The organism is Streptomyces sp. NPDC088746 (genome assembly GCF_044751065.1).
GTDB lineage: Bacteria > Actinomycetota > Actinomycetes > Streptomycetales > Streptomycetaceae > Streptomyces.
Window position 1 is genome coordinate 110549 of record NZ_JBIVLA010000001.1, and the last position, 113194, is coordinate 223742.

Below are 113194 nucleotides of genomic sequence, written 5' to 3' on the forward strand. Positions count from 1 at the left end.
GCCCGGTTCGACGTTCAAGCTGGTGGTGGCCTCGGCGGCGCTGGAGAACGGCCTGTACGGCTCGGTCGACGAGCCCACGGACAGCCCCGACCCGTACACCCTGCCGAACACGAGCACGGTCCTGTCCAACGAGAACCCCTCGGCCCCCTGCGAGAACGCCACCCTGCGCACCGCCCTCCAGTACTCCTGCAACAACGTCTTCGCGAAGGTCGCGGCCGATCTCGGCCAGGACAAGCTGAAGGCGATGGCGGACGCCTTCGGATTCGACACCGAGAAGCTGGACGTGCCGGTGCGGGCGTCGCAGAGCGTGTACCCGACCGGGATGGACAAGGCGCAGACCGCGCTGACCGGCATCGGCCAGTTCGAGGTGACCGCGACCCCGATGCAGATGGCCATGGTCTCGGCCGCCCTCTCCAACGGCGGCGAGCTGGCCTCGCCGCACATGGTCGCGAAGGTGACCGACGCCGACGGCTCCACGCTCCAGGACTATCCGGACGGCGACACCGAGCGGGTCGTGAAGGAGTCGACGGCCGAGCAGTTGCGCAGCGCGATGGTCACCGTCGTGGAGAAGGGGACCGGCAGTAACGCGAAGATCGACGGCGCGGAGGTGGGCGGCAAGACGGGAACCGCGCAGAACGGCGTGGACAACAGCAACACCCCGTACGCCTGGTTCACGTCGTACGCCAAGGACGCGTCCACCGGCAAGCAGGTCGCGGTCGCGGTGGTCGTCGAGGACTCCGGGGCGGCCCGTTCGGAGGTCAGCGGCAACGGCCTGGCGGCGCCGATCGCGCAGAAGATGATGAAGGCGGCCCTGAAGGGGTGATCCGTACCGCCCCGCCGACGTGAAGAAATGACGCACACCGCCCCCGACGCCCTGACCGGCTGCCCGACTGTCACAGGCGTCGCATACGCTGCGATCCAACGGGGGCACTCACACAGTTTCTTCACCCTGGGGGGTACGGATCATGGTGCGAAGACAGAAGCACAGACGCACGGTCACCACCGCGACCGCGCTCGCGGTCCTTTTCAGCTCGGCGGCGCTGAGCGTCACGGCGGCGGGTCCCGCCGCGGCGGCCGACACCTCGAAGGTCCTCTCCCTGAAGTCCGCGGGAGACGTCCTGGTGGACGGCGTCCACCAGCGGGTCTACATATCGGACCCGACGGCCGGCAGGATCGTCGTCACCGACTACGCGGCGACGGTCGTCGCCACGCTCACCGGCCTGTCCGGTGTGAACGGCCTGGAGCTCTCGGCCGACTCGGGCCTGGTGTACGCCGCCGTCACCGGCGGCAGCCGGATCATCGCGGTCGACACGCAGACGTACGCGCAGAGCGCGAGCTACGCCCTCGGGGGCCTCGACGGGGTCAGCACGCTCGCACAGGCCGGCGGCAGGCTGTGGTTCGGGTACAAGGAGGAGCACACCGGCGGCATCGGCTCGCTGGACCTGTCCGGCCCCGAACCCGTCGTCCAGCTCTCCCAGCAGAGCTCGCAGACCCACAACGGCACCGTGGCCCCGGAGTTCGGCTCCGACCCGGCCGCCCCCGGCGTGCTGGCCGTCGGCGTGCGGGAGAGTGACGTCGTCGGCATCTACGACGTGTCGGACTCCGGGCTGACGCTGCGCGTCAGCAAGTCGGTGGCGGGAAACCTCCGGGAGCTGGACATCACCCCTGACGGCAAGGAAGTCATCACCGCGAGCGGCGCGCCGTACGTGCACCCGGCGTTCTCCACCGCCGACCTCTCGCCGGTCGTGACCTACCAGTCGTCCGACTACCCCAACGCCGTGGACGTCGCCCCGGGCGGCGAGGTCGCGGGTGGCACCTTCTCCTGGTACGGGCCGGACGTCCACGTCTTCTCGCACGGCGACCCGAACACGGTCCGGACCTTCGAGTTCCCCAACACGGGCAGCTCCTCCGGCGGGGACACCCTCGTGCCGGGCGCCCTGGCCTGGGCGCCGGACGGCAGCCGGATCTTCGCGGTGTCGGAGAACAGCCAGGGCGTGTTCTCCCTGCGTGTCCTGGGCGACCCCGCGAAGTCGCTCCCGGCGATCACCGTGAGCGCGCCCTCCAGCGCGGCGCGCGCCAAGGCCCTGACGGTCACGGGCCGGATCACCGCGAGCGTGGCGGTCCCCGCGGGGACTCCCCTGTCGGTGACGCGCACCGACCTCGAGTCACCCAAGGGCAAGGCGCTGCCGGCCGTCGTCACCAAGGCGGGCGGCACGTTCTCCTTCTCCGACACCCCGCCGGCCGGCGGGAAGGTGACGTACAAGGTCTCCTACGCGGGCGACGCCACGCATTCGCCGGCGAGCGGCTCCGACACCGTCGCGGTCTCACGGAGCGCGGTCACCCTCACCCTGAACAACAACAAGAAGGTGTTCTCCTACGGGAAGCCGGTCGCCTTCACCGCCGCCCTCGGCAAGACGTACAAGAACCGCACGGTGAAGATCTACGCGGACCGGGCCGGGGACGGCAAGGGCAAGTACCTGATCAAGTCGGGCACGGTGAACAGCACGGGCAAGCTCACCGGCACCCTGAACATGTTCCGGGACTCCTCCGTCTACGCCGTGTACGACGGCGACGCACGGACCGCGGCGAAGACCGTGACCGTGTGGGCGGGAGGCCAGGCCAAGGTCGGCACGTCCATCTCCCGGCACTACAAGACGAAGAAGATCGGCTCGACGACGTACTCCTACGTCCACAAGACGTCGCAGCCGTACTTCAACACCACGATGAACCCCTACCCGGGCCGCAAGCAGCGCCTGGACATCCAGATGTACTACCAGGGCGCCTGGCGCAGTGGCGGCTCGGAGTACTTCAAGCTGGACTCGGCCGGCAGGTCGGTCGTCAACCTCGGGAAGCCGGGGTCGGCTTCCGTCGGCTACAAGTTCCGGTTCCGGTCGGCGTACGTCAAGGGCGCCGGCTACTCCGGTGACGGCGTGAACTCGACGGTCTACGGCTCGTGGAAGTACATGTACGTCACCAACTGACGTCGTACCCCGTACGACAGCGCCGGCCTTCGAGCCCCGGACCGGGTCCCGAAGGCCGGCGCGCGGCCTGCCGGGCTACCTCACCCCGAGCAGCTGCTCGACCGGGTCGATCGCGAAGTACAGCGCGAACAGGGCCGCGGTGCCCCACAGCAGCCAGTGGACCTCCCTGGCCCTGCCGAGGACGGCCTTGATCACGACGTAGGACACGAAGCCCGCGCCGATGCCGTTGGTGATCGAGTAGGTGAACGGCATCACGGCGATCGTGAGGAAGGCCGGGATGGCGATCTCGTACTTCTCCCAGTCGATGTGCCGTACCTGTGCCATCAGCATGAAGCCGACCGCGACCAGCGCGGGCGCCGCCGCCTGGGCGGGGACGATCGTGGCGAGCGGCGTGAGGAACAGCGCCACGGCGAAGAGGGCGCCGGTGACCAGGGAGGCGAAGCCGGTACGGGCGCCCTCGCCGACGCCCGCCGCCGACTCGACGTAGGACGTGGCGGAGGACGCGGAGGCCGCGCCGCCCGCGACGGCGGCCGCACCGTCGATGAGCAGGACGCGGCCCAGATTCGGCACCCTGCCGTCCCGGTCGAGGAGCCCGGCCTCGTGGGAGACGCCCACGACGGTGCCCATCGTGTCGAAGAAGTCGCTCAGCAGCAGGGTGAAGACCAGCAGCACGATGGTGATCACACCGACCTGCTGGAACGCGCCGAAGAGGCTGAAGGAGCCGATCAGCCCGAAGTCCGGCGCCGCGACCAGGTCGTCGGGGACGGCGGGGACGGTCAGGCCCCATGCGGTGGGGGCGATGTCGGCGATGCCGTTGATGATCACCGCCACCGCGGTCGTCACGACGATGCTGATGAGGATGGCGCCCTTCACCCGGCGGGCGAGCAGCGCGACGGTGAGCAGCACGCCGACGCAGAAGACCAGGACCGGCCAGCCGGAGAGGTGCCCGGTGGCTCCGAGCTGGACGGGGACGGAACCGGTTTCACCCGGGATGCGGGAGACGAACCCGGCGTCGACGAAGCCGATGAACGCGATGAAGAGCCCGATGCCCACGCTGATGGCCTGTTTGAGGGACGGCGGGATCGCATGCATGATCGCCTCGCGGAGCCCGGTGACCACGAGGACGCAGATCAGCAGACCCTCGATCACGATGAGGCCCATCGCGTCGGGCCAGCTCATCAGCGGCGCGAGCTGGAAGGCGGCGACGGCGTTGAGGCCGAGGCCCGCGGCGAGGGCGAGCGGAAGATTGCCTCCGAGCCCCATGACGACGGTCATCACGGCGGCCACCAGGGCGGTGGCGGTGACGAGTTGGGGCCCGGAGAGGTGGTTGCCGAACTTGTCCTCGGCCGAGCCGAGGATGATCGGGTTGAGCACCAGGATGTAGGCCATCGTGAAGAAGGTGGCGAAGCCGCCGCGTATCTCACGCCCGAAGTCGGAGCCCCGGGCGCTGATGGAGAAGAAGCGGTCCACCGCGCCCCGGCGGCCGGCCGCGGGGGCCCTCGCTTCCGGGGGCGCGGGCACCGTGGCGTCCTCGGTCTTGTCCACGGGCGTGGTGGGATCAGATGTGTCCGGCATGCACTCCTCCTTGTGTACGGTTCACGCGGCGGTCAGCCGGATTGTTCACCGGTCATGGGCACTTCAGGTTTTCCCTGTGTTACGTCTCGCGTGGCGCGCACCCGTGCCGCTCTGATCCGCGGGCGGTTCTCCGGTGGAGAAGAAGTGGACCAGGGGCTTCAGGTTTTCGCCGTGTTACGCCTTACTGGGAGGCGCACGCGTCGAAGCGCTTCCGGGGTGCGCACCGGTTCGTCCCGCGAACGGAACGGGGAGCGGGGCGGCGAACGGGACTGGGAACGTACACAGCCCGTCCGAGCGCGCCAGGGATCCAGGGCAGAGGAGAGCTACCCGTGGGCACAGTCGTGGATGATGCCGCTGCCGCCGAGTTCCATGCGTTCTTCGAGGCGCATTACGTCGAACTCGCCCGGCTCGCCCATCTGCTGACGGGTGAGGCCGATGCGGCGGACGACGTGGCCGCCGACGCGCTGATGGCGCTCTGGCACCGCTGGGACCGGGTCAGACGCGCCGACCACCCGGTGGCGTACGCGAGAGGGGTCGTCGCCAACCTGGCCCGCACGCGCATCCGCAGCGCGGTGCGTGAGCGCCGGAGGATCGCGCTGTTCTGGGCGCCCCGTGGGGCCGGGGACGGCTGTGCGGCGGACGGCCCCGACGTGTCGGCCGTGGTGGACGTCCAAGGCGCCCTGCGCCGCCTGCCGTTCCGCAAGCGCGCGTGCGTGGTGCTGAGGCACGCCTTCGACCTGTCGGAACGCGACACCGCTCTGGTCCTCGGGGTCTCGGTGGGTACGGTGAAGAGCCAGACCTCGCGCGGTGTGGCGGAACTCCAGCGGCTGCTGGGGCCCGAGACCCCGGCGGCACAGGTACAGGTGGCGGCCGCCGGGCAGCGCACCGGAGAAGGGCAGTGATGGACGAGGACCTGCGGGAGCGGCTGCGCACCGCCGCCGCTTCGCACCGCCCCGACCGGGCACGGATGCTGGCCCGGATCGAGCGCGGCATGGCGGAGGAACCGCCGTCCCGTCCCGCGCGTGCCCCTCGTACGCCGATGCCGTGGCTGCGGGTCGCCGGCGCGACGGCGGCGGTGTGCGGGGTGCTGACGGCCGGGGCGTTCGCGGTCACGTCGGCGGGCCGGGAGGAACCGGCGGGCGGGCAGCGGATGGCCGCCGGGCCCGCGTCACCGACCCTCGCTACGCCGCCCCCGGGCCGGGGCGGTGCCCTGCCCTCGAAGGCCGGCCCGCTGTGGTCGGACGGCTCGCTGAACCCGCACGGCAACGCCTACTGGGCGCAGAGCGAGGTGACGGTCAAGACGTCCCGGCCGCTGTCCGCGCTCACGGTCGAGCTGCGGATCGCTCTGAACGGCGGGGTGGCCACCACGGGTTCCTGGCGCTCCCTCCCGGAGCAGGATTTCACGGTGTCGGCGCGCGAGGAGGACGGCTCCCTCGTCTACCGCTGGACCCTGAAGCCGGGACGGAGCGTGCCGACCGGTACGCACACCTTCGCGGGTCAGTACAACCACGCGGAGGGTATCCGCGACACGGGGCGGGACGACTACACGGCGCGGGCGCGTGCGGCGGCCGGCCCGGTGTCGGTGGGCGGCCGCTTCAGCGGCCCGCGCTGAGCGCCCGACTGCGCCCACGGGTCCCGGCGGAAACAGTCGCGGAACCCGGCAACCCTTCCGTGGACGGTGGCGACTCAGGTGTGCAAGACGCTCCCCCCACCTTCCAGAAATCGGAACCAGCCAACATGAGTGAACGAACACGCACGCACCGCCGACGCCCCGGGAAGCGCCGCATGGCCGCCGCGCTGACCGCGGCCCTGGGCCTCACCGGTGCCGCCCTGGCCACGAACATGATGCTCCAGCCCGCCGGTGCGGCGACAGCCGCCGGTGCGGCGGCGGCGGGCGGGACGACGGCCGCCGCGGCCGAGTGGCCCACCCCCAGCGGCAGCCAGGCCGTCTCGAAGACCATCGAGGTCTCGGGGACGTACGACGGCGACCTCAAGGAGTTCTACGGCGAGGGTGACCTCGGCGGGGACGGCCAGGAGGAGGGCCAGGACGCACTCTTCGAACTCGCCGACGGGGCGACCCTCAAGAACGTCGTCCTGGGCTCCCCCGCCGCCGACGGCGTGCACTGCTCCGGCAGCTGCACCCTCGAGAACGTCTGGTGGACGGACGTCGGCGAGGACGCCGCCTCCTTCAAGGGCAAGTCGTCGGGCTCCGTGTACACGGTGAGCGGCGGCGGCGCCAAGGGGGCCGACGACAAGGTCTTCCAGTTCAACGGCGCGGGCAAGCTGACCGTATCGGGCTTCCAGGTCGAGGACTTCGGCAAGCTCGTCCGGTCCTGCGGCAACTGCTCCACGATGTACAAGCGCGACATCGTCGTGAAGGACGTCGACGTCACGGCGCCGGGCAAGTCCCTCGTCGGCATCAACATCAACTACGGGGACACCGCCACGCTGAGTTCGATCCGGATCCACGGCGACAGCGGCAGGAAGATCGAGCCGTGCGTCCGCTACGAGGGCAACGACGACGGTGACGAGCCGGAAGAGGTGGGCAGCGGCCCCGACGGCACGTACTGCCTCTACTCCGAGTCGGACATCAGCTACGAGTAGGTCCCGCGTCCGCCACGCGGTCCGCCCCCACCTGCCGCAAAGGGCCGGCGGGGGCGGACCGTGCCGTCCGGCGGCGCACGGCACCGGCGATTGCGTCATGGTTTCGCCCGGTCGACACTTGGACGTGAGGATCCTGCTCGGGGAACCTACCGAGGATGTGCGCGCATGCCCAGCTCCGACAGCACCGGCCGTGAGGGCCGGGACCCGGACGCCGAGATCGCGGTCCCGGAGGACGACGGCGGCCCTGATGCCGGGCCGTCAGATGTCTTCCTGGACGTCCCGGCACTCCATGTGGACAAGCTGGACCTGGAGGTCGACGACCTCGAAGCACACGTCTCGCTACAGGCCGAGGTGCTCGACCTCCTGAAGCTGAACGTCGGGGCGGACGTGCGGCTCGGTCGTGTCCAGCTGGGTATCGAGGGCGTGGACGTCCAGGCGCAGCTCAAGGTGCGGCTCCACCACATCGCCGCCATCGTCACCCGGCTGCTGGCCACGGTCGACCGCAACCCCCAGATCCTGGAGCAGCTGACCCGCGGGGTGGGTGCGGCGGTCGAGGACGTCGGGGCCGGCACCGGCAGGGCCGCAGGGGAGCTGGGCGAGGGCGCCGGCGCGGCGGTGAGTGAGGTCGGCAAGGGGGCGGGGACCGCGGTCGAGTCCGTCGGTGCGGGTACGGGCACGGCGGTGGAAGGCGTCGGCGGCGCCGCGGGCTCCGCCGTCGAGGACGTGGGCCGCGGCGCCGCGGACGCGGTCGACGAGGCCGGCGAGGAGGCGCTCGGCGGCGAGCAGGAGGAGAAGAAGGCGGAGAAGGCGGAGAAGGCGGAGAAGGAATCCGGCCGCCCGGTCGCCCGCCGCAGGCGCAGGGCTCCTGAGGACTCCGCCGAGGAGGACAAGCCCCGCCGCGCGGCTCCCGCAAAGAAGACGAGCCGGAGCAGGAAGGCCGCGGACGGGAAGACGACAGCCGGGAAGCCGCCGGCCAGGAAGGCCGCGAAAAAGTCGTCCGCGTCGAAGACGGTCACGAAGAAGGCGGCAGGACGCCCCCGGCACCGGACGTAGCCGCCGGCGTGAGTTCGTCCCTGAGCCGCTCGTAGAAGGCGGGCAGCACTCCTCGGGTGATCCCCAGGTTCACGCGTAGGGGCGCCAGTCGCCCAGGTATCCGGCCGCGGTGTGCGCCCGGGCCTCGGAAGCGGTCAGCTGCGGGCGGTTGCCGGGGACCGTGATGCGCGCGCCGGGCCCGGTGTTGCGGTACTCGGCGAAGCGCTGGTCCTGCCACGGGAAGCCCGAGGACATCGTCCCGTACGGCGTGACCGCGTCGATGCCCGCGCCGAGGTGGCTGTCGCGGACGGTCAGCATCGGGTGCGCGGTGAGGTCCGAGGAGGGCACCCAGGGGCGGGCCAGCTTGTAGTAGGCGTCGGGGGCGGTGCTGGTGATCCGGGAGCGCAGGACCAGGTAGCCGCGCGGGTTGGTTCCCGCGGTGCTGGGGGCGAAGACGAAGCCGTACGGGGCCGAGGCCAGGTCGGTGCGGGTCAGGGTGCGGAAGTGGCAGCGGTCGTAGACGGCGGTGGCGCGGCCGAAGACGAAGTCGACGTCCCCCTCCACGTAGCAGTCGCGGTAGTACTGCCGGGCGAAGGCGGTGAGGGCGAGGGAGTCGGCGTACAGGGTGTCCTGGTGGCCGAGGAAGCGGCAGCCGTAGAACGCGGAGCGGTCGCCCTGCACCTTGATCGCGACGGCCTGGGTGCCGGTGTACTCCGGGTTGTCGGAGCGCAGCCAGTCGTTGGCGAAGGTCACGTCGCGGGCGGTGAAGCCGGCGGCCTGGACGGTGAAGGTGGCCGATCCGCTCGTGCCGTAGGTGCCGGACCCGTCGGGCTTGGGCGTACCGGCGGCGTTGTCGTACACGATGACGGTGTCGCGGGGGTCGCCGCTCGCGCCGATCAGCGTGAGCTCCGCCCGGTCGGCGGTGACGAGGACCGGTGAGCGGTAGGTGCCGGGCGCGAGCACCAGGGTGCGGCCGGTGCCGGAGGCCGCGTCGACTGCGGACCGCACGTCGGCGTGGTCGCCCCTGCCGTGCGGGTCGACGTAGAGCGTCCGTGCGTCGAGCCGGCGGGACGGCGAGCCGTAGCGGCCGAAGGGGCGTGGGTGCGCGGGCCGGGCCTGTGCGGGGGGCGCACCGAGGGCGAGGGCTGCGCCCGCACCCGCGAAGAGGGTCAGCGCACTGCGTCTGCTGGGCATGGCGGTACTCCTTGCGAAGAGGGGGCGGGCCGGAGCGGCGCCTTCCGGGGTGGTGGAAGGGTGCGGTGCCGCTCCGGCCGGTTCAGGGGTGGCGGGTCAGCGGACCGACGGCTTGCCGGCGCCCGCGCCCAGGCCCACCAGCAACGGGACGACGAGCGGGTGGTTGACCTTGGTGCGCAGCTCCGGGGTCCAGCCGGCTCCCTCGGTGAGCTGCTCGGCGGGAACGCCCGCGTTGTGCACGGCGATCAGGTCGGTCTTCCGCCCGTTGACGTAGTTGTTCTCCGCCGTGAGGGAGGACTCGGACCACTTCTTGAGGATGGTCGCCTTGTCGAAGCCCTCGGCGACGGTGAACGCGTTGTGCTCCGCGACGAGCTGGGACTCGGCACCGATGCCGTACGTGTAGCCGTACGCGGAGTCCTTGGTGACGACGAAATGGTTGTTGTACGAGTCGACCTGGCCGAAGCGGACGCGGGGCGCGCGCTCCTTCACGTCCTTGAAGAGGTTGTGGTGCAGCGTCACGCGGAGCTTGCCCCGGTCGCTGGCCCCGGCGCCGTCGCTGTTGCCGATGAGCATGGTCTTGTCGTGGTCCTTGAGGACGTTCCACGACACGGTGACGAGGTCGGCGCCGCGCACGATGTCGAAGAGGCCGTCGTGCTGCTGGTACACCTGCCCGAAGTAGTGGGGCTGGTCGGCGTCGGGGCGGTCGCCGTCGCTGAAGGTGTTGTGGTCGACCCAGACGTGGCTGGAGCCGTGGACGACGAGGTTGTCGTACTCGGAGTTCCAGGCGCCCTGGTCACCGTCGGTGGGGTCCCACTGGGGGAAGCAGTCGTAGGTGTCCTCGAACGAGATGTTGCGGACGATGACGTTGGAGACGTTCTTCACCTGGAGGCCGGCGCCGATGATCGTGGCGTCCTTGCCGACGCCTACGAGCGTGGTGTTGGACGGGACGTTCACGTTGACCGCGGCGGCCTGCAGCTTCGCGGACGCGGCGCGGGCGTCCTCCAGCGGGCCCGACGGGACCGCGTCGGTGCCCCAGACGGCCGGGTCGTAGGCCGCGAGGTACTTCTCCAGGGTGTAGCCGTCCTGCTGGTAGGCCTCGCAGCCGATCGGGGTGCCGGCGGCGTCGGAGTTGCCGTGGACGGTGCCTGCGATCCTGACGATCTTCGGCGCGTCCCCGGCGTCCTCGAAGGCGGCGATGAGCTCGGCCCGGTTGCTCACGGTGTAGACGTGCTCGGGGGTGGCCTTCGCGCCCCCCGTGGTGGAGCCCTCGGCCGCGGCCCACCCGTCGCCCGAGGGAAGTACGGCGCGCTCGGTCCCCTTGCCTTGGTGGGACGAGGCCTGGGCGGGGAGGCTCACGGCGAGGGCGAGCGAGGCACAGCCCGTCACCACGGCGATGGCGCGGACATGTCTCATGCGTGCGGGCATGACGGATCCCTAACTGTCGTACGGGGAATGGAATGAGGAGGAGTGCGGGGAGCGGGGATCAGGCCTGGGGCCAGGTGATCCACGTCCCGGGCACCGGCTCGTCGAGGCGGCGCAGGTCGCGCCGGTCGAGCACGCGCCGGTCCAGGAGCGCGCGGGCGGTCATCCTGGCCACCTCGACCGCGCCGTCGGGCCGGAAGTGGGTGTTGTCCTGCTTGCCGTCGGGGTAGTTCGGCGACTCGCCGGGTTCCAGCCAGTTGAAGTACGCCTCGGTCCCGTCGGGGCCGAGTTCCTGCCAGCGGGCGAGGGAGAGCGCCTGGAGGTCGAGCAGGGGCACGTCCTCCTCTGACGCCAGGGCGCGCATCGCGGCGGGGTACTCCCCGTGGGTGGGTTTCGCGGTGCCGTCCTCGGCGAAGCGGCGGCGCTCGACCGGGGTGATCAGGACGGGTTCCGCGCGCCGGGCGCGGGCGCCCTTGACGTACTGGCGGAGGTGTTCCTGGTAGGTGGTGTACGGGTCGGTGCCGCGGGCGGGGTCCTCGGTCTTCTCGTCGTTGTGCCCGAACTGGACGAGGACGATGTCGCCCGGGCGGACGCCGTCCAGGAGGGCGGTGAGACGGCCCTCGTCGATGAAGCTCTTGGAACTCCGGCCGTTCACCGCGTGGTTGGCGACGGCGAGCGACCGGCCGAGGAAGAAGGGCAGGGCCATGCCCCAGCCGGTCTCGGGTGCGGCGTCCGCGTACTTCTGGGCCGCCGTGGAGTCGCCCGCGATGTGGAGCGTCCGGGGCCGGGGCCGGCCGCCGCCACCGCCGTGCGCGAACGCGGGAGTGGCGGAGAGTGCGAGAGGCAGCGCGAGGAGCGCGGCTGCCGTCCGTCTGCGGGTGAGTGACACAGGTTGACTGCCTCTCTCGGAGGACGAACGCGTGGTGGTGCGTGGAAGAGGGACCGGCGGCGGGGTGCGACCCGGACCGCCGCCGGTCCCCCGGTCAAGGGGGGTGGGGCTGGGGCGGGGCGGCCGGGATCAGCCGTTGCCCAGTTCCTTCCACTCCTTCTGGGCGGTGTTCAGCTCGTCGGCCATCTTGTCCAGGAAGTCCTTGGCCGTGACCTTGCCGAGGAGCAGCTTCTGGAACTCCGGCTCGTTGTCCGCCTTGCTGATGTTGTTCCAGTCGGGCAGGTAGTACGGCAGGTCGACGATCTTGGTGGAGCCGTCGGTGAGGGCTTTCGCGGCGAGCGCGGTGGGCTCGGTCTCGTTGATCCAGGGGTCCTCGGCCGCTTCGGTGTTGGCCGGGATGGCGCCCGCGGACTCGTTCCACTTGCTGTTGGACTCGTGCGAGGCCGCGAACTCGATGAACTTCCAGGCCGCGTTCTTGTTCTTGCTGGACCGGAAGAGGCCGAGTCCGTCGACGGGGTTGGAGACCTGGACGCGTGTGCCGCCCTCCCCGATGGGGGCGGGTATGCCGGCGAACTTGCCCTCGCCCAGCGCCTTCAGGTGGTCCTGGTAGGAGCCGAGGTTGTGGCTGAGCATCCCGATGGTGCCGGTGTCCCACTGGGCGACCATCTTGGTGAAGTCGTTGTTGACGTCGGCGGCCGGGGTCGTCTTCTTGAAGAGGGCGGCGTACTTCTCCAGTGCCGCGACGTTCTTCGGGTCGTTCAGGGTGGTCTTGTCGCCGTCCCAGAACTCCGTGATGCCGGTCTGGCCGTAGATCGCGTCCAGGGCCTGTGCGATGGATCCCGCACCGCCGCGGATGGTGTAGCCGAACTTGTTGTTCTTCGCGTCGGTGAGCTTCTCAGCGGCCTCGTAGAACTTGGGCCAGGTGGTGGGCGCCTCCAGCTTCGCCGCGTCGAACAGGTCGGTGCGGTACCAGAGCGCGCCGTTGTTCGCGGAGGTCGGCACGGTGTACATGTCGTCGCCACGGCCGGCCGCGGCTCTGACGCTCTCGACCATGTTCTCGACGAGCTTGCCCTTCAGCTCCGACTTCTCCAGCCGGTCGCTGACCGGCTCCAGGGCCTCCTGGGACACGATGTTGGCCAGGTACGCGGTGCCGACGCCGCCCACGTCCGGCAGGCCGCCGCCCGCGATGGCCGTGTCGTACTTGGACTGGACGTCGGCGATCGGGATCGGGACGTACTTGACCTTGATGTCCGGGTTCTTCTTCTCGAAGTCCTTGATGATCTCGGTCCAGATCGCGGTGCGCGGGCCACCGTTGTTGTCCCAGAAGGTGATCTCGCCCTTCCCGCTGCCCTCCGTGCCTGAGCTGCTGCCGTCGTCGCCACAGCCGGTGGCCGCGAGTGCCAGGACCGCGGTGAGGGACACCGCGGTCGCGGTACGCCCCCGGAGCGTCTTCGAGATGTTCATGTCGGCTCTTCTCTCTCGGATCTGTACGCGTACGTGGGGGGAGGTCAGTGGTGTGTGCGGTGCGGCGCGGTGCCGATGTACTCCTGCGGACCCGCGTTCCGGGTCACGAGCCTCGGTACGTCGGCGGCGCGGTCCAGCGTGTACGGGTAGAAGTCACGCGGTTCGAAGGCGGCGCCCCAGGCGTCGGTGCGGCCCGTGGTGTTCCTCAGGATCGATCCGCGCTGGACCAGCTCGGCCGTGGCATCGGCCTGGTAGGGGTGCTGGACGTCCCGGTAGTAACTGTTCTCGATGACCATCTTCGTGGCGCCGCGCGCCCAGTTGCCGTACGTCCACAGCGGGTCCCCGTCCGCGACCTGCGCGGAGAGGTAGTTGTTGTAGAGGTGGGCGTAGGCGCAGTTGTCGGCGGACGGGTTGCGCTGCTTCGTGCCGCTGAACCAGTTGTGGTCGATCGTGATCTGTGTGGTGACGTTCTCGGTCCAGCCGATGCCGAGCGCCTTGTTGTGGTTGTCGAAGTGGTTGTACGACACGGTGATGTACTGGCTGTCCTTACGGATGTCGAGCAGCCCGTCGCCCATGTGCGTCAGCCGGTTGTGGTCGATCCAGACGTGGTCGGCGGTGTCCATCTGGATCGCGTCGAAGTCGGTGGTCTTCCCGTCCCAGTCGCCCTCGATGTAGGAGTCGCGGATGGTGAGGTTACGGATGATGACGTTGCTGGTGCCCGGGTTCAGGTGGAGTTCGCCGTGGACGATCTCGCCCGTGTCACCCACCCCGACGATGGTCTTGTCGGACGTGACGTCGATGTCCGCGCCGAAGGGTTCGACGGCGATGGAGCCGGCCACCCGGATGACGTAGGGCTCCGCGGCACCGGCGTACTTCTCCAGGCCCGCCTGGTCGGTGACGGTGACGACCTCGCCGCCCCGGCCCCCTGTGGTGCCGCCCGCCAGCGAGGCGAAGCCGTGCGGTGCGGCGCCGCCGTGGTGTGCCGCGGGCCCTGCCCCGGTGGCGGCCGACGCCTCGCCCGGGGCGGTGGGCAGGAGGAAGGCGGCGGCGAGGGCGAAGGCGGTGAACAGCGTTCTCGCTCTGGTGCGCTCGGTACGGAGGTGCGTCATTGCGACTCTCCTAAAGCGGTGCGGGGTCAGGTTCTGGGTGGTGTTCCGGTGGTGCGGAATGCGGTGAAGCCGGCGGTCCCGGACGGGCCGGTCCCGGCGGGCGCCGTGGCGAAGAGGCCCAGGAGCGCTCCCACCCAGCGCCAGGGGGTGGCCGCGAAGACCTGGCCGGACGCCTGGAAGCCGGCTCCGTCGCCGGTGTCGGCGTAGAAGCGGCAGCGGGCGCCCCGGGTGACCTCGATACGGACGCGGACGGCCGCCCCGGGCGCGGGGCGCGGGTGTTCCGCGTCCCGCTCGTGCTCGGCGACGGTTTCGGCGTACCGGTGCACGAGCCTGGCCGTCCCGTCGGCTCCCGCCTCCAGGCCGATCCACGAGAAGGCGTCCCCGAGCACGGCGAGCCCGGCCTTGGCCCCGGGTTCGTCGGAGTCCAGCGTGACGCCGGTCTCGACGGTGAACTCCTCGGCCGGCAGCCGCTGCACCAGGACGTTGGGCAGGGCGCGCAGATCATGGGCGTACGCGGTCCGTACGCAGCTGAGGCGCAGCCCGTCGCCGCCGTGCCCGACCGTCCAGCCGGGCCGCGGGTTGGCCGTCCACTGCCACTGACGGCCGTGGCGGCCGCCGGGGAAGTCGTCGCTGGAGGGCGGCGCTTCGGCGGGCTGCTCCGGGGCCTTCGGGCGGCGGTGCGTGAGGACGGGTTCGCCCTCGTCACCGATGACGGGCCAGCCTCCCTCCCAGCGCATCGGCTGGAGGTGCACCACACGGCCGTACGCCCCGCGGTGCTGGAAGTGCAGGAACCAGTCCTCACCGGCGGTGGTCCTCACCCACCCGCCCTGGTGCGGCCCGTTGATCTCGGTGGTGCCCTGCGCGAGGACGACCCGCTCCTCGTAAGGCCCGTCGAACGTCCGCGAGCGGAAGGCGCCCTGCCAGCCGGTCTCCACTCCCCCGGCGGGGGCGAAGATCCAGAACCAGCCGTCGTGCCGGTAGAGCTTGGGGCCCTCCAGGGTGAACCAGCCCGGGATGGTGTCGGCGTCGACGAGGGTCGTGCCCTCGTCGAGCAGCTCCCGGCCGTCGGGGCTCATCCGGTGGCCGGTGAGGCGGTTCTTGATGCCGGAGCGGGACTTCGCCCAGGCGTGCACCAGGTAGGCCTCGCCTGTCTCCTCGTCCCACAGGGGGCACGCGTCGATCAGGCCCTTGCCGGACTTGACGAGGTGCGGGGCGCTCCAGGGGCCGCGGATGTCCTCGGCGTTGATCTGCTGGATGCCGTGGTCGGGGTCGCCCCAGAAGATCCAGAAGCGTCCCGCGTGGTGGCGCAGCGAGGGCGCCCACACCCCGCAGTCGTGGCGGGGCACGGCGAAGTCGGCGTCCGGTCCGAGCCGGTCGAGGGCGTGGCCGACCAGGGTCCAGTTGACGAGGTCGCGGGAGTGCAGCAGGGGCAGTCCGGGGACGCGGCCGAAGCTGGACGCGGTGAGGTAGTAGTCGTCGCCGACGCGTACGACGTCCGGGTCGGACCAGTCGGCGTTCAGGACCGGGTTGCGGTAGGTGCCGTCCCCGAGGTCGGCGGTCCAGGGCATCGTCATGCGGAGACCGCCTTGCGGACGTGGGCGGCCGCGGCGTCCCGGTCGAGGCGCCCGTCGGCGACGACGGTGACGACCCGGCGCACGACGGTGTCCCCGGCGGGGACGGGAAGCCGGCGGTCGGCGGCGAGGGAGGAGCCGACCCCCGGGTATTCGGTGGTCCGCACGAACCACGGGTCGCGCCGGGTCTCGTCGGTGGCGCCGGCGAAGACCAGCGTCCAGCCGTCCCCGGCGAGGGCCAGCCAGTCGGCGGCCCTGCCGTGCACGGCTTCCTCACCGTCGGACGTTCCGCTGAACACGGCGGGCGGCGCGGCCTCCTTGGGGGCGCGCCAGAAGAAGCCGCCGTAGCCGGCGCCGGGACGGCCGTTGGTCGCGGGGCTGCCGATGGAGAGGTCCGTGGAGCCGCGGTTGGAGAGGGAGAAGGAGAAGTCCAGCGCCCAGGCGGTGCCGGAGATCGCGGCGACGGCGACCGTGCGGTGCTCGCGCAGCAGCTCGACGCCGTCGGCCTCCCAGCTGAGCTCCTCCACGAAGCCGTCCGGGTCGCGCAGCTTCCAGCCGAGGTGGCGCTGCGTCCCGTGGTTGTCGAGCTCGGTGGGGCCCTGGTCGCGGACAAAGGTGCGGCCGCCCCAGAAGTTGTGTCCGGAGACGTCGGGCACCGCGACGGACGCGCCGAGGTGGTGGATGTGGTCGGCCGGACGCTCCTCGGTGACGGGGATGCCGGCGAGCGTGGTGACGGGGTGCAGATAGGGACGGCTGTCGGGCCCCTGCCGGTAGGTGTAGCGGCCGACGGGGCGTCCGGCGCAGCTGAGGAGTGCGGTGGTCATGGGGTGCTCACCTCGCTGGGTCGCGCCCAGGAGGCGCCTAGTTCGGAGAAGAGGGTGAGGGTGTCGGCGGCGGCTGCGACGGTGCCGTCGATGCCGCGCACGATGCGCCGTACGCCGTCGCCCGAGTCGGCGGGCCGGGTGTGCCAGGCGGTGGCGGGCAGCGCGGTGGGTTCGGGGGCGGTGCGCACGGCGTCGAGGACCCGCATGAACGCGCCGGTGCGCTCCGGCGGTACGAGGAGCGCGGTGCCGTGCTCCAGGTGGTCGACGAGGTTCTCCAGGAGGTCGGTCCGTCCGTGGACGGTCTCCTCCGGGCCGTGTCCGGCGCGCTGGACGAGGACCCGGTCCTGCTTGTACCAGAAGGTGATGCGGCCGCGGTCGCCGTGGACGATCACATAGGGTTCGCCGGCCTCCTCCGCGCAGAGGGTGACCGCGACGGTCACCGGGAGCCCGTCGGTGGTGGTGACCCGGACGCAGCTGGTGTCGTCGGACTCGATGTCGTGGGCCCGGAAGAGCTCGGTCTCGATGGACGCGACGTCCTCGGCCGTTCCCCGGTCGGCGAGTTCGAGCGCGGTGGCGACGGCGTGGGCCAGCGGGTTGGTGAGGACCCCGTCGACCACGTCGGTCCCGCCCAGCCGGCGGCGCCCGGCCCAGGGCGCGCGCCGGAAGTAGGCGTCGTCGCGGACCCAGGCACCGGCGGCGCCGACGCCCCTGACGCTGCCGATCGCTCCGGAGCGTACGAGGTCCTTGACGGCCGGCACGGCGTGCGAGCCGAAGGACTGGAAGCCGATCTGGCAGGCGATGCCCGCCTCCCGTACCCCGTCGGCCATGCGGGCGTAGTCGTCCCAGGTGGCGGCGGGCGGCTTCTCCAGGAGGAGGTGGACGCCCCGGGCCGCCGCGGTCAGGGCCAGCGTGGTGTGGGTCGGGATGGGGGTGCAGACGATGGCTGCGCGCGCGCCGGTGGAGTCCAGGAGGGCTCCGAAGTCGGCGGACTGCTCCGGCATCTCGTCGGCGAACATGTCGAGTTCGGCGTCGGTCAGCGGGGTCAGTTCGCAGACGCCGGCCAGTCTGACCAGGCCCTGGTGCTGGAGGCGGCGGATGTTGGCGAGGTGCCAGCGGCCGTGGCCGCGGGCTCCGGCCAGGACGACGGGGAGGGGTGTGGTCGCACTCATCGGGCGGCCCTCCCCGCTCCGGCCTCGCGGGCCACGTCGGCGGCGGCGTCGCCGGCGCTGTCGACGGGACCGTGCAGGGTGGGTGTCCAGCCGGTGTCGGTGGCGAGATCGGTCTCGCTGCCGGAGTTGTAGGCGTTGTAGATGGAGACCAGGTCGACCGGGAAGCCGTTGAAGACGGTGCCGCGCTGGGTGAGGGCGCTGCCGTTCCAGCTCTTCACCAGGTCGGCGACCTCGACGTGTCCCGGGGTCTCGAAGGCGTTGTTCTCGGCGACGGTCCGGGACTCGGTGGAGATGCCGAGGGAGTAGCGGTAGTCACCGTCCTCGGGGATGACGTAGCGGTTGTTGTAGAGGTGGACCTGGCCGAAGCGGACCCGGGGGGCGCGCTGCACGACGGAGTGGAACTCGTTGTGGTGCAGGGTGACGCGGAGCTTGCCCCGGTCGGTGGTCACGCCGTCGCCGTTGCCGATGAGTATCGCCTTGTCGTGGTCGGCGAACCGGCTCCAGGAGACGGTGACGAGGTCGGAGCCGTTGGTGATGTCGAGGAGCCCGTCGTGGCGCAGGTAGTTGCGCCCGAAGTGGGTGGGCTCCCGGTCGTCCGGGTGGCCCTTGTCGCTCGCGGTGACGTGGTCGACCCAGACGTGGGTGGCGCCGCGCAGCCACAGCGTGTCGTACGCGGTCTTCCAGTCGCCGAGGCCGCCGGTGTTGGGCTGCCAGGCCGGGAAGCAGTCGTAGGCGTCGCGGAGTTCGAGGTTGCGGATGATGACGTTGTCGGCGTCCTCGACCTGGAGGCTCGCGCCCTTGAGCACGGCGCCCGCACCGGTCCCGACGATCGTGGTGTTCGAACCGACCGGCAGTTCGACGCGTTCGGCCTGGCGTGCGGCGGACGCCTTGCGGGCGTCCTCCTGGGGTCCGGCGGGCTTGGCGCCGCCCCAGGTACGGGGGTCGTAGGCGGCCAGGTAGGCGTCGAGGGCGTAACCGTCGGTGGCGTAGTCGGCGCAGTCCAGCCGCCGTCCCCGGTCGTCGGTGTTGGCGTCGATCGTGCCGGCCACCCGGATGATCTTGGGGACGGAGCTGCCGCCGTCGAGCGCCGCGACGAGCTGGGCCCGGTTGCGCACGGTGAGGACGTGGTCCTCGTCGGCGGCGGAGCCTCCGGTCGTTCCCGTGCCTTCCGCGGCCCAGCCGTCGTCGGCGGCGAGCACCTCCCGGCCGAGGTCCCGGCCGGGAGCCGTCGCGGCCCTCCCCGGCGCCGCGTCCGGCGACGCGGTGGCCGCCTGGGCGCCCGGCTGGAGGACCGTGCTGCCCAGCAGCAGGGCGAGCGCGGCACCGGCGCGGCGCGCGGTACGGGGGCGGAGCTTCCAGGTCATGTGCGTCATCCCTTCACGGCGCCGGCGCTGAAGCCGGTGATGAGCCACTTCTGGATGAAGGCGAAGACGATCACCACGGGCACGGCGGCGATGACACCGCCCGCGGCCAGCGCCCCCAGGTCGATGCTGTCGGCGCCGATGAGGGTGTTGAGGCCGACCGGGATCGTCTGCTTGTCCTGCTCGCTGAGGAACATCAGGGCGAACAGGAAGTGGTTCCAGCTGTGGACGAAGGCGAACGAGCCGACCGCGATCAGTCCGGGGCGCAGCAGCGGCAGGACGACGGCGCAGAAGGCCTTGAAGCGCGAGCAGCCGTCCACCCAGGCGGCCTCCTCCAGGGAGACCGGCACGTTCTTGATGAAGCCACTGATCAGGATGATCGAGAGGGGGAGCTGGAAGACGGTCTCCGCGATGACGACGCTCCCCAGGGAGTTGATCATCTGGAGGTTCTTGAAGATCTCGAAGAGCGGCACGAGCATCAGGGCGCCCGGGATGAACTGCGAGCAGAGCAGCGCCAGCATGAAGGCGCCCTTGATCTTGAAGTCGAACCGGGCCAGGGCGTAGCCGCCGGCCAGCGCGACCAGGGTCGTGGCGATCAGCGTCGCGACGCCGACGATCATGCTGTTCTGGAAGAAGAGGGCGAAGCTGCGCTCGTTCCAGACCTTGGAGAAGTGGTCCCCCGTCATCGGCCAGGGCACCAGCGAGGTGGAGCCGGCGGGCCGTACGGCGAAGAGGAACATCCAGTAGAACGGGATGAGGGTGAAGAGCAGATAGATCCCGAGCGGCACGTAGATCTGCCAGCGCGGTACGTCGTCGAAGGCGCGCTCACGCCTGGTGCGGCGGCGCGAGGAGGGCGGCGGGAGGTCGTTGCCCCCGGACGGTCCCGGCGTGCGGGCGTCGTTCTTCTCCACGAGTGCGGCAGTCACTTGTTGTCGCCTCCGAACTTGCTCAGGCGCAGATAGACGATCGAGCAGAAGAGGAGGATCACGAACGCGACGGTGGTGAGCGCGGAGGCGTATCCGAAGTCGTGGCCCTCGATGCCTGTGTTGGCGACGTAGAGGGGCAAGGTGGTGGTCTCGCCCGCCGGTCCGCCGCCGGTGAGGGTGTAGAGCAGGTCGACGTTGTTGAACTCCCAGACGCCGCGCAGCAGGGTGGCCAGGATGATCGCGTCGCGCAGGTGCGGGAGCGTGATGTGGAAGAACTGCCGCAGCCGGCCCGCGCCGTCCACCGACGCGGCCTCGTACAGCTCCTTGGAGACGGACTGGAGGTCGGCGAGGATGAGGATGGCGAAGAAGGGGACCCCTCGCCAGAGTTCGGAGATGGTCGCCGCCCAGAAGACGGTCCCGGTGTCGGAGAGGACCGATGTGCCGTACTCACCGATCCCGGCGTCGGCGAGGTAGCGGCTGAAGCCGGTCGAGGAGTTGTAGAGCAGGATCCAGATGGTGCTGGTCAGCACGCCGGAGACGGCCCAGGGTGAGAAGACCATGGCGCGGGATATGCCGCGGCCGATGAAGGTCTGGTTGACGATCAGCGCGAGGGCGAGACCGAGTGCGAGTTGCAGGGTCACCTGCGTGAAGACCCACTGGGCGCTGAAGCCGAGCGTCGGCCAGAACTGCTCGTCCTCGGTGAAGATCTTGGTGAAGTTGTCGAAGCCGGCGAAGCCGTTCCGCCACGGCTTGGTGACGTTGTAGTTCTGCAGGCTGTAGTAGAAGACGCTGACCACCGGATAGGCGATGAAGCCCAGCATCAGCAGGCCCGCGGGCGCGATCAGCAGATACGGCAGGCGGCGGGGGGTGGCCGAGCGGCGCTTCGACGCCTTGCCCTTGGGGGGCGGTGTGGCCACGGCTGCGGATTGGGCCATGACGCGTCTCCGATCTCTGGAAAGTGCTGGATGTGCCGTGCTTTCGATGCATGGTGCAAGCGCTTACCGCATGCCGTTCGAGATCCCGGACGGGGCGGTGCGCGGAATTCTCTTCGCCCGGCTTCAGCCCGCGTACGGGTCGGGCACTTCTCCCTGCCGCGCCAGGAACGCGAAGTCGCATCCGGTGTCGGCCTGGGTGATCTGGTCCTGGTAGAGCGCGCCGTAACCGCGCCCGTAGCGGGCGGGCGGCTCGGTCCACCGGGCCCTGCGGAGTTCCAGCTCCTCGTCGGTCACGTCGAGGTGGAGCAGCCGTGCCTCGACGTCCAGCGTGATGCTGTCACCGGTGCGGACGAGGGCGAGCGGTCCGCCGACGAAGGACTCGGGCGCGACGTGCAGGACGCAGGCCCCGTAACTGGTGCCGCTCATCCGGGCGTCGGAGATGCGCACCATGTCGCGTACGCCCTGCTTCAGCAGGTAGTCCGGGATCGGCAGCATGCCGTACTCGGGCATGCCGGGACCGCCCTTGGGGCCGGCGTTGCGGAGCACCAGCACATGGTCCGGGGTGAGGGCCAGAGCCGGGTCGTTGATGGTGCGCTGCATCTCCTTGTAGTCGTCGAAGACGACCGCGGGTCCGGTGTGGCGCAGCAGGTGCGGCTCGGCGGCGATGTGCTTGATGACCGCGCCGTCGGGGCAGAGGTTGCCGCGCAGGACCGCGACACCGCCCTCCTGGGCCAGGGGGTTGTCCCGCTCCCTGATGACGTCGGTGTCGTGGACGAGCGCCCCGTCGAGCTGTTCGCGCATCGTGGCGTGCGCGACGGTGGGCCGGTCCAGGTGGAGCACGTCGGTGAGCCGGGCCAGGAATCCGGGCAGCCCTCCGGCGAAGTGGAAGTCCTCCATCAGGTACTTCCCGCCGGGGCGGAGGTTGGCGAGGACGGGCACGGTGCGGGCGATGCGGTCGAAGTCGTCCAGGGTGAGCTTCACCCCGGACCGGCCCGCCATGGCGATCAGGTGGATGACGGCGTTGGTGGAGCCGCCGAGGGCGAGGACGGTGGCGACCGCGTCCTCGTAGGCGTCGGCCGTGAGGAGCTGCGACAGCTTCAGCTGCTGCCACACCAGTTCGACGATCCGGAGCCCGGACTGTGCCGCCATCCGGTCGTGACCGGAGTCCACGGCCGGGATGGAGGAGGCACCCGGCACGGTGACGCCCAGCGCCTCGGCGGCCGCCGTCAGGGTCGAGGCGGTGCCCATGGTCATGCAGTGGCCGGGCGAGCGGGCGAGCCCGTTCTCCAGTTCGGCCATCTCGCAGTCGCCGATCAGGCCGGCCCGCTTGTCGTCCCAGTACTTCCACATGTCCGTGCCGGAGCCCAGGACCTCGTTGCGCCAGTGCCCCGGCAGCATCGGCCCGGCGGGCACGAAGACCGTCGGCAGGTCGACGGACGCGGCGCCCATCAGCAGGGCGGGCGTGGACTTGTCGCAGCCGCCCAGCAGCACGGCGCCGTCGACGGGGTAGGAGCGCAGCAGCTCCTCCGTCTCCATCGCCAGCATGTTGCGGTAGAGCATCGGGGTCGGCTTCTGGAAGGTCTCCGAGAGGGTGGAGACCGGGAATTCGAGCGGGAAGCCGCCCGCCTGCCAGACGCCCCGCTTGACCGCCTGCGCGCGGTCGCGCAGATGGACGTGGCAGGGGTTGATGTCCGACCAGGTGTTGAGGATCGCGATGACCGGCTTGCCCAGGTGCTCCTCGGGGAGGTAGCCGAGCTGCCGGGTGCGGGCGCGGTGGCTGAACGAACGGAGCCCGTCCGTGCCCCACCACTGGTGGCTGCGCAGCTCCTCGGGGGCGATGCGGCCCGCCGTGCCGTTGTCCGTCATATCGACCACCCGGCGACCAGACCGGCGACCTCGGCGCGCTGCTCCTCGGGCAGTGCCCGGCTCGGTGCGCGTACGTCGCGGCGGCAGAGTCCGAGCGAGGCCAGGGCCTCCTTGACGACCGTCACGTTGTTGGCGGACTGCCGGTCGGCGCGCAGGTCCTCGAAGCGGCGGATCTGCTCCCAGACCTTCATCGCCGCGAGGTAGTCGCCCGCCCGCAGCGCCTCCAGCATGGCGAGCGAGACACCGGGGGCGACGTTGACGAGTCCGGAGGTGAAGCCGCTGGCGCCGGTCGCGAAGTAGGAGGGGGCGTAGAGCTCGGCGAGCCCGGCGACCCAGACGAACCGCTCCAGGCCGGCGTCCCGGGCGAAGGCGCCGAACCGGGCGGCGTCCGGGACCGCGTACTTCACGCCGATGACGTTGGGGCAGCTGTCCGCGAGTTCGGCGAGGCGCTCGCCGGCGAGCAGCGGGTTGCGGATGTACGGGACGACCCCGAGCCCGGGAACGGCCTCGGCGATTGCCCGGTGGTAGTCGATCCAGCCCTCCTGCGAGACGTAGGGGTGCACCGGCTGGTGCACCATCACCATCTCGGCCCCGGCGTCCCTGGCGTGCTCGGCGGCGGCCACGGCGGTCGGCACGTCGTGGCCGACCCCCACCAGGACGGTGGCACGGCCGCCGGCCTCCTCGACGGTCAGCTCGGTGACGGTGCGCCGCTCGTCGGGGGTGAGGGCGTAGAACTCACCGGTGTTGCCGTTCGGGGTGACGATGCGGACGCCGCCGTCGAGCAGCCGTCGCAGCAGTGCGCGGTGCGCCGGGACGTCGATGCTCCCGTCCTCGGCGAACGGGGTCACCGGGATCGCCACAACGTCAGCGAGGGCCGCCTTCAGCGGGGAGAGGTCCATGCGGACTGGCCTTTCGTCGAGGTGCTGGTGATACACGTCCAGCTGGTGGTTCACGCGGTGTCACCCCCGTCTTCGTCGTCGGGGAAGGCACGGCGTACGAAGGAGGCGATGTGGTCGTGCAGGGCCCTCACGGCGGCCGTCGCGTCGTCGGAGAGGGCGAGCCGCAGGATCTCCCGGTGCTCGGCCGCCTCGCGCTCCCAGGACGGGTTCGCCGACCAGGCCACGGTCGACACGAGCGCCGCCTGGTCGCGGATCTCGTCGAGCATCCGGGCGAGCAGCGGGTTCCCGCAGGGCAGGTAGAGGGCCCGGTGGAAGTCCCGGTTGGCGAGCGACCTGTCCGCCTTGTCGATCGCCGAGTCGGCACGCTCCAGGGCCTCCTGGGCCGCTTCGAGCGAGGCCTTGCGGGTCATGGAGCGGCGCAGCGCCTCCGGCTCGAGGAGCAGGCGTACGTCGTACACCTCCCGGGCCATGGCCGCGTCGACGAGCCGCACGGTGGCACCCTTGTACTGGCTCATGACCACCAGCCCGGTGCCGGCGAGCGTCTTCAGCGCCTCGCGTACGGGCGTCTTCGACACCCCGAACTGCGCGGCGAGTTCGGTCTCCACGAGTGCCTGTCCCGGTTGCAGCTGCGCGGTGAGGATCGCGTGCTTGATCGCCTCCAGCACGTACTGGGTCCTGGACGGAATCGGGGCAGGCGCAAAGGTCATGGGGGAACGGCTCTCACATCTCGCGTATGGCGTCTCATATATGACGTACGAAGTACGACGCGATGAAGCTAGAGCGGTGGGAATGTTTCGTCAACGCTTCCGGCAAAAGAAGTTCGGCGAACGTGGAAACCCGGGCGGCGCGGCGCACCCCGGGGCGGGCATGACTCAGGCCCCCGGCCGCACGCCGGGGACCTGAGTCTTCTCGAGGGTGGGAACGCTCCGGGATCAGCCGCCGCGGACGGCGGAGAGGGCGGTCGCGACGGCGCTCAGGTCCGGCCCGGACGCCAGGCCCGCGTGGTAGAGGCGCAGTTCGTTCGCGCCGAGCGAGGCCGCGTGCGCGGCGTCGCTCTCCAGCGTGCCGGGGCTGCCGCCCATGCCGCTCACCACGTTGAAGTTCGCCGCCAGCACCCCGGACAGCTCCGCGAACGGCCCGAGAACGGCCTCGCGTGCCGTCGCGCCACCGGTGCAGGGCAGCACGACGCCGTCCGCCGTGGAGAGGATGTGCGCGGGGTCGACCCCCACGTTGGCCCCGGTGCGGTGCGAGGCGGGATCGGCGTGGAGCAGGACCTGGAAGTCCGGCCCCGGTGCCGCTCCCCGTACGGCGGCGACAGCGGCCTCCTGGAGCCCTCTGGCGACAGGGTCACGCCACCGCCGGGTGGCGTCGGCGAGGCCGGCGCCGAGCAGCTTCTCCACCCCGGCCCAGCCCTGCTCACCGGAGCCGGACCCGGCCCAGACCGGTTCCAGGGCGTGGCGCACGGCGGTACGCAGCTCCTCGAGGTCCTGCCCCACCGAGGCGTAACCGGCCTCGCAGTCGGCGCAGAAGCAGAGGGACATCAGGTACTGCGCCGCGTCCCCGAGCGCGACCCCGGAGGTCTTGTCGTGGGCGTGCAGATGGGCGAAGCCGTACCAGCCGCACGATTCCAGCTCGGTGCCCGACGCCCCGGGGCGGGCGCCCGCCTCCGCCGCCAGGTCCACCAGGTACGCGCGGACGGCGGGCCGCGCGATGCACGGCGCCCAGGGGTAGCGGTCACCGTAGGCGTTGACCACGGAGGTGTCCGGATGCTCCGCGCCCAGGCGTGAGTTGTGCGCGAGGACCACCCAGGAGTGCACCTGGAGGCCGGCGCCCGCGAGGGCCTCGGCCGCCTCGGCGTACGGGTCCTCCCCCGCCACCCAGGACTGCGCGTAGGGGCGCAGCTCACGCCCCGCCCAGCGCGTGGCGTCCGGCGGGTAGAGCACGGCCGCGTGTTCGGCGGTCACGATCCGGCGGCCGGGGTGGCGCGGGGTGAGGGCCCGGGTGGAGTGGTAGGCGGAGGCGAGGGTCACCTGCTGGACACCGAGGCCGGCCAGGCGGGCGGGGGCGTCCGGGTCCCCCACGACGTCCCAGGGGTACAGGAAAGCCGAGGCCTTCACTTCGCCTCACCCGCGCGGTACTTCTCCAGGAGCGCGCGGCCGTCGGCGATGATCGAGGTCAGCTCCTCGATGTGCGCGGCCGGGGGCTCGGTGAGCGGGGTGCGCACCGTCCCGACGGCCAGCCCTTCGAGCCGGACGGCCGCCTTCACGAGCGACACCGCGTAACCGTGGCCCTTGGCCCGGAGTTCGACGAGCGGGCGGTAGAAGTGGTCGAGCAGCGCGTTGACCAGGTCGTCGTCACCGGAGTCCAGCGCCCGGTAGAACGCCAGGGCGATGTCCGGGGCGAAGGCGAAGACGGCGGAGGAGTAGAGCGTGACGCCGATGCCCCGGTAGGCGAGCCCGGTGAGCTCGGCGGTGGGCAGCCCGTTGAAGTACAGGAACTCCTCACCGGGCAGCCCGGTGCGCACGGCGCTGACGATGCGCTGCATCAGGTCGAGGTCGCCGTAGCCGTCCTTGAGGCCGATGATCCCGGGGGTCCGGGCCAGGGCGACGACGGTCTCCGGGGTGAAGACCGCGTTGTCCCGCTGGTAGACGACCGTCTCCAGGGAGGTGGCGGCGGCGAGGGCGGTGTAGTGGGCCAGCAGCCCCTGCTGGCCGGCGACCACGAGGTAGGGGGGCATGGCGAGGAGCCCGTCCGCCCCCGCATCCTCGGCGAGCTTCGCGTACTGGATCGCGAGCGCCGTGCCGTAACCGGCACCGGCGACCACGGGCACCTGCCCCGCGGTCTCCTCGACGGCCGCCCGGACGACGAGCCGGAACTCATCCGGGGCCAGTGCGTGGAACTCGCCGGTGCCGCAGCAGGCGAAGACGGCCGCGGCACCGGCGTCCACGCCCTTGCGCACGTGCGCGCGGAAGGCGTCGAGGTCGACGGCGCCGTCCGGCCCGTAGGCGGTGACGGGGAAGAAGAGCGGCCCGGCGACATCGGTGAGTCGGGCGGCAAGAGGGGCTGAGGTCACGGGCGCTCCCTGTGCAGATTCAGTCGTGCACAATTATGATCGGTGTCCATATCTCTGAACGCTGCCACGCTAAGGCAGCCGTGCGGCGCCGGTCAAGACAGGAACACCCAACCCTGGGACGAACCCACCGGACCGAGCGACACTTGACGGGTCCGCCGCGAGTTCTTAGCGTGTCCACGCATGTGAATGCCGCCCATGGAGCTGACGCACCAGGCGGTCGTGTGACTCCGGCGTGCCCGGCGCACCCCGTCGCCCGCGCCCCCGTCCCGCGCAGCACCGCATCGCCCCCCGTCCGCGCACGCCGCGCCCGCGCCCTGCGCCCGCACCGAGGAGATCCCCGAATGCCAGCTCCGCGCACCGTCCTTCTCACCGGCGCCGCCGGCGGCCTCGGCACCCTCATGCGGGGACTGCTTCCGGCGTACGGCTACGACCTCCGGCTCCTGGACCTCACCCCCATCGAGGGCGAACCGGACGCGATCACCGCCGACCTCGGCGACAAGGCCGCGCTGCGGGAAGCGGTACGGGGCGTCGACGCGGTCGTCCACCTCGCGGGCATCTCCCTCGAGGCCTCGTTCGACAAGATCCTGCGCTCCAACATCGAGGGCACCTACAACCTCTACGAGGCGGCGCGCGAGGAGGGTGTCCGGCGCATCGTGTTCGCCTCCTCGAACCACGCCATCGGCTACACCCCGCGCCCGGTCGCCGGCGACCCGCTGATCCCGGTCGACACCCCGCGCCGGCCCGACACCTTCTACGGCCTGTCGAAGTCCTTCGGCGAGGACCTCGCGCAGTTCTACTGGGACAAGCACGGCATCGAGACCGTCTCCGTGCGGATCGGCTCCTGCTTCATGGAGCCGACGTCGGTGCGGATGCTCTCCGTCTGGATGAGCCCGGGCGACGGGGCGCGCCTGTTCCACGCGGCCCTCACCGCGGAGGACGTGCGGCACACGGTGGTCTACGGCTCCTCCGACAACACCCGGCTCTGGTGGGACCTGACGACGGCCCGTTCCCTCGGCTACGAGCCGCAGGACGACTCCGAGCAGAACGCGGAGAAGCTCGTCGCCGAACACGGGGAGCTGGACCCGGCGAACCCCGACCACGCCCACGTCGGCGGCCACTTCGTCACGGACCCGCCGATCTGGCCGTACTAGGACCCGGCCCACACAATTCACGCGACGCGGCACCACGGGTCGGGGCACCATTCGGGCATGCCGAAACCTTCCGGATTCCAGTACGAGCAGCACGGCGACGCGAGCGTCACCCTCACGCACCACGGCCGCCCCGCGGGCACCCTGCGCGGCGGCAGGGCGGAGAAGTTCCTCGCGGAGGTGACCTCCGGTGACGCCCAGCTCGTCATGGCCCGCTGGACGGGCGCGTACCGGCACGGCAACGAGCGCACCGCCCGCGCGCACCCCCGCAACCGGGCGCGCGGCGGGCGCTGAGCCGTACGGAGCAAGTCCCCGAAGGTAAGGGAACGGCAAAGCCGGGTCGTTCGTTACCCCGTGCATGACCGCAATGACCCCCGGCTCGAACATCCCTCTCTCCGCCGCCCGCGTGGCGGTGGACGTCGCCGCCCCGGTGCGGCTCGACGTCTCGGGCCTGCTGCTCACCGCCGACGGCAAGGTGCGCTCCGACGACGACTTCATCTTCTACAACCAGCCCTCGGGCCCCGGCGTGACCTACCGCTCGGGCGGCGGGTCGGCGCCCGACGCGATCGTGGTGGACACCACCGCGGTCCCCCCGGGCATCGAGAAGATCGTGGTCACGGCGAGCCCCGACGCCGCGGGCCAGACCTTCCGGGGCGTGGAGCCGACGGCCACCGTGCGCAACGCGGACGACGGCAGCGCGCTCGCCACGTTCACCCCGCCGCAGCTGGGCGGCGAGACGGCGCTGGTGGTCATCGAGATCTACCTGCGCAACGGCGCCTGGAAGGCCCGCGCGGTCGGCCAGGGCTATGCGGACGGGCTGGCGGGTATCGCCACCGACTTCGGCGTCTCGGTGGAGGAGCCCGCCCCCGCGGCGGCGCCCGCACCGGCCGCCGCCCCCGTCGCGCCGCCCGCCGCTCCGCCCATGGCTCCCCCGGCCGCCGCGCCCGTCGACCCGCGGATCGCGCCGCCGGCCCCCGCGGCACCGCCCGCACCGTCGGCCCCCGCCGGCTCCGGCAAGATCAATCTCGACAAGGGCCGGATCAGCCTCCAGAAGAACCAGACCGTGTCCCTGGTCAAGGGCGGCAAGCCGCTGCTCTCGCAGGTCAAGATGGGCCTCGGCTGGGAGCCCGCGTTCCGCGGCAAGGACATCGACCTCGACGCCTCGGTGATCGCGTTCGGCCCCAACCGCAATCACCTGGACAGCTGCTACTTCGGCAAGCTCTCCATCCTGAACGGCGCCATCAAGCACTCCGGCGACAACCTCACGGGCGAGGGCGCGGGTGACGACGAGGTGATCGTCGTGGACCTCGGCCGGATCCCCGCGGACGCGACCGGCCTGGTGTTCACGGTGAACTCGTTCACCGGGCAGAAGTTCTCCGAGGTCGCGAAGGCCTACTGCCGGCTGATCGACGCGGCCACCGGCGAGGAGCTGGTCCGCTTCGACCTGACCGGCGCGGAGCCGCAGACCGGGGTCATGATGGCCAAGCTGATCAAGCAGTTCTCCGGCGAGTGGGAGATGACCGGAATGGGCGAGTTCGTGAAGTCCCGGACCGTCCGCGGCATGGTCAAGCCCGCCGCCAAGGCCCTGTAACACCGCCGCCCCCGGGAAACGGCTTCCGGGGCACCCGCGGGTTCTCCCCTCAGGTGCCCCGGATCCGGAGAGTTTCCGGTGGGACGCGGTGCGTGCTCGTTCGCTCTCTCAGAGCTTGGTCAGCTTGGAGTACGGGCTCAGGATCCTCCCCTGTCGCCCCGAGAAGTCGATGAGCACTGCGTCGTTGTCGCCCTCGACAGCGAGGACTCGGCCGAGTCCGAACTGGTCGTGCGACACCCTGTCGCCCACATCGAAGCATTCGACCGGTGGGGCCGCCTGGGCCGGGCGGTTGAAGGGACTGGAAGGCAGGTGACGCCGGGAACCGGCTGACTGTTTCATTACGGTCGAGTATGCGCCCTGTAAGCGCCCGACGCCATGCCCGACCGCTCCGGAGCGGTCAGTAGTGCCGCATTCGTAATCAGCGGTTCCAGGGCCAGTCTGCGCTCCTGCCCGCTTCCAGCAGGGGCACCATGCGGAACGCCGCGTCGGAAAGACCCCCGAAGGTGTGGCGGTTATCGCTTCCCGACGGCGCGTGCCCGACCCGGTACCCGGCGAGGTTCCAGGTGTAGACGGGCACGTCCGCCGGGATGCCCTCGGTGGCGTCCCCGTAGTGCGTGAACGACGCCTGCTCGTCGGTGACGATCAGCACCCGGTCGTGCCCGCGGTAGTGCTTGCGTACCGCCTGCACGGTATTGGTGCCGCCCAGGTCGCCGAAGCGCTCCAGGATCTTCAGCACGGACTCGCCCGTGCGGCACTCCACCTGCCGGCTGTTCGTGCCGAACTGCACCAGATCGGCCTCCGCGGCCCGCAGCGCCAGTGCCGCGCCGAAGACCGCCGCGGCGTCGGCCCGGTTCAGGAGCGAGCGGTCGGAGAGCGGCGACCACATCGAGCCGGACCGGTCGACGAGGACCAGGGTGCGGCCGGGCAGCGCGGGGACATTGCCCAGCGAGTGCCCGAGCGCCCGCTCCAGCGGGTAGGCCCACCGCAGCGACGGAGCGTGCTGGTACGCCGCGAGGTAGCGGAAGGGGAACTGCCGCGAGGCCGCGACCGCCTCCGGGTCGCTGATCCTCGCCGCCACCCCGGCCGCGACCTCGTCCGAGACGCCCGCCTCGTCGAAGTTGCGCAGGTTCCGCACGAGCGCCATCGCGCCCATGGACGGGATCACGGCCTCCCAGGCGGCGGCGTCCATCGGTCCCTGCAGCCAGCCCGCCAGCGCCTCCCAGGTCATGCCCGCCCCGGCCACCCGGTCCGCGCCACCGGGTCCGGTGATCACCGCGCGGCGCTCGGCGACCGGCAGCGCCATCAGTGCCCGGTGGGCGGTCAGCGCCCGGTCCGACGCGGGCGGCTCGGCGTCCTCGGGGTGGTGCCTGCGATCCAGGGCGTACCGGAACAGATCCCCCTGCCAGGGCTTGGCGGGGTCGGGCGCGGCGTGCACCAGGTTGAGTACGTCGCCGAAGCGGTAGCCCTTGGACGCCGTGTCGTACTTCAGCAGCGTCCTGCCGCTGTAGAGCCGGCGCACGGCGTCGGCGATCCCGCGCTTGACCGGCTTGGGCACGGCCCGGCCGTACCGCGAGGTCCAGTACCCGAGCAGCTCCCCGGGCTCGTCCGCGCGGAGCAGCACGGAGTCGACGACCTGCCGGTTGGACGGGCCGTCCTCCGCGCCGGCCTCGAGCCGCGCCTTCACGTACTCGGCGGCGCCGACGACCGACGCCGTACGCATCTGCCCCTCGGTACGCAGCCAGCGCAGCAGCCCCGCGGTCCACTCCGGGTCCTCGACGGCGAGCGTCCGCACCAGCGTGGCGAAGCGGGTGTCGCGTCCCTCGCCCTCCTCGTAAAAGGTTTCCTGGGACACGAAGTTGGCGACGGCGAGCAGAAAGAGTTCGGACCTGCTGTCCCGCAGATGCCCCACCGCGCCCTGGTGGTTGCGCGCGGTGTGCCCGGTGGACCGGACGGGCGAGGTGACGCGGGGCCGGGTGGAGCGGGTGTTGAAGCGTGCCATCTGTGAGTTCCCCCGAATTCAAGGAGGAAGGCACGGCGAAGAAGGGGTGCCCGAGATCAGGAGTCGGCGACGGTGCCAGTCCGATGCTCTATCCGCTTGAGCTACCGGCCGAGGCCGGGCGGGACTCGAACCCGCAACCGTCAGATCCAAGAAGTATCCGTCGCCTGCGCACCGGGCACCCCGGCGCTTGTGCCTCCCGAGATCAGGACGGCCGCGGCGTGATTTCTGGAAAGGAAGTAGCCGCAGCCTTCGCACCGGGAGGTGCGTGGCCCTGACTCTATGAGGACGGCCGCGCGGCGCGCGAGGGGATTTTCCCCCACGCGCCGCACAGCCGGGTGTGTCAGCGCTTGTCCGGCTGGCGCTTCCACGGACCCGTGATGGCGAGCATGATGCCGGGGGTCTGGATGTTGGCGAACAGCGTCTTCCCGTCCGGGGAGAAGGTGACCCCGGCGATCTCGCTGTACGAGGGGTCGTCCTCCGTGCCGGCGTTGAGGTCGTTGCGCGCGATCGGGTACGTACGGCCGCTGTCGGTCGCGCCGAAGAGGTGCTGGATCCCGTTGCCGTCCTCGGAGATGACGATGCCGCCGTACGGGGACACGGTGATGTTGTCCGGGCCGTCGAAGGCGCCGTCCACGGACGGGTCGGCGTTGACGCCGAGAAGGACCTTGAGGGTGACCGTGCGGCGCTTGGGGTCGTAGAACCAGACCTGGCCGTCGTGGGCCACGGGGCTCTCGTCCCGGGCGAACGAGGAGACGAAGTAGGCGCCGCCGTCACCCCACCACATGCCCTCGAGCTTGCGGGCGCGGGTCACCTGGGTGTCGGTGAACTGCTTGCGCACGGAGACGGTCTTCGCGTCGCGGTCGGGTACGTCGACCCAGTCCACGCCGTAGACGGTGCCGATCTCCGTGGCGCGGGACAGGTCGTCGACGAACGCGCCCCTCTTGTCGTAGCACTTGGTGGCCTGGAGGACACCGGCGTCGTCGGCGAGGGTGCGCAGCTTCCCCCGGCCGTGCTTGAAGCCGTGCGGCGGGACCCAGCGGTAGAGCAGGCCGTTGGGGCCGGACGCGTCCTCGGTCAGGTAGGCGTGCCCCCGCTTCGGGTCGATGACGACGGCCTCGTGGGCGTACCGGCCGAACGCCTTGATGGGGCGCGGGTCGCGGTTGGCCCGCTTGTCGTACGGGTCGACCTCGAAGACGTAGCCGTGGTCCTTGAGCAGTCCGTTCCTGCCGGCCTTGTCCTCGGTCTCCTCGCAGGTGAGCCAGGTGCCCCACGCGGTGCTGCCACCCGCGCAGTTGGTCGACGTACCCGCGATGCCGACCCACTCGGCGGTGCGGCCGTCGCGACGGGTCTCCACGACGGTGCAGCCGCCGGCCGCGACCGGGTCGTAGACGAGGCCCTCGGTGAGCGGGACGGGGTACTTCCAGCCGGCCCGGGTGCCGCTCAGCTCGTGATTGTTGACCAGGAGGGTGACTCCGCGGGCGCCTTCGAAGGCGGCGGTGCCGTCGTGGTTGGAGGGGGTCGGCTCGCCGGTCTCCAGCTTGGTGACCCCGCTGTGGGTGATGACGCGGTACGAGAATCCGGCGGGCAGCGCGAGGATGCCCTTCGGGTCGTCGATCAGCGGGCCGTAGCCCAGCTCCTTGCCGTGCCCGTGGCCCTTGTCGTCGTCGCCGTGCCCATGGCCGTGCCGCGAGTCCTCGGCGGCCAGGGCGCCGGGGGCCGTGGCCAGTGCGCCGACGGCGCCGGTCAGGGCTATCCCCGCACCGGTGAGGGCGGACTGTCTGCTGAATTCCCTGCGGGTGATCGACATGGCGGGCTCCTGGTGCTGCGTGGCCGGGTGGGTTGGCTCGATCACGTTCCCTCCCCCGCACCAACTCCAGCTGAACACCGGCCGGCGTACGGGGGTCCTGTGTCCCAACCCGGTTCCCGTCCCAGGACAAATCAGCCCATCGGTGCGGTCGCGACCGGCCGCGCCTGGCAGCGCCTGGCCGGAAGACGCCGGTCCGCCGGCCGCCTCCGCCGCGGGACGGTGGAGGCGGCCGGCGGGTGGTCAGCCCCGGCCGAGGGCCTTGCGGGCGGTCCCGAGGTCGAGGAGGGCCGTCTCCCCCGTGGAGTCGCTCAGGCCGTCGTTGTCGGTGACGGCGTAGACGTGGCCGTTGCCCGCCACGGTGAGTCCTTCGAGCTTCTCCTGCGTCCAGCCCTTCGTGGCCCGCAGGTCGGGCAGCACGTCGTGGGCGAGGGTCTTGGGCAGGACGGTGGGCGTGCCCTCCGGGGCCGCGGTCCTCGGCAGGCCGACCGTGTAGATCCTCTTGACCTCGGCAGCGGGGCCGTTCAGCTTGTCGCGTTCGATGACGGCGAGCCTGTTCCCCACCACGGTGATCTCGGAGAGGCCGATCCAGTCGCCGGGCGTGGTGGTGGTGCCGGGCCGGTAGCCGTACCAGCTCCAGGTGCCCGCCCGGACGTCGTAACGGCCGAGCCGGACCACGCCGGCCGGGTCGGTGGAGACCTGGCGCTGGAGGGCCGCCCAGACGATCTCGCGGCCGTCGCGGTCCGTGGTGGCGGTGACGCCTTCGAAGCCCTGCGAGCCGAGGCCCTGGGCGACGTCGGACGGGAGTGAAACGATCTGCCGGGTGACGCCGTGGCGGTCCAGGCGCACCAGCTGGTTGCCGGCGCCCGTGCTGCCCTCGACGGCCAGCCAGAAGCCGCCCTGCGGGCGGGCGTGGATGCCTTCGGCGTCGTAACCGACGGGCTCGCCGGCGGCGTCCTTGACGGTCAGCTCGCGCGTGATGACGGCCGGTTCGCGGTCCGCGTCGATCGTGAGGACACGGGTCGTGGAGTACGCGGCGTCGGTGACGGTGTACAGCTCGTCGGGGCGGCCCGGCACGGCCGACAGTGCGCCGAGCGCGCCCCAGCCGATGGGGGTACCCGTGGAGTCCGGGCCCGAGACGAGCGAGGGGTAGGAGGGCGTCCCCCTGCCCAGCTCGAACAGGCTCACCGAGGCGCGCACCCCGGCCTCGGCGTCGTCCTCCTCGCTGGAGACCGCGAGCAGTCCGCGTGAGGGGATCGGCAGCAGGCCCTCGGGGCCGTTGGTGGCCGGCAGCACCTGCTCGAAGACCGGCCGGGTGGGCCTGCTGACGTCGTAGACGGCGACGAAGTTGCTGCGCTCGGAGCCCACGAAGGCGTAGCGCACCCCGTCGTAGGTGGCGACGGCCAGCCCTTCGGGCTCGGTGCCCTTGTTCTCGGAGCGGTCCTCGTTCAGCAGGCCGTAGCGCGCCGCGATGTGCTCGAAGCTGTTGCCGGCGTCCCAGGCCACCTTGCCGGTACGGCTGTCGAAGACGGTCCAGCCGCGGGTTCCGCCCTTCCAGTCGCCCTCGTTGGCGGTGGCCAGGTAGCGGTCGTCGATCCAGCCGAGGGCGTCCGGTTCGCGTGGCACGTCGGTGATGGACCCGGTCTGGTCGATGACGCCGTCCTCGGCGGTGTCGATGCCGTCGACGGAGGCCGTGCCGGCGCTGAACGCCTTGGTGAGGCGCCCCGACGCGAGGTCGATCATGACGACGCCGTTGTTCTCCTGCAGGGTCACGGCGAGCTGACCCCGGCTGTTGACGGAGACGTACTCCGGCTCCGGGTCGGTGGGTTCGGTGATTCCGGCGGCCGTGAGTGCGGGCAGCGCGGAGCCGTCCGCCCGGGTCAGCGGCACCGCGCGGGTGGTCCACCGGGTGGGCGAGGAACCCTTGAGGTCGACGATCCGGACGAACCCCGCGGGTGCCTGCGGGAGGTCGCCCTCCTCGCCGCCGGGCGGGGTGGCGTCCTCGTCGCGCTCGTTCTCGATGGCGACGGCGGCGTACCGCTCGTCCTTGCTGATCGCGATCGAGTCGGGCTGGCCGCCCAGGTCGTGACTGGCCACCCGCTCGCGGGTGGCCAGCGATATGACGTCCAGGCGTCCGGACGGTTGGCTGTAGCTCGCGCTGGTGTTCACGACGACGAGGACGTACCGGCCGACCACCGACACCGAGGTGGGCTCGTCCTCGGCGTCGCCCAGTTCGGCCAGGGAGAGCGTGCCCAGCCCCTCGGGCCGGCCGGCGTCGCTGATGTCGAGGAAGCCGATCCGCTTGGCTGCGGCGTCCGTGTAGACGAGTGTGCGGCCGTCCTCGCTGGTCGCGGAGATCTCGGCGACGGCCCGGTCCGCGGCGTCCTCCCCGGCCGGCCGGTTCTGGAAGACGGGGTAGGTGGCGGCGCGTTCGAAGGCCAGCGGCTCCCGTCCGCGGTCTCCGCCGTGCGTCTGACCCGCGTTCGCCACACCTGCGCCCGCCAGGGTGCCCGCGGTCACGGCCAGGACCGCGAGTGCGGCACAGGTTCTCTTCGGGAGCATCGTTCCTCCGGTTCGGTCCACTGAGGAACCGGATGCTCGCAGCCGTGAACCATGGCCGATGGGCGGCTCGGTGAACGGACGGCGAAGATCAGGCACACCGCCGGAGACCGACGGGCCGCGGCAGCCCTTCCGCCGCGGCCGTGCCCCGTACCCGCGCGTCAGCTCTGCTGCCGCGACCGCGCCTTGTACGCCGCCTTGCGGGCGGCTTTCGCGGCGCCGCGGTCGCTGTGGAGGCGGCCCATCGTCTCCAGGACCTCGGCGGTCGCCGGGTGCTCCACCCGCCATGCCTCGTCGAAGAAGCCGCTGTGCTGGCCGGAGAGCCCCTCGACCAGCTCCTGGAGCTCGTCCAGGTCGCCGTCGGCGTCCAGTTGGGCGGCGATCGTGTCCACGGCCAGCCAGAAGATCATCGACTCCGGGGGCGCCGGCACGTCCGCCGCTCCGCTCTCCGCGAGCCAGACCCGCGCCAGACCGCCGAGCTCGGGATCACCGAGCACCGCGCGCACAGCGGGCTCGGCCTGCGGGCCGACCAGGGCGAGGGCCTGCTGGCAGTGGAGCCTGCGCAGCGGTGCCCGCCGGTCGGCGCCGCGTGCAGCGTCCAGGAGCTCCACCGCGGCGGCCTCCGCCCCCTCGGCTCCGCGCCTTCCGAGCCAGAGACCGACCTCGGTGCGCGCGGCCTCCTCGGGGTAGTACGCGATGCCGTCGAGGAGGGCGTCGGCCCCCTTGTCGGCGAGGTCACCGACGGCGGGGGCGTCCACCCCGGCCTCCAGCATCCGCTCCCGGATGCCGTAGAGGCCGAGCGGCGTCAGCTTCACCATGCCGTAGCGGGTGACGTCCTCGTCGTCGGCGGGCGGCGTCGCCTCTTCGCCCTCCTCGGTCAGCAACGTCTCGTCCACCGGCCGGTATTCGACGATCCCGATGGGTTCGAGGACCCGGAACTGGTCGTCCAGCCGCATCATCGCCTCGGACACCTGCTCCAGGACGTCGTCGGTGGGCTCCCCCATGTCGTCGGGCACCACCACGGAGGCGGCGAGGGCCGGCAGCGGCACGGGGCCGTCGGCGGGACCGGCCTCCGAGAGGGTCAGCAGGTAGAGGTTGCCGAGCACCCCGTCGAGGAACTCGGTCTCCTCCTCCGGGTCCCAGTCCAGGGCGTCGAAGTCGACGCTGCCGTCCTCACCGATGAGATCGGCGAAGTCGTCGAAGGCCGGGGCGGTGGCGTCCGCGTGCACGGCCTCCAGCCCGTCGAGCCAGATCGCGAGGACGTCCTGCGGGGATCCGGAGGTCAGCAGCGCGAGGTTCTCGCCGGCCGTGACGGTGCCCTCCGCCTCGCCCTCCCCGGTCCCGTCTGCGTCCTGGGGGTCCTCGAAGTCGACGAGCCCGGTGTCGACGGCGAGGCGCCACGCCTCGCTGGCGTAGGCGGCGCCGTCCTCGTCGTCGCCCAGCCCCAGGTGCTGTGCGGCCTCGGGCAGCTGCGCCTCGACGAGTTCACCACCGGCGCCGACCCGGGTCTCCGGCCCCGCCCAGCGGGCGAGGCGGACGGCGCGGGCGAGCAGCGGAGCGGCCAGCGCGTCCCGTGCCAGCTCGGCCTCGGTGTGCAGCCGCACCGGCGGCAGGGAGGGGCGCTCTGCGGACATCAGGGGGTTCTCCTCGGGGCGTGCGCGGGCTGTGTGCGAGGGGCCGGCCCGGTGTGTTCGGGGCCTTGGCCGCCCCCCAGCGTAGACGCATTTCGTCCCGAGCCGCCCGGTTCTCCTACAGGCCGGACGCGAGGCTGAGCGCGGGTGTGTAGCGGCGGACGGTACTGCGCTTCAGACCGGGGTGGTTCTGGACCCGGTGCCACTGCGGTGTCGTCGATCCGACCCCGCCGCCCGAGGCGGCGAGCGCGTCGATGTGGGCCTGTGCGCTCTCCCACTCGGCGTAGTTGAGCACCCGAGTCCCGTCCGTACCGACGTGGAAGTGCGCGGAGATGCCGCCGGGCGCCGGCGTCGGATCGGACTCCAGCGCCTCGAACACCGCATCCACCCAGTCACGTTGGCGGGCCGGGTCCGGCCCGTCGAACTCGATGTCCACGATCACGACGCAGCCCGGCTTCCGGGGGTCCTGCTTCACCCCCGAGCGGTACAGCTCGAACGCGCGCAGCCCGAGCCGCTCGATGCCGGGTACGGCCGCGTCGATCTCGGCGAGGCGCTCGTCCCGGCCCGTGCGGGCGAATTCCCGGTGGACGGACTCCTCGGTCCACTGCGAGTGGTGGAGCAGCGTCTTCCCGTCCTCCCCGGTGAGCACGGTGTACGAGAGAAGTCCGGGGTGCGGCCACTCGCGAGCCGCCCAGGCGGCGCGGATGGCCTCGACCGTGAGGCGCTGCCTTTCGGGGGTACCGACGTCCCAGGTGCTGACCTTGACGGTCCCCGCGTCGGAACGGGTCATTTCGGGACGGGAGTTGAACTGCACGGCGGGCATGGCGTGATCCTCCCCGGCACACCCTCGCGGCGCGCCTTCGATCACCACCCTCATACGTCAAGCGCGCTTGAGGTCAAGGCCGGTCATCCGGCCGTCCCCGTACGCCAGGCCGTGGTGTTCAGCTCGTCCATCAGGCGTATGTCGTGCCCCTCCAGCGGAAAGACGCGGGCCCCGGCGTCCGGGGCGGCGGCGATCTCCAGGGCGTCGCCCTCGATGAGGTCGCCGCCCTCCTTGGTGGAGACCCAGGACAGGGTCGATGTGACGCTCGCTCCGGGCTTCAGCACGCCCTCCTGCGGCCCTTCGTCGTTGCCGGACATCGATCCGCCCGCGTTCACGGGTACGGGGATGCGTTCGCCTTCGTCGCCCAGAGCGCGGACGGCGGGGTAGCCGTGGACGCGGTAGGGCAGCTTCCCGCAGTTGGTGAGCGTGAGGATGACGGCGCGGTGGAACAACGCCGTCTGTACGGGGCCCATCTCCACGACCACTCCGGAGGCGGGGCAGCCGGCTGCCGACGCCGCGGGGGAGGTCGCGCCCTGGGCCGGCGCCTCCGTCGCGGCCCCGGCGCCCGTCGTGGCCCCGGCGCCCGGGGCAGGCGGGGCGTCCGTCGTGGCCCGGCGCCCGGGGCAGGCGGGGCGTCCGTCGGCCGCGTCGTGTCGGTGTGGCTCGGCGAGGGGCCCGGCTCCCCCTCGCCCGCGGGGACGAGGAAGCCGGCACAGCCGGACAGCGTCAGCGTGGCCGCCGTGAGCACGGCGGCCGAGATCGTTCTCCGTACGCGCATACCGTGGCCCATCCCCCGAACGGTCCGTCGCAACCGCGTTCGATCATGCCGGACGCCACCTCCACCGTTCAGCGTCTCTTGCCCTTCACCCCAAGCAGAACTAAGTGGACCCGCACGCACCGGAAGCCGAGACTGCGGAGATGACATCCCACACGGCCAGGCCCTTCGGCCGCGCCCTCTGCGCCATGATCACCCCGTTCACCGCCGCAGGTGACCTGGACCTGGACGCCGCCCGCCGGCACGCCGCCGGCCTCGTCGCGGACGGCTGCGACGGCCTCGTGCTCAGCGGCACCACCGGCGAGTCACCGACGACGACGGACGAGGAGAAGACCGCGCTGCTGCGCGCCGTCCGGGAGGCGGTCGGCGACGCCGTCCCGCTCGTCGCGGGCGTGGGCAGCTCCGACACCCGGCACACGGTCCGGCTGGCACGGGAGGCCGAGGCCGCGGGCGCCGACGGGCTGCTGGTGGTGACCCCGTACTACAGCCGCCCCCCGCAGGCCGCCGTGGAGGCGCACTTCCTCCGGGTCGCGGAGGCGACGGGCATCGGGCTGATGCTGTACGACATCCCGGGCCGCACCGGCACGAGGATCGAACCGGCGACACTGCTCCGTCTGGCCGGGCACCCGCGCGTCGTGGCGGTCAAGGACTGTTCGTACGACCTGCTCGCGGCTGCCAAGGTGATGGGGCGGACCTCGCTGGCCTACTACTCGGGGTGCGAGGAGCTGAACCTCCCGCTGTACGCGCTCGGCGGGGCCGGCTATGTGAGTACGGTCGCCAACGCGGCCCCGCGTCAGATGCGGGCCGTGCTGGACGCGTTCGACGCCGGCGACACCGCGGAGGCGGCCCGGCTCAACGGGCTCACCGCCCCGCTGATCGAGGCCATGATGGCCGCCGGCCTGCCCGGCACGGTCACGGCGAAGGCACTGCTGGGCGCGGGCCCGGTCCGCGAACCGCTGCAGCCCGCCGGCCGCGAGGCGGTCGACGGGCTGCGCGGGGTGTACGAGGAACTCCTCGCCGCTACGGACTAGTCGTTGCTGTGCAGTACGTCGTTGAGCCCGTCCCAGACCGCGTTGTTCGGGCGGGCCTCGACGGCACCGGTGACCGAGTTGCGACGGAAGAGGATGTTCGAGGCGCCGGAGAGCTCGCGGGCCTTGACGACCTGGCCGTCGGGCATCGTCACCCGGGTGCCTGCCGTGACGTACAGCCCGGCCTCGACGACGCACTCGTCGCCGAGCGCGATCCCGATGCCCGCCTCGGCGCCGATCAGGCAGCGCTGCCCGATGGCGATGCGCTCCTTGCCGCCGCCGGACAGCGTCCCCATGGTGGACGCGCCGCCGCCGATGTCGGAGCCGTCGCCGACGACGACGCCCGCGGAGATGCGGCCCTCGACCATGGAGGTGCCGAGGGTGCCCGCGTTGAAGTTCACGAAGCCCTCGTGCATCACGGTCGTGCCGGAGGCCAGGTGGGCCCCGAGCCGCACCCGGTCGGCGTCGGCGATCCGCACGCCCTTGGGCGCGACGTAGTCCGTCATCCGGGGGAACTTGTCCACCGAGGTGACCTGGAGGTGCAGGCCCTCGGCGCGGGCGTTGAGCCGGACCTTCTCCAGGTCGTCGACGGCGACCGGGCCGAGCGAGGTCCAGGCGACGTTGGCGAGGAAGCCGAAGATGCCGTCGAGGTTCTGCCCATGGGGCTGCACGAGACGGTGCGAGAGCAGGTGCAGCCGCAGATAGGTGTCGTGCGCGTCGAGCGGCTTGTCGTCCAGTGAGGAGATGACCGTGGACACGGCGACGATCTCCACGCCGCGGCGCGCGTCCACGCCGATGGCCTTGGCCGCTCCGTCGCCGAGACGGTTCACCGCCTCCTCGGGGCTCAGGCGCTGCGTCCCGGCCGGGCCGGGCTCCGCGGCGAGCTCGGGGGCGGGGAACCAGGTGTCGAGGACGGTGCCGTCACCGGCGATGGTGGCGAGGCCGGCGGCGACGGCGCCGGTGGTGCGGGCGGAGCCCTGGGAAGTCGTGTCGGTCATGAACAGAACCTAACCGTCGGAGCCCCGCGCGGGCGAACCGGTCTCAGCTGCCGGAGCGTGTTCGCCCGGAGGAACGGGGCGTCCGGATCCCGCACCGCTCGTCACCCGCGGCCCGGACGGGGGTTCGCGCAGCCGCCGCGCCGCCAGCACGGCAACCCCCGCACCACACGCGAGGGCCGCGCAGAGGGGCCAGAGCAGGGAGGGCGCGGCGGTGTACAGCGCGCCGCCCAGGGGCGGGGCGACGACCTGGCCGCTGATCGAGGCGCCGGCGTACAGGCTCTGGAACCGGCCCTGCGCGTGGAGCGGCGCCTGGTCGGCGACGTAGGCGGTTGCCGTCGTCTTGTAGAGGATCTCGCCCAGGGTCAGCGACACCATCATCGAGACGGCGAAGAGGGCACCCGCACCGGGGATCAGCACCGCGTAGCCGAGTCCGACGAGGAGCAGCCCGGTCCCGACGACGGTCAGCGGCGCCCGGCGGCGCAGGGCGTGCGCGGCGGGAAGTTCGAGGCAGAGGATGACGCCCCCGTTGACCGCGATCAGCCAGCCGTAGAACTGGGTGCCGTAGCCGTGGTCGGCGAGGAAGACGGGGAGGGTGGAGTACTGCTGACGGTAGACGAGGTCCACGCAGACGATCGCGGCGAGCAGGACCAGCACCGCGGGCCTGGCCCGGAGTTCGCGCCAGAGGCCCGGCGCGTGCGGATCGTGCGTGCGCAGGGTGTGCGCGGTGCCGTGGGACGGCAGGATCGCGGCGGCGTACCCGGCGAAGAGCAGGGTGCCCAGCCCGTCCGCGAGGAAGAGCCAGTCGTACGAGGACGCGGCGGCGATCAGCGCGCCGAGCGGTGGCCCGACGGTGAAGCCTCCGTTGGAGGCGAAGCGGGTGAGGGCGAAGCTCTGGCGGCGCCCTCCGGCGGGGACGGAGACCGCGACGAGCGCCGCGTTGGCCGCGCGGACGACCCCCGAGGCGTACTGGGCCAGCGGCAGCACCGCGTACAGGGCGGCCAGGGGCAGCAGGGGGAGGGCGACGAGCGCGGCGCCGCTCACACAGGCGCCGGTCAGAAGCATCCGCCGGTGGCCGTACCGGTCCCCGAACCAGCCGCCGGTGAGGTTCCCCGCGACCAGGCCGATCCCGCCGAAGCCGCTGATCACACCCGCCTGGGCGACGGAGAGGCCGCGCGGTCCGGTGAGGTACACGAAGAGATAGACGAAGGTGAAGCTGACGAGGGCGTTGAGGAAGGCGCCGAACGCCAGGAGCCGCACCGTTCTCGGTACGCCGCGCAGCATGCCCATCCCGCCCCCCAGGCAGTGAGTTCCTTTTGGGAACGGACTATGGCAGCCCGGGATCCGCAGGTCAACCGAGCGGGGCGCGCACAGCTGCCGGCACCGGTCGCACTCCGGCAACGGAGCGCGACCCGGGCACCGGAAGAAGAGGAGGCGACGACGAGGGCCGCGGAGGGGCCCGGAGAAGCGGCACGGGTACGGGGGTTGGCGGCCACCCGGCTGCCGGAGCCGGCGGCCGTCCGGCGGGGCACCGCCCGACCGGCGTCAGCGGCCCGCCCCGTCCACGACCCTGGCCAGCATCTCCCTGGTGTACTCCGCGTCGAAGTCACCGCCGGTGAGCAGTACCTGGAGGCTGATCCCGTCCAGCAGGGCCGTGAGCGCCCGCGCGGTGGCCCGGTCGGTGCGGTCGGCGATCAGGACGGCCAGTGCGTCGGCCCACTCGGCGGCGACCGGCCGCAGAGCGGGCCGACGGAGGGCCGCGAGGTACAGCTCGTACTCCAGAGCCAGCGGCCCGCGCCCCGCGGCGAACCACTCCCCCAGCAGCCGGGTCAGCTCGTCGGCGAGCGGAACCCCGGGGTCGGAGAAGTACGGACTCTCCCGCACCGTCCGGGCGAAGCTCTCGTTGCACCGGCGCAGGGCGGCGACCAGCAGTTCGTCGAGCGAAGCGAAGTGATACGTCGTCGAGCCGAGCGGCACGTCGGCCTCGGCCGCCACGGTGCGGTGGCTGAGCCCGCCGATGCCCCGGTCCGCGACGACGCGGATGGCCGCGTCGATGATGCGCTCACGCCGCTCGGGGTCGTACCGCCGGACCATCAGTGGGCTCCTCCGAGATTGAGGACGACGACCCCCGCGACGACCAGAGCGATGCCCGTCAGCTTGACGAGTCCGGCGGACTCGCCCATCCAGAGGATGCCGATGGCGGCGACGGCCGCGGTGCCCGTCCCCGCCCAGATGGCATAGGCGGTGCCGATCGACAGCGTCTTGAGGGTCTGGGCCAGCAGCGTGAAGGCCAGGACATAGCCGACGACGGTGATGAGCGAGGGCCACAGCCTGGTGAACCCCTCGCTGTATTTCATGGCCGTAGTTCCGGCCACCTCCGCCGCTATGGCCGCGGCCAGCATTCCGTATCCCATGCGTACAAGCGTATGCAACGTTGCGTACGGCCGTACACAAGAACCGTGCACCCGTATCGTGACCGGCCAGGAAGGGATTCGGGCCCACCCCGGGACGCTACGGTGTCCGCACCGGTAGGACCGGATGACAACCGGACGATACGAGCAACGGAGCAGTGGTGGCGCAGGACGCAGGGTGGGGCGGGGGCGCCTACGGGGGCGCGGCGTACGGCGGAAGTCCCTACGGGGGGCCGCCGGGATGGGGCGGCTGGGTGCCACCGCCGAAGCCGGGGGTCATACCGCTCGCGCCGCTGAAGCTGGGGGACGTGCTGGGCGGGGCGTTCTCGACGATGGGCAGGTACTGGAAGCAGCTGTTCGGCATGGCCGCCGCGCTGTACGGCGGGGCCGCGCTCCTGATGGCGGCGGCGGTGGCCGTCGCCTACTCCGCCGTCGCCGACCACCTGGAACGGGTGGTCTCCCTCGACTACGACGAGGGAGCGTCGTCCTCGGACATCGTGCCGCTCGTGACGGCCGGCTGCCTCCTCGCCTTGCTGGGCATCGTCACCATGGCGGTCGTCTCCGGCCTGATGTACGCGGCGGTCCCGGCCGTACTACAGGAGGCGGTCCTGGGCAGGCCCGTGGCCTTCTCGACGGTGTGGCAGAGGGCCTGGGCCCATGTCGCCCCCGTGATCGGGGCCCTGATCCTCACCGCCCTGGTCGCGATGGTGCCCGTGCTGCTGGTCATGGCGGTCTTCATCGGGGTGATCATCAGCCTGGTCACGATGGACAGTGGCGGCGGCACCGCCACCGCCATCACGCTGGGCGTCGTCGGGGTCCTGATCACCGGGCCGCTGGCGGCCTGGATCTGGATAAAGGTGAGCCTGGCGCCCGCAGCCGTGGTCTTCGAGGGCCGGGGACCCGTCGCCGCACTGCGCCGCTCCTCCCAGCTGGTGCGGGGCGACTGGTGGCGGATCTTCGGCATCACCCTGCTGGCCGGCGTGATAGCGGGCGCGGCCGGCTATGTCATCCAGATGCCTTTCTCGGTCCTCGGCCTCTTCCCCGGCATGATCGGGACGGCGTCGCTGGAGGACGACCCGAGCCCCGCGGCGGTGATGGTCGCGATGAGCGGTTACCTGGTCGCGACCCTGCTGGGGCAGCTCGTGAGCCAGATCATCTCGACGACGTTCCCCCAGCTGGTGACCGGCCTGCTCTACGTCGACCGGCGGATGCGGACCGAGAACCTGGGCCCCGTCCTGGCCGAGGCCGCCGGCGTCCCCGCGCAGGGGCCGGTGCCTCCGCCGTACGGGGGCGGCGCCCCGCAGTGGTGACCCGGCCGGACGTCAGCCGTTCGACAGCGCGGAGCGGCATCTGCCGAGGGAGTGGCTGAACCGCCTGGCCACGGAGGGCTGAGCACGGACGGAAGGCCCCCGGCACAGTGCCGGGGGCCTTCCGTGGACGTCATGGCTCAGACGTTGAAACCGAGCGCGCGAAGCTGCTCGCGACCGTCATCGGTGATCTTGTCGGGACCCCACGGCGGCATCCAGACCCAGTTGATCCGGAGCTCGTTGACGATGCCGTCCGTCGCGGACTTCGCCTGGTCCTCGATGACGTCGGTCAGCGGACAGGCCGCCGACGTCAAGGTCATGTCGAGGGTGGCGATGTTGGCGTCGTCGATGTGGATGCCGTAGATCAGGCCCAGGTTGACCACGTCGATCCCCAGCTCGGGGTCGACCACGTCGTACAGGGCCTCGCGGACCTCCTCCTCGGAGGCCGGCTTGGTCGTAAGAGTCTCGTTGTCGCTCATGCCGTCTTCCCTTCGGACAGCGCCTGCGCCGTCGCGTCCTTCCACGCCATCCAGCTCAGCAGCGCGCACTTGACCCGGGCCGGATACTTGGAGACGCCGGCGAACGCGACCGCGTCCTCCAGCACCTCCTCCATCGCGTCGTCCGGCTCCAGCTGACCCTTGGACTGCATCAGTTCCAGGAAGGTCTCCTGGATCTTCTGCGCCTCGCCGAGCTGCTTGCCCACCAGTAGCTCGTTGAGCACGGAGGCGCTGGCCTGGCTGATGGAGCAGCCCTGGCCCTCGTAACTGACGTCGGCGATGGTGTCGCCGTCGTACTTCACGCGGAGCGTGATCTCGTCGCCGCACGTCGGGTTGACGTGGTGCACCTCGGCGTCGCCGTCCCGCAGGCCACGCCCGTGGGGGTGCTTGTAGTGGTCCAGGATCACTTCCTGGTACATGGAATCAAGCTTCACCAGTCAACCCTCAGCCGCTCTGCCATCTAACCGAAAAAGTTCCGCACGTGCTCGAGCCCGTCCACCAGGGCGTCGACCTCGGCGGGCGTGGAGTACAGATAGAACGACGCTCGCGTCGTCGCAGGAATTCCGTACCTCAGGCACACCGGGCGTGCGCAGTGGTGCCCGACCCGGACCGCGATGCCCTGCTCGTCGAGCACCTGCCCCACGTCGTGGGGGTGGATGTCGCCGAGCGTGAAGGAGATCGTCGCACCGCGGTCCTCGGCCGTCGCCGGGCCGATGATCCGCAGGTCGGGGACCTCCAGGAGCCGGCGCACCGCGTACTCGGTGATGGCCTGCTCATGGCGGTGGATCTTCTCCATGCCGATGGCCGAGAGGTAGTCCACGGCCGCGCCGAGGCCGACGGCCTGCGCGATCGGGGGCGTACCCGCCTCGAACTTGTGCGGCGCGGGGGCGTACGTCGAGGAGTGCATCGACACGGTCTCGATCATCTCGCCGCCACCGAGGAACGGCGGCAGGTCCTCCAGGAGCTCCTGCCGTCCCCAGAGCACGCCGATGCCGGTCGGGCCGACCATCTTGTGGCCGGTGAAGGCCACGAAGTCGGCCTGGAGCGCCTGCACGTCGAGCACCATGTGCGGGGCCGCCTGCGAGGCGTCGATGCAGACCAGCGCGCCGACCTGCTGGGCGCGGCGGATGATCTTCTCGACCGGGTTGATCGTGCCCATGATGTTGGAGACCAGCGTGAAGGAGACGATCTTCGTCTTCTCCGTGATGATCTCGTCGATGTTCGACAGGTCCAGCCGGCCGTCGTCCGTGATGCCGAACCACTTGAGCTTCGCGCCGGTGCGCTGCGAGAGCAGCTGCCACGGCACGATGTTGGAGTGGTGCTCCATCTCGGTGGTGACGATCTCGGTGTCGCTGTCGACCCGGTAGGGCTCGTCCGCCCAGCCGAGCATGTTGGCGACCAGGTTCAGCGACTCCGAGGCGTTCTTGGTGAAGATCACCTCGTTGCGGCTGGGTGCGTTGATGAAGGCCGCGACCTTGTCGCGAGCGCCCTCGTACAGCGCGGTGGCCTCCTCGGCGATCGTGTACACGCCGCGGTGGACGTTGGCGTTGTGCCGCTCGTAGTACTCGTTGAGCGCGTCGAGCACCTGGCGCGGCTTCTGCGAGGTCGCCGCGCTGTCCAGGTAAACGATCTTCTTGCCGTCGTGGACCGTGCGGTCCAGGATCGGGAAGTCCTTGCGGATCGCCTCGGTGTCGAGGAGGCCGGAGAGCCCCTGTCGGGCGTCAGTCACGCGACCGTACCTCCTGAGTTCGCTCCGCTCACGGGGCCACCCTTGGTGTATGCCTCGTAGCCCTCGTTCTCCAGCTGGTCGGCCAGCTCGGCACCGCCGGAGGCGGCGATCCGGCCGTTGGCGAAGACATGCACGTAGTCGGGCTTGATGTACTTGAGGATGCGTGTGTAGTGCGTGATCAGCAGGGTGCCGACCTCGCCGGTCTCGCGCACACGGTTGACGCCCTCGGAGACTGTCTTCAGCGCGTCGACGTCCAGACCGGAGTCGGTCTCGTCGAGGATCGCGATCTTCGGCTTGAGGAGCTCCAGCTGAAGGATCTCGTGGCGCTTCTTCTCACCGCCGGAGAAGCCCTCGTTGACGTTGCGCTCGGCGAAGGCCGGGTCCATCTGGAGCTGGGCCATCGTCTCCTTGACCTCCTTCACCCACGTCCGCAGCTTGGGGGCCTCACCGCGGACGGCGGTGGCGGAGGTGCGCAGGAAGTTGGAGACCGAGACACCGGGGATCTCGACCGGGTACTGCATGGCGAGGAACAGGCCGGCGCGGGCCCGCTCGTCCACGGACATCTCCAGGACGTCCTCGCCGTCCAGGGTCACCGTGCCACTCGTGATCGTGTACTTGGGGTGACCCGCGAGCGAGTACGCGAGGGTGGACTTGCCGGACCCGTTCGGGCCCATGATGGCGTGGGTCTCGCCCTGCTTCACGGTCAGGTCGACGCCCTTGAGGATCTCCTTCGTGGCGTTGTCGGCCTCGACGGAGACGTGCAGGTCGCGGATTTCAAGCGTTGCCATGGGTGACTCAGGACTCCTGGGTGACGGAGACGAGCACATCGTCCCCTTCGATCTTTACGGGGTATACGGGGACGGGGCGCGTCGCGGGAAGACCGGACGGCTTGCCGGTGCGGAGGTCGAAGCTCGATCCGTGCAGCCAGCACTCGATCGAGCAGTCCTCCACCTCGCCCTCCGAGAGCGAGACGTTCGCGTGCGAGCAGATGTCGTTGATCGCGAACACCTCGCCCTCGGTGCGGACGACGGAGACCGGCGTGCCGTCGAGCTCCACCCTCTTCGGGGTGTCGTCCTCCAGCTCGCTCAGCGCACAGGCTTTGACGAAGGCCATCAGACCGACGCCTTCAGCTCGGTCTCGATCTTGTCGAGGAGACGGGCTTCGACGTCGGGCAGACCGATCTGCTGGACCAGCTCGGCGAAGAAGCCGCGCACGACGAGTCGGCGGGCCTCCTCGGCCGGGATACCACGGGACTGCAGGTAGAACAGCTGCTCGTCGTCGAAGCGGCCGGTCGCCGAGGCGTGGCCGGCGCCGACGATCTCGCCGGTCTCGATCTCCAGGTTCGGTACGGAGTCGACACGGGCGCCGTCGGTCAGAACCAGGTTGCGGTTCATCTCGTAGGTGTCGGTGCCCTCGGCCGCGGCCTGGATGAGCACGTCACCGATCCAGACGGCGTGGGCGCCGTCGCCCTGGAGCGCGCCCTTGTACACCGCGTTGGACTTGCAGTGCGGCGTGTTGTGGTCGACCAGGAGTCGGTGCTCCTGGTGCTGGCCCTTGTCGGTGAAGTACAGGCCGAAGAGCTCGGCCTCGCCGCCCGGGGCCGCGTACGCGACGCGCGGGTGGAGACGGACGAGGTCCCCGCCGAACGTCACGACGATCGACTTGAAGGAGGCGTCGCGGCCGACCAGCGCGTTGTGCTGGCCGACGTGCACGGCCGTGTCGTCCCAGTCCTGGACGGACACGACGGTCAGCTTGGCGCCGTCGCCCAGGACGTATTCGACGTTGGCCGCGAGCACGGCGTCGCCGGTGTGGTCGATGACGACGACGGCCTCGGCGAAGGCGCCCAGCTCGATGACCTGGTGGCCGTAGGCCACGCCGCCCTCGCCGTGCACGGTGATCCGGACCGGCTCGCTGAGCACGGCCTCCTTGGCGACCGTGACGACCGAGGCCTGCTGGAAGGACGAGTACGCCTGGGCGGCGACCCGGTCCACCGGCGTCCCGGCCCTGCCGAGCCGCGCGTCGTCGCGGCCGACGGTCTCGACCGTGACGCCCGAGGGCGCCTCGACGACGACCTTGACACCGTCACCGGTGGCGACGGCGGTGCCGTCGTGCAGGCCGCGCAGACGCTCCAGCGGCGTGAACCGCCACTCCTCCTCGCGGCCGTGCGGGACCGGGAAGTCCGCGACGTCGAAGGACGGGGGCGCGCTCATGCGCGTGGCGACGGTGGACTCGGCCGCCACCGCGATGGAACCGGCGGTCGTCGAACCGGCCGGGATGTTCTGAGCCTCAGCCATGGCTGTCGTAGTGCTCGCTTTCTCAGTCAAGAACTCTTCGGGACGCGGTCGGCGGGCGTACTAGCCGACCGAACCCTCCATCTGCAGCTCGATCAGCCGGTTGAGCTCCAGGGCGTACTCCATGGGCAGCTCCTTGGCGATCGGCTCGACGAAGCCGCGCACGATCATCGCCATCGCCTCGAACTCGGTCATGCCGCGGCTCATCAGGTAGAAGAGCTGGTCCTCGGAGACCTTGGAGACGGTCGCCTCGTGACCCATCGACACGTCGTCCTCACGGACGTCGACGTACGGGTAGGTGTCGGAGCGGGAGATGGTGTCCACGAGCAGCGCGTCGCACAGCACGTTGGACTTGGCGCCCGGCGCACCCTCGCCGATCTCGATGAGACCGCGGTAGGAGGTACGGCCACCGCCTCGCGCCACCGACTTGGAGACGATGTTGGAGGAGGTGTTCGGAGCCATGTGGACCATCTTGGCGCCGGCGTCCTGGTGCTGGCCCTCGCCCGCGAAGGCGATGGACAGGGTCTCGCCCTTGGCGTGCTCGCCCATCAGGTAGACGGCCGGGTACTTCATGGTGACCTTGGAGCCGATGTTGCCGTCGACCCACTCCATGGTCGCGCCCTCGTACGCCACGGCACGCTTGGTGACCAGGTTGTAGACGTTGTTCGACCAGTTCTGGATCGTCGTGTAGCGGCAGCGGCCGCCCTTCTTCACGATGATCTCGACGACCGCGGAGTGCAGCGAGTCCGAGGAGTAGATCGGCGCGGTGCAGCCCTCGACGTAGTGGACGTAGGCGTCCTCGTCGACGATGATCAGCGTCCGCTCGAACTGGCCCATGTTCTCCGTGTTGATACGGAAGTAGGCCTGGAGCGGGATCTCGACGTGCACGCCCTTCGGCACGTAGATGAAGGAGCCACCGGACCACACGGCGGAGTTCAGCGAGGCGAACTTGTTGTCACCGACGGGGATGACGGTGCCGAAGTACTCCTTGAAGAGCTCCGGGTGCTCCTTGAGCGCGGTGTCGGTGTCCATGAAGATGACACCCTGCGCCTCGAGCTCCTCGTTGATCTGGTGGTAGACCACCTCGGACTCGTACTGCGCGGCGACACCGGCGACCAGGCGCTGCTTCTCCGCCTCCGGGATGCCGAGCTTGTCGTACGTGTTCTTGATGTCCTCGGGCAGGTCCTCCCAGGACTCCGCCTGCTTCTCCGTGGACCGCACGAAGTACTTGATGTTGTCGAAGTCGATGCCCGACAGGTCCGAGCCCCAGTTCGGCATGGGCTTCTTGCCGAACAGCTTCAGGCCCTTGAGCCGGAGCTTCAGCATCCACTCCGGTTCGTTCTTCTTCTCCGAGATGTCGCGGACGACAGCTTCGGACAGGCCGCGCTTCGCCGCCGCGCCTGCCGCGTCGGAGTCGGCCCAGCCGAATTCGTACGTACCCAGGCCCTCGAGCTCAGGGTGGGCAGTCTCCGTAGGGAGCGTCATGCGGGGTTCCTCCCGGCCGTACTTGCAGATGCTGAATGGGTGGTCTGTGAAGTCTGTGGTGCCGTGGGGCTGCTGCGCGGAACGAACGTCGTGCACACACCGTCGCCATGGGCGAGGGTGGCGAGACGCTGCACATGGGTCCCGAGCAGGCTGGAGAAGAATTCCGTCTCCGCCTCGCACAGCTGCGGGAACTGCTCGGCTACGTGCGCGACCGGGCAGTGGTGCTGGCACAGTTGCTCGCCCTGCTGACGGCCCGGCGCGCTGCGCGCCGTAGCAGCGTACCCGTCGGCCGACAAGGCCTTGGCCAAGGCCTCGGTGCGGGCCTCGGGGCCCGCGGCATCGATCACGGCCCGGTACTTCTCCGACTGGGAGGCCATCCTGGCGCGGGCGAAGGCGACGAGCGCCTCGTCCCCCGCCGTCTCGGCGATCCAGCGCAGAGCGTCGGCGGCGAGCTTGTCGTAGGACTGGTCGAACGCGTCCCGGCCACAGTCGGTGAGGGCGAAGACCTTGGCCGGACGGCCGCGGGTCCGCGCTCCGTAGACCCGCTGTTCACGGGCCTCGACCACATCGTCGGAGACGAGTGCGTCCAGGTGGCGACGGACGGCGGCCTGGGTCAGACCGACGCGCTTCGCCAGATCGGCGACGGTGGACGGGCCGTGGTCCAGGATGGAGCGCGCGACCCGGTTGCGCGTCGAGCGCTCACCGGTCGCGAGTTCCTCCTGAGGAGCCTCGCCAACGTATTTCACAACGCCATTGTTGCGTAATTCCTCCGGGCCTGACAACCCACCCCCCGGCCGGGCGCGGTGCCCTTCATCACTTAGGCAAACCTAAGTTGACCTGCGGAAACAGACGATCACAGCAGGTGGGCGCCCGGCGGGCCGACCGGCGGCGGGACCGCCGGAAAGGCTCCGGGGCCTGGGGGAACCCGGCGCGCCGGACCCCTCACCTGCCAGCCTAGACTTGCCCGCCATGAGCAGTGAGCCCGTCGTACAGGCCAGGGGCCTCGTCAAGCGGTACGGCACCAGAGCAGCGGTCGACGGCCTCGATCTGAAGGTCGCGGCGGGCGCCGTGACCGCCGTCCTCGGCCCCAACGGCGCCGGCAAGACCACCACGATCGAGACCTGCGAGGGCTACCGCCGTCCGGATGAGGGGACCGTACGGGTCCTCGGCCTCGACCCGGTCGCGGACGCCGCGGCGCTCCGCCCCCGAATCGGCGTGATGCTCCAGTCCGGCGGCGTCTACCCGGGCGCCCGCGCCGACGAGATGCTGCGCCACATGGCGAAGCTGCACGCCCATCCGCTGGACGTCGACGCCCTCGTCGAACGCCTCGGGCTCGGCAGCTGCGGTAGGACCACCTACCGCAGGCTCTCCGGCGGCCAGCAGCAGCGCCTCGCGCTGGCCATGGCCGTCGTCGGCCGCCCCGAGCTGGTCTTCCTGGACGAGCCGACGGCGGGTCTCGACCCGCAGGCCCGCCGCTCGACCTGGGACCTGGTCCGGGAGCTGCGCACCGACGGGGTGTCGGTCGTCCTCACCACCCACTTCATGGACGAGGCCGAGCAGCTCGCCGACGACGTCGCCGTCATCGACGCGGGCCGGGTCATCGCCCAGGGCAGCCCGGAGCAGCTGTGCCGCGGCGGCGCCGAGAACACCCTGCGCTTCACCGGCCGCCCCGGCCTGGACCTCGGCTCGCTGCTGAAGGCGCTGCCCGACGGCAGCGAGGCGGCCGAGCTCACCACCGGCGCCTACCGCATCACCGGCCGGATCGACCCGGAGCTGCTGGCGACCGTCACCTCCTGGTGCGCCCAGCACGGTGTGATGCCGGACGGCATCGCGGTGGAGCGGCACACCCTCGAGGACGTCTTCCTGGAACTGACCGGCAAGGAGCTGCGCGCATGAGCGCCGGTACGTACACCCCGCGCCCCGGCGCCGCCCCGCTGCCGCGCATGATCGCCGCGCAGGCCGCGCTGGAGACGCGGATGCTCCTGCGCAACGGCGAACAGCTGCTGCTCACGGTGGTCATCCCGACGCTGCTGCTGGTGCTGTTCAGCGCGGTCGACATCGTGGACACGGGCACGGGTGAGCCGGTCGACTTCCTGGCTCCCGGCGTCCTGGCGCTCGCGGTGATGTCCACGGCCTTCACGGGCCAGGCCATCGCGACCGGATTCGAACGCCGCTACGGGGTGCTCAAGCGGCTGGGTGCCTCGCCCCTGCCCCGCTGGGGGCTGATGGCGGCGAAGACCCTCTCGGTGCTGGTCACGGAGGTGCTGCAGATCGCCCTCCTGACCGTGATCGCCTTCGCCCTGGGCTGGTCGCCCGAGGGCGGTCCGTTCGCCGTGCTGCTGCTCCTCGTACTGGGCACCGTGGCCTTCTCCGGGCTCGGGCTGCTGATGGCGGGGACGCTGAAGGCCGAGGCGACGCTGGCGGCCGCCAACCTCGTCTTCCTGCTGCTGCTGGTCGGCGGCGGGGTCATCGTGCCGCTGGACAAGTTCCCGGACGCAGCGCAGTCGGTGCTGGGCCTGCTGCCGATCTCGGCGCTCTCCGACGGGCTGAGGGAGGTCCTCCAGCACGGCGCGGCGATGCCCTGGGGCGACGCCGCGGTCCTGGCCGTCTGGGCGGTCCTGGGTCTGGGCGCGGCGGCCAGGTTCTTCCGCTGGGAGTGAGCGGCCCATGCCCGCCGGAATGTCCGGGCCCATCCGGTGATGCCCACCCCTCGTGAAAACATGCACAAGCCGTTCCCTACGATAGGGCGCGTGGAAACCCCCATCTCCTACATCGCCAAGCGCTGGACACCGTCGGTGAGGACGGCCAAGCGCGCCGCACTCTCCGCGGTGGTGATGAGCGTCTTCATCATCATCACCGGCGGCGCGGTCCGGCTGACCGGTTCCGGCCTGGGCTGCGACACCTGGCCCAAGTGCACCGACGACAGCCTCTTCGCGACGCCCGAGCAGGGCCTGCACGGCGCCATCGAGTTCGGCAACCGGATGCTCACCTACGTCCTGTCGGCCGCGGTCGGCTGGGCGATCATCGCGGCGCGCTCGCTGAAGCCGCGCCGGCGCGGTCTCACCCGCCTGGCGTGGTCGCAGTTCTGGCTGGTGATGGGGAACGCCGTGATCGGCGGGATCACCGTCTGGGCGGGTCTCAACCCGTGGTCGGTGGCCGGGCACTTCCTGCTCGCCAACTGCCTGCTCACGGTGGCCGTGATCACCTGGGTGAGGATCGGCGAGGGCGACGGAGCCCCGCGTCCGCGCGCCCCGCGCCCGGTGCGGCAGCTGTCCTGGGCCATCGTCGCCACCACGGTCGTCCTGATCGTGCTCGGCACCACCGTGACCGGCTCCGGCAAGCACGCCGGTGACAGCAGCGACGTACCGCGCATGCCGTGGGACTGGAGCGCGGCCGCGCACATCCACGCCATCGCCGCCTGGGTCGTCTGCGCGCTGGCCCTCGCGATGTGGTTCGCCCTGCGCGTCGTCGACGCCCCCGCGGACACCCGGGCACGCGCCCGGGACCTGCTGATCGTGCTGGTGGCGCAGGGCGGCATCGGATACGTCCAGTACTTCAACGACGTGCCCGAGCTCCTGGTCGGCCTCCACATGTTCGGCTCGGCGCTGCTGTGGATCGCGGTGCTGCGCCTGCTGCTGTCGCTGCGCGAGCGCCCGGTGTCCGACGCCGGCGTTCCCGCGCCCGCGGCTGCCGGAGAGCTGCCGGAGCACGCCGCCGCGCGCTGAGCAAGAACGCCTCCCCGGCACGTTCCGCCCGGCGTTTCGGACACAGTGCGTCCGTCCTCTGGACGCGGGCCGCCCCGCCCTCCACCATGGTCCCGGTCGACGACCGCGCGTCCGTCCGGGGGAAGGTGGGGCGATGGGCTCGTGCTCCGGGGAACACCGCATGGCCTGTTTCTACGAGAAGAGCTACGACGTAGGGGCCTTCAAGGACCGCGCCCAGCCGCTGCGCCGCTCCGAGCTCCCCGCGGTACCCACCCGCGCGCCCCTGCTGATACCTGTGGCCGGGGTGCTGCTGCTGGTGGCCGACTTCTCCTGGAAGCTGGTCCTGCTCGAACTCCTGCTCGTCCCCGTCCTGGTGCTCCTGGCACGCCGACGGGTGCGGGCACGCCTCAGGGCCCGTGAGAAGGCCGCGGCGTTCTCGGAGCGCGCGTACGCGCCTGCGGGCAGCGGCCGGTCGGGCTCGGCGATCCGGCACTGTTCCGGGTGCACGGGCGTCCTCGTACGCGCGAAGGACACCGACTCCCCGGACGACTACTCCACCCCCACCGACGCGGACGGCTGGGAGGCCTGGGCCCGCGGCCAGGGCGCGGAGTTCGGACCGGCCTCGCGGCCGGCCGAACCCGAGAAGTCCTAGGCCTTGTCGTTGGACGGGCCGCCGACCTGGATGCCCGCCATACGGGACCACTCGTACGGGCCCGTGCGGACCTTCGCCGCGAACTCGCCGTCGAAGTCCTCGTGGACCGTGATGCCCGCCTTCAGCGTGGCGCTCTCGGCGACGGCGTAGGAGGGCGCGACCAGGTCGCCCCAGCCGCCGTCCTCGCCGACGAGCACGATGCGGGTGCCCATCTGGCCGAGGTAGGCCAGCTGCCCCTCGGCGCCGCCGTGCGCCTTGGCGAAGGCGCCGATCTGCTTGGCGAGCTTCGCAGCCCTGCGCTCCGCGCGGGCCGCGTGCTTGCTGTCGTCCGTCTGCTGCGTCTGAGGCTCTGCCGTCTCTGCCATGGACAGGATGCTACCGACGGGTAGATCAACTGGCGACGGGCGGGGGACGTGGCATCGGCCACGTCCCCCGCCCGTCGGCGGGTCTTCGGTGCGGGCTACCTCAGGAAGGGGTCCACCGCGACGGCGACGAAGAGGAGCGAGACATAGGTGATGGACCAGTGGAACAGCCGCATCTCCTTGAGCTTGGCGCCCGTCACACCGGACTTCGCGCGGTTCTGCAGACCGTGCGCCTCCCAGAGCCAGAAGCCGCCGGTCAGCAGGGCCACCGCGGTGTAGAACCAGCCGGTGTAGCCCAGCGGGGTGAGCAGCAGCGAGACCGCGACCATGACCCAGCTGTAGACGACGATCTGGCGGGCCACCACCCGGTTGGAGGCGACGACCGGGAGCATCGGGACGCCGACCCGGGCGTAGTCCTCCTTCACCTTCATCGACAACGGCCAGTAGTGCGGCGGCGTCCAGAAGAAGATGACGGCGAAAAGGATCACCGCGGCCCAGGACATCGAATCGGTCACGGCGGACCAGCCGATGAGCACGGGCATGCAGCCGGCGATTCCGCCCCACACGATGTTCTGCGAGGTACGGCGCTTCAGCAGCATCGTGTAGACGACGACGTAGAACAGAAGTGCGCCGAGTGAGAGAGCCGCGGACAGCCAGTTGACGAGCAGTCCGAACCAGACCGTGGAAATCACCGCGAGCGCGATTCCGAAGGCGAGGCACTCCCGGGGGCTCACCATGCCGGTGACCAGCGGGCGCTGGGACGTACGGTCCATCAGCGCGTCGATGTCACGGTCGATATACATGTTGAGCGCATTGGCACCGCCCGCGGAGAGATATCCGCCGATGGTGGTGGTCACTACGAGCCAAAGATCGGGCACGCCCTGAGCGGCGAGGAACATCACCGGAACGGTGGTGATCAGCAGCAGCTCGATGATGCGCGGCTTGGTAAGAGCCACGAATGCCTTGATGCGGGCCCCGAACGGGCGATGGCCCCCTGGGCTCGGAGTCAAGGCGACCCCTGCGGGTCGGGACTCGACGGCCGTCACGCACACCCCTGACAGAGAAATCCCAGCAAGCTCCGGGCGTGAAGGCCCGGTAAAGACTTGCGCGAACCACACCACTGTAGACGTTGGGCATACGCCGCTCTTCGCGGGGGTGGGGTCGTGTTGGGGTGGCGCAGAAGTGAACGGAGGCGCTCATACGGGAGGCGAACTCCGCAGGTCGCCCGCACTGTGGAAAGGGCAGAAGTACGGCCTTCCGACGGGGGTAGGCTCGACAATGCCCGGTGCGGTAACCAGTCACCGGTTTACAAACAGTGGAGAGGAGCCCTGACTCAGGGTGAGCACCAAGCCGACCACCACAGACCTCCAGTGGACCGAATTGGACCAGCGGGCCGTGGACACCGTCCGCGTCCTCGCCGCGGACGCCGTACAGAAGGTCGGAAACGGCCACCCGGGTACGGCGATGAGCCTCGCTCCTGCCGCGTACACCCTCTTCCAGAAGGTGATGCGCCACGACCCGGCGGACGCGGACTGGACCGGACGCGACCGGTTCGTGCTGTCCGCGGGCCACTCCAGCCTGACGCTGTACATCCAGCTCTACCTCGCCGGGTACGGCCTGGAGCTGGACGACCTCAAGGCTTTCCGCACCTGGGGCTCCAAGACGCCGGGCCACCCGGAGTACGGGCACACCACCGGTGTCGAGACGACGACCGGCCCGCTCGGCCAGGGTGTCGCCAACGCCGTGGGCATGGCGATGGCCTCCCGCTACGAGCGCGGTCTCTTCGACCCGCAGGCGGCCCCCGGCACCTCCCCGTTCGACCACACCATCTGGGTGATCGCCGGTGACGGCTGCCTCCAGGAGGGCATCTCGGCCGAGGCGTCCTCGCTGGCCGGCCACCAGAAGCTCGGCAACCTCGTGCTGCTGTGGGACGACAACCACATCTCGATCGAGGGCGACACGGAGACCGCGGTCTCCGAGGACACCCTGAAGCGCTACGAGTCCTACGGCTGGCACGTCCAGCGCGTGGACCAGTCGCCCAGCGGCGACCTGGACCCCGAGGGTCTGTACCGCGCGCTGCAGGCCGCCAAGGCCGAGACGGAGCGCCCGTCGTTCATCGCGGCCCGCTCGATCATCGCCTGGCCCGCCCCGAACGCCCAGAACACCGAGGCCGCGCACGGCTCGGCGCTCGGCGACGACGAGATCGCGGCCACGAAGCGGGTGCTCGGCTTCGACCCGGAGAAGACCTTCGAGGTCTCCGACGAGGTCATCGCGCACACCCGTGAGGCGCTGGACCGCGGCCGCGAGGCCAAGGCCGAGTGGGAGAAGTCCTTCGCCGCCTGGCGCACCGCCAACCCGGAGCGCGCCGCCGACTTCGACCGCATCGACGCCGGCGAGCTGCCCGCGGGCTGGGAGGAGCACCTCCCGGTCTTCGAGGCCGGCCACGGGGTCGCCACGCGTGCCGCCTCCGGCAAGGTCCTCCAGGCGCTCGGCGGTGTCATCCCCGAGCTGTGGGGCGGTTCCGCCGACCTCGCCGGCTCGAACAACACCACGATCGACAAGACGTCGTCGTTCCTCCCGGCCGGCAACCCGCTGCCCGAGGCGGACCCGTACGGCCGGACGATCCACTTCGGCATCCGCGAGCACTCCATGGCCGCGGCCATGAACGGCATCGCGCTGCACGGCAACACCCGCATCTACGGCGGCACCTTCCTGGTGTTCTCCGACTACATGCGCAACGCCGTACGCCTCTCCGCGCTGATGCACCTGCCGGTGACGTACGTGTGGACGCACGACTCGATCGGCCTCGGCGAGGACGGCCCGACCCACCAGCCGGTCGAGCACATCGCCTCGCTGCGCGCGATCCCGGGCCTGAACGTCGTCCGCCCGGCCGACGCCAACGAGACGGCCATCGCCTGGCGCGAGATCCTCAAGCGCGGCAAGAAGGACTTCGGGAAGAGCGCCCCGCACGGTCTGGCGCTGTCCCGCCAGGGCCTGCCCACCTACGCGGCGAACGAGAACGCCGCCAAGGGCGGCTACGTGCTCTTCGACGCCGAGGGCGGCGAGGCCCAGGCCGTTCTGATCGCCACGGGTTCCGAGGTCCAGCTGGCCGTCGAGGCCCGCGACGAGCTCCAGGCTGCCGGTGTGCCGACCCGTGTGGTCTCGATGCCGTGTGTCGAGTGGTTCGAGGAGCAGGACCAGGCGTACAAGGACAGCGTGCTGCCGCCGTCCGTGAAGGCCAGGGTCGCCGTCGAGGCGGGCATCGGCCTCACCTGGTACCGGTACGTGGGCGACGCCGGCCGGATCGTCTCGCTGGAGCACTTCGGTGCGTCGGCGGACGCCAAGGTCCTCTTCCGCGAGTTCGGCTTCACCGCCGCGCACGTGGCGGAAGCCGCCCGGGAATCTCTCGCCGCCGCCGCGCGCTGACGCGGACATACGACTAGTAGGAGATGCAATTCTCATGACAGACGCACTCAAGCGCCTCTCCGACGAGGGCGTGGCGATCTGGCTGGACGACCTCTCGCGCAAGCGGATCACGTCCGGCAACCTCGCCGAGCTGATCGACCAGAGCCACGTCGTGGGTGTCACGACCAATCCGTCGATCTTCCAGAAGGCGATCTCCCAGGGCGACGGTTACGACCAGCAGCTCACCGACCTCGCCGCCCGCAAGGTGACGGTCGAGGAGGCGATCCGCATGATCACGACCGCGGACGTCCGTGACGCCGCCGACATCCTGCGTCCGGTCTTCGACGCGACGGACGGCCAGGACGGCCGGGTCTCCATCGAGGTCGACCCGCGCCTGGCCCACAACACCCTGGCCACGGTCGCCGAGGCCAAGCAGCTGGCCTGGCTGGTGGACCGGCCGAACACGCTCATCAAGATCCCGGCGACCAAGGCGGGCCTGCCGGCGATCACGGAGACCATCGGGCGGGGCATCAGTGTCAACGTGACGCTGATCTTCTCGCTGGAGCGCTACCGCGAGGTCATGGACGCCTACCTGGCGGGCCTGGAGAAGGCGAAGGCCGCCGGCCTGGACCTCTCCAAGATCCACTCGGTCGCCTCCTTCTTCGTGTCCCGCGTGGACACCGAGATCGACAAGCGCCTGGACGCGGTGGGCAGCGACGAGGCGAAGGCCGCGAAGGGCAAGTCCGCCCTCGCCAACGCCCGTCTGGCCTACGAGGCGTACGAGCAGGTCTTCGCGGGCGACCGCTGGGCCGCCCTCGACAAGGCGCACGCCAACAAGCAGCGTCCGCTCTGGGCCTCCACCGGCGTCAAGGACCCGTCCCTCAAGGACACCCTGTACGTCGACGACCTCGTCGCGCCGAACACGGTCAACACCATGCCGGAGGCGACGCTCGACGCCGTGGCCGACCATGGCGAGATCTCCGGCAACACCGTCGCCGGCCGTTACGACCAGGCCCGTGCCGACCTCGACGCGATCAAGAAGCTCGGGGTCAGCTACGACGACGTCGTCCAGCTGCTGGAGGACGAGGGCGTCGAGAAGTTCGAAGCCGCCTGGATCGACCTGCTCAACTCCACCGAGGCCGAGCTCAAGCGCCTCGCTCCTTCGGAGGGCTGACCACCTTGTCTGGTGTTCCCGGAGCCAACCCGCTCCGTGACGCACAGGACCGACGGCTCCCGCGTATCGCGGGGCCGTCGGGCCTGGTGATCTTTGGCGTCACGGGCGATTTGTCCCGTAAAAAGCTGATGCCCGCCGTCTACGACCTGGCCAATCGCGGCCTGCTGCCACCGGGCTTCTCGCTCATCGGCTTCGCGCGCCGCGACTGGGAGGACGAAGACTTCGCCCAGGTCGTCCATGACGCCGTGAAGGAGCATTCCCGCACCCCGTTCCGCGAAGAGGTCTGGCAGCAGCTCAGCCAGGGCATGCGCTTCGTCCAGGGCAACTTCGACGACGACGCGGCCTTCGAGACCCTCAGGGCGACGATCGAGGAGCTCGACAAGGCGCAGGGCACGGGCGGCAACTTCGCCTTCTACCTCTCCGTGCCTCCGAAGTTCTTCCCCAAGGTCGTCGAGCAGCTCAAGAAGCACGGGCTGGCCGACCAGAAGGAAGGCAGCTGGCGGCGGGCCGTTATCGAGAAGCCGTTCGGTCACGACCTGGAGAGCGCGCAGGAGCTCAACCACCTCGTGCACGACGTCTTCCCGCCGAACGAGGTCTTCCGCATCGACCACTACCTCGGCAAGGAGACGGTCCAGAACATCCTGGCGCTGCGCTTCGCCAACACGATGTGGGAGCCGATCTGGAACAGGTCGTACGTCGACCACGTCCAGATCACGATGGCCGAGGACATCGGCATCGGCGGCCGGGCCGGTTACTACGACGGCATCGGCGCGGCCCGCGACGTCATCCAGAACCACCTGCTCCAGCTGCTGGCGCTGACGGCGATGGAGGAGCCCGGCTCCTTCCACCCCAAGGCCCTGGTCGCCGAGAAGCTGAAGGTGCTCACGGCGGTGGAGCTGCCCGACGACCTGGGCAAGCACACGGTGCGCGGGCAGTACGCGCACGCCTGGCAGGGCGGTCAGGAAGCGCTCGGCTATCTGGAGGAGGACGGTATCGACCCCAAGTCGAAGACCGACACCTTCGCCGCGATCAAGCTGACGATCAACAACCGCCGCTGGGCGGGCGTGCCGTTCTACCTCCGTACCGGCAAGCGCCTCGGCCGCCGCGTCACCGAGATCGCGGTCGTCTTCAAGCGCGCCCCGTATCTCCCCTTCGAGTCCGGTGCGACGGAGGAGCTCGGCGGCAACGCCCTGGTCATCCGGGTGCAGCCCGACGAGGGGGTCACGGTCCGGTTCGGCTCCAAGGTGCCCGGCACCTCCATGGAGGTGCGGGACGTCACGATGGACTTCGCCTACGGCGAGTCCTTCACGGAGTCCAGCCCGGAGGCGTACGAGCGGCTCATCCTCGATGTCCTGCTCGGTGACGCCAACCTCTTCCCGCGCCACCAGGAGGTCGAGCTCTCCTGGAACATCCTCGACCCGATCGAGGAGTACTGGGACAAGCACGGCAAGCCCGCCCAGTACGCGGCCGGCACGTGGGGACCGGCCGAGGCCGACGAGATGCTCGCACGCGACGGACGGAGCTGGCGCCGGCCATGAAGATCGATCTCACGGAAACCACGTCCAGCAAGATCAACCAGGCCCTGGTCTCGGCGCGCCGCTCCATCGGCACGCCGGCCATCGGCATGGTGCTCACCCTCGTCATCGTCACCGACGAGGAGAACGCCTACGACGCGCTCCGGGCGGCGAGCGACTCGTCCCGCGAGCACCCGTCGCGGATCATCGCGGTGATCAAGCGGGTCAGCAAGTCGCCCCGTGCCCGGCGCGACGCACGGCTCGACGCCGAGATCCGGGTCGGTTCCGACGCGGGCTCGGGCGAGACCGTCGTGCTGCGTCTCCACGGTGAGCTGGCCAACCACGCCCAGTCGGTCGTCCTGCCGCTGCTGCTGCCGGACGCCCCGGTCGTGGTGTGGTGGCCCGAGGACGCTCCGGCGGACCCGGCCAAGGACCCGCTGGGCGCGCTCGCCCAGCGCCGTATCACCGACACGTACTCCGCCGAGCACCCGCTCGACGAGCTGTCGGTGCGCGCGGCGACGTACCGGCCAGGGGACACCGACCTGGCCTGGACGCGCATCACGCCGTGGCGCTCGATGCTGGCGGCGGCGCTCGACCAGCAGCCGGCGAAGGTCGTCTCGGCGACGGTCGAGGGCGAGTCCGACAACCCGAGCTGCGAACTGCTGGCCATGTGGCTCGCGGACCGCCTCGGGGTGCCGGTGGAGCGCACTCTCTCCGGTGGTCCCGGTCTGACGGCCGTGCGGCTGGAGACCAAGAACGGCGTGATCGTCCTGGACCGTCCCGACGGTTCGCTGGCGACGCTCTGCATGGCCGGCCAGCCGGACCGTGCGGTCGCGCTGAAGCGGCGGGAGACCGCCGAGCTCCTCGCCGAGGAGCTGCGCCGTCTGGACCCGGACAACATCTACGAGGCCACGGTGAAGTTCGGCGTGGAGCGCCTCGGCGGGCCCACGGAGCCGTCGTCCGTCGGTACGGGGCAGAACCGGCCGGAGCCCGCGGGTTCCGCCGCCCCTGCCGCGAAGAAGGCGGCGGCCAAGAAGGCGGCGTCGAAGTGAGTGCTCCGCAGCTCGTCGTGCACCGCGACAAGGAGCTGATGGCCCAGGCCGCGGCGGCCAGGCTGATCACGAAGATCGTGGACGCCCAGGCCGCCCGCGGTTCCGCCTCGGTGGTCCTCACCGGCGGGCGCAACGGCAACGGCCTGCTGGCCGCGCTCGCCGGCTCGCCCGCCCGGGACGCGGTCGACTGGTCGCGGCTCGATCTGTGGTGGGGCGACGAGCGGTTCCTGCCCGAGGGCGATCCGGAGCGCAATGTCACGCAGGCCCGTGAGGCCCTGCTGGACAAGGTGGAGCTGGACCCCTCCCGGGTCCACGCGATGCCCGCGTCCGACGGGCCGTACGGCGGCGACGCCGACTCCGCGGCCGCCGGGTACGCGGCGGAACTCGCCGCCGCGGCGGGCCCGGAGGACCACGGAGCCGTGCCGACGTTCGACGTGCTGATGCTGGGCGTCGGCCCGGACACGCATGTCGCGTCGCTCTTCCCGGAGCTGCCCGCGGTGCGGGAGACCGAGCGCACCGTCGTCGGTGTGCACGGCGCTCCCAAGCCGCCGCCCACCCGCGTCTCGCTCACGCTGCCCGCCATCCGGGCGGCGCGTGAGGTGTGGCTCCTGGCCGCGGGTGAGGACAAGGCGGAGGCGGCCGAGATCGCGCTGTCCGGGGCCGGGGAGATCCAGGCGCCGGCGGCGGGGGCCTACGGCCGCAGCCGCACGTTGTGGCTGCTGGACGCCGCGGCGGCCTCGAAGCTGCCGCGTGCGCTGTATCCGCCCGCGTCGGCATAGGCGAGCAGTACCGAGGCCCGGCCCCGCTCCTCCTGAGGAGCGGGGCCGGGCCGCTTTGCGCCGCCCCTCGGCGACGGCAGCTCAGGGGGAGGCGGCCGGGTCCGGGCCGCAGTCGGGGCGCCGTGCCGTCGCGGGGTCGAGGGCATTGCTCACCAGGCGCAGGACCACGGGGTCGTAGGGGCTGCCCATGTGGCCCGTGCGGTCCTGCGGGCACACGTCCTGGACGGTGATGTTGGAGACCTGGCCGGCGGAGGGACCGGGGCGGAGGTACTGGCGCTCGTACGGGGTGACGATCCTGTCCCACCGGGTGACGAGCGTGGTGTACCGCACGCCGCGCACGGTGTCGCCGCCCGCGTCGAGCCGGCGGTTGACGGCTGAGCCGATCGTCTGGTCGGCCAGTGCCTGCCCGCCGAATTCGGCGACCGGGGCGAGGATGCGCAGCCGCTGGGCGAGGGTGGCGAGCCCGGACACGGTGCTGCCGTGGTTGGCCGGGGAGATGCCGATCAGGTGGTGCACCTTGTTGCGGGCGGGATGGCCCGGGTCGGCGCCGCCGGCGAATTTCAGGTAGTAGCGCGGCAGGATTCCGCCCCCCTGGGAGTGGCCCACCATGTCGACCTGACGGGCTCCCGTCCGGTCGAGGACCCGGTCGACGAAGCGGGCGACCTCCACGGCGGAGTCGGGGATGGCTGCTCTGCCCTTGACGACGTCGCCGCGCGGCGCACCGAAGTTGCCGGCGAAGACGCAGTAGCCCTCCGCCCTGAGCCGGGGCGAGAGTGCGCTCCAGTTGCTGAAGGCGTTCTCGTACGTGCCGTGGACGAGGACGACCGGCCTGGGGTGCCGGGCCGCCGGTACGCAGTTCCAGTCGTTGGCCCGCGGCGGCGGGGCGTCGGGGTGGTCGACGGAGGCGAGGAACGCCCGCTTCCAGCGCGGGTGTCCGGTGTCCGGCCCGCCCGCGGAGCCGGCGGTGAGCGGGGAGCGGCCGTCCGGAGCTGCCGCGGCGACGAGGGCGAACAGGAGGCCGAGGGCCGCCAGCACCGCCGGCCGGCGGAACACCCGGGCGTTCCGGGGCCTTCGGCGGGTGGGGAGGTCGGGGTCGGTGGTGCGGAGATACGGGACCTGCATGGAGGTGCCTCCCGGCTGGGTTCTCAGGATCTGTTCATGGGCGTGGGGTGACGGGGTGCCCACCGGCCGGGCCGGTGCGCTTTCGGGTGACGCCACGCCAGGCGTTGTTCACGGAGAGTGAGATTGCCGGTACGGTGGGAGGTGTCGTGGGCGGGCCGGTGTGCCCGCTCCGCCCCCCGACGCCACGTCACCTCGTGCCCGGCCGCTAGGAGATGGCATGCCCGCGAACTCTGTTGTCTTCGGTGCAGGTGGCTTCATCGGCCGCTCCCTGGTGGCGGAACTCCTGCGCCGCGGCCAGGAGGTCGCCGCGGCCGTGCACAGCGGCGGTGACGGGCTGACCCGGTGGCTCGCGGACCAGCGGGTGGACACCGGCCGGCTCACCGTCGTCCACGCCGACATCACCCGGCCCGGACTCGGGCTGCCCGCACAGGACTTGGGCGAGGTCCGCGACGTGTACAACACGGCGGCGCGGTTCGCCTTCGGCATGGACCCGGCCGAAGCCAGGGCGGTCAACGTGGACGGCGCCGTCCATGTGACCGAGTGGGCCGCGGCCCGCCCGCACCTGCGCCGGGTGGTGCACATCAGCGGCTACCGCATGGCCGCGGCAGGCGCCGACTCCCCCGACTACGCGCGTGACGGTGCCTACGAGGCGTCCAAGCGTGAGGGTGACGCCGCGACGCGGGCACGGGCTCGCGAGCTGGGCGTCCCGCTGACGGTCGCCAATCCCAGCACGGTGATCGGCCAGGGGCAGTACGTCGGCCTGGCCGACCTGGTCGGGGAGCTCTGGCGGGGCCGCCTCGCCGCACTGCCCGGCGGCCCGGACATCTTCCTCCCGGTCGTCACGATCGACTACTTCGTCCAGTTCCTGGCCTCCCTTCCCGAACGCCAGGAGAGCGCCGACAACACCTACTGGCTGCTGGACGACGCCACGCCCCCGCTCCCGCAGCTCGTCGCGCTGCTCGCCGAGCACATGGGGGTGCGGGCGCCGCGCCGGTCCGTTCCCGTCGGTCTCCTGAAGCGACTGCCGCGCGCACTCACCAAGGCGGACCCCGAGACCTTGTCGTTCCTCTCCACGGACCGCTACGACACGGCGTCCGCACGGAAGTTCGCGGAGTCCTGCGGTCTCGAGATGCCGCCGGTGCGTGATGCCCTGCGCGGGTGGACGGACGACCTGGTCGCGGCACGCTTCGGCCGGGTCCGGGCACCGCGCGGGCCGTACGGCTTCCAGCAGGTCGGCACGGACCGGACGTGGGTGACGGGTGACCGGGAGGAGCCGGGCTACGTCTTCCTGCACGGTCTCCCGGTCGATGCCGACTCCTGGCGCCCCGTGGCCGACCGGGTGGACGCCTCCACGCTCGCGGCCGACCTGCCGGGCTTCGGGCGGTCCGCCCCCGCCCGGCAGTCGCACGACGACTGGCTGAGCGCCCTCCTCGCACCGGTCCGGGGCCGGCCGGTCCTGGTCGCGCACTCCTACTCCTGCGGACCGGCCCTGCGTTACACGCTGCGGCACCCCGAGCGCGTGGGTGCGCTGGTCCTGGTCTCCCCGGCCTTCCTCCAGCCCGCCTCCTCGTGGCTGATGCGCTCACCTTTCGCCGTACCCGTCCTGCGCGGGATGTCCGCCGAGCGGCTGGCCGGATCGCTGGGGCTGCCGCACGACGGTTACCTCGAGGGGCCGGCGGCGGATCTGCGCCGAGCGGGGGCGGCGGTCCGGGTGGTGGCCGCCCTGCGTTCGGCCTACGGGCAGCGCGGTGCGCTCCGGAGCGCCCTGCACCGCGTCACGGTGCCGGTGGAACTCGTCGTCGGAGCGCAGGACCCGCTGGAGGAGCCGAGCGTCCTCCCGGTCACCGAGATCGCGTCGGCCGGCCACTACCCCCAACTCACTCATCCCGAGGACGTCGCGCGTCACCTCGTCCCGGTGAGGGAGCGGGCAGCGGCCCGCTAGCGGCCGGTGCTCAGTCACGGGTGAAGGCCAGCACCACGTTGTGCCCGCCGAAGCCGAAGGACGTCGACAGGGCCGCTGCGGCGTCGGCCTTGCGTGGCGCGCCGGTCACCAGGTCGAGTCCGATGCCGTCCCCGATCTCCTCCAGGTTGCGCACCGGCGGCACCAGCGATTCCTTGAGCGCGAGCACCGTGAGGATCGCCTCCACCGCACCGGAGGCGCCCAGCAGGTGGCCCGTGGCGGACTTCGGGGCCGTGACCACCGGGTGATCGCCCACCGCGGCGGTCACGGCGCGGGACTCTGCGACATCGCCCTGGGGTGTGCCTGTCGCGTGTGCGTTGACGTGGCCGATGTCGCCGCCGGTCAGTCCCGCGTCGCGCAACGCCTCATCGATCGCTCGCGCCTGGCCCGCCGCGTCGGGAAGCGTGATGTCGTGGGCGTCGGACGTGACACCGGCCCCCGCCAGCGCCGCGTGGACGCGCGCACCCCGCGCCCGTGCGAAGTCGCCCCGTTCCAGCACGACCATTCCCGCGCCCTCGGACATCACGAAGCCGTCCCGCCGCCGGTCGAACGGCCGGGACGCCCGCTCGGGTGCGTCGTTGCGCAGCGACAGCGCGCGCATCTGCGCGAACGCGCCGAGGGAGAGCGGATGGATACAGGCGTCCGTGCCCCCGGCCACCACCACATCGGCGCGGCCGGCACGGATCAGCAGGGCGCCCACCGCGATCGCCTCGGCGCCCGAGGCGCAGGCACTGGTCGGGGCATGGGTCCCGGCACGTGCTCCGAGCAGCAGGCTGACCACGGCCGAAGGGCCGTTGGGCATCAGTCGCGGGACGGTGTACGGGGACACGGCACGCTGTCCGCGCTCCCCCATGCGGTCGTGCTGGTCCAGTATGGTCAGCGCTCCCCCGATCCCGGTGCCCACCACGACGGCCAGCCGTTCGGGTTCGACCTCCGGCGGCCCCGCGTCGGACCACGCCTCCCTGGCCGCGACCAGCGCCGCCGCCTGACTCCTGTCCAGCCGCCGGCGCTGCACCCGGTCCACGTCGGCGTACGGGTCCTGGAGCATGCCGCCGGCGATGTGGACCGGCAGCCGCGTGACCCAGGGAGCGATGATCGGGGAGATCCCGGACCGGCCCGCCAGCAGCCCGTCCCAGGTGCCCGGGACGTCCGCGCCGAGCGGGGTGGTGGCTCCCATACCGGTCACCAGCACGTCGTTCCCCGCCCGGTCGCGGGACCGCGCGGTTTCACCGACCGTACGCCGCACGGCCGGCCCCCTCGGCGGAGCCGCCGGCCGACCACGCGCACGCGCTCAGCCCGGCCGCGGTGAGCCTCACCACGGCGAGCATGAGGTCGCGGGTTCCGGCCACCTGGGCCGGGTTGTCAGGGGAGCCCGGCCGCCCGGGCTCCTCCCCACCGCGAAATGCATTCGTTTCCACAGTCACACACATACCATCTCCCCATTCCTTTGCACCGCGTGTGGCTTGAAAATGCCGTAGTCGCCGGACGGGCGCACGGAATGCCACAGGTACACGGCCGAGTTAGCGGCTGCGGATTCATCTCCCCGCAACCGCAACTCAATCTATGCGCCGCCGCCTCCTGCGCACCTCGGCTATTCTGTCGAATTATCGCCTCCCCCTTTCAGCGGATTCTCCTCCATCAGGGGGGCGCAGGGGGCGCAACTGACGGCCCGGGAAGGCGCCCCACCTCCTCTGCGCGTACAGTATGCCGAGCTCAGCACCATGATCAAATTCTTTCTGACTTGTCGTACAATGCCTTCGATTATTGCTTATTGCCACAACACTCAGGAATGCTGCATAGTGAAGAAAGAGGCTGCAGAGAACAGTTCTCCAACGCCGACCCCGGACTCCGGTGCACTTCAAAAATAAATCAATGCACAGTAGGGGCCAGGGCAGCTCACGGATGACTTTCCCGTTCTCCTGCAAAATCCGGAAAGGGAGATTCGTGCCGCACACCAAAAGGCCTCAACCGTCCTCGGACGAGGAACAGGTTCACGTAGTCCGCTGGCCCCTCGAAGCGTCGAAGCTGGAGCACTTCCGGCACAAGGGCGCCCTCCGTCTCCTCGTGATCGAGAACGGGGCGACGCCGCCCGTGTCGACGGACGTGCGGGAGGACTGGGTCCGATCGCCGATCACGCGGGAGGACTTCGCCGCACGCGTCTCGGCCCTGCGCGCCAGAGCGTTGTCGCACGATGTGCCGGCGCTGGACCACGACGGTCTGCTCAGGTACTGCAGCCGGGTCGTGCCGGTCTCCCCGACGGAGATGTACCTGCTGCGGCCGTTGGTGCAGCGCTTCGGAAGCCTGGTGGGCCGCGACGAGCTGCTCACGCTGCTGAGCACAGGGGGCAGCACCGCGAGCCGCAACGCCCTGGACCTGCACGTGATGAGGATCCGGCGCCGCGTCCTGCCGCTGGGCCTGCGGGTCCGCACCGCCAGCCGGCGCGGTTATCTGCTGGAGGCGCTGGGCTGACCACGGAGCCCCTGCCGGACGTCGGTCCGGCAGGGGCTCCGTGGGGTGTGCGAGGCGTCCGTGCTCGGTCGGATCCGGTCCCGTCCGCGCTCAGCCCGCTCCGTTCCGCTGCGGTCCGGAGCAGGCGCAGAGGGCGGGCGCCAGTCCCGTCCGGTGTGCGTAGATCACCGCGTGCACCCGGTTGCGCAGGTGCAGCTTGTCGAGCAGGTTCTGCACATGTGACTTCACCGTGCTCTCGCTCACCACGAGTTCGGCGGACATCTCGGCGTTGCTGAGGCCGCGGGCGAGGAGCTGGAGCACCTCGTGCTCCCGGCGCGTCAGCAGCCCGGCGCGTGCACGGTCCGCGTCCGGCCCCGGCCGGGAGGCGGTCGCGGGCCACGGCTCCCCGGCGCCCGCGCCGTCCCGGAGTCCGGCCGCGGTGTAGACGGCGTATCCCGCCGAGACCATGTGGACGGCGGAGACCAGCTGTTCCGGGGTGGCGCTGCTCAGGACGACGCCCTTGGCACCGGCCCGTAACGCCTCCCGCGTGGTGGAGCCGGTGCCCTGGGCGGTCAGGAGGACGGCCGGCATCGTGTCCCCGCACCGTGCGGTCAGTGCGGCGACCATACCGACGACGTCGAGGCCGGGTGACTGTGCGTCGGCGAGCACCACTCCGGGGCTGAGGCGGAGCACCTCGCGCTCGGCGGCCGCGGCGTCGGAGGCCTCCCCGACCACCTCGATGGCCCCGTCCTGGTCGAGAATGGCGCGGATGCCGGTCCTGGTGATGGCTCGGTCGTCGACGAGCAGGACGCGGACGGATGCGGTGATCGGTCTCTCCTCTCCTCTGGAGCGTGGAAACACTCTGCGGTGATCCGGACCTTCGGTCCGGGCCGGCCGACGAGGGGCCGGGCGTCAGGCCTGGGCGCTCTCGGCGCCGGAAATCCTCATGCCGGTGTCCCTCCCGGCGGTCCGTTCCGTTTTCGGGCGCCTCGGTGTCGTGAGGACCGCGACAGCGCCGACGGCGATGAGGCACGCGCCGGTCCACAGGGCGGGGATCATGCCGTCGGTGAACCGGCCCGGCGTGGCGAGGTCGCCGTGCGCGGTGAACACGGAGGCGAGCACGGCGACTCCGAGGACACCGCCCAGCTCGCGCAGCGAGTTGACCGCGCCCGAGGCCATCCCCCGGTCCTGGGCGTCGACCGAGCTCATCACCAGGTTCGCGGTCGGGGAGAAGTAGAAGGTCATGCCGAGCCCGCACAGGACCAGGGCCGGCACCAGGGAGACGTAGTCCACGTCCGGTGAGACGCGTGCGGCGATCCAGCCCAGCCCGCAGGCCTGGAAGGTCAGGCCGATCGCCACGATGGACCGGCTGCCGATCCGGTCGGAGAGGAATCCGACGATCGGCGCGACGAAGATCGGCACCGCCGTCCAGGGCAGGATGCGCAGGCCGGCCTCCATCGGGGAGTAGCCGCGCGGGCCTTGGAAGAACTGGGTGAGGAGGAAGACCGAGCCGAACATGCCCGCGAACATCAGCAGCCCCGCGGCGTTCATGCCGCTGAAGGTGCGGTGGCGGAACAGCCGCATCGGGAACATGGGCATGTCGGTACGGAGTTCCCAGGCGACGAACGCGGTCACGACCAGGGCTCCCCCGGCCAGCGCCGTCAGGACGTGAGGGCTCGCCCAGCCGTCCGTGGGGCCCTGGATGAGGCCGAACACGATGCCGAAGAGACCGGTACCGGCCAGGACGGTCCCGACCAGGTCGAGACGGGAGTTGGGGCCGCGGCTCTCGGCGAGCTTCCACCGGCCGAGCGGCAGCAGGACGAGACCGATGGGCACGTTGATCCAGAAGATCCACTGCCAGGTGAGGTGCTCCACCATCACCCCGCCGACGAGCGGCCCCATCGCGATGGCCAGGCCCTCGACGGCGCTCAGCGCCCCGAGGACGGCACCGCGGCGCGCGGGCGGAGCGACCGCCGTGAGCAGGGTCAGATTGAGGGGCATCAGAGCGGCGGCGCCGAGGCCCTGCAACGCTCGGGCAGCGATGAGCGCGCCGATGCCGGGGGCGAGCGCCGCCGCGGCCGACGCGGCGGTGAAGACGCCCAGGCCCACCACGAACATCCGTCGCCGCCCGAACCGGTCGCCCAGCGCCGCGCCGGGGAGCATCAGGACGGCGTAGGTGAGTGTGTAGGCGTTGACGGTCCACTCGAGTTGCTGGATGTCGCCGCCGAGGCTCTCGCGGATCGCGGGCAGGGCGGTGATGACGACGAGATTGTCGAGGGAGACCATGGCCACGCCGAGGCCACAGCAGAGGAACGTCCACAGGACGCTCCGCTTGGAGACATGCATGATTGCCTTTTCCTGGAGGGTGTCGCCGCGGCCGTACACCGGTGGCGGTCCCGCGGGAGCCCGCGGGACCGCCACCGGTGAGACGTGCGCGGTCGCGTTCAGCGCGCGCCGGACCGGCGCATGAGGCGGAGCATCGGCGGCACGAGGGCCGCCAGTTCGACCGGCCATCGCAGGCGGTTCAGCCAGCGCTCGCCGAGCGGCCGGGCCATCTGGTGCACGTCCAGGCCGATCTCCTGACGCACCCGCTTCCCGGCGAGGACGCGTACGGCCATGTGGGAGCTCAGCACCCCGAACGCCGTCGCGGTGTACGCGACTTGGGGAAAGCTGTAGTCCGTACGCAGATGGTTCGCCCGGATCTCCGCCAGCATCTCGGCCGGCACCCGGCGCAGCGGCACCGCGCGGCGCAGGAGCTCCCAGGTGTCCACGCGCTCGATGTCGGCCAGGGTGATGGCTCCGGCGAAGGGCTCCCGGACGCGCCGGTAGTCGTAGCAGCGCACGTACTGGGTTCCGGCCATGTCCCAGCCGGTGATGAGGGGGAGCTTCCGCTGGACCGCCACGCGGTGCAGGAGGTGCTTCGCGTGCCATCCGTCGGCGGTGGTGACGTCCACCCCGTCGATGATGATCTGACAGGGCGCGGTGAGCCGCTGCACGGTCGCCGCGGTCACCCCCTCGGTGAATACGCTCACCCGGGCGTGCGGGTTGATCGACATGATGCGTTCCGCCGCTCCGGCGGCCTTGTTCTGCTCGATGTCGGCGGCGACCGCGCTCTGGCGGTTGAGGTTGTTCAGCTCGAACGTTCCGGGGTCCGCCACCAGGAAGCGCTGCGCCCCGAGCCGGGTCAGCGGCTCCACGGCGGCGCCTCCGATCGACCCGCAGCCGGCCACCAGGATCGTGGCGTTGCGCAGCGCCAGCTGCTCGTCGGCGGAGACGACACCCGCGTTGCGGGTGACGAGCTCCTCGTAGAAGACGCTGTGCGGTCCCGACTCCCCGCTGCCCGCCGACGGCAGGCCCAAGCTCTCCGGGGTCATACGGCACCTCCTCGCTGGCGGGGGATCAGGGAGCCGCCCACCGCCTGCCTGCGTCCGGCGAGCCGGGCGACCATCTCGTGATACGAGGTCAGATCGCTGCTGCCGTCCATGTAGGAGCGGACGACGTCGCGGTACCAGGGCAGGTCCCGGGGCACCGGGGCGACGAAGGGCTTGGCGAGGACGCCCTGGTGGTAGATCGGTGCCAGCGGGTCCGACGAGGGCAGGCTCGGGGAGGTGTCCTCGACGACGTGGAGGTCGAATCCGGCCAGCCGCAGGTGGCGCAGGGCCACGTGTTCCTTGGCGTCGCCGAGCACGAGGCGGATCGAGTCGTCGAGCTGGATCATCGCCTCGCCCATGCCGAGCATGAGGTGCCACGGCACCCGGTCGTGCTGGATACCGAGCGGCATCGACTGGTCGCGCAGGAAGCGCTTGAGTTCGAAGACCTGGTGGGTCCCCAGACCCAGGCGCGCGTACTGTCCCAGCAGGTCGATGCCGTGGGCGGCCTCGGTCGGGAACAGGGCGCGCCGTGGCGAGTCGAGGGGCAGGCTCACGGGGTCCGCCGAACAGCTCAGCCCGACGTAGCCGCGGATCCTTCCGGTGCGCGAGCAGAGGGTGACCGTGTGGATGCTCTCCATCTGGCCCGGCCGGGGCAGCGGTTCGTGGTACGCCGCCGTCCGGTAGACGAGGTCGGCCGAGATCCAGCTCAGCCGCAGGTACTGGGCCAGCCGGAAGCCGAGGATGCCTCTGAGGTACCGGGCGGGGATCTGGCTGTCCCGTGCGGTGAGCGTGATCAGCCCGCTGTGCACGTCCTCCGCGTGGTACAGCGGTGTTCCGGCGATCTCCGCCGGCAGTTGCCGGTAGCTGAGCCGTTCGTGGAGTTCGATGATGTCGGCGACGTAGCGCAGGGCGCGGGAGCCGGCCGGGTCCGCGGAGGTCGGGATGGCGGTGCGGGCGGGCCCGTCACCGCCCGCGAGGGGGGAGGCGGTGTTCATTCGGCGTCGTCCTCGGCGTAGAGGCTCTCGGTGATCGTGAGCGCCAGGACCTCGGGGGTGCCCTCGTACACGCGGGTGCCGTAGGCGTCGCGGAGCATCTTCTCCACTCCGTACGAGCGCAGGTAGCCTCGCGCGCCGACGAGGGAGAGAGCGGCGTCGGCCACGTCGATGGCGGCCCGGTCGGCGAAGAGCTTGGCGACGGCCGGTTCGTAGGCGGGCGGGGGCAGTTGGGTGTCCACGGTGTTCGCCGCGTGCAGGTACAGCAGGCGGGCGGCGTCCACCTGGGCGCTCATGCCGGCCAGCTTCGCCGCGGTGAACTGGTGCCGGTGCAGGAGTTCACCGCCCTGGACGCGTTCCCCGGCCCAGGCGACGGCCTGTTCCAGGGCGCCGCGGGCCACACCGGTGGAGATGCCGGCGACGGCGGCGCGGGCCATGTTGCTCTGGGCCATGTTGATGGGCATGCCCTCGCCTTCGCCGCCGATCATGTTCTCGGCGGGCACCCGGACCTCGTGGAACTCCAGCTCGCTTCCCAGGCAGGCGCGGTAGCCCATCTTGTCGGCGACCGGGCCGCGCACGACCCCGGGGAGGTTCAGGGGCACGATGAAGGAGGTGAGCCCGGTCGCTCCGGGGCTGCCCTCCATGTTCGCGAAGACGGAGGCGAACGCGGCGAAGCGGGCGTTGGTGATGAACCGCTTCCTGCCGGTGAGCACGTACTCGTCGCCGTCCCGGCGCGCGGTCATGACGTTGCGTGCGTGCTGTGCGTTGGCCGGGATGATCAGGTCGCACCCGGCGTCCTCCTCCGTCACCGCGTTGCACGCGAGCACCGGCTCGTCACCGGAGAAGAGCGGGAGGTAGCGCGCCTGGAGACGGGGGTCGCCGGAGAGCAGGAGCGGCGCCTGGCCGAGCATGGTGGCCCCGAAGACGAGCGCGGTGCCGGGGCACACGGCGGCCACTTCCTCCAGGGCGGTGGCGACTCCCAGCATGCCGAGCCCGAGACCGCCGTAGTCGGTGGGGACGGCGGCCCGGGTCAGACCGATCTCGTGGCCGCGGCGCACCACGTCCCAGTCGAAGTCCTCCGCCGGCGCCTGGTCGAGCTGCCCGACCAGGGGCTTCACGGTCTCCTGCGCGAACCGCCGCGCTGCGTCCTTGAGTTGCCGCACATCCGGGGGCAGCACGTCGAAGTTGAGCTCTGGGGAGAGTTCTGCCGGTACGTCGATGGTCATGGGTTTCGTGGCTCCTCGGTCACAGGTGTCGTGGGGGCGGTCGGGGGATGCGCGCGGTGGGTCAGGTGCCGACGCCCGACTCCGCGGCGATCGTGGGGTAGCTGTCGAAGGCGGGCTGGAGCATCGGCACCAGCTCCAGCACCTTGGCGATGCGACCGCGGATCCGGACCCTGCCGGTGGCGATGGCGGCGGGCACCAGCAGCCGGCCCATCCACAGCGCGTGCGCGGTGTCGCAGGACATCTTGAGAGTGATCGCGGCCTTGAACGGCACGTCGTCCCCGAGGACGACGCCCTCGGACGAGACGAAGATCCGGCAGTCGGGCTTGCTGTGCACCAGCTGCACCGACAGAGCTTCCTTGCGCGCCTTCTCGACGAACTGCTCGTCCTCCAGCAGTACGCCGAAAAGTCGGCCGAACACTTCGGAGGCCATATCGCTGGACGAAAAAACGGTCATGCTTCCCCTTCACGATTTCAGTGGTCCGGCACCCCGCCCGCAATGAATGAACACATCGCCTGGCCGCTTCTTCTGCTCGTCGAGTGCCGATGTCCGCACGTTATGACACCTTCCGGAGAGCTTCGCCCGCATCGACAGGTCGCCGAAAAAAGGCTGAAAGAAATTGGTAAGCAGCTGCTCCACAACGCCCTGACCAGCAGCGATCATCCGCAGCGGACCCCGTCTCCCGTATACGAAACACGTTGACAGCGCGTGATAACGCTCCCCATGAATGCGACTCGAAAGAAAAGCGAGGGCCATGGATTCCACCACGAAAGAGTGATGCGGGAAATCAGGTCTTGCGCATGACGATTCTGTGCTGCGTCATGGATATGCCGTCGCGGCGACGTGCAGAGAAGAAACCCCCGAAGCACGGAAGAAGGAGGTGAAGAAGAATGCGCAGGATCGAGATGAAGCACCGGATCGCTGTCCGGGCCGACCGCCCGAAGGCCGGCGAGGGTTCCACCTGGAACTGGACGTGGGCCTACCGCCAGGCGTGACCGCGCGCGTGGGGCCGGGTACCCCCTTGCCCGGCCCCACGCGTATGTCCGGCCCTTCCCCTACTTCCCCCTCGCAGGAGTCACCGTGCGTCTACGCCGTTCCCGCTGCCTGACCTGCTACTGGCACGACGGCGCCTTCGTCGTCCACCCTCATCCGCACGGCACGCCCACGGCGCTGCACCCGGCCGCCGCGGAGATCCTGGCGGCCTTCGACGACTGGAGCACTCCCGACGAGGCCGCCGGACTCCTGGACCACCTGACCCCGGACACCGTCGAGGACGCCGTCGAGGCACTGGCGCGGAGCGGAGCCCTGCTGGCCCACGGCAGCGCGGCCGCGCGGCTCGACGAGCGGATCGCCGGGCAGTGGGGCGCGTGGATGCCCGAGGCGTCGTTCTTCCACTACGCCACCCAGGACGTGTACGACTCCCCGCAGGCCGTGGCCCCCTCCGGCGAGGCGCGGGAACCCGCCGCCGCGGAGCCCGCGCGGGAGTCGCCGCCTCCCCTGTTCACGGGGCATCCGCGGGCTCCCCGGCTCCTGCTGCCCCGCAGGCCGGCCGGGCTCCGGGCTCCGTTCGAGCAGGTCCTGTACGACCGCCGTACCCACCGCGACTTCACCGGCGCACCGGTGTCGCTGGAGACCCTGGCCACCTTGCTGGCCGTGGTCTTCGGCCCGGTCGACTTCATCGACTGCGGACGGGGCGCCCTGTACCGGCGGACCAGCCCGCAGGGCGGCTCCCGGCAGGAGCTCGACGCGTACGTCGGCGTCCTGGGCGTCAGCGGCCTGTCCCCGGGCTGGTACCACTACAACGGCTTGCAGCACGCGCTGGAACTGCTCTCCGAGGGCCTCACGCCCGCGGAGGCCGCCCGTCTCTGCGCCGACCAGTCGTGGGCCGCGCGCCCCGCCTTCCTCGTCGTTCTCGCCGCGCGTCTGGAGCGGATGAGCGTGAAGTACCCGACGCCCCGCGCCTACCGGGTCTGTCTGCTCGACGCCGGACACCTGGGGCAGACCTTCGCCCTGACCGCGACGGCCCTCGGCCTCGGCCCCGCCCAGACCGGTGCCTTCAGGGACTCCGCGGTCGCCGACCGCTGCGGCCTGGACAACACCGGCCACACCCCGCTGTACGTACTGGCCGCCGGGCACCCCGCCCCGACGCCCCAGGACGCTCCTCCGCCGGCCGGCGTTCCGGCCTTCGACGCCACCGCACTGCTCGACGGGTGACCCCGACGCGCCGCCGCGTCCCCTCGGCTCAGTCGCGGTCCAGGAAGGGCTCCAGCAGCCCCGGCACGGCGTCGGCGGCGAAGCCGAGACCTTCGGTGGCGTCGGTGTCGTGCGCCGTGTAGGCGCCGCCTCCGGCGGCAGTCGTGGCGGTGACGCTCAGCAGCCCGGCCCGGCGCTGGAACCAGGACTGCTTCACCGTCCAGCCGATCACACCGGCCCGTTGCAGAGCCGCGGTGGAACGCCGGACCGAACCGGACCGGGTCACCAGGTACCCGCCGGTGAGCGTGTGCCCCAGCGAGCGGTAGGCGTCGAGGGCAAGCAGCACGGCGACGGGCAGGGACACCACCGCGCAGGCGAGTGCGGTCCAGAGGAGCACGGGTGTCAGCAGGACACCCAGGACCACCTGGACCAGCACGGGTGCCAGGGCGACGGACAGGGCACGGCGGAGCCGGCGGCTCCTGGCGGCGAGGGGGTGGCCGGTCAGCGGGGCGCCCGTCGGGGAGACCGGCTCGCGCAGCACCTCGGCGGCGACGGTGTCGGCCAGCGTGCGGGGCACGGCCGGCAGGAGGGTGTTGTGGTCGGCGCTCCGCGCCTCCTCGTTCTTGGCCAGACCCGTCGTGATCGCGTCCACCCTGGCGGCGCCCGCCAGCCGTACGCCCAGTGGCTCCACCAGGTCCACCCCGCGCAGCCGCCGCTCCTCGACGGACAGGGAACGCGCGGTCAGCAGCCCCCGCCGCACCCGCAGGGTGCCTCCCGGTTCGCGCTCCAGGCGGTAGTTCCACCACATCTCGATCCACAGCCCGAGCGCTCCGATCACACCGGCGGCCAGGACCGCCACGACCAGGGTGACGATCGCCCAGACCAGCGGGGTGTCCCTGAAGCGGTCGGCGACCCAGTGGATCACCTCGGCCTGCGCCCCGGCCCAGTCACTGACCTGCATCACACCGCCGGCGGCCGCGCCGCCGAGCATGGGCGCGACGAAGGAGACGGGTGCGTAGCGGACCCAGCGGAGGTCGAGCGTGGCCAGTTCCCCGTCGCGGCGCGTTCCGGAGGACCCGGACGCGGCGCGGTCGAGGAGCTCTCTGCGCAGCCGTTCACCCTCGGCGCGCGTGACGGGGTCGAGCTCCAGCGTGGAGTCGCCGCCGGTGTTCTCACCGGTGCCGATGCGGACCGAGACCAGCCCCAGGATCCGCAGCAGCGGATGGGCGGTGAGGTCGACGCTGCGGATCCGCTCACGGGCCAGCGAGCGGCGCTTCACCAGGAGTAGCCCGGTGTGCAGTTCGACGCGCTCGGCGCCGACCCGGTAGCGGGTGCGCCGCCACCGCACGTAGTCACCGGCGGTCGCGCAGCCGATCAGCAGGGCGGCGCCCGCCAGGACCCAGCCGATGGCCTCCGCGTATCCGAGACGGCCTGACAGCGCGACCGTGACCGGCACGGCCGCGCCCGCCGCGACCCCCGCCGTGACCAGCGCGGTGACCAGGACCGTCCGTCGATGGAGCCGCCGCCAGCCGGGGCCGCTGTCAGCGGCCGTGCTCATGTGGCGTCCCCGGGGGTCTCCTGCGTGATCCGGGTCAGCCGCTCGGCGAGCTCGGCCGCGGCCTCGTGCGTCAGGCCCTCGATCTGTACGGCGCCCTTGGCGGACGCGGTGGTGACGGTGACCGTCGCCAGCCCGAAGAGCTGTTCCAGCGGGCCCCGCACGGTGTCCACGGTCTGGATGCGGGACATCGGCGCGATCCGCCACTCCCGCAGGAAGGCCCCGGTGCTCACGTAGACCGCCTCGTCGGTGACCTCCCAGCGGTGGGTACGGAACCACCAGAGGGGGAAGAGGACGGCGCACAGCAGGCCGACGGCGCCGAGCACGGCGGCGGGCGTCAGCAGCCAGGATCTGGCGGGCCCGATGAGCGCGCCCAGGATGCCGAGGACCGCGACCGGGGCCGCGGTCAGCAGCAGCCACTGGGCCCGCCACCAGCCGACGGCCCGGCGGTCGGGCGCGTTGCGCGGCGGCCTGAGCCGTATCGTCCCCTCCCCCGTGGTCATCGCTCAGCGGCCCCGCAGCGCGCGGTACGTCGAGACGAGCGCGGCGGTGGAGCTGTCCAGCTGCTCGCCGCCGGTGCCCTCGGTGAGGACCGGCTCGATCTTCTTGGCGAGGACCTTGCCGAGCTCGACGCCCCACTGGTCGAAGGAGTCGATGTTCCAGACGGCGCCCTGGACGAAGACCTTGTGCTCGTACAGCGCGATCAGCTGGCCGAGCACCGACGGGGTGAGCCGGTCCGCGAGGATCGTGGTCGTCGGGTGGTTGCCGCGGAACGTCTTGTGCGGCACGAGCTCCTCGGGCACGCCCTCGGCGCGGACCTCCTCGGGCGTCTTGCCGAAGGCGAGCGCCTGGGTCTGGGCGAAGAAGTTGGCCATCAGCAGGTCGTGCTGGGCGATCAGCCCGGGCAGCAGGTCCTGGACCGGTGCGGCGAAGCCGATGAAGTCGGCCGGGATGATCTTGGTGCCCTGGTGGATCAGCTGGTAGTAGGCGTGCTGCCCGTTGGTGCCGGGGGTGCCCCAGACGACCGGGCCGGTCTCCCACTCCACCGGATCGCCGTCCCGGTCCACGGACTTGCCGTTGGACTCCATGTCCAGCTGCTGCAAGTACGCGGTGAACTTGGACAGATAGTGGCTGTAGGGCAGCACCGCGTGCGACTGCGCGTCGAAGAACTGGCCGTACCAGATGCCCAGCAGGCCCAGCAGCAGCGGGGCGTTCTCCTCGGCGGGGGCGGTGCGGAAGTGCTCGTCGACGAGGTGGAAGCCGTCGAGCATCTCGCGGAACCGGTCCGGCCCGATGGCGATCATCAGCGACAGGCCGATCGCCGAGTCGTAGGAGTACCGGCCTCCGACCCAGTCCCAGAACTCGAACATGTTGGCCGTGTCGATGCCGAAGTCCGCGACCTTCTCGGCGTTGGTCGACAGCGCCACGAAGTGCTTGGCGACGGCGTCCTGACCGGCCCTCAGCTCGGTGAGCAGCCAGTCGCGGGCGGAGGTGGCGTTGGTGATGGTCTCGATCGTCGTGAAGGTCTTGGACGCGACGATGAAGAGGGTCTCGGCCGGGTCGAGGCCCTGTACCGCCTCGTGGAGGTCGGCGCCGTCGACGTTCGACACGAAACGGACGGTGAGCGAGCGGTCCGTGAAGGAGCGCAGCACCTCGTACGCCATGGCGGGACCGAGGTCGGAGCCGCCGATACCGATGTTGACGATGTTCTTGATCGGCTTGCCGGTGTGGCCGGTCCACCCGCCCGACCGGATCCGGTCGGAGAAGTCGGCCATTTTGTCGAGGACGGCGTGCACGGCCGGCACCACGTTCTCGCCGTCGACCTCGACCACGGCGCCACGCGGCGCGCGGAGCGCGGTGTGCAGGACGGCGCGGTCCTCCGTCGTGTTGATCCTGTCGCCGCGGAACATGGCGTCCCGCAGCCCGGCCACGTCCGTGGCGGCGGCGAGCTCGCGCAGCAGCCGCAGCGTCTCGTCGGTGACCAGGTGCTTGGAGTAGTCGATGTGGAGGTCGCCGACCCTGAGGGTGTACTGCTTCCCCCGGTCCGGCGCGTCCGCGAACAACTGCCGCAGATGCGTCCCCCCGAGCTGCTCACGGTGCTTGCCGAGAGCCGTCCACTCGGGCATCTGGTTGAGCTTGGTTCGGCTTTGTGCGTTCATCCCGGAAATCGCCCACTTCTCTCGTACCTGCAACCTTCCCCGCTGCCCCTCCAACCTAATTGATCTGGAGGGTCCGACGGGGCACCGGCGAGCTGGTGGGCGGCATACCGATTCCGGCCGGGCACCCAGAGGGTGACCGGCCGGTGAAAAGTGAGGGTCTTCCGTTTGCGTCAGGTCCCGCGAGCCCGGCCTGACGCGAACGCGAGGCCCTAGATCTCGCCGCGGAGTTTCGCGAGGGCTTCGGCGAGGATCGCCTCGCCGTCCGCGTCGCTGCGCCGCTCACGCACGTACGCCAGGTGCGTCTTGTACGGCTCGGTGCGCGGCGGAGCCGGCGGGCTGTCCCGGTCCTGTCCGGCCGGGAAGCCGCAGCGCGGGCAGTCCCAGGTCTCCGGTACCTGCGCGTCATGGGCGAAGCTCGGCTGCGTCTCGTGCCCGTTCGAGCACCAGAAGGAGATGCGGGCGCGTGGCGCGGACTCGCCGCGCTCGGCCTCCCCCATCGGCCCCGCTCCGACCCGGCTTCCCCGGATCGCGTTGCCACTTGCCACGGTCGTAACTCCCTGCGTGATGGTGCTCGAAGATGCCCCAGTCTACGTAAGGCCCAACGCGCGTCCAGTGAAAGGAGTTACACCCTCACAAGGAATCGCGGACGACGGGTCAGCTGTCCAGCTTGATGAGCAGAGCAAGGACGACAATGCACGCGAACCAGGCCAGACCGACCACGACGGTGATGCGGTCGAGGTTCCGCTCCGCGACCGAGGAGCCACCGACGGAGGACTGCATTCCGCCACCGAACATGTCGGAAAGGCCGCCGCCCTTCCCCTTGTGCATCAGCACCAGCAGCATCAGCAGCAGGCTGAAGACGATCAGGGCGATCTCGAACGCCAAAACCACGGCTGGTCCCTACTTTCCGGAATTCCTAGGACTGCATGTACGAACAGCGGGGGCCCGGGGGTAGACCCCCCTCGGCCCCCGCAAGGGTACGACGGATCCGCGCTACCGCATACTCACTGGTCGCGGAAGCGGACGATCTTGACGAACTCGTCGGCGTCGAGGGCGGCGCCGCCGATGAGGGCACCGTCGACATCGGGCTGCGCCATGATGGCCGCCACGTTGCCGGACTTCACCGAGCCGCCGTACTGGATACGGACCGCGTCGGCCAGCTCCTGCGAGTACAGCTCCGCGAGACGGCCGCGGATCGCACCGCAGACCTCCTGGGCGTCCTCGGGGGTGGCGACCTCGCCGGTGCCGATGGCCCAGACCGGTTCGTAGGCGATCACGATGGACTCGGCCTGCTCGGCCGGGATGTCCTTCAGGCCGCCGTCGAGCTGCGCCAGCGTGTAGGACACCTGGTCACCCGCCTTGCGGATGTCCAGGCCCTCGCCGACGCAGAGGATCGGGGTCAGGCCGTGCTTGTACGCGGCCTTCACCTTGGCGTTGCAGATCTCGTCGTTCTCGCCGTGGTACTGGCGGCGCTCGCTGTGGCCGACGGCCACGTACGTGCACTTCAGCTTGGCGAGCATCGGGCCGGAGATCTCACCGGTGTACGCGCCGGAGTCCTGGGCCGAGATGTCCTGGGCGCCGTACTTGATCTTCAGCTTGTCGCCGTCGACCAGCGTCTGCACGGAGCGCAGGTCGGTGAAGGGCGGCAGGACGGCGACCTCGACCGCGTCGTAGTCCTTGTCGGCCAGGGCGAAAGCGAGCTTCTGGACGTGGGCGATGGCCTCGAGGTGGTTGAGGTTCATCTTCCAGTTGCCCGCCATGAGCGGGGTGCGGGTAGTCATGAAAGGTCAGTCCTCCAGTGCGGCGAGGCCGGGAAGCGTCTTGCCCTCGAGGTATTCGAGGCTGGCGCCGCCACCGGTCGAGATGTGGCCGAATGCGTTCTCGTCGAAGCCCAGGATGCGGACGGCGGCCGCGGAGTCGCCGCCGCCGACGACGGTGAAGGCCTCGGAGTCGACGAGGGCCTGGGCGACCGCCTTGGTGCCCTCGGCGAAGTCGGGGTGCTCGAAGACGCCCATCGGGCCGTTCCAGAAGACGGTGGCCGCGTCGGCGAGCTTCGAGGTGTACAGCTTGTTGGTCTCCGGGCCGTTGTCCAGCCCCATCGCGCCGGCGGGAATGGCGTCGGCGGCGACGGTGGTCGGGTTGCCCGGGGTCTTGGTCTTGAGGTCGGGGAACTGCTCCGAGACGACGACGTCGACGGGGAGCACGAACTCCACACCCTTCTTCTCGGCGCGCTGGAGGTATTCGAGCACCGCCGGGATCTGGTCCTCCTGGAGGAGGGAGCTGCCGACCTCGTACCCCTTGGCCTTGAGGAAGGTGTAGGCCATCCCGCCGCCGATGAGGATGCGGTCGGCCTTCTCCAGCAGGTGGTCGATGACCCCGAGCTTGTCGGAGACCTTCGAGCCGCCGAGGACCACGGCGTAGGGGCGCGTGACGTCCTCGGTGAGCTTCTTCAGTACACCGACCTCGGTGGCGATCAGGCTTCCGGCCGCGTGCGGCAGCCGGGCCGGGAGGTCGAAGACCGACGCGTGCTTGCGGTGGACGGCGCCGAAGCCGTCGCCCACGTACACGTCGGCGAGCCCGGCGAGCTGATCGGCGAAGGCACCGCGCTCGGCGTCGTCCTTCGACGTCTCGCCGGCGTTGAAGCGGAGGTTCTCGATGCCGGCGACCTGGCCGTCGGTGAGAGCGGCGACCGTGGAGCGGGCGGACTCGCCGACGGTGTCGGTCGCGAAGGCGACCTCGGCACCGAGCAGCTCGCCCAGGCGCGCGGCGGCGGGGGCGAGCGAGAAGGCCGGGTCCGGTGCGCCCTTGGGGCGGCCCAGGTGCGAGGCGACGACGACCCGCGCGCCGGCTGCGGCGAGCCGGGCGATCGTCGGCTGGACGGCGCGGATGCGGCCGTCGTCGGTGATCGTGGTGCCGTCCAGCGGCACGTTGAGGTCGGCGCGGACGAATACCCGCTTGCCCGCGACCCCTTCGTCGAGAAGTTCGTCGATCGTCTTCATCTCTGTTCCCATACTCCTTGGAAGGACGGATGAGCATGCGAGGGGGCTCGGACGGCGCCGCGTCGCGCCGTCCGAGCCCCTCACATCACACCTGGATGCCTGTCGATCCTAGGATCAGAGCTGGCCGCCGACGAAGACGGTCAGGTCGACGAGGCGGTTGGAGTAACCCCACTCGTTGTCGTACCAGCCGAGGATCTTCACCGAGTTGCCCTCCTGGACCATGGTCAGGGAGGAGTCGAAGGTGCAGGACGACGGGTCACCGACGATGTCCGAGGACACGATCGGGTCCTCGGTGTAGGTCAGGAAGCCCTTGAGGTCGCCGTCGTCGGACGCCTTCTTGAACGCGGCGTTGACCTCGTCCTTGGTGACCTCGCGCTGAAGGGTCACGACGAGGTCGGTGGCGGAACCGGTCGGGACCGGGACGCGCATCGCGATGCCGTCGAGCTTGCCCTTGAGCTGCGGGAGGACCAGGGCGGTCGCCTTGGCGGCGCCCGTCGTGGTCGGGATGATGTTCTCGGCGGCGGCGCGGGCGCGACGCAGGTCCGAGTGCGGGAAGTCCAGGATGCGCTGGTCGTTCGTGTACGCGTGGACCGTCGTCATCAGGCCCTTGACGATGCCGAAGTTCTCGTCGAGAACCTTGGCCATCGGCGCCACACAGTTGGTGGTGCAGGAGGCGTTGGAGATGACGTGGTGGTTGGCCGCGTCGTACTTGTCCTGGTTGACGCCCATCACGATGGTGATGTCCTCGTCCTTGGCCGGAGCCGAGATGAGGACCTTCTTGGCGCCACCGGCGATGTGCTTCTCGGCGTCGGCCTTCTTGGTGAAGATGCCGGTCGACTCGATGACGATGTCGACGCCCAGCTGACCCCAGGGGATGTCGGCCGGGTTGCGCTCGGAGAGCACCTTGATGGTGTGACCGTCGACGGTGATGGTGTCGGCGGTGTGGCTGACCTCTGCCTTGAGACGACCCAGGATGGTGTCGTACTTCAGCAGGTGAGCCGTGGTCGCAGTGTCACCCAGGTCGTTGACAGCCACGATCTCGATGTCCGCACCCTGCTCCAGCAGCGCGCGGAAGTAGTTACGACCGATGCGGCCAAAGCCGTTGATGCCTACGCGGATCGTCACGAACCGATCTCCTCGTTAGGAACGCCGGTTTCGATGCCGGCGAGTTTTATAGGGATGTCCCCGACCGCCTCCGACCCTACCTCTCCGAAGGCTCCGGAGTGACATCGAGAGCGGTGGTGCGAAAAGGGATCCCCTTACTCCCGAGTAGGAGTAAGGGATTCCGGTCGGTGGAAGCAGCGGAGCAGGCCGCCGCGCCACCCGGTCACCAAGCGTCAACACCCGGCGTGGCCTGGGCTCTTGCGGCGCGAGGCGGCCGGCACCCTCTTGTCACCGGGAGTCACTGATGTCGGCTCGGTCGCCGCGGTTCCGTCCGCCAGGGCTGTGGGCAATGGTTTTCCGCGGATCATTTTCCGCCAAACACCGGGGCGATCCCGCAAGCCCCACGCTCAATTGTGCGGAGCGGTACTCAATCGATGAAAATCGTCGGCCGACTGCTCACTTCCGGGGGAAGTGGACGGCGGAACCGATGAGTTCATTCGCTCAATCGTGCAGGGCGGCGCTCGGAAAGACATGAGAGAAAAAGAGCTCTGCGCCCGTCCCATACCGGAGACTCCCGCCCCGGCCAGGGGAAATATGGCCGGCCGGGCCCCGATCAGGGCTTCCTGCCGCCGGAAGGCGGCAGGGCCCCGGCCGCGCCCGAGGGCGCAGCCGGGGCCCTGCTGCGGCTGTCAGCCCACGAGGCCGTCGGCCAGCTCCTCGCTGAGGGTCGATTCCGTGCCGGGGATGCCGAGGTCCTGGGCCCGCTTGTCGGCCATGGCCAGCAGACGCCTGATCCGGCCCGCGACCGCGTCCTTGGTCAGCGGCGGGTCGGCGAGCGCTCCCAGCTCCTCCAGCGAGGCCTGCTTGTGCTCCATGCGCAGCCGTCCGGCTGCCGCGAGGTGCTCCGGTACCTCCTCGCCCAGGATCTCCAGCGCGCGCCCCACACGGGCGCCCGCGGCGACCGCGGCACGGGCGGAGCGGCGGAGATTGGCGTCGTCGAAGTTGGCGAGCCGGTTGGCCGTGGCGCGGACCTCGCGCCGCATCCGGCGCTCCTCCCAGGCGAGCACGGCGTCATGGGCTCCCAGGCGGGTCAGCAGCGCGCCGATCGCGTCCCCGTCACGGACGACGACACGGTCCACCCCCCGCACCTCGCGCGCCTTGGCGGCGATGGAGAGCCTGCGGGCCGCGCCCACCAGGGCCAGAGCGGCCTCCGGGCCGGGGCAGGTCACCTCCAGCGAGGAGGAGCGGCCCGGCTCGGTGAGCGAACCGTGGGCCAGGAAGGCTCCCCGCCAGGCGGCCTCCGCGTCGCAGGTGGCCCCCGAGACCACCTGCGGGGGGAGGCCCCGGATGGGACGGCCGCGGCCGTCCACCAGGCCGGTCTGGCGGGCCAGCTGGTCGCCGCCCGCCACCACGCGTACGACGAAGCGCGAGCCGCGCCGCAGTCCGCCGGGGGCCATCACGATCAGCTCCGAGCTGTGCCCGAAGATCTCCAGGATGTCCCGCTTCAGCCGGCGGGCCGCGCTCCCCGTGTCCAGCTCGGCCTCGATCACGATCCGGCTGCTCACCAGGTGCAGCCCGCCCGCGAACCGGAGAATCGCCGAGACCTCTGCCTTTCTGCAGCAGGTCCGGGTCACGGGAAGCCGAGAGATTTCGTCCTTCACCGCTGGCGTCATCGCCATGGGCCGATCCTTCCATGCATCCGAAAAATACGGTCGTACGCGGCGGCCAACAGCTCCGGATCATGAATCGGAACGCCGTCGGGTGAGGCCACGGGGGCCAGCTCGACCGCGGCTCCGAGCCGCTGTGCGGCGTCGGCGAGGGACTCGCGGTCGGGCACGGCGGCCTCGTCGGCCAGCACCACGTCCATGGCGAGTTTAGGGGCGTGTCGTCCCAAAACCTCCAAATGACGCTGCGGTGAGAACCCTTCTGTTTCACCGGGCTGTGGTGCGAGGTTCAGCGAGAGGACCTTACGGGCCTTCGTGGTCACCAGTGCGTCGAGCAGCTCCGGGACCAGCAGATGCGGAATCACGGAGGAAAACCAGGACCCTGGGCCCAGAACCACCCAATCGGCGTCGAGAACGGCGGCGACCGCCTCGGGAACCGCGGGCGGATCGGCCGGCACGACGTGGACCGACTGCACCTCCCCCGGGGTCAGCGCCACCGTCGCCTGTCCGCGTACGGTGACCGTCTCGTCGGGGCGCCGCGGGTCGTGCCCCCGCACGAGGGCCTGGAGCTCCAGGGGGACGGCGGACATCGGCAGCACCCTGCCGTGCGCTCCGAGCAGCTTGCCGACCAGGTCGAGGGCCTGGACATGGTCGCCCAGCTGCTCCCAGAGGGCGACGATGAGCAGATTGCCCACCGCGTGCTCGTGCAGGTCGCCCTTGGACTCGAAGCGGTGCTGGATGACCCGGGCCCAGGTCTGGCCCCACTCGTCGTCCCCGCAGAGCGCGGCGAGCGCCTTGCGCAGGTCGCCCGGCGGGAGGACGCCGAGCTCCTCGCGGAGCCGGCCGCTGGAACCGCCGTCGTCGGCGACGGTCACGACGGCCGTGAGGTCGCCGGTGATCCGGCGCAGGGCCGTGAGCGAGGCCGAGAGGCCCATGCCGCCGCCGAGGGCGACGACCTTGGGCTGTGCGCCGCGCTTACGGCCGGAGAGCGCGGCCGTGGCCCTGCTCAGCCTGCGCTGACGCGGGTTGCGACTGGTCACTCGCGCCCCATGTCCCGGTGGACGAGGACGGTCTCGATCCCTTCGGTGGCCAGCCGGGCGGCCAGCTTCTCCGACATCGCGACGGAGCGGTGCTTGCCGCCCGTGCACCCGACGGCGATGGTCACGTAACGCTTGCCCTCGCGGCGGTAACCGGCGGCGATGAGCTGGAGCAGCTCGGTGTACTGGTTGAGGAATTCCTTGGCGCCCGGCTGGTCGAAGACGTAGTCGGACACCTCCTCGTTGAGCCCGGTGAAGGGGCGGAGCTCCGGGACCCAGTGCGGATTCGGCAGGAAGCGGCAGTCGACGACGAGGTCGGCGTCGACCGGCAGCCCGTACTTGTAGCCGAACGACATGACGGTCGCCCGCAGCTCCGGCTCCTCGTCGCCGGCGAACTGCGCGTCCATCTTGGCCCGCAGCTCGTGCACGTTGAGGCTGGACGTGTCGATGACGAGGTCGGCGTCGCCGCGCAGCTCACGCAGCAGGTCACGCTCGGCGGCGATGCCGTCTACGATGCGGCCGTCGCCCTGGAGCGGGTGCGGACGACGGACCGATTCGAAACGGCGTACGAGCGCGTCGTCGGAGGACTCCAGGAAGACGATCCGCCGGGTGACGTGCTTGGCCTCCAGGTCCGCGAGCGACTCCCGGAGGTTGTCGAAGAAGCGGCGGCCCCGTACGTCGACGACGACGGCGATGCGGGCGACGTTGCCCTGGGACCGGGCGCCGAGCTCCACCATCGTGGGGATCAGCGCGGGCGGCAGGTTGTCGACGACGAACCAGCCGAGGTCCTCCAGACACTTGGCGGCGGTGCTGCGCCCGGCGCCCGACATGCCGGAGATGATCACCAGCTCGGGGATGGCGGGCGTGGTGGCCTCGGCCTTCTCCGTGGTGCTTCCCGTACTCATGTGTGCTGCTCCGTCTGCTCGGCCGCGTTCGTTCTGCTGTTCATGCGCGTGGTCGGTCATGTCCTGCTGCCCCCGTCGTCCTCTTCAATGATCTCTCCGGTCGCGGTGTTCACGGCGGGTGCCGCCGGGGCGGCCGCGGCGAAGGCTGCGGCCACCGATTCCGCGGTCCTGCGCCCTATCCCCGGCACCCCGCAGATCTCGTCGATTGTCGCCTGCCGCAGCTTCTTGACGGAGCCGAAGTGCTTGATCAGCGCCTGCTTGCGGGTCTCGCCGAGGCCCGGGACGTCGTCCAGGGGGCTGCTGCGGATGCGCTTGGCCCGCTTGGCCCGCTGGTAGGTGATGGCGAAGCGGTGGGCCTCGTCCCGGATGCGCTGGAGGAGATAGAGCCCCTCGCTGGAGCGGGGCAGGACCACCGGATCGTCGTCGTCGGGCAGCCAGACCTCTTCGAGGCGCTTGGCGAGACCGCAGACGGCGATGTCGTCGATGCCCAGCTCGTCCAGCGCGCGCTTGGCGGCGGCCACCTGGGGCCGGCCTCCGTCGACGACGACGAGCTGGGGCGGGTAGGCGAAGCGCTTGGGGCGGCCGTCGTCCTCGCGGGGCTCCTCGCGCACGAGGGCGGGGTCCTGCGCTTCGGGCGCGACCGCGCCGGACACCGGATCACCGGACGCCGGCTGACCGGGCGCGGGACCGCCGGGCGCGAGCTCCGCGGGTGCGGGGACGGGGCCGGTGGGCGCCGGGGTCTCCTCCCACTCCCCCGTCCGCTCCTTCTCGTGGAGGTAGCGCCTGAAGCGGCGGCCGATGACCTCGTGCATCGACCGGACGTCGTCCTGGCCCTCGAAGCCCTTGATCTGGAAGCGGCGGTATTCGCTCTTGCGTGCGAGGCCGTCCTCGAAGACCACCATCGACGCGACCACGTCGTCGCCCTGGAGGTGCGAGATGTCGAAGCACTCGACGCGCAGCGGAGCGGTCCCGAGGCCGAGCGCCTCGGCGATCTCCTCCAGGGCACGCGAGCGCGTCGTGAGGTCGGAGGCGCGCTTGGTCTTGTGCAGCCCCAGCGCCTGCTGGGCGTTGCGCTGGACCGTGCCCATCAGGTCCTTCTTGTCGCCCCGCTGCGGGATGCGCAGACTGACCTGGGACCCCCTGCGGCGCGCGAGCCACTCGGAGACCGCGTCGGGGTCCTCGGGGAGCGCCGGGACCAGCACCTCCTTGGGGACGGAGTCGCCCGACTCCTCCCCGTAGAGCTGCTGGAGCGCGTGCTCGACCAGGCCGGCCGTGTCGACGGCCTCGACCTTGTCGGTGACCCAGCCGCGCTGGCCCCGGACCCGCCCGCCGCGGACGTGGAAGATCTGGACCGCCGCTTCGAGCTCGTCCTCGGCTACTGCGATCAGGTCGGCGTCGGTGGCGTCGGCGAGGACGACGGCGCTCTTCTCCATGGCTCTCTTCAGCGCCTCGGCGTCGTCGCGCAGCCGGGCCGCACGCTCGTACTCCATCTCCTCGGCCGCCTGCATCATGTCCTTCTCGAGGCGGCGGATGTACGTCCCTGTGCGGCCTGCCATGAAGTCGCAGAAGTCCTCGGCCAGATCCCGGTGCTCCTCGGGGGTGACGCGCCCGACGCACGGAGCGGAGCACTTGCCGATGTAGCCGAGGAGACAGGGGCGTCCGGTCCGCTCGGCGTTCTTGAAGACACCGGCGGAGCAGGTGCGCACGGGGAAGACCCGCAGCATCAGGTCGACGGTCTCGCGAATGGCCCAGGCGTGCCCGTACGGACCGAAGTAGCGCACGCCCTTCTTCTTGGCGCCGCGCATGACCTGGACGCGGGGGAACTCCTCGTTGAGCGTGACCGCGAGGTAGGGATAGCTCTTGTCGTCGCGGTACTTGACGTTGAACCGGGGGTCGAACTCCTTGATCCAGGAGTACTCCAGCTGGAGCGCCTCGACCTCGGTGGAGACCACGGTCCATTCCACGGAGGCGGCCGTGGTGACCATCGTCCGGGTACGCGGGTGCAGACCGGCCAGGTCCTGGAAGTAGTTGGCCAGGCGCTGGCGCAGGTTCTTCGCCTTGCCGACGTAGATCACCCGGCGGTGCTCGTCACGGAACTTGTAGACCCCCGGGGAGTCGGGGATCTGTCCCGGCTTGGGGCGGTAGCTGGAGGGGTCTGCCATGTCTCACACCCTACTTGCGGGCGGTGACAGAGCGGCATTTCCGGGGTCCCTGATGCCCGGGACAGGCGGCCCGGTCAGGCTTCGGGGCCCGCGACGAGCTTTCCGCCCTCGACCTTCAGCGGGACGGAGGGCAGCGGCACGGTGGCGGGGCCGTGCAGCGCCTTTCCCGTGGTCATGTCGAAGCGACTGCCGTGGCAGGGGCAGTTGCCCTCGTTGCCCTCGACCTTGTCCAGGAGGCAGCCGGCGTGGGTGCACTGCGCGCTGAAGGCCTTGTACTCCCCGGCGGCCTGGCAGCTCACGACGACCCGCTGCTCCCGGTAGAGCTTCGCCCCGCCGACCGGGACCTCGTCGGCGGCACCGAGCTCCACCGGTGCGGTGGGCGTGGGCGTCTGCGCGTGGCCGAGCTTCGACTCGGTCGAACAGGCCGCCGCTCCCAGCCCGGCGGCACCGGCGAGAGCGGCGCCCTTCAGAACGGTACGGCGGGCGGCGGGCAGGCCGGGCATGCGGTCTCCACTGGTCGGGGGGACAGAGAGCCGCCGTCACCGTCCGGGGCACCGGGTGCCACGGACTCCGGGCACGGGCCGCACCTGAAGGCATGGGCGACAGACCCGACGATACCGGCGGAGAACGCCGGCCCTTCGACCGGCCCCGGAGAGTGCGGGGCGGACGGAGGCGCCGGCGGGTGTGAAGAGCTGTCCGGAGGGGGCGGGCCCTGGTTGCGGGGCCCGCCCCCTCCGGGCGGTCTCAGGCCTTCCGCGTGCGGGCTGCCTTCTTCGGTGCGGGCTGCTCGGCCGCCGTCTTTCCCGCCGTCCTGGCCGTGGCGGTCCTGCGGGCCGTGGCCGTCTTCGCGGCGACTGCCTTCTTTGCGGCGACGGCCTTCTTCGCGGGTGCCTTACGGGCCTTACGGGCCGCGGGCACCGCGGCCTCACCGATCCGGTCCGCGCCCAGGATTCCCTGGAGGAACTTTCCGGTGTGACTGGCCGGCACCGAGGCGATGTGCTCCGGGGTGCCCTCGGCGACGACCAGACCGCCGCCGTTGCCGCCCTCGGGACCCATGTCGACGACCCAGTCGGCGGTCTTGACGACATCGAGGTTGTGCTCGATGACGATCACCGTGTTGCCCTTGTCGACCAGGCCCGAGAGGACGGAGATGAGCTTGCTGATGTCCTCGAAGTGCAGACCGGTCGTCGGCTCGTCCAGGACGTAGACCGTGCGGCCGGTGGAGCGCTTCTGCAGCTCGCTCGCCAGCTTCACCCGCTGGGCCTCACCGCCGGAGAGCGTCGGCGCGGACTGGCCGAGCCGGACGTAGCCGAGGCCGACCTCGTTGAGCGTGCGGAGGTGGCGGGCGATCGTCGGGACGGCCTCGAAGAACTCCAGGCCCTCCTCGATCGGCATGTCCAGCACCTCGGCGATGGACTTGCCCTTGTAGTGGACCTCCAGGGTCTCCCGGTTGTAGCGCGCGCCGTGGCAGACCTCGCACGGGACGTACACATCGGGCAGGAAGTTCATCTCGATCTTGATCGTGCCGTCGCCGGAGCAGTTCTCGCAGCGGCCGCCCTTGACGTTGAAGGAGAAGCGGCCCGGCAGATAGCCGCGCACCTTCGCCTCCATCGTCTCGGCGAACAGCCGGCGCACGTGGTCGAAGACTCCGGTGTACGTCGCCGGGTTGGAGCGGGGTGTGCGCCCGATCGGCGACTGGTCGACGTGGACGACCTTGTCGACGAGGTCGTCGCCGTCGACCCGGGTGTGCCGCCCGGGGACCGACTTGGCGCCGTTGAGCTCGCGCGCGAGGTGGGTGTAGAGGATGTCGTTGACCAGGGTCGACTTGCCCGAACCGGAGACGCCGGTGACCGCGGTGAGCACACCGAGCGGGAAGGAGACGTCGATGTCCTGGAGGTTGTTCTCCCGGGCGCCGTGCACCGTGAGCCGGCGCTTCGGGTCGACGGGACGCCGGATGTCCGGCATCTCGATCTCCCTCTTGCCCGAGAGGTACTGGCCGGTGATCGACTCCTTGTTGGCCAGCAGCTCCTTGAGCGAACCGGAGTGGACGACCTTGCCACCGTGCTCACCCGCGCCGGGACCGATGTCGACGACCCAGTCGGCGACCTTGATGGTGTCCTCGTCGTGCTCGACGACGATGAGCGTGTTGCCCATGTCCCGCAGCCGGACCAGGGTCTCGATCAGACGGTGGTTGTCGCGCTGGTGCAGGCCGATGGACGGCTCGTCCAGGACGTACAGCACGCCGACGAGCCCGGAGCCGATCTGGGTGGCGAGCCGGATGCGCTGGGCCTCGCCGCCGGACAGGGTGCCCGCGGCGCGGTTCAGCGAGAGGTAGTCGAGGCCGACGTCGACGAGGAACCTCAGCCGCTCGTTGACCTCCTTGAGGACCCGCTCGGCGATCTTCTTGTCCCGGGCGTTCAGCTTGAGGCGGCCGAGGAACTCGGCGCACTCGCTGATCGACATCGCGGCGACCTCGGCGATGGACTTCTCCATCACCGTGACGGCGAGGACCAGCGGCTTGAGCCGGGTGCCCTCACAGGTCGGGCAGGCCACCTCGCGCATGTAGCCCTCGAAGCGCTCCCGGCTGGAGTCGCTCTCGGCCTCGGAGTGACGCCGCTTGACGTACTGGACGGCACCCTCGAAGCGCGGGGTGGTGTAGGCACGCTCGCGCCCGTACCTGTTGCGGTAGCGGACCTCGGTCTGGATCTTGTGGCCGTGGAGCAGGGCCTTCTTGGCGCGCTGCGGCAGTCCGGCCCAGGGGATGTCCGTACGGAATCCGAGGGCGTCGGCCAGCGCGGTGATCTGGCGCCCGAAGTACTCCTTGGTGTGGCCGTGCGACCAGGGGTGGATCGCGCCCTCGTCCAGGGACTTGTCCTCGTCCGGGACGATCAGCTCCGGGTCGACCTCCATGCGCGTGCCGATGCCCGTGCAGTCGGGGCAGGCGCCGAAGGGGGAGTTGAAGGAGAAGGAGCGGGGCTCCAGCTCCTCGAAGGAGAGGTCGTCGTACGGGCAGTAGAGGTGCTCGGAGTACATCCGCTCACGCTCGGGGTCGTCCGCCTCGAGGTCGACGAAGTCGAGCACGACCATGCCGCCCGAGAGACCCAGCGCCGTCTCGACGGAGTCGGTCAGCCGGCGCTTGGCGCTGTCCTTCACCGTGAGGCGGTCGATGACCACCTCGATGGTGTGCTTCTCCTGCTTCTTCAGCGTGGGCGGCTCGGACAGCTGGATCGTCTCGCCGTCGACCCGGGCCCTGCTGTAGCCCTTGGTCTGGAGGTCGGCGAAGAGGTCGACGAACTCCCCCTTGCGCTCGCGCACCAGCGGGGAGAGCACCTGGAAGCGGCTGCCCTCGGGCAGGCCGAGCACCTTGTCGACGATGGCCTGCGGCGACTGGCGCGCGATGGGCCTTCCGCACTCGGGGCAGTGCGGCTTGCCGATCCTGGCGAAGAGCAGCCGGAGGTAGTCGTAGACCTCGGTGATGGTGCCGACCGTCGAGCGCGGGTTGCGCGAGGTCGACTTCTGGTCGATGGAGACGGCGGGCGAGAGGCCTTCGATGAAGTCCACGTCCGGCTTGTCCATCTGGCCGAGGAACTGCCGGGCGTACGAGGAGAGGGACTCCACGTAGCGCCGCTGGCCCTCGGCGAAGATCGTGTCGAACGCGAGCGACGACTTGCCCGATCCGGAGAGCCCGGTGAAGACGATGAGGGAGTCACGGGGGAGATCGAGCGAGACGTTCTTCAGGTTGTGCTCGCGCGCGCCACGGACGATGAGACGGTCGGCCACGCCGGTCCGCACCTTTCTGGAGAGAAGTGGGGGAACTGAGCCCCTGTCCCAGGGTATGGGGGGCGCCACAGCGATGTACGAAGCTTTCGACTCCGAGCGTATAGCACGCGCATTCGATTTATGGTCGGCCGAAGACTCCATCACCCGAATGAGTGGCGGGGTCTACGCTCGGTCCATGACTGATCATGCGCGCGACCTGGAAGCTGTACGTGAAGCGACCGATCGGCTGCTCAGCGCCACGGGCAGGATGGACGACGGCGCCGTTGCCGAGCCGTCGCGTCTGCCGGGCTGGAGCCGCGGCCATGTTCTTGCCCACCTGTCACGTAACGCCGACGCCCTCGTAAATGTTCTCCAAGGGCGCCCGATGTACGCGAACAGCGAAACCCGGGACGCCGACATCGAACGCGATGCCGCTCGCCCGGTGGGCGAACACCTCGCTGACCTGCGTACGAGCGGAGCGGCCTTCCTCGTCGCCGGCGAGGCGCCGGCCGACTGGTCACGCACGGTCACGATGCGCAACGGTGTGACGGAATCGGCCTCCCGGATTCCCTTCCGCCGCTGGACCGAGGTCGAGCTGCACCACGTCGACCTGGGGGTGGGATACGAGCTGGAGGATCTGCCGGAGGAGTTCGTGATCCGGGAGAACGACTTCCTGGCGGAACGGTTCGCCGGCCATCCCGGCGTCGTCCCCACGACGGCCGTCGCCCCGGACGGCCGGCTGTGGACCACGGGCGGCGGCGCCGACGGCGCTCCGGTCACCGTCCGGGGCACGGCCTCCGGCATCCTCGGGTGGCTCTGCGGACGCCGCGACGGCTCCGCGCTCACCGTGGAAGGCGGCAGCCTTCCCGCGCTGCCGCCGCTATAGGCTGCGTCACATGACGTACAGCGGAACGGTCAAGGTCGGCGGAGCTGCGGATGTGCACGAGCTGACGGATCTGATGATCTCCAAGGTCGCCGTCGGACCGATGAACAACAACGCGTATCTGCTGCGCTGCCGGGCCACCGGCGAGCAGCTCCTGATCGACGCGGCCGCCGAGGCCGGGACACTGCTGCGGCTGATCGGCGAGGACGGCATCGCGTCCGTCGTCACCACGCACCGGCACGGCGACCACTGGCAGGCGCTCGGCGAGGTGGTGGCGGCCACCGGAGCGCGGACGTACGCCGGGAGGTACGACGCCGAGGGCATCCCCGTCCCGACCGACGAGCTCGTGGAGGACGACGGCACGGTCCGGGTGGGCCGGGTCTCTCTGACCGCGAGGCATCTGACCGGTCACACCCCGGGGTCCATCGCCCTGGTGTACGACGACCCGCACGGCGCCCCGCACGTGTTCACGGGGGACTGCCTCTTCCCCGGCGGCGTAGGCAATACGCACAAGGATCCGGAGGCCTTCGCGAGCCTGCTGCACGACGTGGAGACGAAGCTCTTCGACCGGCTCCCGGACGAGACGTGGGTCTACCCGGGCCACGGCCACGACACCACGCTCGGTGCCGAGCGCCCGCATCTGCCGGAGTGGCGCGAGCGCGGCTGGTGAACCGCCGGACGCCGGACGGCCGGGCGCCCCTCGTGGGGCCCCGGCCGTCGGTGTGTCCGTCAGGCGCTACTTCTCCGCGCCGACGTTCTCGCTGTCGTCCTTCTCCTCGGCCTCCCGAGCCGCCTGCTTCTTGTTGGCGATCAGGCTGGTGACCGTGGTGACCACCAGGACGAGGCAGATGAAGGAGAGGGAGAACGGGATGGAGATCTCCGGGACGTGCACCCCGGACTCGTGCAGGGCGTGCAGCACCAGCTTGACGCCGATGAACCCGAGGATCACCGAGAGCCCGTAGCTGAGGTGGACCAGCTTCTTCAGCAGACCGCCGATGAGGAAGTACAGCTGACGCAGGCCCATCAGGGCGAAGGCGTTCGCGGTGAAGACGATGTACGGGTCCTGGGTCAGACCGAAGATCGCCGGGATCGAGTCCAGTGCGAACAGCACATCGGTGGTGCCGATGGCGAGCATGACCACCATCAGGGGGGTCATGACGCGCTTGCCGTTGTTCCGGATGAAGAGCTTCGTCCCGTGGTACCGGTCGGCGACACCGAAACGGTGCTCGATCGACTTCAGGAGACGGTTCTCCTCCCAGTCCTCCTCGTCCTCGTCGGCCCGCGCCTCCTGGATGAGCTTCCAGGCGGTGTAGATCAGGAACGCGCCGAAGATGTAGAAGATCCACGAGAAGTTCGCGATGACCGCGGCACCCGCTGCGATGAAGATCGCACGCAGCACCAGGGCGATCAGCACACCGATCAGCAGCACCCGCTGCTGGAGATGGCTGGGCACCGAGAACTTCGCCATGATCAGGACGAAGACGAAGAGGTTGTCGACACTGAGCGACTTCTCGGTGATGAAGCCGGCGAAGAATTCGCCCGAGGCCTGGCTCTCGCCGAAGACCAGCAGCCCGAGCCCGAAGAGGGCGGCCAGGGCGATCCAGACGATGGTCCAGATCCCGGCTTCCTTGGTCGACACGTCATGGGGCTTGCGCCCGATGAAGAAGTCGACGGAGATGAGGGCGACGAGACCGAGAATGGTCAGCGTCCAAAGAGTCCATGAAACGTCCACTGCGCCTCCGGCAGTTCGCTACGGCTATAGATCAGCGTCGTCGCTGCCGGAGGTCTCTTCCACCCGGGAGCGCGGGATGCGCGCCGGGCCGACGCCCCGGGACCGGTCACAGTCCGTACTGACGGGAACGCCGCGATCGGGAGTACTCCCCTCCGCACGAAGAACAGTACATGAAGCACCAAGAAACGGTAAAGTCCGTGCCAAGTAGTGATCAAAATGCCAGGTCAGGAGCTGTGCGCGGGTAATTGACCCACCGTCGTCCGGCTCAGCGGTGACCGCTTCGCCGCGCCGCGGCCACCAAGGCGAGCACCTGTTCCAGGACGCGGCTGCCCTGCGGCGCCCTCAGCGGCTCGTACGTCCACGCGTGGCCCACCCAGGGGTCGGCGAGGTGGTCGTCGGCCACGGGGGTGATCCGGAGCAGGGAACGCCACAGCGGGTCGAGCACCGGGCCGTAGGCGCGGGCGTCCTCGCGGTCGGCCACCATCAGCAGGTGCACGCCCACCGCAGGCCCCTCGTCCGCCAGATAGCGCAGCTGGGTGACGGCCCTGTCGTCGAAGCCGTGCGGGAAGTCGTTGACGATCAGCAGGTGCTCCCCCGTGTCGAGGTCCGGCGGCAGCGCGTCCGCCGCACCGGCCCTGATCGCCATCTGCACCAGATCGACGCGCCGGGTGAGGTGGGCGAGGACCGAGGACACGCCTTCCGCTCCGGCGGCGGGCGGCCCGGCGAGAACCCCGGAGGCGACCAGGGGGGACAGCGGGCCGGCGGCGGAACGGGCCGGGTCGATCACGTGTACGGAGAATTCGTCCGCCGGGTAGACGGCGAGCAGCCGCGCGGCCAGGGCGACCGCGGTCTCCATGGCCAGGGTGCGCAGCTGGTCGCCGGTCGTCGCGGCAGCGGCCTCGGAGGCCGTACGTCCGCTGTCGACCCAGATCCCGCGCTCCAGGGGCAGCCGCACCAGCAGCGGGATGCGCAGGCCGATGCCCTCGGGCAGATGGAGGTCGCCGATGCGCAGGGCCATCGGGATCTCCATCGGCACGCGGTAGCCGTGCCAGACGGGGTTGCCCCAGCCCGCGTAGGCGGCGGGGAGGGCCGGTTCGACGACGGCGGACTCGGCGGCGAGCTGGGCGAGATCACGCTCGAGCGCCTCGCGCGCCCGGCCGGTGAGTTCGTCGTGCTTGGCCCGGGCCTCCTCGCGGGCCCGGTCGCCGGCACCCCCGATGCGGCTGCGCGGGTCGGAGAGCGTCCTGTCGAGCTCCTGGTCCATCCGGGACTCGGCGAAGTCGACGGCGCTCCGGTAGGCGGCGACGGCGCGGGCCAGGTCCTCGAACATGCCCCAGATCTGGTTGTAGAGGCGCTCGTCCATGGACCAGCCGGTGGCGTCGCCGGCGACGGGCTGCGGGGGCTGTCCCGGGGCGGCGGGCGGGGCCGCGGGCGGCGGCGGGGGCGGCGCCGAGGTCTGTCGCCGCGGGTGCGCGTAGTTGACGGGACCGCCAGGCGCGTCGGTGTGCGGGGGCGCGGGCTCCGCCGACGGCTCGGGGATCCGCGCCGGGGCGGGCGTGCCGGCGCCTCCGGTGGTCGCGGGGCCCGCCGGGTGGCGTACGCGCTCGCCTTCGGGGGCACGGGGCGGCGGGGGCACGGAGCGGGCGAGCCCGGAGGCGACGGCCTCCTGGATGGAGGCGGCCAGCTCCGCCGCCTCGGCCACACCCTGGTCGGCGAGCATCTCGGCGAGCCCCGCGGCATAGCCCTGGCCGACGGCGCGGACCTTCCAGACCCCCTGGCGGCGGTAGAGCTCCAGGGCCGACACGGCGGACTCGGTGTCCAGGCCGGTGAGGGTGAACGTGGCGATCTCGGTGCCGTCGAGTCCGGTGACGGCGACGAAGGGTGCGGCCACCGCACCGAATCTGCCCGGCCGCCCGGCTCCGATGGGCAGGGCGAGGAGCACGGTGACGCGGTGCACCGAGTCGGGCAGGGCGTCCAGGTCCACGGCCAGCCGGTGGTCGGCCGCCGCCTGCCGGGACACCTCGAGTCCGGGCACCCGGTGCGAGGCGGGGTGGGCGATCCACTCGGCGCCCCGGACGGTGCCCCGCTCGTCCCCGAGCGTGGCCCCGGCCACGACGGGTGAGCCCGCCGACACCCTGATCTCCAGACGGGTCTGGGGCAAGGTGTGGTTCTGCCCCCGGACCAGCTCGGCCGTCATTGCCCTGTCCCCTCGACGTTCGGTGTGGTGCCCTGCCATGGGCGCAGCTCCCGGCGGCGGGTGCCTCCGGGAGCTGCTCGTGCGGATCCGCGGGCCGGGTGCCGGCCGTGCCCTGCCGCGTCTACAGGTGCGGCAGGATCGCCGGCATCAGGTCCTGGAACGTACGGCCGTTGGCCGGGTTGCCGAGGGCGGTCATCTGCCATCCGCTGCCCGCGCGGTGCACCTTCGCCATGATCTGTGCCGTGTACTGGCCGCCACCGTCCAGCGTGTAGCGGGCGAGCTCCTGGCCGTTGGTCTCGTCGACGATGCGGCAGAAGGCGTGTCGCACCTCCTGGAACGTCTGGCCGGTGAACGAGTTCACCGTGAAGACGATCTGGTCGATGTGGACCGGGACCCGCTGCAGGTCGACGAGGATCGCCTCGTCGTCGCCGCCCGAGCCGGCTCCGCCGACCAGGTTGTCGCCGGTGTGCTTGACCGAACCGTCGTCGCTGACGAGGTGGCGGAAGAACACGACGTCCACGGGCTGCTTGTCGGCGAAGAGCACCGCCGAGGCGTCCAGGTCGATCTCACGGGTACGCGAGCCGAACAGCCCTCGGCGCGGGGCCGCCTGCCAGCCGAGCCCCATCCGTACCGCGGTCAGGGTCCCCCCGTCGCTCTTCTGCAGGCTGATGGCCTGGCCCTTGGTCATGTTGACCGTCACGCGCTGTCCCCTCTCCGCTTGCCCCGCAACCGTCGGTGTGCGGTTTCCGAGCACCCTACGCAGTCCCCGCAGGCGGGAAGAGCCGCGGGCCGTTTTTGTGTCGGTCCTGCAACACTGCGGGCCCCACGGGGTCAGGCCAGCCCCGCCTCCCTCATCTGACGCAGCTCCTTCTTCAGTTCCCCCACCTCGTCACGCAGTCGTGCGGCGACCTCGAACTGCAGGTCGGCGGCGGCCGCCCGCATGCGGTCCGTCATCTCCTCGATGATCCCCGCGAGCTCGGCGGCGGGCCGGTCGGTGACCACCGCGCCGTCCTTCTTCGCCTTGCCCCCGGCGGCCGCCTTGCCGCCCAGCGAGGGAACGGGGGCCTTGGTGTCCTTGGCCTGGCGGTAGCCGGTGCCGAGGAGCTGCTCGGTGTCGACCTCCTCGCGGGCGATGGACGCGACGATGTCGTTGATCTTCTTCCGGAGCGGCTGCGGGTCGACCCCACGCTCGGTGTTGTAGGCGATCTGCTTCTCGCGGCGGCGGTTGGTCTCGTCGATGGCCTGTGCCATCGCCGGGGTGACCTTGTCGGCGTACATGTGGACCTGCCCCGAGACGTTACGGGCGGCACGGCCGATGGTCTGGATCAGGGACGTGCCGGAGCGCAGGAAGCCCTGCTTGTCGGCGTCGAGGATGGCCACGAGCGACACCTCGGGCAGGTCGAGGCCCTCACGCAGGAGGTTGATGCCGACCAGGACGTCGTACTCGCCGGAGCGCAGCTCGCGCAGCAGCTCGATCCGGCGCAGCGTGTCGACGTCGCTGTGGAGGTAGCGGACCTGGATGCCCAGCTCCAGGAAGTAGTCCGTGAGGTCCTCGGACATCTTTTTGGTGAGGGTGGTGACCAGGACGCGCTCGTCCTTCTCGGTCCGCATGCGGATCTCGTGGACCAGGTCGTCGATCTGGCCCTCGGTGGGCTTGACGACGACCTCCGGGTCGACGAGCCCGGTGGGCCGGATGATCTGCTCGACGAAGCCGTCGCCGCGGGACATCTCGTACTTCCCGGGTGTGGCGGAGAGGTAGACCGTCTGGTCGATACGGCCCAGGAACTCCTCCCACTTCAGCGGACGGTTGTCCAGGGCGGAGGGCAGCCGGAAGCCGTGGTCGACGAGGGTCCGCTTACGGGAGGCGTCGCCCTCGTACATCGCGCCGATCTGCGGCACGGTGACGTGCGACTCGTCCAGGACGAGGAGGAAGTCCTCGGGGAAGTAGTCGAGGAGGGTGTTGGGGGCGGTCCCGGGCAAGCGGCCGTCGAAGTGCATCGAGTAGTTCTCGACGCCGGAGCAGGTGCCGATCTGCCGGAGCATCTCGATGTCGTACGTGGTGCGCATGCGCAGCCGCTGGGCCTCCAGCATCTTGCCCTGCTTCTCCAGCTCGGCGAGGCGCACCTCCAGCTCCTGCTCGATGCCGCTGACCGCCTTCTCCATGCGCTCGGGGCCCGCCACGTAGTGGCTGGCGGGGAAGACGTGGAGCGAGGCGTCCTCGCTGATGACCTCGCCGGTCAGGGGGTGGAGGGTCGAGAGCGCCTCGATCTCGTCGCCGAACATCTCGATGCGGACGGCGAGCTCCTCGTACACCGGGAAGATCTCGATGGTGTCGCCGCGGACGCGGAAGGTGCCGCGGGTGAACGCGAGGTCGTTGCGCGTGTACTGGATCTCGACGAAGCGGCGCAGCAGCTGGTCACGGTCGATCTCGTCGCCGACCTTGAGCTGGACCATCCGGTCCACGTACTCCTGCGGGGTGCCCAGGCCGTAGATGCAGGAGACGGAGGCGACCACGACGACGTCGCGCCGGGTGAGCAGCGAATTCGTGGCGGAGTGACGCAGCCGCTCGACCTCCTCGTTGATCGAGGAGTCCTTCTCGATGTAGGTGTCCGACTGCGGGACGTACGCCTCGGGCTGGTAGTAGTCGTAGTACGAGACGAAGTACTCCACGGCGTTGTTCGGGAGGAGCTCGCGGAACTCGTTGGCCAGCTGGGCGGCGAGCGTCTTGTTCGGCGCCATCACCAGGGTGGGGCGCTGAAGCTTCTCGATCATCCAGGCGGTCGTCGCCGACTTGCCCGTGCCGGTCGCGCCGAGCAGGACGACGTCCTTCTCACCTGCGCGGACACGCCGGTCCAGCTCGGCGATGGCCGCCGGCTGGTCACCGCTGGGCTGGTAGGGACTGACGACCTCGAAAGGCGCCACCGAACGTTCGATCTTCGAGACTGGCCGCATGCAACCACCGTACGACCCCCTACTGACAACGGCCGGGGATCAGCGGTTCCACGGCTGCCGGGACGCCTTGCGGGCGGCGGTCGCGTAGGGCGGCGTGTGCCGTCGCTGGGCCGGGATCGAGGTCACCGTCCCCCCGCCCCGTACGGCCTGTCCCGGCAGTCGCCGGGCTTCTGCGGGGCCGCCGGACACCACCAGGGGATCGATCATCACGACGACGGCGGCGAGCAGGAGGAAGCAGCCGGGGCCGATCATCATCGGCAGGAGCAGCGAGGTGGGTGCCTCGCCCGGCGGTGCCGGTACGGCATCGGGGTGCAGGTGCACCTGGAGCGCGGCCATCCCCGTGTAGTGCATCCCGCTCACGGCCACGCCCATGACCACGCTGGCGCCCAGACTGGGGAGGAAGCCGTGGATGGAGACGGCCGCCCAGAGCGCGGCGGTCGCGGCCACCACGGCGATGACGACGGAGAGCGCGACGGTGAGGGTGTCGTACTCGAACAGTCCCTCGAAGTTCATTCCGGCCATGCCGAGGTAGTGCATGGAGGCGACCCCGAGGCCGGTGATCGTCCCGCCCGTGACCAGCGCCATCCGGGTGGCGCCCCGGTAGCCGACGAGGAAGATGCCGACCCCGACCATCCCGACGGCCACGGCGAGGCTGGCGTAGGTGAGGGGCCTGTCGTAGCTCACCGGCGCTTCCCGGACCGTGAAGCCCAGCATCGCGATGAAGTGCATCGTCCAGATGCCCGACCCGATGGAGGTGGCGCCGAGTGCCAGCCAGCCGGCTCTGGACGCGCCGCGGGTGCGCAGGGACCGCGTGGTGCACCGAAGACCGAGCGCGGCACCGAGGCATGCCATGAGGAACGCCGTGACGGGCGTCACGAGGCCGTAGGTGAATCCGTCGACTGTGCCCTGCATGCTGGTACGCCCTTCGCGGTGTGCCCGGGTTCGGGGGTGACCCTAAAGGGCGAGGCCCGGCAAGCAAACATAAGAGCGGCATTTTATCCGCCTCCGGGCCCTCCGAGGACTCGGCGCCCTTCCTTCCGTTCACAACATGGCCATCATCCTCCTCCCCTCCGTTGGGGATCTGATGCGAGTCTCTGCCTGAACGCATCTCGACGCGAGGAGTACACGTGTCCGTACGCACAGCAACCGCTTCCGGAGCCGCCGCCGTCATGGTCGGCGCCTGCGTCCTGCTGCCCGCCACCCAGGCCCAGGCCTCGGGCGCGCAGGACAGCCCGGTCGTCTACGCCCACCGGGGCGCTTCCGCCTACGCCCCGGAGAACACCCTGGCCGCCGTGGACGCGGCGGACGACCTGGGCATCGCGTGGGTGGAGAACGACGTCCAGCTCACCAAGGACGGCGTGCTGGTCGTCGTGCACGACACCACCCTGAACAGGACCACGGACGCCGAAGAGGTCTTTCCCGACCGCGCGCCCTGGGCGGTCAAGGACTTCACCGCGGCGGAGATCGCGAAGCTGGACGCCGGCAGCTGGTTCGGCGCCGGCTTCGCGGGGGCCCGGGTGCCGACGCTCAGCCAGTACCTGCACCGTGTCGAGCGCAACCGCCAGAAGCTGCTCCTGGAGATCAAGAGCCCGGAGACCTACCCGGGGATCGAGAAGGAGACCCTGCGGGTCCTGCGCAAGGAGGGATGGCTCGACCGCGCCCACGTCAAGCACAAACTGATCATCCAGAGCTTCGGTGCAGAGAGTGTGAAAACTGTTCATGTTCAGCGTCCGGACGTCGTCACGGGCTTCCTGGGCACCCCGGCGGTGGCCGATCTGCCGTCGTACGCGGCGTTCACCGACCAGATCAATCCGTCGTACACGACGATCGGCGCCGACTACGTCGCCGCGGTGCGGAAGCTGAAGGGCGCCCACGGCAAGCCCCTCCAGGTCAACACCTGGACGGTGAACGACGCGGCGAAGGCTGCCGAGGTGGCCGGCTTCGGCGTGGACGGCATCATCACCAACAACCCCGACGTCGTCAGGGACGCCACCCGCTGAGCGGCTGACGGGACGGCACTGTCGGTGGCCGGCCGTACGGTGGGTCGCATGGAGAGCAGCGAGCAGGTCGTCGAGTGGTCCGTCGTGCCGAGCGACATCGGCCCGCTCCTGCTGGCCGCGACCCGCTCCGGCCTGGTGACCGTGGTCTTCCACGCGCGTCCGGCGGTCCGGGACAAGGTGCTGGAGCGGCTGCGGACACGGCTGGGCGCGGAGCCCGTGGAAGCCCCGGACTCCGCGCTGCTGGCCGATCCGGTGCGCCAGCTCGCCGCGTATTTCGCCGGAGAGCTGCGGGGCTTCTCGCTCGCTCTGGACTGGTCGCTGAGCTCCGGCTTCGACCGCGAGGTGCTCACCGAGCTGGCCTCCGGTGTGCCCTACGGGGCGGTCGTGGGCTACGGCGAGCTGGCGAGCCGGGTCGGCCGGCCGGGCGCCGCCCAGGCCGTGGGGGCGGCCATGGGCTCCAACCCGCTGCCGGTCGTGGTTCCGTGCCACCGGGTGGTGGAGAGCGGCGGCGGGCTCGGCGGATTCGGCGGCGGGCTGGAGACGAAGCGGCAGCTGCTGGCCCTGGAGGGCATACTCCCGCAGCCGCTGTTCTGAACGCCGTCCGTCCCGCGTCGAAGAGGCCGAAGAGACGGTCACCGCACCATCCCTTCGCCGAAAGGCAGATCACCGCGCCATCCCTTCGAAGGGCACATCACCGCGTCGTGCCGCACCCCGTCACCCCATGTCGCACGGAGGTACGAGCTGGCACACTGCCGCGGTGATGACTGCTCTCCCCGCGCCCCGGATCACAGCCGCCGAACTGCCGGCCCTGCGGCGCCGGATATCCGCCGTACTCGTCGGCAGCCAGATACTCGGCGGGCTCGGCGTGGCCGTAGGTATCGCGCTCGCCCCGGTCCTGGCGGCCGAGGTGAGTGGGTCCGAAGCCCTGTCGGGGCTCGCGCCGACCGCCTCCGTCACGGGCACCGCACTGCTGTCACTGCCGCTGGCCGCTCTGATGACCTCGCGGGGCAGGCGCGCCGGGCTCGTCCTGGCCTACCTGGTCGGGGCGTCCGGGGCCTTCCTCGTGGTGACCGCCGCCGTCGTGGGCAGCTTTCCGCTGCTGCTGCTCGGCATGGCCGGTTTCGGTGCCGGCTCGTCGGCCAATCTCCAGGCGCGGTTCGCGGCGGCCGACCTCGCGGAACCGGAGCGGCGCGGCCGGGCGATCTCCACCGTCATCTGGGCCACCACGATCGGTTCGGTGCTCGGCCCGAACATCGCCGCTCCCGCGAGCCGGGTGTTCCGGGGGACCTTCGTGCCCGAGACGGCGGGCCCGTTCGCCTGGGCCGCCGTCATCTTCCTGCTCACCGGGGCCGTGGTCGCCGTGCTGCTGCGCCCCGACCCGTTGCTGACCGCGCGGGCGCTCGCCTCCGAGGACACCGCCGACACGGCGAGCCGATCGCTGCGGGCGGGGATCGCGGCGGTGCGGGCGGCCCCGATGGCCCGGCTGGCACTCGTGACGGTCGCCGTGTCCCACACCGTGATGGTCTCCATCATGGTCATGACCCCGGTCCATCTGGGCCACCATGGTGCGGACATCCAGCTGATCGGCCTGGTCATCAGCGGACACATCGCCGGCATGTACGCGCTGTCCCCCGTCATGGGCTGGCTCTCCGACCGGGCCGGCCGGCTCTCCGTCATCGGGCTGGCCGCCGGACTGCTCTGCTGCGCGGCGGTGCTGGCCGGCACGTCGGGTGACGGGCACATCCGGACGGCCACGGGCCTTTTCGTCCTGGGGCTCGGCTGGTCGGCGGGTCTGGTGGCGGGCTCGGCGCTGCTCACCGACTCCGTACCGCAGGCGGCACGGGCCGCCGTGCAAGGACTCTCCGACCTCATGATGAACACGGCGGCCGGCATCGGCGGCGCCGTCGCCGGAGTGATCGTCTCCCGGCTGGGCTACGGCTGGCTGAACGCGGTCGCCGCCTGCCTCCTCCTGCCCATGGCCGCGCTCGCGTTGCGCAGGGCGGTGGCCCGGCCGGCCCCGGATTCCGCGAAGGCCTGACCACCCGCCCGACAGCCGGGCCGTCGCAGGTTTGCGGCGCCCGGGCCCGCGACAGAGATGGGGCATGCCTCAGAATCCATCGGCACCCCTGTCGCAGGAACCCGGCCGGAGCACGCCCGTACTCTCCGAGGAGGTGCGGGAGGCCCTGGAAGAACAACGTCCCGTGGTCGCCCTGGAGTCGACGATCATCGCGCACGGGCTGCCGCGCCCCCGCAACCTCGACGTCGCCCGGGAACTGGAGGCGCTGGCGCGGAAGGCCGGCGCCGTCCCCGCCACGGTCACCGTGCTGGACGGCCGCGCTCATGTGGGTCTGGACGGCGCCCAGTTGGAGCGGGTCGCCGGGGACCCGGACGTACGCAAGCTGGGCCACCGTGACCTCGCGCCCGCGCTGGCCCTCGGCGCGAGCGGCGCCACCACCGTGTCCGCCACCGCCTTCCTCGCGGCGCGGGCCGGTCTGAGCGTCTTCGCGACCGGCGGGCTCGGCGGCGTACACCGCGAGTGGACACAGACGCAGGACGAGTCCGCGGACCTCCGGCTGCTCGCCCGGACGGGGATCACGGTGGTGTGCGCGGGCGTGAAGTCGATCCTGGACGTGCCCGCGACACTTCAGCGCCTGGAGACCCTCGGTGTCGGCGTGCTGGGTTACGGGACGGAGTACTTCCCCGGCTTCTACCTGAGCAGCTCCGGCGTGCGGGTCGACTGGACCGTCCGTACGCCCGAGGACGTCGCGCAGGTGATGCGGGCCGGGACGCGGCTGGGCGGCCCGCCCGCGGCGCTGATCGTCGCCAACCCCGTACCGGAGGAGGAGCAGTTGGACCCGGCGGTGCACGACCGGGTGCTCGCCGGGGCCCTGGACGCCTGCCGGACGCGGGGGGTCACGGGGCAGGCGGTCACCCCGTTCCTGCTGGAGTATCTGATGCGGGAGACCGGCGGGGCGTCCCTGGAGGCCAATCTCGCCGCCGTACGCGGAAACGTACGGCTGGCCGCGCGGATCGCCGTGGCCGCGGCCGGCCGGTGAGCGGGACCGGCCGCGCCGCCGTGGGCGGTCTGCTCGTGGTCGGGGAGGTGGTCACCGATGTGGTCGTACGGCACACCTCCGCTCCGCTGCGCGGCACGGACACGCCCGCGCGGATCGCCACACTGCCGGGCGGTGCGGGGGCCAACGTGGCCTGCTGGGCGGTGCGTTCGGGGTGCCGGGACGTCCGGCTGCTCGCCCGGGCCGGGGCGGAGTCCGCGGCCTGGCACCGGGACGCGCTGCGCCGGGCCGGGGTGCGCCCCCTGCTGTGCGTGGACGAGGACGCTCCGACCGGCACGGTGGTGGCCCTGGTCGACTCCTCGGCCGAACGTACCTTCCTCACCGACAGCGGGGCGGTCCTGCGCCTCTCGCCCGGCGACTGGTCTCCTTCGCTGCTCGACGGTGCCGCCCGGCTCCATCTGTCCGGCTATCTCCTCTTCGGGCCGACGAGCCGTGCGACGGCGGCACTGGCGCTGCGGGAGGCCCGGCTGCGGGGTGTCCCGGTGAGCGTGGATCCGGCGTCGGCCGGATTCCTCGCCGCACTGGGCGCCGCCACGTTCCTGGACCTGGTCGAGGGGGTCGATCTGCTGCTGCCCAACGCGGACGAGGCACGCGAGCTGACGGGGCTGCCGGACCCCTCGGACGCCGCGGCCAAGCTGAGCCGTCATGTGGGCCGGGTCGTGGTCACGCTCGGGGACCGGGGCGTGCTGCTGGCGGCCGACGGCACGGTCACCGCGCGTGTGCCCGCCGGGGAGGCCGGCGCCCCGGTCGACTCGACAGGCGCGGGGGACGCGTTCACCGGCGGCTTCCTGGCGGCCCTCATCGCCGGTGCGGACGAGGTCTCGGCGGCTGCGGCGGGCTGCCGGGCAGGAGCCGAAGCGGTCGCGACGGTCGGGGGCCGCCCAGTGTGACGACCCCTCGCTTCAGCCTCCGAGCCCCGTCCAGGCGGGGTGGTGCGGGTCGTCGGCCCGTACGACGGCGTCCGCCCGGCCGGCCGGGGCGACCTCGTCCTCGTACCGCGCGAAGGCGGGCAGTGTCCACCGCTCGCTCTCCGGCGTACGCCGTCGCAGCGCTCCCGGTGAGAGGCTCAGATGTACTCCGAGGTCGAACGGGAACCAGTGCCCGAGGAGCAGCGGCCCGTGCAGGATCAGCACCCCGCCCTCGGGCAGCACCTGGTACGGACTGCGGGTCGCCCGGTCCGTCGCGGGGTTCCAGAGATCGGGCAGGACCCGTCCGCTGCCGCCCGCCTCGAGCGGGCGGAACACCTCGCGCCACAGCGCCCCGGTGTCGAACCAGCTGTCGGCGTACGAGTCCGGGTCCTCCTTGCCGTATTCGTAGCGCAGGCTGGCCGGTCGCAGGAAGCCACCCGTGGAGACGGTGAGCACCGGGCGCCCGCGCGCCCGCAGCGCCTCGGCGAGGTGGGCGGCGGCTTCCTCGGGGCGGGCGGCGGGGGCGCCGTCGACACCGATCCTCAGCCAGGGCCCGCCGTCGGCCGGTCCGAGTCCGTCGGCATGGGCGGCGAGGGCGCGGGCCAGCCGTTCCCAGGTGATGGGTTCAAAGTGCACGCATCCATCATCGCCCTGTCGCATCATCATCCGTATGGATCTCGCACACGCCCGTCGTTTCGCCTCCCGGTGGCAGGACGACTGGAACTCCCACGACCTGGACCGCATCCTCGCCCACTACGACGAGGACGTGACCTTCAGCTCACCGATGATCGCCCGGCTGACGGGCTCCCCGGCCGGGACGCTGCACGGCAAGGCGGCGTTGCGCGCGTACTGGGCCGCCGGACTGGAGAAGATCCCCGACCTGGAGTTCGAGGTGATGGACGTGCGCGCGGGCGTCGACGCGCTGGTGATCGACTACCGCAACCAGATCGGTGGCCGGGTGTACGAGGTGCTGACCTTCCGGAACGGGCTCGTCGTCTCCGGCTTCGGAGCGTACGGGGAGACCGCCGCCGTCTGACGGACCGGGCGCGCGGGGAGCCCGCTCACGGGCGGGCTCCCCCGGCGGCCGGCTCCGGACGGCGCGGTCAGCCGCCGCCACGGAGTTCGACGGCGAGCGGGCTCTCGCCCAGGACCTCGGCCCGGCCCTCCTTGACGGTCTCGGCGAGGGCGCTCCCACCGCGCCCGATGGTCAGGACGGCCTCCGCGTCCAGCACGAGGCAGGCGTCCGGGGCGTCGGCGGGGCCGTAGCCGTACACCTCCCCTTCCGTCGCCTCCGTACCGGCGCGGATGTGGAACTCGCCCTCGGGAAGCCTGACTTCGACGACACCGCTGTGGGTGAGGCCGTCCATGGCCCGCAGCAGCGGCAGGGCGAACCAGTGGGCCCTGACCGCGTCCGTGGGCCGGCGTTCGCCGAGCGCGGGCGCGCCCCACCCGGCGAGCGCGGTGAGGACAGGGAGCAGTCCGCGCCCGTGCTCGGTCAGTTCGTAGACCGCGACGGCCGCCGGGGGCGGCAGGCGGCGGCGCACGGCCAGGCCGCCCTGTTCCATGTCCTTGAGCCGGGAGGCCAGCACATCCGTGCTCACTCCCGGCAGATCGGCGTGCAGATCCGTGTAGCGGCGCGGCCCGGCCAGCAGTTCACGGACGATCAGCAGGGTCCACCGGTCGCCGACGGAGTCGAGGGCACGGGCGGTGGCGCAGAACTGGTCGTAGCTCCGGCGGCGGACGGGACGTGCGGGCTGCTGCTGACGTGGCATGCGACGCAGTCTAGACATGTTGTTGGACTTTCCAAGCCCGAGCTTGGTAAAACCAAGTAACGCATATTCAGGGTCGGGGAGGCACCGCATGGAGTTCCGGCAGTCCAGCAAGCTGAACGAGGTCTGCTACGAGATCCGGGGCCCGGTCATCGAGCAGGCCAATGCCCTCGAGGAGGCGGGCCACAGCGTGCTCCGCCTCAACACGGGCAATCCGGCGCTGTTCGGGTTCGAGGCCCCCGAAGAGATCGTCCAGGACATGATCCGGATGCTCCCTCAGGCGCACGGCTACACCGACTCGCGCGGCATCCTGTCCGCGCGCCGGGCCGTCGCGCAGCGCTATCAGGCGATGGGACTGGCCGATGTCGACGTGGACGACATCTTCCTCGGCAACGGGGTCTCCGAGCTGATCTCCATGGCCGTCCAAGGGCTCCTGGAGGACGGCGACGAGATCCTGATCCCGAGCCCCGACTACCCGCTGTGGACCGCCGTCACCACGCTCGCGGGCGGCAGGGCCGTGCACTACACCTGCGACGAGGGGGCCGACTGGAGCCCCGACCTCGCCGACATGGCCTCGAAGATCACCGACCGCACCCGGGCCATGGTGATCATCAACCCGAACAACCCGACGGGCGCCGTCTACTCCCGCGAAGTCCTCGACGGCATGCTCGACCTGGCGCGCCGGCACGGGCTGATGGTGTTCGCCGACGAGATCTACGACCAGATCCTGTACGACGGTGCCGAGCACCACAGCGTGGCGGTGCTGGCTCCCGACCTGCTCTGCCTCACCTTCAGCGGGCTGTCCAAGACGTACCGTGTGGCGGGTTTCCGCTCCGGCTGGATGGTGGTGTCGGGCCCGCAGCAGCACGCCCGCAGCTATCTGGAGGGGCTCACCATGCTCGCCTCCATGCGTCTCTGCCCCAACGCCCCGGCGCAGTACGCGATCCAGGCGGCGCTCGGCGGCCGGCAGTCGATCCGGGAGCTCGTCGCCCCGGGCGGCAGGCTCCACGAGCAGCGTGACCGGGCCTGGGAGCGCCTCAACGAGATCCCCGGGGTGTCGTGCGTGAAGCCGAAGGGTGCGCTGTACGCCTTCCCGCGCATCGACCCGAAGGTCCACCACATCGTCGACGACGAACGGTTCGTCCTGGACCTGCTGCTGCGGGAGAAGATCCAGGTGGTGCAGGGCACCGGCTTCAACTGGCCGCGCCCGGACCACTTCCGCATCCTCACCCTCCCGCACGCCGACGACCTGGACGCCGCGATCAGCCGCATCGGCCGCTTCCTGAACGGATACCGCCAGTGACCTGTACGACCTGCCGCACGCCCGTGCACACGCAGTTCGCCTCGCCCGGCCTGGTGGAGGCGATCGTGGAAGGCGGGCTCGATCCGGCCGGGGACCCCCGCTGGGCGGACTCGGGCGCCGCGTCGGCCTCCGAGTACGCGCGCTGGGCAGGCCATCTGTGCGGTATGGCCTGCCTGCGCATGGCGCTCGGCGCCGGTGCGCCGCCCCTGTTCGCCCTGCGGGACGGGGCGTTGAAGTACGACGCGTACACGGAGGACGCCGACGGGGTGATCAAGGGGCTGGTCTACGCCCCCTTCGCCCGGTACGTGTCCGAGGTCCACGGGCTCGACGCGGTCGTCCACCGGGACCTCTCCCCCGCAGGCATCCTGGAGCTGCTGGACGAGGGCCGCAGGGTGATGGCCTCGGTGCACTACGGGATCCGGCACCCGGAGCGGCCGGCTCCTGGGCGCGGTGGCCATCTGGTGCTGCTGACCTCCCGAACGGCGGACGGGGCCGGCGTCCACTTCCACAACCCTTCGGGGACCACGGCCGCGACCCGCGCGGCCGGCCTTCCGCTGCCGGCCTTCGAGCGCTTCTTCGCAGGCCGCGGGGTCTCCCTCCCCGGCGCCGCGGCAACAGGCGCGTAGCGGCTCACCATTACGGGTGGTTCGGCCTCGACCGGGATGTCCCGCCGCGTGGGAGCGGTGCCCTCGTGCCACGGTGGGCGCCGACCTCGTCCGACCGTTCAGGGGAGAGCACCTTGCCGCGTCCGAGCACACCGCCCGAGCCGCGTCCGAAGCGTTCCGGCAGGCGCACCGCGCTCACCGCGGCCGTCGCGGCCGCCGCCGTGCTGGCCGGAGGGACGCCGATCGCGTACGCCACCCTCGGCGACGAAGTCCCCGCGGCAGCGGCGGCGCCCGCCGCGCGGGGCACGGCCCATGTGGAGACCCGCCTGTTCTTCGGCACGGAACGCCCGGACGGCGGGCCCGATGTGACGGGTGAGCAGTTCCGGTCGTTCGTCGACCGCACGGTCACGCCCGCCTTCCCGGACGGGCTCACGGTCCAGGAGGGCCGGGGGCAGTGGCGCGACTCCAACGGGGTGATCGAGCGGGAGCGTTCGTACGAGCTGATCCTGCTGTACCCCGCGTCGGAGGCCCGTCTGCGCGACCCTCAGATCGAGCGGATCCGCACCGCGTACGAGAGGGCCTACGCACAGGACTCGGTGGCCAGGCTCGACGAACGCACCCTCGCCGACTTCTGAGACCCGGACGTCCCTTGCCCGTTCAGCGCCGGCTCAGCAGACGTGCGAGCCCCTGCACCCCGCCGGCGACGACCGGGAACAGAGCCAGGCCCGCGGCGGCCGAGCGCCCTCCCCCGACGGGGACACCGGCCGCCGCCAGCCGTCGCACGGCCCAGACGGAGTACGGAATGACGACCAGCGGGGCGGTGACGACGCCTGGGGTGTAGCCGCGGTAGGCGGCGGACTGCGCCAGGTGGACCGCCCCGTGCAGCCCGAACCCGAACAGGACGGTCCCGAAGAAGGGGCTGCGGCCTCCCGTGCGCGCACCGGCCACCGAAGCCGCGGCGACCACCCCGGCCATCAGGCCGATGGCGGTGTTCACCTCACGCTGCGAGAGGTCCATCCGCCGCCACACCGCGTCCGGCACCTGCGGGAAACGCGCCTGGAGACGGGGCCGGGCCCTCGCGGCCCACCGGGCCATGGTGGCCAGCTCCTCCGCGTCGTGCACCGCCCATGCGGCGAAGAGCCCCCATGTCACCGCGCCCGGCACCGGTTTCCCGGCCATGTCCGCCCCCTGTCGTCAGCTGGCGCGACGATGCGATGTCGCGTCACCTGCCGACCCTAGGCCGGCCCGGCCCGGTCCTCCGGGTGTTCGCTACTGTTCCGCCGCCGGGTTTCACGAACCGGCGCTCACGGACGGACACGAGCAGGGAGCAAGCGACATGGGTGCGGCCATACGCCACTTCACCGCCATCGGCCCCGGGGACCAGGTGTTCACGGTCAACGTCGAGCGGGACTTCCGGTACGACCCGTACCGCGATTTCCTCGTCTGCGCGCACTGCGGCTGGTCCCCGTCGCTGCTGACCATGCGGCGTATCGACGACATGGCCTGGG

At 71.0% G+C, this 113194-nt stretch carries 102 protein-coding genes and 1 pseudogene (2 of these 103 cut by a window edge); 35 read left to right on the forward strand and 68 right to left on the reverse strand.

Features of this window, described 5'->3' with window-relative positions; translation table 11 throughout:
* Both ACIP63_RS00565 and ACIP63_RS00570 read left to right on the forward strand, forming a co-directional pair.
* On the forward strand, positions 1–823 hold the 3' portion of the coding sequence (locus ACIP63_RS00565; RefSeq protein ID WP_401510090.1) for a peptidoglycan D,D-transpeptidase FtsI family protein. Its footprint begins 629 nt before the window's first position; only the last 823 of its 1452 coding nucleotides appear in the window; its start codon lies off the left edge, out of view; it ends in the stop codon at positions 821–823.
* A gap of 142 nt (positions 824–965) precedes the next feature.
* A complete protein-coding gene (locus ACIP63_RS00570; RefSeq protein WP_401510092.1) occupies positions 966–2981 on the forward strand; it encodes an Ig-like domain repeat protein in 2016 nt (671 codons plus the stop codon).
* 75 nt (positions 2982–3056) lie between these two features.
* On the opposite strand, the gene ACIP63_RS00575 is transcribed toward ACIP63_RS00570, so the two are convergent.
* Positions 3057–4556, reverse strand: coding sequence for an NCS2 family permease (locus ACIP63_RS00575; RefSeq protein ID WP_401510094.1), 1500 nt, complete (start codon positions 4554–4556; stop codon positions 3057–3059).
* Between the two features lie 329 nt (positions 4557–4885).
* On the opposite strand from ACIP63_RS00575, the gene ACIP63_RS00580 reads away from it, so the two are divergent.
* From ACIP63_RS00580 to ACIP63_RS00595, 4 genes are all read left to right on the forward strand, one after another.
* Positions 4886–5458 carry a SigE family RNA polymerase sigma factor gene (locus tag ACIP63_RS00580; protein ID WP_401510096.1) on the forward strand — a complete coding sequence of 191 codons (573 nt, stop codon included), beginning with the start codon at positions 4886–4888 and terminating at the stop codon, positions 5456–5458.
* Positions 5458–6168, forward strand: a complete 711-nt coding sequence (locus ACIP63_RS00585) for a hypothetical protein (protein ID WP_401510097.1) — start codon at positions 5458–5460, stop codon at positions 6166–6168. Before ACIP63_RS00580 ends, ACIP63_RS00585 begins: the two co-directional genes overlap by 1 nt.
* 125 nt (positions 6169–6293) lie before the next feature.
* Positions 6294–7160: a pectate lyase gene (locus ACIP63_RS00590; protein WP_401510099.1), complete on the forward strand. Its 867-nt coding sequence runs from the start codon at positions 6294–6296 to the stop codon at positions 7158–7160.
* Positions 7161–7325: 165 nt separating this feature from the next.
* Positions 7326–8213, forward strand: a complete 888-nt coding sequence (locus tag ACIP63_RS00595; RefSeq protein ID WP_401510101.1) for a hypothetical protein — start codon at positions 7326–7328, stop codon at positions 8211–8213.
* 69 nt (positions 8214–8282) lie between these two features.
* Here ACIP63_RS00595 and ACIP63_RS00600 read toward each other — a convergent pair whose 3' ends face one another.
* The 16 genes and pseudogenes from ACIP63_RS00600 to ACIP63_RS00675 form a co-directional block, all read right to left on the reverse strand.
* Positions 8283–9386, reverse strand: coding sequence for a pectinesterase family protein (locus tag ACIP63_RS00600; RefSeq protein ID WP_401510102.1), 1104 nt, complete (start codon positions 9384–9386; stop codon positions 8283–8285).
* 96 nt (positions 9387–9482) lie between these two features.
* On the reverse strand, positions 9483–10811 hold the full coding sequence (locus ACIP63_RS00605; protein WP_401510104.1) for a polysaccharide lyase family 1 protein: 1329 nt from the start codon (positions 10809–10811) through the stop codon (positions 9483–9485).
* Positions 10812–10869: 58 nt separating this feature from the next.
* Positions 10870–11697, reverse strand: coding sequence for a rhamnogalacturonan acetylesterase (locus tag ACIP63_RS00610; RefSeq protein WP_401510106.1), 828 nt, complete (start codon positions 11695–11697; stop codon positions 10870–10872).
* 129 nt (positions 11698–11826) lie between these two features.
* Complete coding sequence (locus ACIP63_RS00615) at positions 11827–13161, reverse strand: ABC transporter substrate-binding protein (RefSeq protein WP_401510108.1); 1335 nt, start codon at positions 13159–13161, stop codon at positions 11827–11829.
* A 68-nt stretch (positions 13162–13229) separates the two neighbouring features.
* Positions 13230–14270: pseudogene (locus tag ACIP63_RS00620) on the reverse strand (polysaccharide lyase family 1 protein); the annotation flags it as partial.
* A 26-nt stretch (positions 14271–14296) separates the two neighbouring features.
* Positions 14297–15844, reverse strand: coding sequence for a glycoside hydrolase 43 family protein (locus tag ACIP63_RS00625; RefSeq protein WP_401510110.1), 1548 nt, complete (start codon positions 15842–15844; stop codon positions 14297–14299).
* Positions 15841–16665 (reverse strand): PmoA family protein, encoded by an 825-nt coding sequence (locus ACIP63_RS00630; protein WP_401510112.1) that lies wholly within the window; start codon positions 16663–16665, stop codon positions 15841–15843. Before ACIP63_RS00630 ends, ACIP63_RS00625 begins: the two co-directional genes overlap by 4 nt.
* On the reverse strand, positions 16662–17834 hold the full coding sequence (locus tag ACIP63_RS00635; RefSeq protein ID WP_401510114.1) for a Gfo/Idh/MocA family protein: 1173 nt from the start codon (positions 17832–17834) through the stop codon (positions 16662–16664). Before ACIP63_RS00635 ends, ACIP63_RS00630 begins: the two co-directional genes overlap by 4 nt.
* Positions 17831–19198, reverse strand: a complete 1368-nt coding sequence (locus tag ACIP63_RS00640) for a polysaccharide lyase family 1 protein (RefSeq protein ID WP_401510115.1) — start codon at positions 19196–19198, stop codon at positions 17831–17833. Before ACIP63_RS00640 ends, ACIP63_RS00635 begins: the two co-directional genes overlap by 4 nt.
* A gap of 5 nt (positions 19199–19203) precedes the next feature.
* Positions 19204–20121: a carbohydrate ABC transporter permease gene (locus ACIP63_RS00645; protein ID WP_401510117.1), complete on the reverse strand. Its 918-nt coding sequence runs from the start codon at positions 20119–20121 to the stop codon at positions 19204–19206.
* On the reverse strand, positions 20118–21056 hold the full coding sequence (locus ACIP63_RS00650) for a carbohydrate ABC transporter permease (RefSeq protein WP_104789979.1): 939 nt from the start codon (positions 21054–21056) through the stop codon (positions 20118–20120). The genes ACIP63_RS00645 and ACIP63_RS00650 overlap by 4 nt, the downstream gene beginning before the upstream one ends.
* A 123-nt stretch (positions 21057–21179) precedes the next feature.
* Positions 21180–22922, reverse strand: a complete 1743-nt coding sequence (gene araD, locus ACIP63_RS00655; RefSeq protein ID WP_401510119.1) for an L-arabinonate dehydratase — start codon at positions 22920–22922, stop codon at positions 21180–21182.
* Positions 22919–23821: a dihydrodipicolinate synthase family protein gene (locus ACIP63_RS00660; RefSeq protein ID WP_401512214.1), complete on the reverse strand. Its 903-nt coding sequence runs from the start codon at positions 23819–23821 to the stop codon at positions 22919–22921. Before ACIP63_RS00660 ends, araD begins: the two co-directional genes overlap by 4 nt.
* Before the next feature lie 50 nt (positions 23822–23871).
* A complete protein-coding gene (locus ACIP63_RS00665) occupies positions 23872–24528 on the reverse strand; it encodes a GntR family transcriptional regulator (protein ID WP_401510121.1) in 657 nt (218 codons plus the stop codon).
* A gap of 225 nt (positions 24529–24753) precedes the next feature.
* Positions 24754–25938: a hypothetical protein gene (locus ACIP63_RS00670; RefSeq protein ID WP_401510123.1), complete on the reverse strand. Its 1185-nt coding sequence runs from the start codon at positions 25936–25938 to the stop codon at positions 24754–24756.
* Positions 25935–26894, reverse strand: coding sequence for a 5-dehydro-4-deoxyglucarate dehydratase (locus ACIP63_RS00675; RefSeq protein WP_401510125.1), 960 nt, complete (start codon positions 26892–26894; stop codon positions 25935–25937). The genes ACIP63_RS00670 and ACIP63_RS00675 overlap by 4 nt, the downstream gene beginning before the upstream one ends.
* Before the next feature lie 341 nt (positions 26895–27235).
* Between ACIP63_RS00675 and ACIP63_RS00680 the strand changes: the two genes are divergently transcribed.
* From ACIP63_RS00680 to ACIP63_RS00690, 3 genes are all read left to right on the forward strand, one after another.
* Positions 27236–28045 (forward strand): NAD-dependent epimerase/dehydratase family protein, encoded by an 810-nt coding sequence (locus tag ACIP63_RS00680; protein ID WP_401510127.1) that lies wholly within the window; start codon positions 27236–27238, stop codon positions 28043–28045.
* Between the two features lie 57 nt (positions 28046–28102).
* On the forward strand, positions 28103–28336 hold the full coding sequence (locus ACIP63_RS00685; protein ID WP_401510128.1) for a hypothetical protein: 234 nt from the start codon (positions 28103–28105) through the stop codon (positions 28334–28336).
* A 64-nt stretch (positions 28337–28400) separates the two neighbouring features.
* Positions 28401–29633 carry a TerD family protein gene (locus ACIP63_RS00690; RefSeq protein ID WP_401510129.1) on the forward strand — a complete coding sequence of 411 codons (1233 nt, stop codon included), beginning with the start codon at positions 28401–28403 and terminating at the stop codon, positions 29631–29633.
* A 108-nt stretch (positions 29634–29741) separates the two neighbouring features.
* Here ACIP63_RS00690 and ACIP63_RS00695 read toward each other — a convergent pair whose 3' ends face one another.
* The 7 genes from ACIP63_RS00695 to ACIP63_RS00725 all read right to left on the reverse strand — a co-directional run bounded on the left by ACIP63_RS00695 (position 29742) and on the right by ACIP63_RS00725 (position 38922).
* A complete protein-coding gene (locus ACIP63_RS00695) occupies positions 29742–29972 on the reverse strand; it encodes a hypothetical protein (protein WP_014156926.1) in 231 nt (76 codons plus the stop codon).
* A gap of 79 nt (positions 29973–30051) precedes the next feature.
* Positions 30052–31632 carry a TROVE domain-containing protein gene (locus tag ACIP63_RS00700; protein ID WP_401510131.1) on the reverse strand — a complete coding sequence of 527 codons (1581 nt, stop codon included), beginning with the start codon at positions 31630–31632 and terminating at the stop codon, positions 30052–30054.
* 340 nt (positions 31633–31972) lie between these two features.
* The gene (locus ACIP63_RS00705; protein ID WP_401512216.1) at positions 31973–33439 is read right to left on the reverse strand and encodes an alkaline phosphatase PhoX; all 1467 of its coding nucleotides are present in this window, start codon (positions 33437–33439) and stop codon (positions 31973–31975) included.
* 240 nt (positions 33440–33679) lie between these two features.
* Complete coding sequence (locus ACIP63_RS00710; protein WP_401510132.1) at positions 33680–35998, reverse strand: esterase-like activity of phytase family protein; 2319 nt, start codon at positions 35996–35998, stop codon at positions 33680–33682.
* Between the two features lie 158 nt (positions 35999–36156).
* Positions 36157–37629, reverse strand: a complete 1473-nt coding sequence (locus tag ACIP63_RS00715; protein ID WP_401510134.1) for a hypothetical protein — start codon at positions 37627–37629, stop codon at positions 36157–36159.
* 115 nt (positions 37630–37744) lie between these two features.
* A complete protein-coding gene (locus ACIP63_RS00720) occupies positions 37745–38449 on the reverse strand; it encodes an antibiotic biosynthesis monooxygenase (RefSeq protein WP_401510135.1) in 705 nt (234 codons plus the stop codon).
* A gap of 83 nt (positions 38450–38532) precedes the next feature.
* On the reverse strand, positions 38533–38922 hold the full coding sequence (locus ACIP63_RS00725; RefSeq protein WP_401510137.1) for a DUF4232 domain-containing protein: 390 nt from the start codon (positions 38920–38922) through the stop codon (positions 38533–38535).
* A 445-nt stretch (positions 38923–39367) separates the two neighbouring features.
* Here ACIP63_RS00725 and dapA point away from each other — a divergent pair, with 445 nt between their 5' ends.
* Positions 39368–40255: a 4-hydroxy-tetrahydrodipicolinate synthase gene (gene dapA, locus ACIP63_RS00730; protein WP_401510139.1), complete on the forward strand. Its 888-nt coding sequence runs from the start codon at positions 39368–39370 to the stop codon at positions 40253–40255.
* On the opposite strand, the gene dapD is transcribed toward dapA, so the two are convergent.
* The 4 genes from dapD to ACIP63_RS00750 all read right to left on the reverse strand — a co-directional run bounded on the left by dapD (position 40252) and on the right by ACIP63_RS00750 (position 43661).
* Positions 40252–41250: a 2,3,4,5-tetrahydropyridine-2,6-dicarboxylate N-succinyltransferase gene (dapD, locus tag ACIP63_RS00735; protein ID WP_401510140.1), complete on the reverse strand. Its 999-nt coding sequence runs from the start codon at positions 41248–41250 to the stop codon at positions 40252–40254. The genes dapA and dapD overlap by 4 nt on opposite strands.
* 9 nt (positions 41251–41259) lie before the next feature.
* On the reverse strand, positions 41260–42537 hold the full coding sequence (locus ACIP63_RS00740) for an MFS transporter (protein WP_401510141.1): 1278 nt from the start codon (positions 42535–42537) through the stop codon (positions 41260–41262).
* 255 nt (positions 42538–42792) lie between these two features.
* Positions 42793–43341 carry a TetR/AcrR family transcriptional regulator gene (locus ACIP63_RS00745; RefSeq protein WP_401510143.1) on the reverse strand — a complete coding sequence of 183 codons (549 nt, stop codon included), beginning with the start codon at positions 43339–43341 and terminating at the stop codon, positions 42793–42795.
* The gene (locus ACIP63_RS00750) at positions 43341–43661 is read right to left on the reverse strand and encodes a DMT family transporter (protein ID WP_401510145.1); all 321 of its coding nucleotides are present in this window, start codon (positions 43659–43661) and stop codon (positions 43341–43343) included. The genes ACIP63_RS00745 and ACIP63_RS00750 overlap by 1 nt, the downstream gene beginning before the upstream one ends.
* 158 nt (positions 43662–43819) lie before the next feature.
* On the opposite strand from ACIP63_RS00750, the gene ACIP63_RS00755 reads away from it, so the two are divergent.
* The gene (locus tag ACIP63_RS00755; RefSeq protein ID WP_401510146.1) at positions 43820–44968 is read left to right on the forward strand and encodes a hypothetical protein; all 1149 of its coding nucleotides are present in this window, start codon (positions 43820–43822) and stop codon (positions 44966–44968) included.
* A gap of 137 nt (positions 44969–45105) precedes the next feature.
* Here ACIP63_RS00755 and ACIP63_RS00760 read toward each other — a convergent pair whose 3' ends face one another.
* Genes ACIP63_RS00760 through ACIP63_RS00795 form a run of 8 tightly spaced genes read right to left on the reverse strand, consistent with a single transcriptional unit; the run spans position 45106 to position 51713 of the window.
* On the reverse strand, positions 45106–45444 hold the full coding sequence (locus ACIP63_RS00760; RefSeq protein ID WP_093539690.1) for a metal-sulfur cluster assembly factor: 339 nt from the start codon (positions 45442–45444) through the stop codon (positions 45106–45108).
* Entirely contained in the window at positions 45441–45896 is a 456-nt protein-coding gene (sufU, locus tag ACIP63_RS00765) for a Fe-S cluster assembly sulfur transfer protein SufU (protein WP_104789963.1), read from the reverse strand. The genes ACIP63_RS00760 and sufU overlap by 4 nt, the downstream gene beginning before the upstream one ends.
* A gap of 26 nt (positions 45897–45922) precedes the next feature.
* Positions 45923–47191 (reverse strand): cysteine desulfurase, encoded by a 1269-nt coding sequence (locus ACIP63_RS00770; RefSeq protein WP_401510148.1) that lies wholly within the window; start codon positions 47189–47191, stop codon positions 45923–45925.
* Positions 47188–47979, reverse strand: coding sequence for a Fe-S cluster assembly ATPase SufC (gene sufC / locus ACIP63_RS00775; protein WP_401510149.1), 792 nt, complete (start codon positions 47977–47979; stop codon positions 47188–47190). Before sufC ends, ACIP63_RS00770 begins: the two co-directional genes overlap by 4 nt.
* A 7-nt stretch (positions 47980–47986) precedes the next feature.
* Positions 47987–48304, reverse strand: coding sequence for a bifunctional 3-phenylpropionate/cinnamic acid dioxygenase ferredoxin subunit (locus tag ACIP63_RS00780; protein WP_018555702.1), 318 nt, complete (start codon positions 48302–48304; stop codon positions 47987–47989).
* The gene (gene sufD / locus ACIP63_RS00785; protein WP_401510151.1) at positions 48304–49485 is read right to left on the reverse strand and encodes a Fe-S cluster assembly protein SufD; all 1182 of its coding nucleotides are present in this window, start codon (positions 49483–49485) and stop codon (positions 48304–48306) included. Before sufD ends, ACIP63_RS00780 begins: the two co-directional genes overlap by 1 nt.
* 60 nt (positions 49486–49545) lie before the next feature.
* Positions 49546–50967 carry a Fe-S cluster assembly protein SufB gene (gene sufB / locus ACIP63_RS00790; protein WP_033303094.1) on the reverse strand — a complete coding sequence of 474 codons (1422 nt, stop codon included), beginning with the start codon at positions 50965–50967 and terminating at the stop codon, positions 49546–49548.
* Positions 50964–51713, reverse strand: a complete 750-nt coding sequence (locus ACIP63_RS00795) for a helix-turn-helix transcriptional regulator (protein ID WP_401510153.1) — start codon at positions 51711–51713, stop codon at positions 50964–50966. The genes sufB and ACIP63_RS00795 overlap by 4 nt, the downstream gene beginning before the upstream one ends.
* Positions 51714–51936: 223 nt before the next feature.
* Between ACIP63_RS00795 and ACIP63_RS00800 the strand changes: the two genes are divergently transcribed.
* The 4 genes from ACIP63_RS00800 (at position 51937) to ACIP63_RS00815 (ending at position 55323) form a co-directional block, all read left to right on the forward strand.
* Positions 51937–52863 carry an ABC transporter ATP-binding protein gene (locus ACIP63_RS00800; protein WP_401510155.1) on the forward strand — a complete coding sequence of 309 codons (927 nt, stop codon included), beginning with the start codon at positions 51937–51939 and terminating at the stop codon, positions 52861–52863.
* The gene (locus tag ACIP63_RS00805) at positions 52860–53627 is read left to right on the forward strand and encodes an ABC transporter permease (RefSeq protein WP_401510156.1); all 768 of its coding nucleotides are present in this window, start codon (positions 52860–52862) and stop codon (positions 53625–53627) included. The genes ACIP63_RS00800 and ACIP63_RS00805 overlap by 4 nt, the downstream gene beginning before the upstream one ends.
* An 81-nt stretch (positions 53628–53708) precedes the next feature.
* Entirely contained in the window at positions 53709–54692 is a 984-nt protein-coding gene (locus tag ACIP63_RS00810; RefSeq protein WP_401512218.1) for a heme A synthase, read from the forward strand.
* A 160-nt stretch (positions 54693–54852) separates the two neighbouring features.
* Positions 54853–55323, forward strand: coding sequence for a hypothetical protein (locus ACIP63_RS00815; protein WP_401510158.1), 471 nt, complete (start codon positions 54853–54855; stop codon positions 55321–55323).
* Here the strand turns inward: ACIP63_RS00815 and ACIP63_RS00820 are convergent.
* The gene (locus ACIP63_RS00820) at positions 55320–55688 is read right to left on the reverse strand and encodes a hypothetical protein (RefSeq protein ID WP_393755338.1); all 369 of its coding nucleotides are present in this window, start codon (positions 55686–55688) and stop codon (positions 55320–55322) included. The two genes, ACIP63_RS00815 and ACIP63_RS00820, sit on opposite strands and share 4 nt — an antisense overlap.
* Positions 55689–55783: 95 nt before the next feature.
* Positions 55784–56737 (reverse strand): heme o synthase, encoded by a 954-nt coding sequence (locus ACIP63_RS00825; protein WP_401510160.1) that lies wholly within the window; start codon positions 56735–56737, stop codon positions 55784–55786.
* Between the two features lie 286 nt (positions 56738–57023).
* On the opposite strand from ACIP63_RS00825, the gene tkt reads away from it, so the two are divergent.
* The 5 genes from tkt to pgl are packed head-to-tail and all read left to right on the forward strand — an operon-like array spanning position 57024 to position 63609.
* Positions 57024–59111 (forward strand): transketolase, encoded by a 2088-nt coding sequence (gene tkt, locus ACIP63_RS00830; RefSeq protein ID WP_401510161.1) that lies wholly within the window; start codon positions 57024–57026, stop codon positions 59109–59111.
* 34 nt (positions 59112–59145) lie between these two features.
* Entirely contained in the window at positions 59146–60264 is a 1119-nt protein-coding gene (gene tal, locus ACIP63_RS00835) for a transaldolase (protein ID WP_401510163.1), read from the forward strand.
* A 5-nt stretch (positions 60265–60269) separates the two neighbouring features.
* Positions 60270–61802, forward strand: coding sequence for a glucose-6-phosphate dehydrogenase (gene zwf / locus ACIP63_RS00840; RefSeq protein WP_401510165.1), 1533 nt, complete (start codon positions 60270–60272; stop codon positions 61800–61802).
* Positions 61799–62830 carry a glucose-6-phosphate dehydrogenase assembly protein OpcA gene (gene opcA, locus ACIP63_RS00845; RefSeq protein WP_401510167.1) on the forward strand — a complete coding sequence of 344 codons (1032 nt, stop codon included), beginning with the start codon at positions 61799–61801 and terminating at the stop codon, positions 62828–62830. The genes zwf and opcA overlap by 4 nt, the downstream gene beginning before the upstream one ends.
* Positions 62827–63609, forward strand: a complete 783-nt coding sequence (gene pgl, locus ACIP63_RS00850; protein ID WP_401510169.1) for a 6-phosphogluconolactonase — start codon at positions 62827–62829, stop codon at positions 63607–63609. The genes opcA and pgl overlap by 4 nt, the downstream gene beginning before the upstream one ends.
* A gap of 81 nt (positions 63610–63690) precedes the next feature.
* Here the strand turns inward: pgl and ACIP63_RS00855 are convergent, their stop codons facing one another.
* Positions 63691–64731, reverse strand: a complete 1041-nt coding sequence (locus ACIP63_RS00855) for an esterase/lipase family protein (RefSeq protein WP_401510171.1) — start codon at positions 64729–64731, stop codon at positions 63691–63693.
* Between the two features lie 217 nt (positions 64732–64948).
* Here ACIP63_RS00855 and ACIP63_RS00860 point away from each other — a divergent pair, with 217 nt between their 5' ends.
* Entirely contained in the window at positions 64949–66673 is a 1725-nt protein-coding gene (locus ACIP63_RS00860; RefSeq protein WP_401510172.1) for an alpha/beta fold hydrolase, read from the forward strand.
* A 10-nt stretch (positions 66674–66683) separates the two neighbouring features.
* On the opposite strand, the gene ACIP63_RS00865 is transcribed toward ACIP63_RS00860, so the two are convergent.
* A complete protein-coding gene (locus tag ACIP63_RS00865; RefSeq protein WP_401510174.1) occupies positions 66684–67937 on the reverse strand; it encodes a beta-ketoacyl-[acyl-carrier-protein] synthase family protein in 1254 nt (417 codons plus the stop codon).
* Positions 67938–68635: 698 nt separating this feature from the next.
* Between ACIP63_RS00865 and ACIP63_RS00870 the strand changes: the two genes are divergently transcribed.
* Entirely contained in the window at positions 68636–69160 is a 525-nt protein-coding gene (locus tag ACIP63_RS00870; RefSeq protein WP_401510176.1) for a winged helix-turn-helix domain-containing protein, read from the forward strand.
* 90 nt (positions 69161–69250) lie between these two features.
* Here the strand turns inward: ACIP63_RS00870 and ACIP63_RS00875 are convergent, their stop codons facing one another.
* From ACIP63_RS00875 to ACIP63_RS00900, 6 genes are all read right to left on the reverse strand, one after another.
* Complete coding sequence (locus ACIP63_RS00875) at positions 69251–70000, reverse strand: LuxR C-terminal-related transcriptional regulator (RefSeq protein WP_401510177.1); 750 nt, start codon at positions 69998–70000, stop codon at positions 69251–69253.
* Positions 70001–70051: 51 nt separating this feature from the next.
* Positions 70052–71485, reverse strand: coding sequence for an MFS transporter (locus ACIP63_RS00880; protein WP_401510179.1), 1434 nt, complete (start codon positions 71483–71485; stop codon positions 70052–70054).
* 98 nt (positions 71486–71583) lie between these two features.
* Positions 71584–72513 carry a ThiF family adenylyltransferase gene (locus ACIP63_RS00885; protein ID WP_401510181.1) on the reverse strand — a complete coding sequence of 310 codons (930 nt, stop codon included), beginning with the start codon at positions 72511–72513 and terminating at the stop codon, positions 71584–71586.
* Entirely contained in the window at positions 72510–73505 is a 996-nt protein-coding gene (locus ACIP63_RS00890) for a hypothetical protein (protein WP_401510182.1), read from the reverse strand. The genes ACIP63_RS00885 and ACIP63_RS00890 overlap by 4 nt, the downstream gene beginning before the upstream one ends.
* Positions 73502–74728 carry an acyl-CoA dehydrogenase family protein gene (locus ACIP63_RS00895; protein WP_401510184.1) on the reverse strand — a complete coding sequence of 409 codons (1227 nt, stop codon included), beginning with the start codon at positions 74726–74728 and terminating at the stop codon, positions 73502–73504. The genes ACIP63_RS00890 and ACIP63_RS00895 overlap by 4 nt, the downstream gene beginning before the upstream one ends.
* Positions 74729–74789: 61 nt before the next feature.
* Positions 74790–75158 carry a hypothetical protein gene (locus ACIP63_RS00900; protein ID WP_401510185.1) on the reverse strand — a complete coding sequence of 123 codons (369 nt, stop codon included), beginning with the start codon at positions 75156–75158 and terminating at the stop codon, positions 74790–74792.
* Between the two features lie 648 nt (positions 75159–75806).
* On the opposite strand from ACIP63_RS00900, the gene ACIP63_RS00905 reads away from it, so the two are divergent.
* Positions 75807–76940: a SagB/ThcOx family dehydrogenase gene (locus ACIP63_RS00905; protein ID WP_401510187.1), complete on the forward strand. Its 1134-nt coding sequence runs from the start codon at positions 75807–75809 to the stop codon at positions 76938–76940.
* Positions 76941–76968: 28 nt separating this feature from the next.
* Here ACIP63_RS00905 and ACIP63_RS00910 read toward each other — a convergent pair whose 3' ends face one another.
* The 14 genes from ACIP63_RS00910 to uvrA form a co-directional block, all read right to left on the reverse strand.
* Positions 76969–78477 carry a PH domain-containing protein gene (locus tag ACIP63_RS00910; protein WP_401510189.1) on the reverse strand — a complete coding sequence of 503 codons (1509 nt, stop codon included), beginning with the start codon at positions 78475–78477 and terminating at the stop codon, positions 76969–76971.
* Positions 78474–78977: a PH domain-containing protein gene (locus tag ACIP63_RS00915; RefSeq protein WP_401510191.1), complete on the reverse strand. Its 504-nt coding sequence runs from the start codon at positions 78975–78977 to the stop codon at positions 78474–78476. The genes ACIP63_RS00910 and ACIP63_RS00915 overlap by 4 nt, the downstream gene beginning before the upstream one ends.
* A gap of 3 nt (positions 78978–78980) precedes the next feature.
* Positions 78981–80633, reverse strand: a complete 1653-nt coding sequence (pgi, locus tag ACIP63_RS00920; RefSeq protein WP_401510193.1) for a glucose-6-phosphate isomerase — start codon at positions 80631–80633, stop codon at positions 78981–78983.
* A 209-nt stretch (positions 80634–80842) separates the two neighbouring features.
* Positions 80843–81178 carry an RNA polymerase-binding protein RbpA gene (locus ACIP63_RS00925; protein ID WP_099176117.1) on the reverse strand — a complete coding sequence of 112 codons (336 nt, stop codon included), beginning with the start codon at positions 81176–81178 and terminating at the stop codon, positions 80843–80845.
* Positions 81179–81287: 109 nt separating this feature from the next.
* Positions 81288–81524, reverse strand: coding sequence for a preprotein translocase subunit SecG (gene secG / locus ACIP63_RS00930; protein WP_014156893.1), 237 nt, complete (start codon positions 81522–81524; stop codon positions 81288–81290).
* Positions 81525–81637: 113 nt separating this feature from the next.
* Positions 81638–82414 (reverse strand): triose-phosphate isomerase, encoded by a 777-nt coding sequence (gene tpiA / locus ACIP63_RS00935; RefSeq protein WP_401510195.1) that lies wholly within the window; start codon positions 82412–82414, stop codon positions 81638–81640.
* A gap of 6 nt (positions 82415–82420) precedes the next feature.
* Positions 82421–83632 carry a phosphoglycerate kinase gene (locus ACIP63_RS00940; RefSeq protein ID WP_401510196.1) on the reverse strand — a complete coding sequence of 404 codons (1212 nt, stop codon included), beginning with the start codon at positions 83630–83632 and terminating at the stop codon, positions 82421–82423.
* Between the two features lie 114 nt (positions 83633–83746).
* Positions 83747–84757, reverse strand: a complete 1011-nt coding sequence (gap, locus tag ACIP63_RS00945; protein ID WP_104789935.1) for a type I glyceraldehyde-3-phosphate dehydrogenase — start codon at positions 84755–84757, stop codon at positions 83747–83749.
* 668 nt (positions 84758–85425) lie between these two features.
* On the reverse strand, positions 85426–86415 hold the full coding sequence (gene whiA / locus ACIP63_RS00950) for a DNA-binding protein WhiA (RefSeq protein WP_401510199.1): 990 nt from the start codon (positions 86413–86415) through the stop codon (positions 85426–85428).
* Positions 86406–87440, reverse strand: coding sequence for a uridine diphosphate-N-acetylglucosamine-binding protein YvcK (gene yvcK, locus ACIP63_RS00955; protein ID WP_401510201.1), 1035 nt, complete (start codon positions 87438–87440; stop codon positions 86406–86408). The genes whiA and yvcK overlap by 10 nt, the downstream gene beginning before the upstream one ends.
* Positions 87437–88402 carry an RNase adapter RapZ gene (gene rapZ / locus ACIP63_RS00960; RefSeq protein WP_401510203.1) on the reverse strand — a complete coding sequence of 322 codons (966 nt, stop codon included), beginning with the start codon at positions 88400–88402 and terminating at the stop codon, positions 87437–87439. The genes yvcK and rapZ overlap by 4 nt, the downstream gene beginning before the upstream one ends.
* Complete coding sequence (gene uvrC / locus ACIP63_RS00965; RefSeq protein ID WP_401510205.1) at positions 88399–90504, reverse strand: excinuclease ABC subunit UvrC; 2106 nt, start codon at positions 90502–90504, stop codon at positions 88399–88401. The genes rapZ and uvrC overlap by 4 nt, the downstream gene beginning before the upstream one ends.
* A 74-nt stretch (positions 90505–90578) precedes the next feature.
* Positions 90579–91007, reverse strand: a complete 429-nt coding sequence (locus ACIP63_RS00970) for a Rieske (2Fe-2S) protein (protein ID WP_401510207.1) — start codon at positions 91005–91007, stop codon at positions 90579–90581.
* Positions 91008–91248: 241 nt separating this feature from the next.
* The gene (gene uvrA, locus ACIP63_RS00975; protein WP_401510209.1) at positions 91249–94284 is read right to left on the reverse strand and encodes an excinuclease ABC subunit UvrA; all 3036 of its coding nucleotides are present in this window, start codon (positions 94282–94284) and stop codon (positions 91249–91251) included.
* Positions 94285–94459: 175 nt separating this feature from the next.
* Here uvrA and ACIP63_RS00980 point away from each other — a divergent pair, with 175 nt between their 5' ends.
* Together ACIP63_RS00980 and ACIP63_RS00985 are read left to right on the forward strand one after the other, a co-directional pair.
* Entirely contained in the window at positions 94460–95149 is a 690-nt protein-coding gene (locus ACIP63_RS00980) for a maleylpyruvate isomerase family mycothiol-dependent enzyme (RefSeq protein WP_401510210.1), read from the forward strand.
* 10 nt (positions 95150–95159) lie between these two features.
* Positions 95160–95816 carry an MBL fold metallo-hydrolase gene (locus ACIP63_RS00985; protein ID WP_401510212.1) on the forward strand — a complete coding sequence of 219 codons (657 nt, stop codon included), beginning with the start codon at positions 95160–95162 and terminating at the stop codon, positions 95814–95816.
* 66 nt (positions 95817–95882) lie between these two features.
* On the opposite strand, the gene ACIP63_RS00990 is transcribed toward ACIP63_RS00985, so the two are convergent.
* From ACIP63_RS00990 to ACIP63_RS01010, 5 genes are all read right to left on the reverse strand, one after another.
* Complete coding sequence (locus ACIP63_RS00990; RefSeq protein WP_401510213.1) at positions 95883–96878, reverse strand: TerC family protein; 996 nt, start codon at positions 96876–96878, stop codon at positions 95883–95885.
* 265 nt (positions 96879–97143) lie between these two features.
* Positions 97144–99075, reverse strand: coding sequence for a TerD family protein (locus ACIP63_RS00995; protein ID WP_401510215.1), 1932 nt, complete (start codon positions 99073–99075; stop codon positions 97144–97146).
* Positions 99076–99196: 121 nt separating this feature from the next.
* Positions 99197–99775, reverse strand: coding sequence for a TerD family protein (locus ACIP63_RS01000; protein WP_362938848.1), 579 nt, complete (start codon positions 99773–99775; stop codon positions 99197–99199).
* A 131-nt stretch (positions 99776–99906) separates the two neighbouring features.
* Positions 99907–102027 (reverse strand): excinuclease ABC subunit UvrB, encoded by a 2121-nt coding sequence (gene uvrB / locus ACIP63_RS01005; RefSeq protein WP_401510217.1) that lies wholly within the window; start codon positions 102025–102027, stop codon positions 99907–99909.
* A 39-nt stretch (positions 102028–102066) separates the two neighbouring features.
* A complete protein-coding gene (locus ACIP63_RS01010; RefSeq protein WP_401510218.1) occupies positions 102067–102939 on the reverse strand; it encodes an MHYT domain-containing protein in 873 nt (290 codons plus the stop codon).
* A 215-nt stretch (positions 102940–103154) separates the two neighbouring features.
* Here ACIP63_RS01010 and ACIP63_RS01015 point away from each other — a divergent pair, with 215 nt between their 5' ends.
* The 5 genes from ACIP63_RS01015 to ACIP63_RS01035 all read left to right on the forward strand — a co-directional run bounded on the left by ACIP63_RS01015 (position 103155) and on the right by ACIP63_RS01035 (position 107991).
* Positions 103155–104027 (forward strand): glycerophosphodiester phosphodiesterase, encoded by an 873-nt coding sequence (locus tag ACIP63_RS01015; RefSeq protein ID WP_401510220.1) that lies wholly within the window; start codon positions 103155–103157, stop codon positions 104025–104027.
* 48 nt (positions 104028–104075) lie between these two features.
* Positions 104076–104621, forward strand: a complete 546-nt coding sequence (locus ACIP63_RS01020) for a methylated-DNA--[protein]-cysteine S-methyltransferase (protein WP_401510221.1) — start codon at positions 104076–104078, stop codon at positions 104619–104621.
* A gap of 166 nt (positions 104622–104787) precedes the next feature.
* Positions 104788–106065, forward strand: coding sequence for an MFS transporter (locus ACIP63_RS01025; protein WP_401512219.1), 1278 nt, complete (start codon positions 104788–104790; stop codon positions 106063–106065).
* Between the two features lie 64 nt (positions 106066–106129).
* Positions 106130–107083 (forward strand): pseudouridine-5'-phosphate glycosidase, encoded by a 954-nt coding sequence (locus ACIP63_RS01030; RefSeq protein ID WP_401510223.1) that lies wholly within the window; start codon positions 106130–106132, stop codon positions 107081–107083.
* Entirely contained in the window at positions 107080–107991 is a 912-nt protein-coding gene (locus ACIP63_RS01035; RefSeq protein WP_401510225.1) for a carbohydrate kinase family protein, read from the forward strand. Before ACIP63_RS01030 ends, ACIP63_RS01035 begins: the two co-directional genes overlap by 4 nt.
* 12 nt (positions 107992–108003) lie before the next feature.
* On the opposite strand, the gene ACIP63_RS01040 is transcribed toward ACIP63_RS01035, so the two are convergent.
* Positions 108004–108645, reverse strand: coding sequence for a uridine kinase (locus ACIP63_RS01040; RefSeq protein WP_401510228.1), 642 nt, complete (start codon positions 108643–108645; stop codon positions 108004–108006).
* Between the two features lie 34 nt (positions 108646–108679).
* Between ACIP63_RS01040 and ACIP63_RS01045 the strand changes: the two genes are divergently transcribed.
* The gene (locus ACIP63_RS01045) at positions 108680–109045 is read left to right on the forward strand and encodes a nuclear transport factor 2 family protein (protein WP_401510230.1); all 366 of its coding nucleotides are present in this window, start codon (positions 108680–108682) and stop codon (positions 109043–109045) included.
* Between the two features lie 67 nt (positions 109046–109112).
* Here the strand turns inward: ACIP63_RS01045 and ACIP63_RS01050 are convergent, their stop codons facing one another.
* Positions 109113–109799 carry a winged helix-turn-helix transcriptional regulator gene (locus tag ACIP63_RS01050; protein WP_401510232.1) on the reverse strand — a complete coding sequence of 229 codons (687 nt, stop codon included), beginning with the start codon at positions 109797–109799 and terminating at the stop codon, positions 109113–109115.
* A 70-nt stretch (positions 109800–109869) separates the two neighbouring features.
* Between ACIP63_RS01050 and ACIP63_RS01055 the strand changes: the two genes are divergently transcribed.
* The 3 genes from ACIP63_RS01055 to ACIP63_RS01065 all read left to right on the forward strand — a co-directional run bounded on the left by ACIP63_RS01055 (position 109870) and on the right by ACIP63_RS01065 (position 112321).
* Complete coding sequence (locus ACIP63_RS01055; protein ID WP_401510234.1) at positions 109870–111081, forward strand: pyridoxal phosphate-dependent aminotransferase; 1212 nt, start codon at positions 109870–109872, stop codon at positions 111079–111081.
* Entirely contained in the window at positions 111078–111707 is a 630-nt protein-coding gene (locus ACIP63_RS01060) for a peptidase (protein WP_401510235.1), read from the forward strand. Before ACIP63_RS01055 ends, ACIP63_RS01060 begins: the two co-directional genes overlap by 4 nt.
* Positions 111708–111820: 113 nt before the next feature.
* Complete coding sequence (locus ACIP63_RS01065; RefSeq protein ID WP_401510238.1) at positions 111821–112321, forward strand: DUF3574 domain-containing protein; 501 nt, start codon at positions 111821–111823, stop codon at positions 112319–112321.
* Positions 112322–112343: 22 nt separating this feature from the next.
* Here the strand turns inward: ACIP63_RS01065 and ACIP63_RS01070 are convergent, their stop codons facing one another.
* On the reverse strand, positions 112344–112865 hold the full coding sequence (locus ACIP63_RS01070) for an HXXEE domain-containing protein (protein WP_401510240.1): 522 nt from the start codon (positions 112863–112865) through the stop codon (positions 112344–112346).
* A 157-nt stretch (positions 112866–113022) separates the two neighbouring features.
* Here ACIP63_RS01070 and ACIP63_RS01075 point away from each other — a divergent pair, with 157 nt between their 5' ends.
* Positions 113023–113194, forward strand: partial view of a hypothetical protein gene (locus tag ACIP63_RS01075; protein ID WP_401510242.1) — the 5' portion only. It continues 137 nt past the right edge of the window; only the first 172 of its 309 coding nucleotides appear in the window; the start codon lies at positions 113023–113025; the stop codon falls past the right edge of the window.

Bases quoted from the DNA above. Each gene is read 5' to 3' on its own strand.
- ACIP63_RS01050 (WP_401510232.1), bottom strand. From the start codon at position 109,799: ATGTCTAGACTGCGTCGCATGCCACGTCAGCAGCAGCCCGCACGTCCC.
- araD (WP_401510119.1), bottom strand. From the start codon at position 22,922: ATGACGGACAACGGCACGGCGGGCCGCATCGCCCCCGAGGAGCTGCGC.
- sufC (WP_401510149.1), bottom strand. From the start codon at position 47,979: ATGGCAACGCTTGAAATCCGCGACCTGCACGTCTCCGTCGAGGCCGAC.
- ACIP63_RS00820 (WP_393755338.1), bottom strand. From the start codon at position 55,688: ATGGCAGAGACGGCAGAGCCTCAGACGCAGCAGACGGACGACAGCAAG.
- ACIP63_RS00890 (WP_401510182.1), bottom strand. From the start codon at position 73,505: ATGAACACCGCCTCCCCCCTCGCGGGCGGTGACGGGCCCGCCCGCACC.
- whiA (WP_401510199.1), bottom strand. From the start codon at position 86,415: ATGGCGATGACGCCAGCGGTGAAGGACGAAATCTCTCGGCTTCCCGTG.
- ACIP63_RS00970 (WP_401510207.1), bottom strand. From the start codon at position 91,007: ATGCCCGGCCTGCCCGCCGCCCGCCGTACCGTTCTGAAGGGCGCCGCT.
- ACIP63_RS00680 (WP_401510127.1), top strand. From the start codon at position 27,236: ATGCCAGCTCCGCGCACCGTCCTTCTCACCGGCGCCGCCGGCGGCCTC.
- ACIP63_RS00665 (WP_401510121.1), bottom strand. From the start codon at position 24,528: ATGACCTTTGCGCCTGCCCCGATTCCGTCCAGGACCCAGTACGTGCTG.
- ACIP63_RS00895 (WP_401510184.1), bottom strand. From the start codon at position 74,728: ATGACCATCGACGTACCGGCAGAACTCTCCCCAGAGCTCAACTTCGAC.
- ACIP63_RS00860 (WP_401510172.1), top strand. From the start codon at position 64,949: ATGCCCGCGAACTCTGTTGTCTTCGGTGCAGGTGGCTTCATCGGCCGC.
- ACIP63_RS00780 (WP_018555702.1), bottom strand. From the start codon at position 48,304: ATGGCCTTCGTCAAAGCCTGTGCGCTGAGCGAGCTGGAGGACGACACC.
- ACIP63_RS00880 (WP_401510179.1), bottom strand. From the start codon at position 71,485: ATGCATGTCTCCAAGCGGAGCGTCCTGTGGACGTTCCTCTGCTGTGGC.
- ACIP63_RS01045 (WP_401510230.1), top strand. From the start codon at position 108,680: ATGGATCTCGCACACGCCCGTCGTTTCGCCTCCCGGTGGCAGGACGAC.
- ACIP63_RS00690 (WP_401510129.1), top strand. From the start codon at position 28,401: ATGACCGCAATGACCCCCGGCTCGAACATCCCTCTCTCCGCCGCCCGC.
- tal (WP_401510163.1), top strand. From the start codon at position 59,146: ATGACAGACGCACTCAAGCGCCTCTCCGACGAGGGCGTGGCGATCTGG.
- ACIP63_RS00720 (WP_401510135.1), bottom strand. From the start codon at position 38,449: ATGCCCGCCGTGCAGTTCAACTCCCGTCCCGAAATGACCCGTTCCGAC.
- ACIP63_RS00995 (WP_401510215.1), bottom strand. From the start codon at position 99,075: ATGACGGCCGAGCTGGTCCGGGGGCAGAACCACACCTTGCCCCAGACC.
- uvrB (WP_401510217.1), bottom strand. From the start codon at position 102,027: ATGCGGCCAGTCTCGAAGATCGAACGTTCGGTGGCGCCTTTCGAGGTC.
- ACIP63_RS00740 (WP_401510141.1), bottom strand. From the start codon at position 42,537: ATGGGCATGCTGCGCGGCGTACCGAGAACGGTGCGGCTCCTGGCGTTC.
- ACIP63_RS00575 (WP_401510094.1), bottom strand. From the start codon at position 4,556: ATGCCGGACACATCTGATCCCACCACGCCCGTGGACAAGACCGAGGAC.
- sufD (WP_401510151.1), bottom strand. From the start codon at position 49,485: ATGGCTGAGGCTCAGAACATCCCGGCCGGTTCGACGACCGCCGGTTCC.
- pgi (WP_401510193.1), bottom strand. From the start codon at position 80,633: ATGAACGCACAAAGCCGAACCAAGCTCAACCAGATGCCCGAGTGGACG.
- ACIP63_RS00685 (WP_401510128.1), top strand. From the start codon at position 28,103: ATGCCGAAACCTTCCGGATTCCAGTACGAGCAGCACGGCGACGCGAGC.
- rapZ (WP_401510203.1), bottom strand. From the start codon at position 88,402: ATGACCGACCACGCGCATGAACAGCAGAACGAACGCGGCCGAGCAGAC.
- tpiA (WP_401510195.1), bottom strand. From the start codon at position 82,414: ATGACTACCCGCACCCCGCTCATGGCGGGCAACTGGAAGATGAACCTC.
- ACIP63_RS00915 (WP_401510191.1), bottom strand. From the start codon at position 78,977: ATGACCACGGGGGAGGGGACGATACGGCTCAGGCCGCCGCGCAACGCG.
- ACIP63_RS00590 (WP_401510099.1), top strand. From the start codon at position 6,294: ATGAGTGAACGAACACGCACGCACCGCCGACGCCCCGGGAAGCGCCGC.
- ACIP63_RS00725 (WP_401510137.1), bottom strand. From the start codon at position 38,922: ATGGGCCCCGTACAGACGGCGTTGTTCCACCGCGCCGTCATCCTCACG.
- ACIP63_RS01030 (WP_401510223.1), top strand. From the start codon at position 106,130: ATGCCTCAGAATCCATCGGCACCCCTGTCGCAGGAACCCGGCCGGAGC.
- ACIP63_RS00585 (WP_401510097.1), top strand. From the start codon at position 5,458: ATGGACGAGGACCTGCGGGAGCGGCTGCGCACCGCCGCCGCTTCGCAC.
- ACIP63_RS00750 (WP_401510145.1), bottom strand. From the start codon at position 43,661: ATGGGATACGGAATGCTGGCCGCGGCCATAGCGGCGGAGGTGGCCGGA.
- ACIP63_RS00800 (WP_401510155.1), top strand. From the start codon at position 51,937: ATGAGCAGTGAGCCCGTCGTACAGGCCAGGGGCCTCGTCAAGCGGTAC.
- uvrC (WP_401510205.1), bottom strand. From the start codon at position 90,504: ATGGCAGACCCCTCCAGCTACCGCCCCAAGCCGGGACAGATCCCCGAC.
- ACIP63_RS00910 (WP_401510189.1), bottom strand. From the start codon at position 78,477: ATGAGCACGGCCGCTGACAGCGGCCCCGGCTGGCGGCGGCTCCATCGA.
- ACIP63_RS00600 (WP_401510102.1), bottom strand. From the start codon at position 9,386: ATGCCCAGCAGACGCAGTGCGCTGACCCTCTTCGCGGGTGCGGGCGCA.
- ACIP63_RS00650 (WP_104789979.1), bottom strand. From the start codon at position 21,056: ATGGCCCAATCCGCAGCCGTGGCCACACCGCCCCCCAAGGGCAAGGCG.
- ACIP63_RS00815 (WP_401510158.1), top strand. From the start codon at position 54,853: ATGGCCTGTTTCTACGAGAAGAGCTACGACGTAGGGGCCTTCAAGGAC.
- ACIP63_RS00745 (WP_401510143.1), bottom strand. From the start codon at position 43,341: ATGGTCCGGCGGTACGACCCCGAGCGGCGTGAGCGCATCATCGACGCG.
- ACIP63_RS00900 (WP_401510185.1), bottom strand. From the start codon at position 75,158: ATGGCCTCCGAAGTGTTCGGCCGACTTTTCGGCGTACTGCTGGAGGAC.
- ACIP63_RS01020 (WP_401510221.1), top strand. From the start codon at position 104,076: ATGGAGAGCAGCGAGCAGGTCGTCGAGTGGTCCGTCGTGCCGAGCGAC.
- ACIP63_RS00985 (WP_401510212.1), top strand. From the start codon at position 95,160: ATGACGTACAGCGGAACGGTCAAGGTCGGCGGAGCTGCGGATGTGCAC.
- sufB (WP_033303094.1), bottom strand. From the start codon at position 50,967: ATGACGCTCCCTACGGAGACTGCCCACCCTGAGCTCGAGGGCCTGGGT.
- ACIP63_RS00715 (WP_401510134.1), bottom strand. From the start codon at position 37,629: ATGTCCGCAGAGCGCCCCTCCCTGCCGCCGGTGCGGCTGCACACCGAG.
- ACIP63_RS00700 (WP_401510131.1), bottom strand. From the start codon at position 31,632: ATGGCACGCTTCAACACCCGCTCCACCCGGCCCCGCGTCACCTCGCCC.
- ACIP63_RS00615 (WP_401510108.1), bottom strand. From the start codon at position 13,161: ATGAACATCTCGAAGACGCTCCGGGGGCGTACCGCGACCGCGGTGTCC.
- ACIP63_RS01025 (WP_401512219.1), top strand. From the start codon at position 104,788: ATGACTGCTCTCCCCGCGCCCCGGATCACAGCCGCCGAACTGCCGGCC.
- opcA (WP_401510167.1), top strand. From the start codon at position 61,799: ATGAAGATCGATCTCACGGAAACCACGTCCAGCAAGATCAACCAGGCC.
- ACIP63_RS00855 (WP_401510171.1), bottom strand. From the start codon at position 64,731: ATGCAGGTCCCGTATCTCCGCACCACCGACCCCGACCTCCCCACCCGC.
- ACIP63_RS01055 (WP_401510234.1), top strand. From the start codon at position 109,870: ATGGAGTTCCGGCAGTCCAGCAAGCTGAACGAGGTCTGCTACGAGATC.
- ACIP63_RS00705 (WP_401512216.1), bottom strand. From the start codon at position 33,439: ATGTCGATCACCCGCAGGGAATTCAGCAGACAGTCCGCCCTCACCGGT.
- ACIP63_RS01010 (WP_401510218.1), bottom strand. From the start codon at position 102,939: ATGCAGGGCACAGTCGACGGATTCACCTACGGCCTCGTGACGCCCGTC.
- dapD (WP_401510140.1), bottom strand. From the start codon at position 41,250: ATGACCGACACGACTTCCCAGGGCTCCGCCCGCACCACCGGCGCCGTC.
- ACIP63_RS00625 (WP_401510110.1), bottom strand. From the start codon at position 15,844: ATGACGATGCCCTGGACCGCCGACCTCGGGGACGGCACCTACCGCAAC.
- ACIP63_RS00980 (WP_401510210.1), top strand. From the start codon at position 94,460: ATGACTGATCATGCGCGCGACCTGGAAGCTGTACGTGAAGCGACCGAT.
- ACIP63_RS00640 (WP_401510115.1), bottom strand. From the start codon at position 19,198: ATGACCTGGAAGCTCCGCCCCCGTACCGCGCGCCGCGCCGGTGCCGCG.
- ACIP63_RS00940 (WP_401510196.1), bottom strand. From the start codon at position 83,632: ATGAAGACGATCGACGAACTTCTCGACGAAGGGGTCGCGGGCAAGCGG.
- ACIP63_RS00605 (WP_401510104.1), bottom strand. From the start codon at position 10,811: ATGCCCGCACGCATGAGACATGTCCGCGCCATCGCCGTGGTGACGGGC.
- ACIP63_RS00630 (WP_401510112.1), bottom strand. From the start codon at position 16,665: ATGACCACCGCACTCCTCAGCTGCGCCGGACGCCCCGTCGGCCGCTAC.
- ACIP63_RS00805 (WP_401510156.1), top strand. From the start codon at position 52,860: ATGAGCGCCGGTACGTACACCCCGCGCCCCGGCGCCGCCCCGCTGCCG.
- ACIP63_RS00885 (WP_401510181.1), bottom strand. From the start codon at position 72,513: ATGACCCCGGAGAGCTTGGGCCTGCCGTCGGCGGGCAGCGGGGAGTCG.
- ACIP63_RS00595 (WP_401510101.1), top strand. From the start codon at position 7,326: ATGCCCAGCTCCGACAGCACCGGCCGTGAGGGCCGGGACCCGGACGCC.
- ACIP63_RS00695 (WP_014156926.1), bottom strand. From the start codon at position 29,972: ATGAAACAGTCAGCCGGTTCCCGGCGTCACCTGCCTTCCAGTCCCTTC.
- ACIP63_RS00635 (WP_401510114.1), bottom strand. From the start codon at position 17,834: ATGAGTGCGACCACACCCCTCCCCGTCGTCCTGGCCGGAGCCCGCGGC.
- ACIP63_RS01070 (WP_401510240.1), bottom strand. From the start codon at position 112,865: ATGGCCGGGAAACCGGTGCCGGGCGCGGTGACATGGGGGCTCTTCGCC.
- dapA (WP_401510139.1), top strand. From the start codon at position 39,368: ATGACATCCCACACGGCCAGGCCCTTCGGCCGCGCCCTCTGCGCCATG.
- ACIP63_RS00710 (WP_401510132.1), bottom strand. From the start codon at position 35,998: ATGCTCCCGAAGAGAACCTGTGCCGCACTCGCGGTCCTGGCCGTGACC.
- ACIP63_RS00660 (WP_401512214.1), bottom strand. From the start codon at position 23,821: ATGGACCTCTCCCCGCTGAAGGCGGCCCTCGCTGACGTTGTGGCGATC.
- ACIP63_RS00760 (WP_093539690.1), bottom strand. From the start codon at position 45,444: ATGAGCGACAACGAGACTCTTACGACCAAGCCGGCCTCCGAGGAGGAG.
- ACIP63_RS00570 (WP_401510092.1), top strand. From the start codon at position 966: ATGGTGCGAAGACAGAAGCACAGACGCACGGTCACCACCGCGACCGCG.